We start from the raw sequence: 114,553 nt of genomic DNA, 5'->3' as shown, positions 1-114,553 counted from the left end.
TGCGATGAAAATCTGCGGCGAAAGCGCGGATTATGCCGAGGGCGTGTCCAGCTTTCTTGAAAAGCGCGCGCCCAATTTTCAGGGTAAATGACGATGACACCAAAGGAACGTGCCAGCAAATCAGCCGCTGCGATGTGGGCGAGTGACGAAGCCAGCAAATGGTTTGGCATGGAGCTTGTCGAGGTGGACGAAGGCTGCGCAGTTCTGGCGCTGACCGTCGTTGCGCATCACTGTAATGGGCACGGCATGTGCCATGGCGGCGTGACCCATGCCCTGGCCGACAGCGCCTTCGCCTTTGCCTGCAACAGCCGTAATCACGCGACCGTTGGCCAGCACACGATGATGAGCTATCTCGCCCCCGGCAAGCTGGGGGATCGCCTGACGGCCACCGCGACCGAGGTCTCGGTTACGGGCCGCAGCGGCATCTATGACGTGCGCGTCACCAATCAAGACAGCAACGTGGTCGCCGAATTCCGCGGCATGTCCCGCGCGATTGGTGGCACGAATTTTCAAGAATAGCTTCGCGATCGAAGGAGTAACGCGATGGAGGACCTGTCCCCTAACAAAGCTGACCTGGACCCGATCGAGATCGCCTCGGTTGACGAAATCCGCGCCACCCAGTTGGAGCGTCTGAAATGGTCCCTGCGTCACGCTTACGAAAACGTGCCGATATACACCCAGCGCTTCGACGATGCCGGCGTGCATCCAGATGACCTGCAACAGTTATCTGACCTTTCGAAATTTCCATTCACCTACAAGAACGACCTGCGTGACAACTACCCGTTCGGCATGTTCGCCGTGCCGCGCAGCCAACTGGTTCGGCTGCATGCCTCATCCGGGACAACCGGCAAGCCAACCGTTGTGGGCTATACCAAAGGCGATATCGACAACTGGGCCGATCTGGGTGCTCGGTCGCTGCGGGCCGCAGGTCTGCGCAAGGGCGATATCGTGCATAACGCTTATGGCTATGGCCTGTTCACCGGGGGTCTGGGCGCGCATTACGGCATCGAACGTCTAGAGGCGACCGTCGTTCCGATGGGTGGCGGGCAAACCGAAAAGCAGGTTGGACTGATCACAGATTTTCAACCCGATGGGATCATGGTGACCCCATCCTACATGCTCAACATCCTCGAACAATTCCATAAGGTGGGCCTTGATCCGCGCGAAAGCTCTCTGAAGGTTGGTATCTTCGGCGCCGAGCCCTGGACCGACGCGATGCGCTCGGAAATCGAGGCTGCATTCGACATGCATGCGGTCGACATCTATGGCCTGTCGGAGATCATGGGGCCCGGCGTTGCCAGCGAATGCGTCGAAACCAAGGATGGCCCAGTGATCTGGGAAGATCACTTTCTGCCAGAAATCATCGACCCCGCCACCGGCGAAGTACTGCCCGACGGTGAAACTGGTGAGCTGGTCTTTACCACCCTGACCAAAGAAGGGCTGCCGATGATCCGCTATCGCACGCGCGATCTTACCTGCCTGCTGCCCGGAACGGCCCGTTCCATGCGTCGCATGGCCAAGATCACCGGCCGCAGCGACGACATGATGATCCTGCGCGGCGTCAATGTCTTTCCCAGCCAAATCGAGGAACAGGTCATGGCGACCGGAGGCCTTGCGCCTTATTACCAGGTCGAGCTGTATAAATCCGGCCGGATGGATGCCATGCGGGTCTTTGTCGAAGCCTCTCCGGGATCTACCGATGAAATGTCCAAGACGGCGGCCGCCCGGATGCTGACCAAACGCATCAAGGACATCGTTGGAGTTTCAACAGAAATTGTTGTAGGTGAGCCGGGCGACGTCGAACGCTCTCAGGGCAAGGCGAAGCGCGTCATCGACAACCGCGATAAGGATTAAGCCTTGGCCCGGACAATCGCAAAAGACCACGACCAAAAGCGGGAACAAATCCTGAAAACGGCAGCCAAAGTGTTTGCCGACCAGGGGTTTGATCGCGCTTCGATGACCCTTTTGGCCAATGAGTGCGGAATCTCCAAGGCGAACATCTACCACTATTACGACAGCAAGGATGCCATCCTGTATGACATCCTCGAAACCTATCTGCGTGAGCTGCGCGATCGCATCTGCGAGGTTGATCTGACGGGCCTGACGCCCGAAGAAAGGCTGCGAAAGACCGTGCGTGAAATCCTGTTCGCCTATCAGGGCGCGGATGATGAACATCGGGTGCAGATCAGCGGCATGAACGCCCTGAGCGACGATCAGCAAAAGCTGTTGCGCGGGTATCAGTTGGATCTGGTGAATGTCGTGCGGGACATATTGAAAGACCTGTCCCCGGAGTCGTTCGGCGATGACAAGGACAAGCTGCGCGGCGCCACGATGTCAGTTTTTGGCATGCTGAACTGGTATTACATGTGGAACTCCGGCGCGGGCACCAAAGCACGTGAGGATTACGCTGATTTGGTCAGCACCCTAACGCTCCACGGAATACGCAAACTCTAGACCCAGGACGGGCCGCTTCGCAGGACAGTTGCCTGACAGAATAATTTAGGCTCACCCCCCAACTCCGATCCATACCATTGGGTCAGAAATTAGGGGGATAAGCCTGCTTTCAATCTGTTACAGCTGGATGCGGAAGGCCGCAAAACCATCTGCGCCCTCACCGACATCCTCGATCGAAACACCTTTGACGTCACTCATATAGTCACGCGCCTTCGGGCCTGTTTCGAACAGGACCGTGGTGCCGTCCAGCGGCGCAAACGACCAGTTGGCATCTGCTTTGGGGTCAATCGTGCCCTGTTCGACGATATAGCGGACAATCACGTCGCGGTTGGTGTCCGGCGCCTCGAACACAACCGTGTCGCCCATCGCGCCGGGGAAAGATCCGCCACCAGACGCTCGGTAATTGTTGGTGGCGATAATGAACTCCATGTCATCCGTGACCGGAGAACCATTGAAGGCAAGGTCCACGATCCGGGCCGCGCCAGGGTTGATCTCTTCACCCTTGGGTCCAAACCGCGATGGCTGGGACAGGTCGATCTGATAGGTGACGCCGTCCATCACGTCGAAATTATAAGACGGAAACTCTGGGTTCAGCAGGACCGCGTCGCTTGCGCCCGGTTCGACCTGATTAAACATTCCGGCAGACCGCTCCAGCCAACCTCGGACCTGCGCTCCGTTCACCCGTACGGCGCGCACGGTGTTGGGATAAAGGTAAAGGTCGGCCACGTTTTTGATGGCAACGTCACCCACCGGGACATCGGTGTAATACTCCGGGCCACCACGACCGCCGGCCTTGAAAGGCGCCGCGGCTGACAATATTGGCAGGCCTTCATGTTCCGTGCCCTTCATCATCTCTTGGACGTACCATTTCTGCGCTATCGACACGATCTGTACAGATGGATCATCCGCTACCAGCGCAAAATAGCTGTGCAGCGGGGCCGACGTCTTGCCGACCGCACGGCGCACATAGGCTAGTGTTTCGTCGTGATCTTTCGCGACCGAGGCCAGCACGGCCTGATCATCCTCGACCAGCGCCGTGATCGAGCGATCTTCGTTGCGAACCGAAATCGGGCGCGCCTCAGACGTTGTGGTCACCACACGCCACTCGTTCCCATCGCGCTCCAGCAGCAGGTCCAGAAGGCCAAGATGTGATCCCCAGAACCCACCCATGACGGCGGGTTTGCCCATCAACGTCCCTTTTACAACGTCAATACCGGGACGGTCGGCAAATGTCTCGGACGGGAAAACAAGGTGGTTGTGACCGGTCACCAGCGCGTCAATCCCGTCAACGCCAGCCAGCACAACCGAGGCGTTTTCCATACCATCGGAATGGTCGGCATCGCCAATCCCCGAATGCGAAAGCGCGATGATCAAGTCGCAACCCTGCTCTTTCATCTCAGGCACATAGGCTTGCGCTGTCTCGACAATGTCGCGGGCCTGCACGTTGCCTTCGAGATGCTTGCGGTCCCAGTTCATGACTTGCGGCGGCGTAAACCCAATGACGCCGACCTTGATCGGGTGTTTGCTGCCATCGCCCATTTCAATCTCGCGGTCGAGAATCGCATAGGGTTTGACCAGCGTTTTATCCTCACGCGGGTTTGCCCCCTGTTCCTTTGCGACGTTGGCCAGAACAACCGGGAAATCCGCGCCAGCAAGCGCCTTTTCCAAAAAGTCCAAACCGTAGTTGAATTCGTGATTGCCCAATGTGGCGGCGTCATAACCGACTGTGTTGAAGGCGGTGATAATCGGGTGGCTGTCGCCCTCTTTCATCCCCCGCTCATAGGCGATGTAATCGCCCATTGGGTTGCCCTGCAGAAAGTCTCCGTTATCGACCAGCAGAGAATTCGTCGCCTCGGACCGGATGCCGTTGATGATCGAAGCGGTGCGGGACAGGCCTACCGTGTCGCGAGGCTTGTCGGCGTAATAATCGTAAGGGAAGACATGCACATGAATGTCCGTCGTCTCCATTATCCGTAAATGCGCCTGATTATTGGCAGCCGCCGCAGAAAAAGGATGAAGTGTAATGGCCGCGGCGCTGGCGGTAGTGGTCGCAAGGAACTGACGGCGGGACATCAAGCTGGGGTTGGAAAATGGCATGTGACACCTTTCATTTTCGTTTGTCGACGCGACTTGTGCAGGCCCTGCGAAACAGTGGTGTGACACTGGCTGGCAGGTCCTGCCACGCGTCGAACTGGGCATGAACCAAGTCAGTTTGCCCACAAGTTTCAGGGCGCGTAAAGCAATCCCGGGGTCTCAATTCGATTTTTGTAAAATCTTGCCAATGCCCAAAGCCGCGTTCAGGCAATCAATCGGGCAACGCTTTCGGCTGTATCCAGCTAAGGATCGGCGATGAAAGGTCCAAGGCTGTCGCTGAACTGTTCTATGAATTCCAGCGTGACCAGCGATGGTTGCTTCAAAACCGGTCGCACCAGCGACAGCGTATGAGGCAGAAATGGCCTGAAAGGCCGATAGCTCAACCCCCTGTTCTGATATTGTACTGCGTCCAGTTCGCTAACAACAGACACCCCAACGCCCTTCACCACCAATTCGCAAGCGGCCGTGAATTGCCGAACCTCGATATGCGAGTTCAGTTCGACATTCGAGTTTTGAAATGCACGCGACAGGCGCGCGAAAAAGTCGCTGTCGCGCCGGGTGTGGATGATCTTCTGATCGGCAATATCTGCCGGTGTCACGGTCGAAAGGTCTTCCAGCGCATGGCCTGCGGGAAAGACGCAAACTGTGCGGATATCAATATGGGTGCTTTCGACAGCCGGGTGGCCATTAAACCCATCTGTGATTCCGAAATCATATTGCTCGCCGATCATCCACTCCAGGATGCGCTCGGGCCTATCCGGCTCTATCGTCATGGTGACGCCAGGCCGGTCGCTCAGAAATCCGGCAACAACATCTGGTAAGTGACTGGTGGCGAAGCCAGGAAGGCAGGCGACGCGAATATGCCCGGCTTTGCGTTGCGTGATGTCCTGACTGACATCCGAAATCTGCCGCATCAGTTCCAGCACGCGCTCTACGCTGGGTTGCAGATAGCGAACTTCCTGCGTTGGGACCAATCGACCTTCGCGGCGGTCGAACAGTTGAAACCCAAGCGATTTTTCCAAGTCTGAAAGCAACCTGCTGACCGCAGGCTGGCTGACCCCCAGATCGGATGCGGCAGCCGTGACCGAGCCATTAACGGTCACCGCCATAAGTGCCTCAAGCTGCCTAATTCTCAGGGTTTGGCTCATGGAGCGTCCTGTTTTTGCTGCAAACCTCGGTCAGTTCATAACATCGTATTATATTTTTTGCCAGAAAATCAGGCTTGAATTATATTTCTGTAACGTTAACGTCGTGAAATCGTCATGTGTGCCGATTACGCGTAGCGCTCGGTATTCAACGAAGCATCGCCTTTGATGCATGGGAGGAATCATGAAAACGAAATTGCTTGGCGCTCTTGCCGTATCAACAGCCTTGTCGCCGATCGCGGCAATGGCGCAAACCGAAGTTCAGTTCTGGCATGCCTTTACCGGCCGCCTGGGTGAGCTTGTGAAAGCTCAGGTTGAAGAATTCAACGCCAGCCAGGATGAATATGTCGTGGTTGAAAGCCACAAGGGCAACTATTCGGAAACCCTGAATGCAGGCATCGCCGCCTTCCGCGCCGGTGAACAACCGCAGATCCTGATGGTATTCGAAGTTGGCACCGCAACTATGATGTCGGCCCAGGGCGCGATCAAACCGGTCTATGAGGTAATGGCCGAAAGCGGTGCGTCATTTGATCCGGACGCTTATATCGGTTCTGTCAAAGGGTATTATACGACCACGGATGGCGACATGCTATCTCTGCCCTTCAACTCGTCCACGCCGGTTCTATGGGTCAACCGCAACGCCTTCGAAGCGGCGGGCGTTGATCCCGACACCGATCTGTCGACCTGGGAAAAGGTCGGGGACACGCTGGATCAGCTTAAGGCCGGTGGTGAAGATTGCCCGTTGGTCACTGCATGGCAAAGCTGGATTCATCTTGAGAACCTGTCAGCCTATCACGACGTCCCCTTCGCATCGCAGGATAACGGCTTTGCCGGTCTGGATACCGAGCTGATGCTGAACGGCCCGGCCCAGGTTGCGCACCTGACCGCGATGGGTGACTGGGCCAAGGACGGCAAATTCATCTACACGGGCCGCCGCAACGAAGGTGGCGCGAACTTCCGGTCCGGCGAATGCGCCCTGTTCACCGAAAGCTCGGCAGGATACGCTGGGATCAAAGCCGAAGCCGAGTTTGATTTCGACGTGCGTCCGCTGCCCTATTGGGAAGCTGTCACGGCCGAGCCGCAGAACACCATCATCGGTGGTGCCTCACTGTGGGTCATGGAAGGTCATGAGGCCGATGAATACAAAGGCGTCGGCGAATTCCTCAGCTTCCTGTCCTCGTCTGACGTTCAGGCAGCCTGGCACCAGAACACCGGCTATCTGCCCATCACCACCGAGGCGGGCGAAGCGACCCGAGCGTCTGGTTTCTATGACGAAAACCCAGGCACCGACATCGCCGTCATCCAGATGACCGCGAAAGAGCCGACGGCAAACTCGAAAGGTCTGCGTCTGGGATCATTCGACCAGATCCGTGGCATCATCGACGAAGAGCTTGAGGCCATCTGGGCCGGTGAAAAGACCGCCCAAGAGGCGATGGACAGTGCGAAGGAACGCGGCGACGCGCTGCTGCGCCGGTTCGAATCCGCCAATCAATAAGTCGTAATCTGATGCGGGCCTCGTTGGGCCCGCATTCTACTCTGGTGGGCCAATAGAATGGAAAAACGCGTCATTTTTCGCGGCTGGCTGCTGCCGCTTGCGCTGATCGCCCCGCAGGTCATCATTTCCGCCGTCTTCTTTTTCTATCCTGCTGGTCAGGCCGTTTGGCAATCGTTGTTCATTCCCGACCCGTTCGGGTTGTCTTCTCAGTTCGTGGGCTTGGGCAATTTCGAATTCCTGCTGAGCGATAAATACTACCGCGCCTCATTCGTGACGACGGCGGTGTTTTCTACGCTTGTGACCCTATGCTCGATGATCCCGGCCTTGTTCCTGGCAGTCATCGCAGATCGACTGATCAAGGGCTCGGGCGTGTATCGGACCTTGTTGATCTGGCCCTACGCCGTTGCCCCAGCGGTGGCGGGTGTGCTGTGGCTGTTCATGTTCAACACCCGCGTTGGTGTGGTCGCATGGTATCTTGGCCAGCTCGGCTATGACTGGAACCACGTCCTGAACGATGCCGAAGCCATGGGGCTGGTCGTTGTCGCCTCGGCCTGGGGACGCATCAGCTATAACTTTCTGTTCTTCTTTGCGGCGCTGCAATCCGTGCCCCGCTCGGTCATCGAAGCAGCGGCGATTGATGGGGCCCATTTTTGGCGCCGGTTCTTTACCATCGTACTGCCGCTTTTGTCGCCGACCGCGTTCTTCCTGCTGGTCGTGAACATTGTCTATGCCTTCTTTGAAACTTTCGGCGTGATCCACACGATCACCGGAGGGGGTCCGCAACAAGCCACAACCATCCTGGTCTACAAAGTCTTTTCCGATGGGTTTGTGGGCCAAGATCTGGGGTCGTCTTCGGCCCAGTCGGTCATCCTGCTGGTGGTTGTCGGCCTGCTGACAGTGATCCAGTTCAAATATGTTGAGAAGAGGGTGCATTACTGATGGCGGCCCAACAACATGGTATGGTCGAGAAACGTGGCGCGGGCCTGTGGCTGACCCATGCGTTTATGATCCTTGGCGTTCTGATCATCTTCTTCCCGATCTGGCTGGCCTTTGTAGCCTCGACCGTTACTCAGGCCGATATCATCTCGCCCCCGATGCCGGTTGTGCCAGGTGATCAGTTCTGGGTGAATTACAAGGCGGCCCTGTTTTCCGGCGTGAACGTCCCGGTCGCAACGATGCTGTTCAACAGCCTGGTGATGGCGATTGGCATTGCCGTGGGCAAGATCGTCATCTCGCTGCTGTCAGCCTTTGCCATCGTCTATTTCCGCTTTCCCGGGAGAAACACGTTTTTCTGGCTGATCTTCCTGACCCTGATGCTGCCGGTTGAGGTGCGGATTGTCCCGACCTTCGAGGTGGTGGCCGGGTTTGGTATGCTCAACAGTTATTCGGGGCTGATCTTTCCGCTGATCGCCTCGGCCACGGCCACGTTCCTGTTCCGCCAGTTCTTTCTGACCATCCCGGACGAACTGGCCGAGGCCGCGCGGGTGGATGGCGCCCGCCCCATGCGGTTCTTTATTGATATCGTGATCCCGATGAGCCGAACCAACATCGCGGCCCTGTTCGTGATCCTGTTCATCTATGGGTGGAACCAATATCTCTGGCCGCTGCTGATCACGACCGACCCCGAAATGAACACCATCGTGATGGGCATCAAACAGATGTTCCCCTCGGGCGATGATTTTGCCCATTGGCCGACGATCATGGCAACCTCGATCCTGGCAATGATCCCACCGGTCCTTGTGGTGGTGTCGATGCAAAAGCTTTTTGTTCGCGGCCTTGTCGATAGCGAGAAATAAGAAATGGCAACAGTATCTCTTGAGAACGTCAAAAAGAGCTTTGGCCCGACGGACGTCATTCATGGCATCGACGTCGATATCGCGGATGGCGAGTTTATCGTGATCGTGGGTCCCTCGGGCTGCGGCAAATCCACTTTGCTGCGGATGGTGGCCGGGCTTGAGACTGTGACATCCGGCGAAATCCGGATTGGCAAAGAGCGCGCCAATGACAAGGAGCCGATGGACCGGGACATTGCGATGGTGTTCCAGAACTATGCTCTGTACCCCCATATGTCGGTACGCCAGAACATGGGCTATGGTCTGAAAATCGCCGGATTGCCCAAGGCTCAGATTGACCAGAAGGTGACCGAGGCCGCTAAGCTGTTGCAGCTTGAGCCGCTGCTTGATCGCAAGCCCCGTCAGCTTTCAGGCGGTCAACGCCAAAGGGTTGCCATGGGCCGCGCTATTGTCCGTGAACCTGCCGTGTTCCTGTTTGATGAGCCGCTCTCAAACCTGGATGCAAAGCTGCGTGTCCAAATGCGTCTGGAAATCCGCGAACTGCAAGAAAAGCTGGGTATCACCTCGCTATACGTGACCCATGATCAGGTCGAGGCCATGACCATGGCCGACAGAATGATCGTGATGAACGGTGGTGTTGCCGAGCAAATCGGCACCCCGCTTGAGGTCTATGAGACGCCGCGGACGCTGTTCGCTGCGCAATTCATCGGCAGCCCGGCGATGAATACCTTTGATGCAGAGCGCCAGGGCGGAAAGATCAGGATCAACGATACCGAGATTGGCCCATCAGGCGGGCCCGATGGCCCGTTCAAATTGGGCATACGACCAGAGCATCTGTTCCTTGATGAAAACGGGCCCTTCGATGTCATAGTTCAGATAGCCGAACCGCTGGGGGCGAATACTTTGTTGCACGGTCAGGTGTCAGGCTCTGGCGCGGCAATCACGATCAGCCTTCCGGGTGTTCATCCGATCGAAGGCCGTCCTCCCAATATGCGTTTTTCTGTTGCGCCAGAGCATATGCATCTGTTTGACCCTACCTCTGGCATAAGGCTCGAGGGCTGATGCCTTTCCCTCAGGTCGAGGCGTTTCGCGGCGGTAAAAACCTGATCCGTGTAGTAGGGCACCGGGGGGCACGCGGCGTCCTGCCCGAAAACAGCATGATCGGTTTCGATTTTACGCTGTCCATCGGGGTTCCACTTCTTGAGTTTGACGTGGTGCTGACGGCGGATGATGTGCCTGTCATAACCCATAACCATCGGCTGCACGCGCCGACCTTTCGGGATGCCAGCGGTCAGTTTTTGACCGGAAAAGAACCCAAAGTCTCGTCCCTGTCCTTCGACCAGATTCAACAGTTCGAAATCGGGCGCTTGGACGGACACTCGGATTATGGTCGACGGTTCCCCGATCAGGCCCAACTGGTCGGCGTTCGCGTGCCAAAGCTGCAGGTCCTGCTGGATCTGATCAATCGGCCGGAATACGGCGAAGCCAATCTGATGCTCGAACTGAAATCTGATCCGGATCTGGCCCATGACACGGCCTATCTGGACCGCTTTGTCGAACGCGTGGTACAGCAGGTTCGGGCCGCTGGCCTATCCGATCGCGTGTTGCTGCACAGCTTCGACTGGACCCTGTTGGAAGTTTGTCAGCGGCAGGCACCTGACATGCCGTCATCTTACCTGACGCAGCTTCCCGAAAATGCCGATGACGTTGGCGAGGATTCCTCCAAGGCCGTTTGTCCGGACTTTCGAGGCCAAAGCGAAAAAATCCCGCAAATGGTCAAGCAAGCGGGCGGCGCGCTTTGGTGTCCGTATTTCGCAGATGTGATATCTGAGGACGTCGCGCTTGCCAAAGAACTTGGGCTTTGCGTAGCCGTATGGACGGTCAATGAACCGGCGGATATCAGCAGGATGATTGATCTGGGCGTTGATGCCATCGTCTCGGACTATCCTGGACGGGTTCAAAGGCATCTGTCGGATTTGGGCATGAGATGGGTGTGATCCAGCCGCGATTTCCGACACGATCGCCATCGCTAATGACGGGACCATTCAGGATCACATCGCCTCGCTGTCGGGTTAGTCTATAGCTGGGCCGCGCGGTTGTTGCTGCACTACGTGCGCGAGGATTCGAACGCCGCCCATGCTTGTTCAAAGGCTTCAAAATCGAACTCTGACGCGCGTGCTGGGCCAAGAATAAGCTTTTCGGTTTCAAGCAATTTGCGGATCGCCTGTTCCAGGCTGTCCACCACTTCGGGCGGGATCACCAAAGCGCCGTGCCGGTCCGCATGCACCAGGTCCCCGTCCTTGATCGAGAGGCTGAAGATGGTCACCGGGGTGCCCACCTCTTTGACATGCACGAACCCGTGGCTTGGACCGACCGAGCCCGACACAACCGGAAACCCATCCGGCAAATCGCCCAGATCCCGCATCACGCCGTTGGTCAACGCACCGCTGATGCCAAACCCTTTGTGGACCGTGGTATTGATCTCACCCCAATAAGCACCGATGCAGTCCGGGAAATCCAGATCTTCGACAACCGTGACAGCCGGGCCTGTGCCCGTTGCCATGTGCCGGTAGTAATCCATCCGGCGCTGACGGATCACTTCGGGAGGGTCTTCGGGAGGGTTCACCGCCGCTATCTTTGCCGTTCTGGCATAACCGACCATTGCCCCCGCATCGGGATCCGAGCACAGCATTGTGCCCCGCGTGAAATTGTCGAACCCACGCTTGCCTTGCGCCACTTCTATCGCATTGCAAACGGTGGGGGTATCGACGGATTTCAAAAGGTCCAGCAAGGGTTTTTTCATAGTGCCTCCAGCCAACGGCACAGAGCCGCTGTCGTCCGTTCGGGTTGTTCAAGTGTAGGCAAATGCCCCGCCTGTTCGATGACCTCGAACCAGCTGTTGGGCAGAAGTTCATGCATCAAGGCGTGTCGCGAAACCGGGCACAGAGCATCATCTTTCCCGCACAGGACCAGGGCCTGTCCGGGATAACCGCGCAAGGTATCGCTTTGGTCGGGGCGATCTCGCAATGCTTTGGACTGGTTGATAAAAACATCCGGTCCAAGACCCAAGGCCATATCCATGCACAGGTTCAGAATTGCCTCGCGGTTCGGGCCATCGGTCAGGTAGTTTGGTTTCATCTCCTCGGCCATGACCCGGCCCAAGCCCCCACTGGACACAGAAGCGATTTGTGGACCACGCCTGGCTTTGACGTCATCCCGTTCGGCCAAGTGGTTGGTATCCATCAGCGCCACGCTGACGACGCGCTGCGGTTGCTGCCGGATTATTTCCATCGCAACGATGCCACCCATGGACAGACCCGCAAGGACAAAGCGCGGGGGCGCATAAGACAACACTTCGGCGGCCAAAGCCTGCACCGTGTCATGCCCCCCAATCGGCGCGTAGAGGACAGGATTGCTGCTCGAAAGCGTCGCGATCTGCGGGGCAAAAAGTCGGGCATCGCACATCATGCCGGGCAACATAACAAGTGGTTTCATGCGACCAATGCAGCCCCGTCGGCCAGAGATCCAAGCTTGGCAAAGGCGATATCGGGATCAACCGCACCAAATCCGGCAAAAGTGCCAAATCCGCAATCCGAGCCCGCGATCACTCTTTCGCGGCCGACAATATTCGAAAACCGTTCAATACGTTGGGCGACCAGTTCCGGATGTTCGACAAAATTTGTCGTGGTGTCGACAACGCCAGGTACAAGCACTTTGTCCTCAGGTATTTCGGCTTTGCGGTCACGGAACACCGTCCATTCATGCGCATGACGGGGGTTCGAGGTTTCGAACAGGACATAGCGGGATTTGGTCGACATCAGCGTGCCGAACACTTTGTCCATTCCAATGTCGCAACAATGCGGTCCTTCGTAATTGCCCCAGCAAATATGGACGCGCACCTTGTCAGCGGGAACGTCCTGCAATGCGTGGTTCAGGGCCTCAACATGCAAATTGGCGACTTTGACAAATTCTTCGTCCGAAAGGTCAGAGAACAGCATATGGCGAGACAGGGCCAGGTCGGGGCAATCCAGCTGTAGATCCAGACCGGCCCCCACAATGGTTTCGTACTCTTGCTTCATCGCATCGGCGAGTGCAGCCAGATAGGCTTCACGTGTGGGGTAGAAATCATTTTGCAGAAACAGCGAGATGACACCCGGGCTGGCCGCGTTCATAAAACCACGCTCGACACCATGCGCGGCCATGGCGGCCTTGAGGTTGTCGATGTCTTTTTGCAGTTCACCTTGCCCTTTTGACCGCACCTCACCCACACACATAGGGCGCGCATATTGTGGCGTACCGCCATCATCAGCCAGGCGTTTCAGGAAGCCGGGAAACATCTTCAGATCCGCTGGCGCGTTGCGCGGGCTGTCCCCGTCAAAGCCGGTATAGCGGTCTTTGACATAGGTGGCGTATGAGATCTTCGACGTCTCGCCATCTGATACGATATCGACCCCGGCTTCGACCTGTTTGCGCACTGTCTCGGACACGGCCGAGGTCATACAGGCATCAAACGCAGCCGCGTCAAATGGCTCTGCACGCTCGCGCGCAAAGATGAAATCCACGACCTCCTGACTACGCGGAAGGCTCCCTACATGTGTGGTTGAAATGCGGGTCATTCCTTCTTCTCCCTCTGCAAATCTAATCTGCGCCGCCCGGAAGGCAGCGCAGTTTGTTTCATGCACCTGTCCAAGTTGTACCGGCCGGATCTTCGGTTGCGGTAACGCGATAGAGCCCCGCGTCACCGGTCATCGAAGGCGTGACGCCATAGCTTTCGCCGGGCAGAACCAATGCGGTATCCCCATTTGTCAGGGTTGTTTCGACATCCTCAATCGTAATCCGCCAGTGGCCACTGGCTGGCATCAAGACTACAGGCTTTTCGGCTTTGACCGGATCAGATACGCACGAGCCGCGACCAAGGAAATCAACCTCGAAACCCGGCTTGTCCTTGATTAGGCCGTTTTCACCGATCACAACGGCAGGCTTGTTTGATGACAGCGCCATCAAATCCCAATAGCGGGCCACGTAATTGCCAATCACATTTTCGACGGGGACCTCGGGATAGGCTTTCAACTGCTCTTCAGTCAGCAAGGGCATGGGCTGTACGTTATGCGGCAGCGTTTCCCCTTTTTTGCTGTCGTAAAGAACCCCATTGTTTCCCAGCATCAAGCCATGGGCCTGCGCATCCTGAATAACCTGTGGCGCCCAGGTGACCCCGCCCCCGGCATCGTCACCACCAAGGACCGCCATGATCATCCCATAGTCCTGCCCCACATTTTCAAACCCGCGGAAGATACCGGTCGGGATGTTGAAGATGTCTCCTTCTTCGGCAATGAACTCACCAGCCGATCCGTATCTGCCCCAGAAGAACCGCCAACGGCCTTTGGCGACAAAGAACACTTCGGCCGTGGTGTGGCTATGCAGAGAGTTCCGGCATCTCGGCGGTTGGCCTGCGGCACCGATGTTGAAACCGATCTTGTCGGTGATGTGGACATGCTGGTCGGGGCTTTCAGATACGCCCCCGCCGACGATGGTGAAGTTTTCCTTTTGATCTGAACCCGGTGTATGGGCGTCGATGAACGCGGTTTTACAGGGTTTCAATTCGCCATAACGGACGATGCGGCTTTGGATGGTACTCATTTCTGTCTTCCTTTTGGTTGGAGTTTGCTGCGGTCAAACTCCGAAACCAGGCGGGCGGTTGTTCAGTCGCCGGGCACGCAGGCTGGCCCGGTGGGCGTGAAAACGCCGCAGGGCCTGCCCAGCCTCCAGATTTGAGAGACGATGCGACATTTACAGATCACCGGTTTTCAAAAGGATCTGTTTCCAGACCGACGTTTCATCAAACAGAGTGTACTCACGGCGCAGGCCCCAGGGGCCGAATTCGGCGTGGCTAATACCCAGCACAAAGACCTCGGCCCCCGTCGGCGTGCCGAACACACCCCATCCATCATGCTTGCCATGCAGCGACCAGCGGATCGCGGCGCGGGGCGGCATCATTGGGTCGTCGCGACCAATCTGATGTTGAATTTTGAACTCGGCATTCGGGAAAGAGGCGCGAAGCCCCATCCAAAAGCGATCGACCGGAGCCCAGCTGTGACCAGTCGTGCCGCGCGGATATTCCGATTGCACGGCGCGGTCATACTCGGCACTGATCACGCTCAGGTCTGCAGACATGACCCGGTTCAGAATGTCGGCGTATTTCTGACCCCATTCATTGTCATTACCACGCCCTTTGTAAGGTCCAGGCTGATCATTCGCCGGCGTGTAAGGCTGGGCGCAAGCCTCTGGGCCGCCTTCGCGGGCGATCAGATCGCGGGCATATTCTTTTGGGTCCCAACCCATCTGTTGGACAATCGCACCCTGGTCGCGGATCAGCCATTCATCGTTGATCTGGTTGTTGATGGCGTGACAGTCAGCAAGGATACGGTAGACCAGCTTTTTCCCGGTAGCCTTCCCATAGACACCGTCGCCCTGATGGGTCGCAGTCGACAAAAGCCTGTGCGAGGACAGCATGCCATCTTCCGGTGTGCCGGACCAAATCACATCCTCACCCAGCAATGTGCGGTCGGGGAACTCGGCAAGCGTTGCCATGGTAGCGGCAATGACGCCCCGGTTGCCAACGACAACTGAACCCGGGGATCGAACCACTATATCGGGCGCATAGTAATGGTGCAGCGTGGCAATGCCCCGATCTTCCCAGATTTCTTTTGTGATCCCAATAATATAGTCAGGAAAATCTTTGAATTTCGGGTCAAATCCCTTCATGTCTTCCATCCTTCAGGTATACGTGCAGAACCGCGAACAATCAGCGGTCCATCTATTTCCAATCGGTGCGGACCAACATCGGGCCCTTCGATTTTGCTCAGCAAAATGTCCACGGTTTCGGCAACCATGCGGTTAGCAGGCTGTCGTACGGTGGTCAGGCTATAGGTTGGCCAGGCGGCCACAGCCACGTCGTCGTATCCGACAACCGAAACATCTTCGGGAATCCTTAGGCCCAACTCGAATCTGAGGGTGTCCATCACTGCAATAGCCATGTGGTCATTGGCCACAAAAACGGCGTCGGGCGGGTCCGAGGCAAACATCTCCAACGTTGCCGCCCGCGACTGTTCGCTGGTGAAGTTACCAACGCCGCGCGCATGCAGTTCCGCCCCCGCATCATGCAAGGCGGCCCTGAAACCTGCTTCGCGGTCGCGCTGGGTCGACGCGCCTTCCCACCCGGCGATGTACCCGATCTTTTTATGCCCCCCGGCCAAAAGGAATTCGGCAGCCTTGCGCCCACCCGCGATATTGTCCGAGGTGACCGCCGACATGGCCGGGTCGTCCTGAACCCGGTTAAACAGCACCATCGGCACACCGGCAGCCAGACAACGATCCGACAGATCCGACGACAAAGCCACCGAAGCCGCGATAATCCCGTCAACCTGAAAATCCAGTATTTCTTCGATCACGTTGTCTATGTTGCCGGCCTGATGCGACGCCATGAAGACCAGCACGTGGTAGCCGCGCTCTTGCAACTTGTTTGTCAGCTTTTCCAACGCTTCAGGATAGAACTGATTGTTCAGATAGGCGACCACAAGTCCAATGATCCGGCTTTTGCCCGAGACCACCGCACGGGCCAGAAAATTTGGCCGATATCCCAGTTCATCCGCTGCCTTGCGCACTTTCGCGACCGTTTTTTGCGAGGCCGATGCACCAGGCGTAAAGACCCGGCTAACGGCAGATTGGCTGACCCCGGCCAGCCGGGCAACGTCCAACGATGTAACTTTCTGAGTAACCATCAGTCTGCCGTCCAGCCTCCGTCCACCAACATTGCTGTTCCTGTAACCAAAGCCGACGCCTCTGATGCCAGGTACACTACCGCGCCCATAATATCCTCAATCTCTCCCGGGCGGCCCAGCTTGATCTTGTCCAAAATCCAGGCCCGTTTGGTCGGGTCCTCGAATGTAGGCCGGGACAAATCCGTCAGGATGAAAGTCGGGCAAATCGTGTTGACACGGATCTTTGCGGGCCCGAATTCCAGCGCCATCGCCTTGGTAAAGCCCTCGACCGCAAACTTGGAGGCGCAATAGACCGCGCGTTCCTGCCCGCCGACATGGCCCATCTGGCTTGAGATATTTATCAGCGATCCGGGACTCCCGGCCTCAAGCAACCCTTTGGCAACGGCTTGGGTTAGGAAATAGGCCCCCCGGACATTGACGTTCATGACCGAGTCAAAATCTTCGGGCACCGTTTCGACCGCCTTGCTATGACGTGCAAACCCTGCCGAGTTCAAAAGGATGTCAAACGGTCCGTTTTCGGCGACAGCCGCGGCAGTTCCTGCGACATCGGTGACATCCATCTCAAGCACCTTGGCAGACCATCCCTTGGTAGTCATCTGATCGGCTATCTCTTGTAACGCACTTGCGCGGCGCGCCGCCAATGTGACCTCGGCCCCATGCTCTGCCAGCGCTACGGCGCAGGCCAGACCTATGCCCGACGATGCCCCGGCGACTAGCGCACGTTTGCCGCCTAGACTGAAACTGGGGGTGCTGGGAAAATTGAGCATATCAGACCTCGCCGACTGGGTATGGAATTTCACCTGCGACACGCGCTTTGTTGAATTCGCGCAGGCGGGCAAAGACATCTACGCCCAGTTGCCGGTACACGTCCAGCAGGTCGACCAACACCCAGTTCTCCCGGATCAGGCCATCTTCCAATCGCCAGAAATCCAACGATCTCATAGTGATGCGCTGGCCAGAAGGGGCGATACCCATCCAGCCGTCATGAGTGATGGTCTGGATCATGTCCGGCCAGCCGGTAACAGCTGCATAATCACCGTCACCAAAGAAATGAAAGGTGATCTCGTCGGCGTATTTGCCTCGGTCCGGCATGCCACCCAGGAAAGGGATCTGGTGCCAGTTGCGAAACCCTGCAATGCCGCGCCCGGTGCCGATCCCGGCGGGCCCGTACCAGTTCATGCGCGGATGCCAGAACCTTTCCATCTCCATCACTTCGGGGCCACCCTGACTGGGATGCTTTTCCAGATGCTCAAGCATGGAAACGATATGCTCGCAGGAGGCCTTCGATTTTGCCTCATCCCAGGGGCCCCGCACGATACCGTCCAGCGTCGCCGGGCCGGGAATACAGATCTCCTGCCCCAAAGACGGGGCCATCGGCCAGGCCTTCGCCTGCATCATCACTTCGGGAATGTCCCAGAGTGCCTGGATTTCGACAACTTTGCGATTTTCGAAGCGGTAGAATTCGTGGAACCGCATATGGGTCAGATGCCCGGTCGGCGAGATGTCCAACCAAGGGGCGACGAAGGTGCCTACGTAGTGGCCGCCACAGCAGACCCAATCATCACCATGTTGCGTCGGCCCGCCCATCACAATCCAATCCCGGCGTTCCAGATCGGGCATGGATTTCAAAAGCGGTGTGTAGCAGGCATCATAGAGTTCCTGCGGCCCGGTCAGGTCGCCGAATGGATGGGGCATGTGGATGACGGCATCGGGCGCAATCACCGCCTGCAGTGCAGCTCGGACGCCGGTTTCGTCAAAGTTATACATGGCTTCGCGCAATGGCGCGATCAGGGCCTTATGGGTAGAATGTGTGTCCATTGCGAAATCTCGCATTGTTTTCTCTGCTTTTCTTTCAAAACCCATGGCGCCCGGGCAAACTCCAAGCGCAAGTTCTGCAGCAATGACCTCACTCTTATGAGGACGCGTCTGCAGCCTCGCGATAAGCCGCACCTTCGCCGTAAGGTACGTTGATACCCCCATAACGCCGGACGCGAATATTGCATTGCTCGGCATGGCCGACAAAGCCTTCCAGCATACACAGGCGTGAGCCGAATTCGCCGATCATTGCCGCAGCCTCGTCGGTAACAACCTTCTGGTAGCTGTGAGTTTTCATGAACTTGCCGACCCACAAACCGCCGGTATAACGTCCAGCCTTTTTGGTCGGCAGCGTGTGGTTCGTGCCGATCACCTTGTCACCGTTTGCAACATTGGTCCGCGCCCCAAGAAACAGCGCGCCATAGCTGGTCATGTTTTCCAGGAACCAGTCGTCACGGTCGGTCATCACCTGCACATGTTCAGAGGCGATATCATCGGCAACTTGCAGCATTTCGTCATAAGTGTCGCAGACAATGACTTCCCCATACTCCTCCCAGCTGACTTTTGCGGTTCCGGCGGTAGGCAGGATACCGAGGATACGGTCGATCTCGCTCAGCGTTTCTTCGGCCAGCTTGCGCGAGTTGGTGACCAGAACACACGGGCTGTTGTAGCCATGCTCGGCCTGCCCCAACAAGTCGGTCGCACAAAGTTCGGCATCGGCAGCGGTTTCGTCGGCAATGACCATGGTCTCGGTCGGGCCCGCAAAAAGGTCGATGCCAACGCGACCAAAGAGCTGCCGTTTGGCTTCTGCCACAAAGGCGTTCCCGGGGCCGACCAGCATGTGGACCGGATCAATGGTTTCCGTACCGATCGCCATGGCACCAATCGCTTGGATACCACCCATGACATAGATCTCATGCGCCCCACCCAGATACATGGCAGCGATCACGGCCGCATTGGGCTTGCCCTGAAACGGCGGCGTGCAGGCGATGATGCGAGGCACACCCGCGACTTTAGCGGTCGCAACCGACATATGCGCCGACGCAACCATCGGGAATTTACCGCCAGGAACATAACAGCCAACAGACTGCACCGGGATGTTCTTGTGGCCGAGGATGACGCCCGGCAAGGTTTCAACCTCGATATCCAGCATTGAGTCGCGCTGCGCCTGGGCGAAGTTTATCACCTGTTTCTGAGCGAACTTGATGTCGGCCAGCTCGCGTTCGGTCAATGAGGCGATCAGCTCGTCGATCTGTTCCTGGCTCAGGCGGAAGCTTTCCGGCGAGTAATTGTCAAACTTTTCCGACAGATCACGCACTGCCGCATCACCGCGGGTTTCGATGTCTTTCAGAGTCGTTTCAACGACAGCGCGGGTTTTGGCGTCATCTTCGGCCCGGTCGGCCTCGGGTTTGCCGCTTTTCAGATATTCGATAGCCATTGTCCTAATCCTCAATTTTCGGGCCGGGGCGGAATTTCTTCTCCCCGGTCAAATGTTTCCCACCCTTTGCCCTGGAACAGATCGATGCCAAGCTGCGAGGCGACATGGGCAAAATCGACATTCACCCAGTTGTCGACGATCTTGCCGTCGACAACTTTCCAGAAATCCATGTAACGGATCTCGACGCGCTTGCCGGTGGGCGCAATCCCCAGAAATTCGCCAGAATGGGTTGCTTCCTGGCGGCCAAAAGCTGCCGCCCACTCGCCCATATAAAGCCGGGCCTCGTCGATGCAGGTCTTGTCGGAAAACGCAGCCTGGAACGGGCGTTGCCAGTTTTCCTGGAATTCCTTCAGGCCCGTCTTGGTGCCGCAACCCTGGTTGCCAAGCCAGCGGAACCCTTCGGCGAAGAATTCGCCGATGTCTTCGATACGGTGGTCGTTCAAACCATCGACCATCCCCTCGATCACGGCGCGGGTCTCGTCGGTTTTGCTCATGTCCGTGTCACGTGTCAGCACGGCTTGTTCGGGGCGGGAGCCTTTCATGTTTCTCTTCCTTTTATGGTTACCAAGGGGTCTTCTGTGTGGAGGGCGAGGATTAATCCGCCGTCAGAAAATCCCTTGGCATCCGGTTGAGCGCCGGATGGTGCGCAACGGCGTTATGTCTGGCAGAGCAGCTCATGCAGCCTGCTCGGCGATTTCAGCAAAGAGGTCATAGCCCAGTTGCAACAGCACATGCGGGACATCGACGAAAACCCAGTTTTCGACCAGCAGATCGTCCTCGCGGCGCCACCAGTCGCAGACCCGCATGAAGACGCGTTTGCCACTTGCGGACTGGCCGAGGAAAGGTTTCACTTGGACGCCAGTTAACGAGGGCCAACCGCCCGAGCATACGTAGTTACCTTCGCCATAGCGGGTGAAATGCGCCGTCATACCATTGCCCGCAGTGCCGCCAGACCAGCCTTCAAAGGCGGCTTCAAAAGGCACCTGGAAGGTGGCAAAACTCTCAATCCCGACGAAAGAACCGAAGGCGCCGGGGCCGTACCAGACCATGTTGTCATGCCAGTAGGGGCGCCAAGCCTCGTTCTCGGTAGCAAGCCCGGCCAGCATTTCTGTGACCATATGATAGCTCTTGGCACCCTCCGCAGGATCCTGCGGAGTGGTCAAGATGCCATCATGGCTGGCAGGGCCTTGAATCATGCCGGTGAAGCCGCGGGTCTTGCCCGGGCTGTCAGGGACCGGCCATTGTCCAGCGGCCAGCATCAGCTCTGGAATATCGAGGAAGATATAGCTTTCCACCGCCTTGCCGTCCTGCATCCGGTGGAACTCGCCGAAGCGCAGATAGGCAAGCTCGCCTGTGGCCCGGATGCCGAGCCAGTCGCGCGAGAACCGACCAACGAAATAGCCGGTGGCGCTGATCCAGTCCTGCCCGTCAAATTCGCCGGCCATGACGATGTCATCGCGCCGAAAAAGCCCGTCGAAGGCAGCGGCGAGCGGGGCGATGACGTGATCGTGCAGCCCGAGGCCGCCCGCGACCTCATTGAAGGGATGCACCACGTTGACATGTGCACCGGGGGCGAAGAAAGCGTCAAATGCCGGCCGGAAGTTGCCAGGATGGCGTTGTGCTTCGGTGAATTTCAGAAAGGGTTTGCGGTCGAGGTTTTTCATCTTCTCTGTCTCAATGGGGTCTGTTCGGGGCGTGTTCGGAGAAGCGCCCCGCAAGGTCCCGCGCGCATCAAAGCAAATGGAATTCGTCCCGGCCGCCGGGTCCTGCGCGCAGCTACATTCAGTCTGGCAGTATGCGCATGGGCAGATACGGACTGAGGATGAGTGCGTCCCATCAGAGTTAGCCTTTCACAGCCCCGGCCGTCAGACCGCCCACAATCTGTCGCTGGAAGAACATGACCAGAATGAACAATGGAACTGTGGCTGAAACCACAGCCGCAACCGCGAACATCACGTTACCTTCAGTCTGCGTTGTACCAAGAAACGCGGCAATGGCAGGCACCATCGTGCGGTTGCTTTCGGACAGCAGCATCGCCCCGACGGCAAAATCGTTATAGGCCAGCAGGAACGAGAACAGCCCGGTGGTGATCACCCCTGGCCACATCACCGGAATGATCACGCGACGAAATGCCTGGAACTGGTTGCATCCGTCGACCTTGGCGCTTTCATCCAGCTCGCTTGGGATATTCTTAAAGAAAGAATGCAGCATCCACAGAGTGAACGGCTGGTTTATCGCCACAAGCACGATGATCGTGGTTGGAAGGATCCCCCAGATGTTCCATTCGAAGAAAGGCAGCAAATATCCCGAGACCAGCGTAATCGGTGGCATAGCCCGGAAGATAAGTGCCGTGATCAATAGCCAGAACGTATAGTTGTAGGTCGACCGGGACAGAGCATAGCCCCCCAGCGTTCCGATTGTGAGCGAGATGGTGACAACAAAGAAACAGACGATCCCTGTGTTGAGAACATTCCGCCAGAATTCTTCCTGTATCCAGGCGCCCTCGTACCCTGTGGTTGTGAAAGGCGAGCCATAGACGGCTTCGGTCCGTGCTCCGGTGATGGCATTGGTCCAGTCGGCGATCGAAAAGAAATCCAACTCTACTTTGAACGAACCCCAGACCGTCCAGAGGAACGGGAAAGCGGCCAGAACGAACCATAGGATCACAAATAAGGATGAGGCGATCCGGAGACTTCTAGGCATTCTTTGTGCGCGGCTGGCCATTTTATCTTGCTCCTTTGAAGTCGCGCCAGGTGCGGACAAGCACGGGTGACAGCAGAATGGCGACTCCGATTATCGTGATCACAGAGGTCGCGGCCGCGGAAGAAAGCTGCCGGGTTTCACCGCCTAAGTCGTTGAAGATGAATGTACTAAGGGATTGTGCGTGCGCACCTGCGCTGAACCCGATTATCGGTTCAAACACCTTGAAGTTGTCCATCAACTGAATCAACGCAACAAATGTGACCAGTGGCATGAGATGAGGAACGACCACGAACTTAACCTGTTGCCAGCGGGTTGCCCCGTCTATCTGGGCGGCCTCGATTTGATCCTGGGGCAATGTTTGCAGCCCCGCATAGAACACGACAAATGCAAATGGAGCGGCGTGCCAAACTCCATAAACCATCAGCGCCACCCACATCAGCCCGGTTGAGGCCTTCAGGCTAAAATCCGGATCCCCGGCCAGATATACCAGGGCGTTGCCGATGACCCCGCGGCTGTCAATCATCCAGAACAGGATAAGCGAGCCAATCAACGGAGTGACGATCATCGGCAAAAGCGAAAAGAAGATCAGCAGCCCTTTGAGATTTCGGTGCAGGGAGTTGATTGCCAGCGCAATCACCAGCCCCAAAATGATTGTGAGAGGCGTAACAACAAACGTGAAGGTCAGCGTAAAAGCCATTGCCCTGTAAAAGGGCAAATTACCGATCTTTGAGAAGAAACCGCCCCAGGTTTCATTCACAGCCCAGATCTGGCCAATTTCCTGGATCGCCAGGTGGCCACGGTCCAGGTAAATGTCCAATCCGACAAATCGGCCCAGTGGTTTCTCGGCGCGAAGGGCGGCTGTTGCCTCTTGATCAATCGTGGTCTCTGTCGTGCAGCCAATCAGGGGGGTGCAGCTTTCGACCTCTAACAAAACGGCCGGATGAGGCGCGAAAATGGATTGGGTCACCACCGAGACTATCGGCATCGCGATGAACAGCAGCATCGCAAGCCCGGTGGGCAGGAAGAACCACAGGAAGGTCTTATGGCGCATGTCGCAATCCCCACGTGAATTGGTTTGTGCGGGCGGCCCTTGCAGACGCCCGCACGAGTCAGACCCTACTGGAGGAAACCTTGTTCGATGGCAGCGGCGCGATATGCGGCTTCGACATCGGCCAGCGCCTGCTCAGCGCTTTCCTTGCCTTGCATGAAGTCTGAAAGTTCATTGCCTAGCGCGCTGTGCATCAGGCCCATGTAAGGCAACATCGGATAAGGCGGCGTGCCCATTTTGGCCGCCTCAAACACGCCTTCGGCGTCCGCACCAGGCTCGTAGCCTTCGATCAACCATACCGCCAGCGGCGTGGTTTCATCGTTCAGCATGTCAGGACGGATACCGTGTTTCATCGCGATGAACGTAGCCTCGGCTTCTTCATCCGAAATGTTCTTGCCGACGGTCCAGCCGTCCCACCACAGGGTCGATGCCGGCGTCGACCCGCCGCCGACTGTCAGTGGTGCGCCGATCGCATGACCGTCGATCACTTCCTGAAGCACGCCTTCGGTCGTGGTTTGCTGCGATGCGCGTGAACCCCACATATTCATGATTGCAACGTTACCAGCACGGTATTCGGCATTAGTGGCATTGGAATCGTGGGTCAGGAAGTCGGGGTTCATGTATTCCGACAAAGCCTTCATCATGTTCAGCGCATTGACACCAGCCTCAGAATTCACGTTGGGCTCGGCTGTTCCGGCTTTGAAGTGGCTGCCGCCATAGCCAAGAAAAATGTTGTTGAATTCCTGTGCCAGATTCCAACCCGACGCATAGGCGCCTCCAACCGGGTTTTGCATGATGCCCTGCTCGCGAATGGCTTTGGCAGCTTCGAGCAATTCTTCATAGGTTGTCGGCACTTCGACACCGGCCTGTTCCAACACGTCCTTGCGATACATCAGGTGCTGAGCATTCGCCATGAACGCCACGGCCATAATGTCATCACCAATCTTGATCAACTGACCTGGCTGCAGGTCCTGACCATGCTGTTCCACCAGATCGTTGAGCGGCCGAATAACATCTTCGTTCATCAACGCCACGATCGAGCTGTTGGCGATGATGGCACTGGTGTATTCAGACGGGTTTCCGGACAGACCAGCCACGTTGATGGTCTGGTGCTCGGAGGTCAGGTTTGAATCGACCGATGCGCCTGTGCATTCTTTCGCGCCGGTTGCGACGGCCTGAATGGCCGCAAATTCGTTACCAACGATATTCACGCGCCCGCTAATTTCACAGGCATAACCTGCGCTGGCGGCAAAGGCGGCCAAGGACCCAGCCAATGCTATTTTCTTCAGAAACATTTGTATTCCTCCCTAGGTAGATGGGTGCATCTTCGAAGTCTGCACCTGCATTAAACCCGGCAATGCGGGTTTGGATTTTCTGTTCAGCGCTCCAAACGCGTTCCGGTTTGCGCATCAAACAAGTGGCAGTGATCGGTGTGGATATGGATTGAAACCTGATCATCGATTTCAGCGCGATAGGTTTTGTCGGCTTTGACCGAAACCAGCGCGCCACCGATCCGAACCGAGACCATCGTGCTGTCGCCCAAAAGCTCCTGCGTGTAGATGGGCCCGTTAATCTCGCCGCCGCTTTCCACGACATTGGCGTCCTCGGCGCGAAAGCCCAGCGTAATCGGGCCGTCCGACGCATTCAGCCCATGCACCTCAGTGTTCTGAGCCCTAAACACCCCATTCTGAACCTGACCATCGATAAGGTTCATTGCAGGGTTGCCAATAAAGCTGGCCACAAAAGTGTTTGCGGGTGCATCGTAAATATCGGTCGGAGAGCCAACCTGCTGCACGATACCCTGCTTCATGATCACCACACGATCGGCAAGGGTCATCGCTTCGATCTGGTCATGAGTCACGTAGATTGTGGTCACGGCAAGCTCGTGGCTGAGGTTCTTGATCTGCGCGCGCGTCGAAACACGCAGCTTGGCGTCAAGGTTTGACAGCGGTTCGTCCATCAGAAAGACATTTGGCTCGCGAACAATGGCGCGGGCCAAAGCGACGCGCTGTCGCTGGCCGCCCGACAACTCTGCCGGTTTGCGATGCAGAAAGTCATCCAGTTCGACCATGGCCGAAGCGCGGCGCACTTTTTCGTCATGCGTGGAAGGGTCGATGCCGCGCACCTTCAGCGGGAACCGGATATTCTCATAAACATTCATGTTCGGATAGAGCGCGTAGGACTGAAACACCATGGCGACATCGCGGTCCTTGGGCTCCATGTCATTGACACGCTCGCCATCTATCAGAATGTCGCCCTCGCTGGCGTCCTCCAAACCCGCAATCATGCGCATGGTCGTCGTCTTGCCACAGCCTGATGGGCCAAGAAGAACCAGAAACTCTTTATCGGCAATAGTCAGGTCGAAATTATCGACCCCCACAAACGATCCCCAACGTTTCCCAACACTGCGAAGTTGAATTTCGGCCATTCTGTCCTCCCATGTGCACTTGTCGTGCATACGTTTGCAAGAGCATAGACATCTGATGGAACATCAGGCAAGCTTTTTTTGCATGCGTTTGCAAATCTACGTTTCACTATACTGAAAACCTGTGCTCAATTCCTGGTAAAGCACTGAAAGAAAAGAATATGCCTTACGAAGCCGAGAAAAATATTGTTCTGGATCTTTATGAAGCTCTGAGCCGAGCTGAAGAATCAGCGGTCCCTGACGTGATCTCGAAATATTGCGCCGATGACTATCTGTGGCGCGGATTCCATCCCTTTGACGAACTGCATGGCCCCAGTGACGTAGGTACCCAGTTCTGGCTTCCGCTGAAACAAAGCCTGACCCGAATGCAGCGCCGCATGGACATATTCATGGCCGGAGAAAACGAGATGGACGGTTTCACCTCGGTCTGGGTTGTATCAATGGGCCATCTCATGGGGCTGTTCGACAAAGATTGGCTAGGTATCTCGCCAAACGGCAAAATGACATTTCTGCGCTATTGCGAATTCAACAAGGTCGAAAACGGGAAAATCACTGAAACGGCGATGTATTTCGACATACCTCATTTCATGATGCAGGCCGGATTGCAGCCGTTCCCACCTCAGACAGCCGCGCAGCTCGTGCAGCCGGGGCCCATGACCCATGACGGCCTGATGGTCGGTCCGCAACCTGCGGCGGAAGGAGAGCGGACCCTGGCAGCCATCAACTCTATGATCTCCGATCTGGGCCAATGGAACAGCGGCCTCAGCCTTGAGGACGAGCTACGGCGCACATGGTCCGAAGACATGATCTGGTGGGGGCCATCCGGGATCGGTGCGACCTACACGATCGAACGCTACGCCCAACAGCATGCAGGCCCTTTCCGTGCTGGTTTCACTGACCGGTCGAAAACCAAACACATATGCCGCCTGGCAGAGGGTCATTATGGCGGTTTTTTTGGCTGGCCGAACTTCACAGCCCGTCCAACTGGCGGGTTCATGGGAATGCCTGCGACTGACAAAGCCGGTGAATTTCGGGTGATAGATATCTATCGGCGAGACGGGGATAAGCTGGCCGAGAACTGGATATTCATCGACCTTTTGCATTTCTGGAAACAGCAGGGCGTGGACATCCTTGCCAGAATGTCCGAGCTACCGCGAACATAACCGGCAGGATTGACGCACATCAGACCTTGGCTCTGTGCACTACCCCTGGCTCATGGCGCGTAGGGTCAAAAGGTTCTTTGGCGACCCAGCGCCGATTCACCTGGAATACATGCTGAACGAGTTCCGGTCCGACGCCGCCCCAATCGGGGCGGCATTTTTTATTTGCAAACGGAGCAAGCGCTGGCTCATATCCCAAGCCTCACATGGGCCCCGCGCCTGAGCGGGATTGCGTATCCGAGCGAACGAGAATGGGCCAAGCGGCGGCGTTCAGGGCGTCCCATTGGTCGGGGTCAACCTCAATCCCCTGTTCCAAAGCTTGATTATAGTTGGCTGCTAGCTGCGCCGCCGAAATCTCAAACCGCTGAAGTTCGGGTTGCTCCACCTGACGTGTCACCGCGTCCGCCAACAATGCAGGCTGATTTGTGCAGATGATAGTGACGGTCGAGATTTCTTCATGATCACGATAGGAAACACCGTAGCGGAGGGAAAGAACACTGAGAACAGGAATACATCCTTCGGATATTGCGCGCCTTTAAAGGAAATCATGAACCGGCTTTCGACTTGATATGACCAGCAGTCATTCACGCGCTAATTGCGAATGCGTCGATGGTCAAAAGATTGCAGCATTTTCCGATCAACAACCTGACCAAGCCCCAAATACAATGACCAGTCAGCTGAACAATCTGCTGGTATCGGGAATCCAAAAAGTGTTCTGAATACTCGAGCCTTGACGCATTTTCGAATTAGGGCACTGATGTTGACATCCCGGATGCGCTGTATCCATATCCTGAATTCCATGATCGGCAGCAAAAATAGTGGAAAAGAAAAACTGCACTGAAAGTGAAATAGGTCAGACACTGCAACGGTTACGCCAAGAGCGTGAACTTAAGTTGGGTGACCTGGCTACTCGGGCACAGGTGTCCACTGCGATGATCAGTCGTATAGAGAATGGTAATGTCTCACCTTCGCTTGCGATGCTGCAATCACTGGCGGATGCCCTTGATGTGCCATTGGTGGCATTGTTTGCACGCTCAGATGCGGCAGCAGATGTGCATCACGCGCGTGCCGGGGATGGTCTCCAGGCGCGGCGTATCACTCAGGGGCACACGCATAACTACCTTCTGTTGGGCAAGCACAGTGCACCCCAAGGGACGTTCCAGTCGGCGCGGATCAGTATTTCAAAAGAACAATCAGACAATTTGCCCGGCTATCAGCATGAAGGCTATGTCTTCATCTACATAATCGAGGGCCAGGCAATCTATCGTTGCGGCAGCGAAGATTTTGATATGTCAGCGGGAGATACGTTGAGTTTTGATGCCAAGCTTCCGCATGGTTTCCGTAAAATCCACTCGCAAAAGATCGAATTCATTGCCGTCTCTACTCGTCAGCAATAGTAGGGCAATCCAGATACACAACCCAATTTGGCGCCAACTAAGTGATATCGCATGCTGGCCAGATTTTTGAATTTCGAATAACCATATCTTATGGGTCGAATCTGACACCCTAAATGACAAGGCAAAAACCACTGAGGCCAAATGAACATCACATTCCGACAAGTTGACGCGTTTCGAACGGTGGTCTCGACCGGGACTGTGACCGAGGCCGCAGCGATGTTGGGTATTTCTCAACCTGCAGTCAGCCGGCTGATCTCTGATTTCGAAGAAGAAGTTGGGTTTCCACTTTTTCAGCGTGTCGGCCGTGTGCTGATACCCACAGACGAGGCCAGATTACTGGTTGAAGAAGTGCGTCAAGCCGTTAGCGGTATGGAACATATTAAGGATTCTGCCACAGCTATTGGGAAGTTTGGCCACGCGCGCCTCAACCTTGTGATTACGCCTGGCGTTTCTTCGCAACTCGCGCCGGACCTGATAGGGAAATTTGCTGCCACTTGCCCACATGCGATGGCCCGAATGGAAATTGCCCCCAGCGATGATGCAGTCGAATGGATGGTGTCCCAGAATTATGACTTTGGCATCACGACAACCCAACCGGCAAATCCGTCATTTGAAAGCCTTGTGATCAAAGACAGTGATGTGTGCTGCGTGGTTTCGGTGGATCACGCCTTGGCCGACAATGCTCTTGCCCAGGCGAGGGATCTGGCAGATGAAAGTTTTATTTCCTATATGCCTTCCTCTCGCTTTCGCTATGAAATCGACCAATTTTTCGAAGCAAAAGGGATTGCACGGCGCATGCAGTATGAGACGCGCACAACCGACTCTATCTGCAGGCTGGTTTCACGTGGTTTGGGAGTTTCTGTCGTCGGCGCCAGTCTGGACTACCTCAAGACCATTCCAGGTTGCGTGGCTATACCATTTGCCGCGCCGTTAAACTTCCGGGCTGTTCTATTTTGGTCAAAGAACAAGACCCTATCTGCCGTTGGAAAGTCTTTTCTGAACATCGTCCAATCAGATCTCAACGCCGATTGAGAGCCGCCCGAAAAGTGGATCGCGCCTGCGCGCTGTGGATATAGGCATAGTCGTGGGGATAGGACGCGCCTGCCTTTACCTCCATCGAAATGAACTGCGGGCCGGACAAAGATAATACCTGTGGTGCCGCTTCGGCAAACCGGTCGATATCCGTGAAACGTTGCACACCCGCGTACCCTGCAGCCCAGGCCATAGCAGCGAAATCTACCATGTCCGCCCCAGGCAGAGGATGCGCTCCGTTCACTTCGTACACCCTGTTGAAAGATAGAAAGTGATACAGGTTTCTTGCCCCGGCACTGGCAATTGTGACCAATGTCCCGAGGTTCATCAACAGACTGCCATCACCATCCAGAACAATCACGCGCCGATCTGGATTGGCCAACGCCAGCCCCAATCCGTGAGATGAGGCCTGCCCCATCGCCCCGACTGCGACATAGTTCAGTTCACGTGGGTTCAGCGCCAGCCAGTCGAAACAGCTTTGATAGACTGCGACCACAATATCGTCGTCGCGAACATGTGGGATCAGCGCCTCGAGCGCCGCATCTCGGTGCATTGTCATGGTGTCTCCGGGGGGCGCCCGATCAGGAAAATATGGGGCTTTGACGATGTATAGGCGGCCTCAACGGCCTGGCAGATATGCGCCTCATCTCCGGGTTCTTCGATCAGCGAATGCGACAGTTCCATTGCATCCAGCACCGGACGGACGATCCTGACTCCGTAAGAGGCCGAGTAATCTGGGTGTATATGCGGCTCTTTTCCTTGCAGACCCACCATCATCACAACCGGTAGTTCGTAATCCACCCCGATAGCCCGGATTGCATTGAGAGAATCCATCAATCCTGTTTGCTGCATCATCAAAAGCGCACGGGTTCCGTTATAGGACATGGCCCCACAGATACTGACACCCTCATCTTCCTTGCAGATGCGGGTCAGCCGAAATTCCGGATCCCGAGAAATTGGCCATAGCAACCCATCACTGGTAACAATATCAGGCAGGGCCACAATTTCACGCACATGCGCCGCCTTAATTTGTGCCAGAATTGCTGCACCAGAAGGATGCGCCACCTTTGGCACATCCGCCGCCGCCCTAGACGAAGCGACCATCACGCGCCTCCGCCTAGAAATCTTGCAATACCGTCCCGCGCAATCCTCAGATCGCGCATATGTCCGACAGTTATGCGCAAATAGTCCCCGTAGACGGACGAGGCGAACCGCCGCACCGCGACCCCTTCCTGCAAAAGCGCGCTTGTGGCCGCTTCTGCGGATTTTTGCATATCGGGAAAATGAACCAGAACAAAATTTGCCTGACTGGGTATTACGCCCAACCCAAGTGCCTGCAGCTCAGCGCTGATCCAGTCCCGGCCCCTACGGTTCGCATCGTGGACATAGCGTGTGTGCGCCTCATCTTCCAATGCCGCAATCGCAGCTGCAGCAGAGGACGACGCCACTGGAAAAGTCAAACCGACCCGACGAACAGCATCGATGATGTCATCGGGCCCGTACATCCAGCCCACGCGCGCGCCGGCCAATCCGTAAATCTTGGAGAACGTCCTGCAGATGACGACATTTTTCGCCTGTTCGACCAAAATATGGGCGGGTTCATAATCCGGCGCGTCGACGTATTCTTCATAAGCTGCATCGATGATCAACAAGACGTTGTCCGGCAGTGCAGCATGCAGGCGGCGAACTTCGGTTCCGCTCAGGTAAGTACCTGCCGGGTTTTCGGGGTTGGCCAGATAAACCACCCGCGTCCGATCAGTCAACGCATTGATCATACGGTCAGCGGATGGTTTGAAATGATCATCTGCAACCGACACAACCTCGGCATCGTTGGCATAGGCGTAGTTCGGGACCTTCAGATAGCCGTTTGCACTGCGGATCAATTCGGTACCGGGCCCAAGATATGCCCGCGCCAGCCGCGCCAGCAAGTCGTCGGACCCCTGCCCTGTTGTGATGCGCGCCGCATCCAGTCCGAAATGGCTCGCGATTGCCGGGGCAAGAATGTGATCCGGATTTTCCAGATAACGTTCAATCGAGCTGGCGGCAGCCCGTGCCGCGTCTCGGGCAATCGGACTGGGACCAAACGCACTTTCGTTTGAATTGAGCAGGACTGCGGAGGGCGGCGCGATATTGGCCGCCTCGCTCACCATATGGGGTTTGATCCTGTCAATTCCCGCTTTCGCGAGGGCAACGGTCATTCATGTCCTCCTGCACCAATAGGCGGGGTGGGTTGTGATTTTCCTTCATATCACATAACTAGTCATTTTTAGCAATTCACTTTCTTAAATGTTATGATATTGATGTGCAGAATACCACCCTAAGGACTCACATGACTGATCCCCACGCGACCTCGAACAGCAGGCTTCATCTCACAACGGATCTTGACTTACCGGGACGGAATACCGGTGATCTGATGTTGAAATGGTCCGACAATGCTGTGCCCCTTGGGTATTACCCCGTTCCGGTCATCAGCATCCGCGGACAGCCGGGGCCTGTCGTGTTGATGCTTGGGGGAACTCATGGTGATGAATTCGAAGGTCCAGCAGCTATCCTTCGGCTTGCAGCGCAACTTGATCCGTTAAAATTGACCGGACAGGTCATCCTGATCCCAGCTCTGAACGCCCCGGCGGTTCACGCCTCTTCGCGTGTTTCGCCGCTAGATGGTCAAAACCTGAACCGCGCATTCCCCGGAAATGCAGACGGCGGCCCAACCGCCATGCTTGCCCATTTTATTGAAACTGAAATGATCCCGCGGGCAGATGCCGTGATTGATCTGCATTCCGGAGGCAAGGCATCAGTGTTCGAACCCTGCGCGTTGGCTGCACGCACAGACGATGCGCAGCTCACTGCAGCCAATATGGAATTGGCTCGGGCCTTTGGGTTGCCGTTGATCTGGGTACTCGGTGCGAACAACGACAACCGATCAGTTAACTCCGCCGCGGCTCGGGCCAAGATCCCTATGATCGCGGCGGAACTGAGCGGTGGCGGCGGTGTCGACCCTGATGTGACCGATCTTGCTGAGGCTGGCCTGATGCGTTGCCTGCGTCATCTGGGTGTTCTACCCAGCAGATCCTCGGAATCTGTCCCGACGCACTGCGTAGAAATCGCGGACCCAACGCACAGTCTCTACGCCCCTGCCGATGGCCTGTTTGATCGACGCTGCTCCGCCGGACAATATGTCGAGGCTGGAGCATCTGCTGGCACGCTCTTTTTTCCAGCCGAACCGGATCGCGCACCGTTGGATCTGAGGCTTCCAGCTTCGGGTCTTGTTCTTGCCCATGGCAATCGCGGTGTGGTGCGCCGGGGCGATTTGCTGACCTTGGTGGCGCAACCTCTGCCCGAGGGGCCATAGATGCGGACCTATACGCCATTCATTAACGGGTCATTTCTACCCTGGGCCGCAGAGACATTGCCGAGTGTTAACCCGGCCACCGGCACTGAATGGAGCAAGATCGCACGATGTGGCGCTGAAACAGCCGATCAAGCCATACGAAATGCCGATCGCGCCTTTCGGGAAGGCCCATGGGCCAACACCAGCCCAAATGACAGGGCCCATGTTCTGGATCAGCTTGCCGATACTTTGGAGACCCGCTGGCAGGAACTGGTCGAGCCCGAGATCCGCGACAATGGCAAGCGGATCTCCGAAGTACGGGGGCAATTTGCCGGATTGCATAGCTGGTTTCGGCATTTCGCAGCACAAGCTCGCAAAATGCAGCCCGAACAACAGGCAAATACAGTCCTCGGTGTGAGCAGCGTAGGCCACTACATCCCATATGGCGTGGTTGTGGCGATAACACCTTGGAATTCTCCTTTGATGATCCTTGCGTGGAAGCTGGCTCCGGCACTGGCGGCGGGCAACACGGTTGTTGTCAAACCATCGGAAATGGCGTCGGCCTCAACGCTGGAATTTGCCCGGCTTGTACATGAGGCTGGGTTACCGCCTGGCGTCCTTAATGTAGTGACTGGGCTCGGCTATGAAGTTGGCGAGTCGCTCGTTCGCCATCCATTGACCCGCAAGGTGACCTTTACCGGGTCAGATCTCGGAGGATGTAAAGTCGCCGAAGCAGCGGCGGCGGGTGTGGTCCCGACAGTGCTGGAGTTAGGAGGAAAATCACCGCAGGTTGTGTTTGCAGACTGTGATCTGGACAACACCGTCAACGGCATTCTCTCTGGTATTTTTCTGTCTAATGGACAGACCTGTGTCGCCGGGTCACGTCTAATCGTCGAAGCCAGCATGAAAGAAAACTTGTTGGCAAAACTGCTGTCACGGGCGCGCGACTTACGTCTTGGTGATCCGATGGAGCTTGAGACTCAGATTGCTCCGCTGGCCAATGAACCGCACCTGCGCAAAGTGACCGAAATGATTGCACGGGCAAAGGCGGATGGGGCTGTTTGCCTGTTGGACGGGCTTGAAGCTGCCGCTGGGCGAGACGGGTTTTTTGTTGGCCCAACCATTTTCGACAATGTGACGCCCGACATGCAGCTCTGGCGCGAAGAGGTGTTCGGGCCGGTGCTGGCGGTTACCTCATTTGATACAGAAGCCGAGGCCATCGCGCTGTCCAACGATAGCGACTATGGGTTGGCCGCCGGTGTCTGGACCACCGATCCCGCCAAAGGCGAGCGAGTGGCCGAAGCTATCGTAGCAGGCACCGTTTACATCAATCACTATCGCAGCGTCGATCCCGCCAGCCCTATTGGCGGGGTCAAGCTGTCCGGATATGGGCGAGAACTTGGCCCGGACGCCATCAAGGATTTCTGTCAGATCAAATCCGTCTGGACCGGCGCAGCACCGGTCCCGGATCCGTTTCCCTGATCTGTCAGCACCAATACGTACGGAGGACGCCATGAATGACCATTTCGACGCCCCCAAAGGCGATTTTAGAGGCCATGACAAGCAGTCAGTTTGGGCTCAGAAACCTGACCCGGAGCTGACTGAGGTTGGCCCAGGCACCCCATGCGGTGAATATCTGCGCCGGTTCTGGATGCCGGTGGCAATGACAGATCAGGTTGGTGATCTGCCCTATCGTTTACGCATTCTGGGCGAAGACCTTGTACTGTTTCGCGAGAAGAAAGAAGGCAAGCTGGGGCTGACTCACTTGCATTGCTGCCACCGCAACATGAGCCTAGAGTTCGGGATCGTGGAGGAAGGCGGCATTCGCTGCTCTTATCACGGTTGGAAATACGGGCTGGACGGCACCATTCTGGAGACCCCCTGCGAACCGCCCGCATCACAAGTCAAGAAAAAGGCCTGTTTGGGGGCGTATCCTGTGATCGAATACAAAGGGCTCGCCTTTGCCTATATGGGTCCACCCGAAGCCCAACCTCCTTTCCCTGTAATGGACACTTTCGATGATGAGGGTGACGAGCTGGTGCCCTACCTGATCAAATCCCCTTGCAACTGGCTTCAGGTCATGGAGAACGCCTGGGATCCGTTTCATGTGGTCTATCTTCATACGCTGGCCGTGCGCAGCCAATTCATCGACGCCTTTGCCGAAATGCCGATGATTGAGTTTCATGCCAGTGCCACTGGTGATTTTTACACCAATGTGCGGCGTGTAGATGACATCGTCTGGATCCGTATTCATGATCATATGCTGCCGTCATTTACCCAGAACGGTGGGCATTTCCCGGTGCCCAACGGGTCGCGTTACTTTGGGCGTTGCGGGTTGTCGCGCTGGATCACACCCATTGACGACACGAACACCATGGTCATTGCCTGGCGTCATTTCCGCAACGATGATGCCAACGATGACCCGAAGGGCCTGACTGACAAAAGCAAAGTGGGCTTTGGCAAGACCGACTTCTATGGGCAGGATCCCGATCGCCCATATGAAATGCGGCAACGCGACCCTGGCGACTATGATGCCTGGGTTAGTCAGGGGCCCAAAAATATCCATTCACGCGAAAATCTCAGCTTTTCCGACCGGGGGGTGGCCAAGGCGCGCCGGCTGCTGCGAAATGCCATCCGCGCGCTGCAAAACGGAGAACGTCCGGCACAACCGTCTGACAATTTCTCCGGACAGATCATCCCAACCTACGCCGGTGATACGATGCTGAGAATTCCCGTGCAGGAGGGGCGCGACGATGGTGCAGTTCTCAAGGAGATCTCGCATCGGGTGGCCGAGATTTACATGTCCGGCGATCACTTGCAGGGCGATGATCGCAAAGCCTTCATCATTGAGGCACTAAAAACATACGAGGCAAGTTGGTCATGACCACGCGTATCCCTCACAACCCTGGCCGGGTTGACTGGTCAGGTGAAAACCCGGGCATTTACCTCAAGCAGAACGCTGATAAGGAACAGTATGATACTCTGGCACTGTTTTTCCGCGTTGTGCTCTCGCCTTATGGTCGCGGTCACGCGGCAATCATCTTAGGTGCACCGGATCGGGCGCAAGGTTGGCCACATGTTCCAAATCTGATCATGACCGACAACCAGCGTTTGATGCGTTGGATCGTGGATGGCTGGGTGGCCAAAATGCCGACCTTCGTCGGCAAAGCGGGTCTAGAGGCGATGACATGGCTCGACTGCGACAGTGTCGAAAAGCGTCCTGGCAATTTGAAGGCACGTTACTCAGAAACATTACGTGGATCAGGCGTCACGGTCGAAATGATCTGGCACGACATGGGTGCACCTTTGCCGGTCGAGGTGACCAAGGAAAACTCGGCCACCAAAGAGCATGAAATGTATTCGGTGTTTCTGGAAGCAAAATCCGCACAGGTCGTGATCAACGGTACGCCCCTGCCTGGCGTCGTTGCCGATCGACAGTTCTTTGGCCGAACCATGAGCACGGCTTTTCTAGCCTTTTCGGAAACCTGGGTAACGCCACAGGAGGATCTGTGATGCCATTGAACGAGCCGGTCACACCGGGCACCGTAGATTGGACAGGTGAAAACCCGGGCATTCTGCTAAAAGACGACAATGGCGATTTCACAGCGATGGCTTTGTTCTTTCGCGTTGCCTGGTCGCCGGTCGGACAGGGTCAGGTATTGCTGCTTTATGGGACACCTGATCAGGTTGAAGGACCGCCAGAGGCTCCAAATGTGATCCTCAGCGACAATCCAGATCTAACCACATTCCTGAAAAAGAACTTCATCAGCAAACTGGCTGCATTTGCCGATGCACCAGCATTTGCCACCATGCCTGAAATCGGCGCACAAGCTGTGCGAACCTCCGGCGATCCGATGAGCCACCGTTATACCGAGACAATAGTAGGTGAGAGCCTGACCGTCGAACTCGTCTGGGAGGGGCTCCAACCGCCACGGGCGCTGGAACTGTCGCCGCATGAGGTTGCCTCGGGCGAACAGAATATGTTTTCGCTACTCGTGCCGGCGCATTCGGCACAGATTATTGTCAATGGCAAATGGCTGCCAGGTAAGCTGGGAACAAGGGTACAGGCCGGCTACGAAACGACCACCGCGTTCCTATATTTCTCGGAGACATGGATCACCCCGCCGGAGGATCCTTGATGCTGCATCCTGCGGATCAACTCGCATTTGACAGGGCAATGGTAACACAGCCGGTCTGGAACCGGTTCAACACGGCCGCCGACGCGTTGGGGCTTGCGGAAAACACACTGCTTCATGCAGGGCCCGCCTTTGCCGATCCCAATCTAATCACGGCCCCGATCCTTAATTCAGCTTGCGTCGCCGCAGTCTGGCAGGGGCTTGCTCGGGATTTCGACCAGGCCGAGGCGATGATCCTAAATGGTGAAATCGAGTTGAAACCCGCTCAGGATCACGATCTTGTCACTCCTCTGGCCGCTGTTGTCTCGGCAGACATGCCGCTACACACAATTTATGATGCCTGGCGCGGGCAGCAACGTGTGTTCACACCGATCAATGCGGGCAGCCGCCCAGCGATGCGGCTGGGTCAACGATCCAAGGCAGTGTTGGAGCACATCCGCTGGCTCAACACCCGATTTGTGGATGTGTTGGACAATGGGCTCGCCGAAGGTATCGCACTTGTGCCGCTGGCCGTGACTGGCCTGGTGGGGGGGGACGACTGCCATGGACGAACACCCGTTGCAACAGACGCGCTTGTCGCCGAACTGAAAGATCGTACCATTGGCGGGATCAAAGACGAAGAAGCGCTGGCCTTCATGGCCAGCTCGCCGTCGCTGTTCCTCAATCTTTGGATGGCAGCCACAAAATGCATGATGAAGTTGGCCGAAGGTGTCGAAGGTTCAAGTTTTGTCACTGCTGCCGGTGGCAACGGGCGCGAGGTTGGTATCCAGATTTCGGGCTTACCCGGCCAATGGTTTACAATTCAAGCCGATCCACCAAAAGGGAAATTCGAAGTCGATGTGCCCCAGGACAGGGCATTGGGAGCAATCGGTGACAGCGCCGTAATTGAGGCTTTCGGACTCGGCGCCATGGCCATCGAATTGAGCCCAGATCAGAAAAAGGGTCTGGGTGCCTTTCTCCCCGACAACGCTCAAGCACGCAGTTCCGGCCTATCCGTAGGGACACATCCTTATTTTCGAACACTAGATATTCAACTAGGCAGCACGGCACGTGGCGCGGTGGCCGAAGGGTCGGGGCCGGTAATTGGTCTGGGTATCCTCGACAAGCTTGGCGAAGCTGGCCGGCTGGGAGGGGGTATTTATGACATGCCGGTCACCCCCTTCGCTGTGGCCATGGAAATGTTGGAGAAATGACGGAGTTAAACAGGTTCAGCGCGCATGAATTGGCCCGGTTGATCCGCAAGGGTGAAGTCAAACCGTCTCAGGTGATGGCGGCACATCTGGACCGAATTTCGCAACGGGAGCCTGCGATCGGGGCGTTTCAGTACCTCGATGCGGATCACGCCATGGAGCTTGCTCACGCTGCCGATACACTTCCAATCGGTGGGCCGCTCCATGGCGTACCTTTTGTTATCAAAGACATTATCGACACAGAAGCCTTGCCAACAGGTTGGGGCAGCGATCTTTATTCCGATCGACAACCAGACAAAAACGCGACATGCGTCCAGGCTTTTCTGATCGCAGGGGCGATCCCAATTGGCAAGACGGTCACAACCGAGTTTGCCTATTTTCGACCGGGCAATACTGCAAATCCGGCAAGTCCTGGACATACCCCCGGCGGCTCTTCCTCCGGGTCTGCCGCTGCGGTCGCCGACTTCATGGCACCGCTCGCATTTGGCTCGCAGACAGCTGCCTCTTTGATCCGGCCGGCCGCTTATTGCGGTATCTGCGGCCTCAAACCGACCACCGGTAACTATGATCTGAGCGGGGTTATGGGCTTGTCAGGCAGCCTTGACACGCTGGGAGTTCTGGCAAGAGATCCGCGTGATCTGGCGTTGGCAGATGCCGTTTTGCGTGGAGCAAAACTGACACCGCCACCTGAATACGACGTTGCGTTGCCCCGGGTCAGCCTGATGCGTGGTCCCCATTGGGCGGACGGATCGATAGAGATGCGCGACACCTGCACACGTGCGCTGGCAGCCATTGCCGCGACCGGTGCGGAAACAGGTGAAATCACGCACCCGCCGATATTTTCCCGGCTTACACAGGCGCAAATAACCGTCATGGGGTACGAGGCAGCCCGCCTTCGCAAAACAGAGTACCAAATTGGCGTCCCCGGTATCAGCCAGCAATTCCACGATTTGATAGCCGATGGGCTGCTGGTTACAGAAGACGAATATCTTACTGCGGTTGAGACCCGTAACCGTGCATCAACCATGCTGGATCAAATGTTCCGCGACGTGGATGCGTTGTTGGTTCCCTCAGCTCCTGGTCCGGCACCGGCAGGGCTTGGCGCGACAGGTGACCCGGTGTTCTCGCGGATGTGGACTCTGCTTCAGGTGCCCTCAATCGCCCTGCCCTTTGGTGCGGATCACTCTGGGCTACCGCTTGGTATACAACTGATCGGCCCGTACGGAGCAGATAAGCGATTGCTGGACATCGCCCAATGGGTGCACGGGATTCTGCAGGTATCCTGCCGAGCAGCATAAATCCCGCTCTCCGGATGCTGTATCAACCGACCAGCGGCAGCAGTATTGCCAAAGACAGAGGGATGCTCACTGCGGCGATCAGGGTTTGCAATGTGACAATCGCTGCCATCAAAGGGGCATCGCCACCCAGTTGCTTTGACAGCGTGTACGAGGATGCACCAGTTGGCACCACAGAATAAACGACAGCAATTTGCAGCACGTCCCGGGGCAATCCAACCGCCAACCCGACCACCAGTACCGCTATGGGGAAGACCACCATCTTGCCTAAGAACGCAAGGATCAGCGGTAACACACTGGCGGCCATAGCGCGCACTCTCAAATTTGCGCCTACGGCCAACAAGGTAATCGGTAAAGCCCCGGCCCCTAAAACGTCTGCTACATCATGTAAAACCGGGATCCGGTCACCGATCAGCTGGTTGGCGCCGAACGCAAGCAATATCGAAATAACATAAGGATTGCGGGCAAGCTCGCGCAGGATTGCTACAGGCAAACTGGTGGCATTGTCGCGTTGCAGTGCACCGACCAGCATGACCACCATTACGATATTGGTGGTCGGCACCAGTATCGCAGTCGCAAGAATAGCGATATCTAATCCTGTGGGATCAAAAAGATTTGCCGCCAGCGCCAGCCCGATGAATGAGTTATGCCGGGCGCTTCCCTGTAGTATCGACGTACCTTGCGGCGCCGCGAACCCAAAAAGGCGCGCGCTTATGAAGGCAAAGATCAGCGCCGCAACAAACCCGCCCAGAATGGTAACCGAGTAAAGGCCAAGCGCGGATTTATCGAGTGGCGACAGCGAGATTTTGGTAAACAGCAGACAAGGCATCAGTACCCAATAGACAAGCTTGTCGTTCAGGTTCCAGAAATCGGTGCTGGGGATGCCGCCCTTTCGAAGAGCCAAGCCCAAAGCGATGATCAGAAAGATCGGCAGGATGGAAGTCAGTGTCGTCAGCATGGCGATCCGTGGGCAAAAATGAACACACCCAACCCGACACTTTCAAAGAGTGAAGATCAATGTCATTCGACGCCGAAATTGTACCTCGGTCATCAGGATGCTTCGGACTCGTCGTCGATGACGCCCATTGCATCGATTTCGACCAATAACGATGGATCAGCCAATCCCTGCACGACAACACCGGTCGAACAGTGGTGCACGCCGTCAAACCAGCGATTGATCGCCTCATAAACGGCGGGGCGATAGGAGATGTCGGTGACATAGACGGTAAGTTTGCAGACATCCGCCAAACTGCCCCCGGCTTCTTCCATCCAGCGCTGGATGTTGCGGCAGGCCTGATCTGCCTGTACGCCCGGATCGCCTTCACCAATCAATGTTCCGTCCAGCAGAGTACCAACCTGTCCCTGCATGAACACAAAATCACCTCGGGCCCGGATCGCTTTGGAATAGGTCGCCTGCGCGTGATAGCGGGTCTGGTACTTGTGGATATGTGTGCGGGTCATGACATCCCTTTCTTCAGGTGACGGCGCGAGCCAGATAGTCCCCTACCATGTCACTAAAGCTCTGTTCGACAGCGAATTCGAAACCATCCTTACATCGCATCACCAATGCCTTGAGGCCAAACAGTTCAGTATAGGTGACAGCGTCTTTGCCGAATGCAGTGTCATGCAGATCCAACGGGCAGGCAATGGCCATCACTTCGCCCGCTTGCGGACCCACTACTTTGAAAAAGGCCAGAGTATCCGAAATCTGCACAATACTGATATCGGCGGGACAATCGGTAGGCTTGAGCTGTGCTCTCAACGTTTGTTCCAAATCCAGCGAAGCACGGGCGATCCAGTGGTCTCGCCCGATGTGATACAGCTCAATCGCATCTTTCTCTGTTCGTCTATTAGGCTTATCGGACAAACGGGGCAAAGCGTCCCCCACCCAGTTTTCAATCGCTGCCGACGCCCCTTTGAGATCGAACAGTGCGTTCAGACTCTGGCGTGTGATCTGTACGTCATAGCTCATCTCAGGACCTCAGCAATTTGCCGTCGGGGTCGTGGAACACCGGCTTGGTAATGGTGACTGGGATAACCCCATCTTTCAGGCGCACATGGGCGGATTCCCCATGCCGCGCGTGCCCGTTTTCCAGCAACGCCAAACCGACCCAACGGTCGTTCACCACACTCCAGACACAGGCGGTGACGAGCCCCTCGGTGGCTTCTTTTCGGCCTCCGGGGGTGAGCGGTGCACCTTCAGGCACTTGTCGATTGGGGTCTTCAGGAAGAATGCCAACCAGTTCTCGCCGGGTGCCGCCACCTTCACGACGCAGCTCAATCGAACGCTTACCCAAATAGTCAGGCTTCTTCTTCGACATGACCCATCCCATACCCAGATCGTGGGCATCTACAGTGCCGTCCACCTCATGCCCCAGAGACAGAAAGCCCTTTTCGACCCGCAGAACGTGGCTGGATTCCGAACCCACTGGCAGAATGCCAAAGGGCGCGCCCACCTCGATCACTTTATTCCACAGTTCAGCCATGTGGCGCGGCGCGACGTTGACCTCAAATGACAGCTCGCCAGTGAAACTGACACGCACGACGCGGACCGGGATCCCAGCCACGGTGCCGTCGCGGAAAGACATGAAAGGAAAGGCCTCAGACGACAGGTCAATATCTGTTCCCAACGCCTGCATGACATGGCGTGCGTGGGGGCCGCATATGGTAGCGTTGTTCCATTGGCTGGTCACAGTAGTGATCATGACCTGCCAGTCGGGAAACTCGGTCTGAAGAAGCTTTTCCATGTGCTGGTTGACCGCGTCTGCATGACCCGTCGACGTTGAGACCATCCAACGGTGCTCGTCCAGTCGAAAGACCACCCCGTCGTCCAGGATCAGCCCGTCATCAGACAGCATGAGACCATAACGCCCGTCACCGGGTTTCAGGCTGGACATGACATTTGAGTAAAGAAAATCGAGAAAGTGCGGGACATCACTCCCTTTCAGCTCGAATGTGCCGAGGGGGGAGCCGTCATAGACGCCTACACCGTCGCGCACCGCACGACATTCGCGGTTCACAGCCTCCTGCAACCCTTCTCCAGGTTTGGGGAAGTATCCAGGACGCTGCCAACGGGCGCCAGCTTCGTACATCACCGCACCATTGTCCTTGTTCCACTGCGTGACCGGCGTGTGGCGGTAGGGGAACAGCACTGTCTCCTCGCGCAAGCCTCCGATCGCGCCAAAGGAAACTGGTGTGTAGGGAGAGCGAAAGGTTGTCGTTCCGACATCCTGCAAGGGCACACCCTTTTGCATCGCAACAGTACCGATAATGTTGATATTACCGGTTTTTCCCTGGTCGATGCCCATGCCGCCGGTGGTATATCGCTTGACGTGCTCGACATTGTCATAGCCTTCGCGCAGGGCCAAGTGTACATCGCTAACCGCCACATCGTTCTGCAGATCCAGAAATGCCTTTCCACGTTGCCCCGCGACGTCTACGCGCCATAGCGGCTCGATGGCATAGGGCAGGTCCGAACCTCCTTCGATAATCCCGTCAAGCGTCAACTCTCCTGCGGCAGCTCCGACAGCGCGGCAAGCTTGGGCGGCCTGATCGGGTACGAAAGCGGACAACTCCTCATCAAACCGCAGAGTACTTCTGGATTGAGACCACAGATGCACGGTTGGGTTCCAACCGCCGGAATGGCCCAGCAGGTCACAATCGATCCAGGTCTCCGCCCCACTACTGACGGATACCGCACGTACCGCGCGCACCCGCTTGTGACCTCGCACACCTGCGGCGACGGTGCCTGTATGAACGGTGACGCCCTGTGCCATATCCAGTGCGGCTTGCGGCACTGTATCGCGACTGTCTAGGATTGCGACGACCAACACACCTGCTGCCATTAGGTCAGCTGCAACTGCGTAAACGCTGTTGTTGTTGGTAAAAAGAACAACTCGTTGTCCCGGAGTGACACCCCAACGATTGACATAAGCCTGTACTGACGAAGCCAGCATGACGCCCGGCCGATCATTGTCTGCAAAAACCATGGCGCGTTCGGTGGACCCGGTGGCGACAACCACCTCGTCTGCACGCACCCGCCAGCTCCGCTCCAAAATATTGCCTTCTAAGGGTTCCCGTTCATTCACAATCAAAAGATTATGTTCGCGATAGGCCCAGACCGTTGCATTTTGCAGATGGATAACGTTGCCCATCCCACGCAATTCTTCAACAGCTTCAGCCACCCAGTCCAATGCGGATCGCCCGTTGATTTTTAGATCCCGGTTCAACAGGCTGCCACCTGCCTCTGTTCCCTCATCAGCAATGAACACACGTTTGCCAGACCTGCCCGCCTCCAGCGCGGTCTGCAATCCGGCAGGTCCCGCACCAGCGATCAACACATCGGCATGGGCATGACGCGCTTCGAAGTGGCCCGAAGTAGGAGGTTGCGCGGGTGCTGCCGCCAGCCCCGCAGCTTTGCGGATAGATGGTTCGAACAGATGCCAGTTGGGCCACTTGAATGTCTTGTAGTAGAAGCCAGCTGGAATGAAGCGTCCTAATAGCTGATTAACGCCACCAAGATCAAACTCGGGCGAAGGCCAGCAGTTGACTGAGCGGGCGCTCAGCCCATCGCGCAGCGGCACAGTTGTTGCCGGACGGTTACCCGATGAATCTTCACCGTCCAGCTCGACTAAAGTCGCCGGTTCCTCAGGTCCATGACCAACGATGCCGCGCGGGCGATGATATTTGAAACTGCGGGCTGTGATACGGACCCCATTGGCCAGCAAGGCCGAGGCCAGAGTATCTCCTTTGTAACCTTCATAGGTTTTTCCGTTAAACCGGAACGTCATTGGGCTGGTACGATCTATACGCCCGCCCGAAGCACGACGATTACTCTGAGCCATCGGGTGCCTCCACAATGTCATGGGTTCGGGTATCGCGCCAGATTGTCAGCCATTCACCGCAACCTCGCCCGTGCCACCATTTTTCCTGCACCGGTCCTAACGGGTTCGGTGCTACAGTCAGGTACTCAACCCATTCCGCGTCGCTCACGGCATTTGGATCAGGCCGATCGGCACCGACAGGGCCGCCAAAGATAAATTCACTTTCGTTACGCTTGCCGCAGAATGGGCAGGGGATAAGCAACATGGTCCTGTCCTCTCTATCGGGCGGTTGTGGTGCCGGCTTCCATCACAAAATCCAGATGACGGAATCGGTCGAGGGTAAATGAAGACATCAGCGGATGAGGCTGACCCTTAGCAACCAGATGGGCCAGGGTCAGACCGCCTGCCGGGATCGCCTTGTAACCACCCCACCAACCCGCCGTGATGAACAGCCCCGGCACTTCGGTCTGATCCATGATAGGCGAGGCGTCATGCGCGATATCCAGATGCCCGCCCCATTGTCGCATCAGCTTGAGCTTTTTGAATGACGGGAACAACGACAACATCGTCGTCACAGTATCTTCGAACACGTTTTGCTTGATGTCCCGGCGAAAGCTCTGGCCCATGTCAGGCGCGCCGCCAATTACCATTTCACCCTTGTCAGATTGACTGAAATAGAACCCGCTGTCGGGGCAATTCACGATCACATCGACCAACGGCTGGACTGGCTCGGAAACAAAAGCTGTCAGGTTCATAGTTCGCAACGGCAGCTTCAGCCCGGCGGTTTCCGTCAACGTTGTGGTATGTCCAGACACCGCTACGACAACTTTCTTGGCTCGAATGGTTCCGCGATTGGTTTCGACACCGTCGATCGCGCCGTCTGCACCTCGGATCAGCGATTGCACTGCGGTCTGCTGGTGGATCTCGACCCCCATCGCGTCCGCCGCGCGGGCATATCCCCAGGCCACTGCATCATGCCGGTTCACACCCGCATCGGTATGTACCATGCCGCAAATGATTGGCAGCCGAGCATCAGGTCCTCCGCCAGTCAGCGCGGGAATGCGACGGCGTAATTCGTCTGTATTGATCTGCTCGTAAGTTGAGCCGTAGATGTCCATGACCAATTGCCGTCGCCGAAGCTCTCGCAGCTTGGGCCAAGTCTGTACGACATCTACCATGGTGCGCTTTGAGTGCATCATATTGAAGTTCAGCTCTTGCGTAAGCCCTTCGTACATCGCGACTGATTTGACATAGAACGGGATCGACTCGTCCCGCATGTAGTTTGAACGGATTGTCACCGTATTGCGCGCGATGTTACCGCCGCCCAGCCAGCCTCGCTCCAGCACGGCGACGTCGGTAATGCCAAATTCCTTGGCCAGATAATAGGCAGTGGCCAGACCGTGACCCCCTGCCCCAATCACGACAACTTCATACTGGTCTTTCAGGGGTGGGCTTCGCCAGGCCAAGGGCCAGTTGCGATGGCCAGAGAGCGCGTTTCGAGCGAGTGAGAACACAGAGTATTTTTGCATGTTGGTAATTATATTTACTAATAAGCAAAGTTCGTCAATAAATAAATTTACCTGAATGCAATCCCCGTTTTGGCGCGCCGCTGCATTTGAACGAGTCATCGCGCACATCGCGTGCATGACTTGTTGTGGTATTTGCTGGTTTGGTCAGGTTATTTCGGGTAGGGTGCGTCATGCATGTTCGCATCAAACAGTTTCACCGAAACCTAGCCGGAAAATGGTCAACCCGGTCGAAATGGCCCTGTTTCATCATAAACTGTCGCAGCTCTCCAACATCCTAACTCCATGAGAACTTAGGCGCATAGCGCCTGTTTTTTTACCGCCCTCAATCTCGGGTGGAATCTATGGATGGAAAAGCAATGACAACATCAACTGAAACTATGACGGTTCAGGATACCTATGCACGCGACGGTGTCGTGCTGCTAAGGGATATCCTATCTGACGAATGGCTGACCAAACTGCGACACGCTGTAGATACCGAAATCAAAAAGGGCGACCGCTATTTCGCCTACAAGAATATGCGTGAAACGCCGGGTGTGTTTCAGGACTATTGCCTGAAGTCGGATATCGGCCAGCGCGTGTCTCAGGTAGCTGGCAGCCCATGGACATCGCTGATCTATGACCAAATATTCGTGAAGGAGCCGGGAACGCAGACTCAAACCGGATGGCATACAGATCAGCCTTATTGGCCGGTATCCGGCCCGATCATGACAATGTGGATCGCGCTTGACCCGGTCGACCCGGACAATGGAGCGCTGGAATTTGTACGTGGTTCACATGCGTGGGGGGCCAAGTACCGTCCGTTCAAAACCGATCAACTCGGTGGTTTTCTACACTATCTGGAACAGGACAATCCCGACTATATCGATATGCCAGATTTTGAGGCAAACCGCGACGACTACGACATCTTCCATTTTGAGAATATGAAGCCCGGTGATGCATTGGCCTTTGACGGGATGACCGTGCATTCTGCTATGGGTAACAGAACCACCACCCGTCGCAGGCGAGGGTATGCAATCCGATTTGCCGTTGACGGAGCAACTTATGAGCCACGCGATTCCGTCACCGAATGGCTGCATGATGACAGTCTTAAACCCGGCGCGCCGTTTGCCGGTGGACGGTTCCCCGTCATCTACGAAACTGCGTAAATCTGCGGCAGAGGGCTGGATTTCCCAGCCCTCTGCCAAGATCTCAGGCCTTCCGCGCGACGGCCTCCTGTGACGTATTCTCGGCCTCGATAGCACGGTCAAGAACGCGTCGGAATTGTTTGGCGCCCGCATCGAGGCCCAAATCAATATTCGACGTGGTGGCGTTCTTCATACCTTTGTGGACTGCCTCCAGCACATCCTTATCCTCAAGAAATGCCATACGCGCACCGTCATTCATGTAGGTTGACACTTCGGCATCGTCGGCAAGGGAATTACGATGCTGGAACCAGAAATACCTCGTCCGATCCTCATCAATCGGGGTCATGAAATTATATGAGATATTGATGAAGGTTTCAGCAACCGGACTCTTGTCATACCCACCGGTTCCAACCGGTGTGTAAATGGACTTGTTCAACCCGATGGCAGGCATGCACATCTCATAATGTTGCAGGCGGTCGCATTCGCCCCCGAACGTCACAAGCTTGGAATAGTAAGGTGAAGGCGGTTTGTTCTCAATCCAGCGCGACACTATTACACCGCGATCTGTTTTTTCCACGTTCAATGGTTCTTCGTCCGTCCCTGCTCCCGCAAACGAACTCACGTGCACCCAAGCCACATGGCTGGGATCAAGCAGGTTGTCACAGACCCAAAGGTAGTGGCAATCGATATCCATCACCCCACCATCCGTCATGCCCCAGGTTGTGTTATCGAAATTCTCTACGGGGAAAATCTGATCAGGATTTGCCAGTGCCGGATCCCCCATCCAGATCCAGAGCAATCGATAGCGGTCAACCACCGGATAAGATCTGACAACCGCACGGCGTGGGGTCATCCCACGCTGGGTGGGGCTGTCTATGCACTTGCCCGAGCAGCCGAAAGTCAAACCGTGATAGCCGCACTCGACCAGATCGCCTATCAGATTGCCCTTTGACAAGGGCAGCTTGCGATGCGGGCACGCATCCTCCAGGGCAACCGGCGCGCCATCCTGCTGGCGATAAAGCACGACGTTTTCGCCCAGAAAGGTCTCGGCCTTCAATTCGCGACCAATATCTTTGCTCCATGCGGCAACATACCAGCAGTTTTTCAGATACATGATCCCGCTCTCCGTTCAATATCTAGCTTGCGCCAATATGGGGTAATTTCCCCGCACTTCGCCATGCTGGATTGGTAATGGGACATATAAGGTCTACTAATTTGACTCGTTTGCGAGCAGCGGGATGTCGGGTTGCGCTTTGGCTTCGGCATGAATCCAGTTCAGGAATTCGCTGACCTTTTGGCTATCCTTCGTCTCATGCCGCCGCACCAGCCAGTAGGACAAAGGCGATTGCGTCAAATGTGGGAACGGTCGCACCAATCGGCCATCACAGAGCGCGTCGATCACGAGCGGCTCACGACCGAGCGCCACGCCGAGCCCTTCGATTGCAGCTTGTACAACCATATTCGACTGCCCCAACCGACGTGTACGCAGCACTGTCGGCAAGTTAAGATCACATTGCCGGGCCCAGAATTCCCACGTCGGGTTAGCCGCACCATGACGTAGGTTTTCATCCACAAGCAGTGTGTGACGAGGCAAATCTTTGATGCCATGAAGATCGGGTAACAGAGCTGGAGCACAGACAGGAAAAAGCCGTTCTTCCATCAACAGATCGGCCTGCAACCCTGGGTACTCACCCAGCCCATACCGAATGCCGATATCCGCATCGGCACCAGAAAAGGGGTGCTGCCCGGTATCTGTAGCGATCGAAATCGACAGGTCGGGATGCGCCAAATCAAAGTGAATAAGCCGCGGAAACAACCAGTTAAACGCAAAGCCCGGCAGACATGAAATGACTATTGTTCGGTCGCTGCGAGTTTTATCCCGCAGCTGAGCGCAGACGTCAGAAATACGCCCCAATCCATCGGATATAGCCAGAGCCAGCTGTTCGCCCTCACGTGTAGGACGTGACTGACGCGCACCGCGTACCAGCAATTCTCTGCCAAGCCATTCCTCCAGCGACCTTACATGCTGGCTTACCGCACTTTGACTTACACCCAGCTCTTCGGCTGCTGACGAAAAGCCGGAATGGCGGACGACCGCCTCAAAAGCGCGAAGCGCCGAATATGGCAAATTCAGGATCATATTAGCTATCCTAATGTCAGGCATTACTTCTTTCAAATGGATTAGAGTCGATACAGGGCTCTAGATTTCTAAGATCAAATCTTTGGGGGTACTGATGTCCGACACAACGCCCGGGCGAGGAGCGCTAAACCTTCTGGTGAACTGTGCCCATGCAACAGCGGGCGACCGGTTGCTGATCGCCTACGAGCCTCCGCAGTTCGGGTATTTCGACTCAAATTGTGTAGACATCGTCAGCCAGGCGGCACAGCAGCTAGGGCTAATTGTTGATGCGGTTGATGTGGGTTTCAACCCTGACAACCCCCATCTCTCGCCCGACCTTCTTGTCCGATTTCGGGCTGCAGACATCATCCTGTTCTTGGCGCGCTTGGGCGATCAGTTGCGGTTTTCGGACATGCCGCGGGGCAAAAGGATCATTGTCAGTTTTGCGGTGAACAAAGAACTGCTGGGCTCGGGGTTTTCGAACGGCCACCACGATGCGTTTTTGGAACTCAAGTCAGACGTCAATGCGGTGCTTGATGCGGCAGACGAAGTCCGGATCACCTGCCCGCTGGGAACTGATGTACGTGGACACCCGATTATGGATCTGAAGCCCACTGGGGATACCTCGATCCTGCGCTTTCCAATGTCCGTCTTTACACCGGTTCCAGCACATAGTTTTTCTGGCAGGGTGGCCGTCAGTTTTCTTACCGGGACCGGGTCGAGGTATTATGACAATTATACTATCGAATTCGACGAACCGGTTTTTGCAATCATGGAAAATGGCCAGCTAACGCGGTTTGACGGCGACCCTGCTAATGTTGCAAGAGCTGAGGCCCACTATGATCGGGTTGCCGGGCAGTTCGACATAGATCGTAATTTTGTACATTCATGGCATGCTGGGATTCACCCAGGCTGCGGATATCCCTGGGATATGCGAGAAAATTACGAAAGATGGGGCGGGTCTGCTTTTGGCAATCCGCGTATTCTGCATTTCCACACTTGTGGTGCTTATGCCCCCGGTGAAATCAGCTGGAACGTAATCGATCCGACCATTGTGATCGACGGCGAGACTTACTGGGACAATGGTGTTTTTTACGCTGAACGGCTGCCTGCTGGACCGTCAATTCTCGATCGCCATTCCTGCGCGGCGGCATTGTTTGCTGATCCTGATCCGAATATCGGATTGCGTGCGGTTATCTGATCATTCCTAACTTGATCGAATCGCGCCCAGATAGGATGATCTATTGTTAATAGGACCCGATCAAGTTGGTCTTATGGTGCGGAGCACTCCCGTCTCCGGTGCCGGTATGTACGAAGAGGGCAAAGTCCCCCCGCACCGGCAAAATTATGGAACCCATATGTCAAAAGCTATCGTTACGCCGCTGACTCAGGCCTTGGCCGAAGGAAAACTCACGCGCGAAGAACTCAAAGGATTCATGCAACGTTCAAACGGACCGGGATTGCGCCATCTGGCGCTTTGGATCCTGTTGCTTGCGTTCACCACGACGCTGATAACACTTGCCTGGAACAGCTGGCTGATCTGGCCGGCAATGTTCCTTCAAGGCGTTGTCCTGGTGCATCATTTTTCGTTGCAGCACGAATGTGTGCATTACACTGTGTTTCGGACACGTTGGCTGAATGATTTGGTTGGTCAGATCTGTGGGCTGATCATCATTCTGCCACACCGGTTTTTCCGGTACGAGCATTGCGACCATCATACCTATACCCAACTCACCGGCGAAGACCCTGAACTTATCCCTATGCCCAAGACGATTGGACAATATCTTCTTTACCTTTCAGCCCTGCCCTATTGGCGCGGTAAGTTCACCGAAGTGTTCCGACATGCCCGCGGACGGCTGAACGAGACAGAGTTGCGCTTCATCCCCAAGGTCGAGCACAAAGCGGTTTTTCGGGACGCGCGCAGGATGCTTGCCATTTACACCGCCATTTTTCTAGCCATGGCTCTGACCGGCTGGTGGGGCCTGATCTGGTATTGGATCATTCCACTGTTTCTGGGGGAACCAGTTATGCGATTTGTGCGAATGACCGAGCATGTGGGGCGACCAACGGTTGCCCAGATGTCGGAAAACACCCGCACCAATCTGGTATCAACACCGATGGCCTTTCTGTGCTGGAACATGAACTATCACGCGGAACATCATTACGTTGCATCGGTTCCATTCCATTCGCTGCCGCGTTTGCATGAAAAGCTGAAGGATCACATTTTTGTCGAAAGAGGCGGCTACTTGGCAGCGCATCGTGACATTCTGCGGCAAATTTTGCAGCGTGAACCCGAGCAATCGGCAGAGGTTTGAGCGATGGGAAATGAGAAACCATGGCGCGACCTGATCGATGTTGCGAAGCTGGAAAAGAACTGGGTCACGCGCGTTGAGATCGGACCACGGCTAATTGCCGTTTATGATACGCCAAGCGGTGTTTATGCCTCGCTGGCGCTGTGTAACCATGGCGGCGCTGATTTATGTGACGGCTACTTCGATGGACACGTGATTGAATGTCCGTTGCATCAGGGCGCGTTCGATGTACGAGACGGCAAACCCGTGTCAGCACCCGCAACGCGAGCAATGCGCATTTTTGACACTCGGGTCGAAAATGGAATGGTTCAGGTCAGGCTATGAATGTGTCCACATACCTGTCAGCCATGTGCGCTAGGCAAGCGCCGGTATTCCGGGCATAGCCACATATCCGTGTAATGCTTCAACCCGTCGGATCCAATTTTGAACCGACGGGTACGGGGACAATGGAATGTTGCCCTGATAAGCTAACGCTGTGTACGGGTAACAGGCCAGATCCGCCAGGGTCAGCCTGCCACACGTCAGCCAAGGGCTGTCTGACAACTGCCGCTCCATGATCTCCAGCGACGCCTCGCCCAGTGATTGCGGTCCGATCAGATCAACATCCCGTTCAAATAAAACAATCGCTCTGGCTGTTGCCATGCCGTGAAATATCTCATTGACCGAGAATGAGAGCCACTGCTGAATCTCGCCGTGTTCTTCCGGTGTCCTGGGTCCCCAATTCTCAGCGTCGTATTTCTGTGCCAGGTACAACATGATTGCCGTACTGTCGCGCAGAACAAATCCGTCATCATCGATAACAGGAACCTTGTGCAGCGGGTTTATCCGCAGAAACTCTTCCTGTGTCTGGTCGCAGTTCAGCAGATCAATATCGATGAGCTGATATTCAAGTTTCAGCATCGACAACAACAATCGGACTTTGTGGCAGCTACCAGATAACTTGAAATCATAAAGACGTATCATTCGGGTCGTCCGACCTATCGTTTATCCGATCGTTTTTCGAGGCGGGCAAAGATACGGCTGAGGCCAAAACAGACGATAAAATAGAAAGCTGCTGTCGTGATCCAGGCCTCAAAGATCATACGTGAGGACGCAACAAGTTCGACGGTCTTGTATGTCAGTTCCTGTACTGAGATCAGTGACAAGATCGAGCTGTCCTTAATCAACGAAATAAATTGGTTTGCCAGCGGCGGGACCACTTTCTTCAACGCTTGAGGCAGGACTACATAGCGAAGTTCCTGTAGTTGACTCATCCCGATCGAACGCGCGGCTTCGCGCTGGCCTTTCGGAATTGACTGAATACCCGCCCGGATAATTTCTCCGACAAAGGCGCTTTCAAACAACGCCAGAACGATGACTCCGGAAACCAGCGAAGGGAAACGCCGCATCTCGCCAAAAAAGAAAGTCCAGACCTGGTTGTTCTCTTGCCGCGCGATCCCACGCGCCCAGCGTTCGAGATTCAGGGCGTCAATCAGTTGTTGGGACAGGAAAAAGAAGAAGATAAAGACGACAACAACCGGTGGCACGTTGCGCAAAAACTCGAGGTAGGTTCGGGCCAGCATCCGGATTGTCAAATTAGCTGAACACCGGGCAACGCCCAAAATAGTGCCCAACAGAAGGGCCAGAATGCCGGAATAGATACTGATGCGGACGGTGGCAGCTAGCCCCTGCAAAAGCAGGTTGGCAAAGTACTCTTCACGACTTGAATGCCAGCCGACTATATATCCAGGAATAAGCTCCCAGCGCCATTTGTAATTGAGCGTGCCTTCGATCGACAGCCAGATATACCCGAAAAAGGCAATCAAAATCGCCATGATCAGGTAGTCGGGCCATCTGAGCTTCTTGATGAAATTCTGCACCGGGCGCGCTCCGCGTCAATCTCGGGGGCGGTGCACCCGCCCCCGGTTAGTTTAGTTACTGCGCAACCTGATCAGCCCACTCTTCGGTGGCGAACCAATAGTTGTGACGCTCTTCCAGCCAACCGGACCGCCATTGCTGTGCAATCCAGTTGTTGAAAAAATTCATGGCATCCGGATCACCTTTGCGCACCCCAAAGGCCTCACCGCGCGGGTCATAGAGATTTTCGAACGGAACGGACAACGTTTCAGGATTGCGCCCCGCTTCGCGGTTTGGAGTCGGTTGAGCAGCCATTGATGCATGCGCGTTGCCGTTTAGAACTTCCTGGGTCGAGGCCCCGTCCTCATCGAACAAAAGCAAGGTCGCATCAGGGAAGTTCTGTGCGATCACCGCAGCCGGGGTCGCACCGCGGCGGGCGGCAAAAGTGATCTCTGGTTTATTGAAATCTTCCAGTGTCATGCCTTCGGTCATCGATTTGTTGGCCAGGATGGCCAGACCTGAATAGGCGTAAGGATCGGTAAAGTTGATGGTCAGGTTTCGCTGCGCGGTCATCGACATACCTGAGATAATCACGTCGAAATTGGACGACACCAACGCAGGGATGATGCCATCCCAGGCGGTTGGAACGAATTCGACCTCGACCCCCATGTCTTCGGCCAATTTGCGCCCAACATCCAGTTCGAAGCCGATCAGCTCACCATTATTGTCACGCATCGACCACGGCACGAACAGTGAAAGACCAATCCGGATCACCCCGTCCTGCTTGATGGTTTCAATCACACTTTCACTGGACAGTTCCTGGGTCGCGCTTTGTGCCCAGCTTGAGGTCGCCAGTCCAGTCGCCACGACCGCACCCAGGGCTACCCCGAGCATTCTGCGAGAAAGCTTCATATTGGTTCTCCTTGTTGTCCGACAATTTGTTCAGGTTTATTGGTCGACGGCATATTTCTTCTCCAGATAGCTCACGCCGATCGACAGGATCAGGGTCACCACCAGATAGACCAATGCGATGGTGAACCAGATTTCGAAACTCATGTAGGTGTCAGAAATGATGTTACGTCCGAAAGTGGTCAGTTCGGCCACCGCAATCACGCTGACAATTGCTGATGATTTGATCAGATGAACGACCTCGCCGGTCATCGGCGGGAGCATGAACCGCACCGATTGTGGCAGGATGATGTAACGATATATCTGAAAGGGGCTCATCCCGATGGATTTGGCCGCTTCCCACTGGCCCGTGGGGATGGCGTTGATCCCCGCCCGCAAAATCTCAGATATCAACGCAGAATGAAACACCGCCAGGGTCAAGATACTCGCGGTATAACGATTAAACCCGAAGATCGGACCCAGCACATAGTAAAAGAGATAAAGCAGAACCAAGAGCGGGATGTTTCGGATAAGCTCAAGGTAGCCAACCGCAACCGCTGAACCCACGACCAGTCCGGACAGCCGCAATAGCGCCAACAACAACCCCAGAACGGTTGCCAGTAAAAAGGCCGTGACGGATAGTTGAATAGTGGCGACCAGACCAATCGGAATTTCGCCCCACTCGAACCCAACCTCGGTATTGCGGTACAGGAACTGTGGTACGCGGTACCACTGCCAATTATACCCCATGCCCTGAGCACCAGCATAAGAGCCATAGGCAATCAAACCTACGATGATTGTATAGATAGCGATCGATACGGGTACTGAGCCAAAAAACCTCTTAATGACCGGCGGTTTCGGCAGCGCCTGACCTGTAGGTCCCGATATGCCCAAATCGCTCATATCAGTGTTCCAGAATTTGGTTTAGGAACAAGCGACAGCGTTCGCTTGAGGGGTTGGTAAAGAACTGTTCCGGCGGCGAAACTTCGACAATTTGCCCCGCTTCCATAAAAACCATCGTATCAGCGACCTTACGGGCAAATCCCATCTCATGGGTGACGACGACCATGGTCATACCGGTCTCAGCAAGTTCAACCATCACATCCAGCACTTCGTTGATCATTTCGGGATCAAGGGCAGAGGTCGGCTCATCAAAAAGCATGATCCGGGTTTCCATGCACAGGGATCGGGCAATGGCCACCCGCTGTTGTTGTCCACCAGATAGTTGAGCCGGGTATTTATCTGCTTGTTCAGGAATGTGGACCCGGTCCAGATAATTGCGCGCAGTCTCTTCGGCCTGAGATTTTGATACCTTGCGCACCTTCATCGGTCCGATCATCAGGTTTTCAAGAACAGTCAGATGCGGAAACAGATTGAACTGTTGGAAGACCATCCCAACTTCTTGCCGTAATTCGCGGATTTCCTTTATGCCTTCATATACTTCGATCCCATCGATCACGAGACGCCCGGAATTGTGCCACTCCAAACCATTGAAACAGCGGATCAACGTAGATTTCCCCGAACCGGACGGGCCGCAGATCACCACCTTTTCACCCTGATGAACACTCAGATCAATGTTCTTAAGCGCATGAAATGAGCCATAGAATTTATCCAGGTTGGTTACCTCAATCATGGGAGAAGGTTGGTTCATGACGGGCCTGTCGTTTCGGGAGACCACACTTTCGGGTGTCCTCGTGAGTGGATGGAAGCAGAGGTGAGAAAGCTACCGCCCCGAAAAACCGTCGGGAAATTCTGTTGCCGTGGCTCGATCCGGGGATTGCCCAGATAGCAGCCGTTGGCTTGGCGATGCGATTGAGTGGAGCAATCGGGCAAGGCCATAGAATCCTCAAATCTGTTGCACGCTAATTAATATGGTTGCTTAATATGCAATATTCGTCAATAAAAAACTCAACGGGCAGGTTTTGACTGCCTAAAAATTGAGCTGACGACCAAGGGAGGAAACATAAATGTCTGCCTGGATTCGGATGATTTCTGACGAAGAAGCCGACGATCAGCTAAAGGCCACATTGGATATGGCACGCACGCCGCACGGGACGGTGGATAATGTCATGCGCGTGCATTCCCTGCGGCCCAACACAATGAAAGGGCATGTTATTTTGTACCGAGCGTGCCTGCACGATCACGCAAACTCCATACCGATGTGGTTTCAGGAAGTCATCAGCTCTTACGTGTCGACCCTGAACAACTGCCCCTACTCCTATGCCAACCACTGGGCAAACGCTCGGCACCTGATTGATAACAATGCGCGCGCCGATGAAATTGAAGCTGCGCTAAAAGCCCACCAACCGCAGGATGCTTTTGAAGGGGCACACCTTGCTGCATTGATCTATGCCGAGAAACTTACCCTAGCACCCGGAACGATGGTTGAGACGGATGCAACCACACTGAAAGATGAAGGTTGGGAGGACGGCGAGATCCTCGAAATCAACCAGATTGTGAGCTATTTCAACTATGCCAACCGTTTACTAAACGGTCTCGGCGTCACCACGGATGGGGACGTCGTGGGTTACTACGCCGACGAGTGACAGGATGTATCATGCAAGGTGACACTCCGGGAAGACAAATTGATCGCGCCATCGGCGCGTCGCTAAAAGAGCTGCGCCAAAGCCGGAAGCAATCAGCCCGCCGACTTGCCGAACAGTCTGGCATATCTGCGGCGATGGTCAGCCGCATAGAGAATGGATTGGTTTCGCCCTCGATCGACACATTGGCCGCATTGGCCGAGGCGCTTGAAGTGCCCATCGTCTCGTTGTTTCGCGAAGCAAGAACGGATCACACCGACTATACCCTCGTTCGTCACGGGCAGGGATTGAAATCCACCCGGCTGGCCAGCGGTCATTCCCATGAGTATGTCAATCTCGCGCTACATTCCCGGAAAGATCTGAGGTTTCAGGCACGCCGTGTAACCCTGCTGCGTGACGAGGGCCATCCACCAACCTACGTGGGTCACGGCGTTGTCTTTGTTCAGGCGATAGAGGGGCAAGCGGTTTATCGTTATGGTGAGGCCCGGTTCACTTTGTCGGCGGGGGACAGTATCAGCGTGGATGCCGAACTGAACCATGGGTTTGAAGAAGTTTTGACACCCGAATTTGTCTTTTTGACCGTGCAGGCCGAGCGCCCGTAATGACCTGCTGATATGGCCATTCCAGCCGAACTTGATCTGACACGCGGACCGATCTCGGCGCATTTTCGAACACTGGCAATTCCTGCCGCAGTCGGAATGCTGTTCAACACCCTCTACAACGTCGTGGACATGTTCTTTGCTGGGCTTTTGTCCACCAGCGCACAGGCCGGGTTGGCACTGGGGTTTCAGGCGTTTTTTATTGCCATATCGGTCGGCGTTGGGCTTGGGGCCGCGATGAGCGCTCTTGTTGGAAACGCTCTGGGAGCCGGCGATCATCGCAAAGCCCGTCGGCTGGCAGCGCAAGGAATGAGCTATGGACTCATAGCGTCCGGCCTATTGGCATTGGCTGGGCACTGGTATGGTCCAGCTCTGATCCGGCTGGTGTCTGAGCCGGGCGCATATCGTGATGCGGGGCTGCGTTACTTCTATTGGTTGCTTTTGGCTCTGCCTGGGTTCTTGCTGGCGTTTGGGTGCAACGGTATCCTACAGGCGCACGGCGATGCGGTTTCGATGCAGCGCGCACTCGTGGTCGCATTTTTTGTCAATATCGGTCTAAACCCGCTGTTGATCTATGGCATTCCAGGTCTGGTTCCCGGCATAGGCTTCGATGGTTTGGCTGTCTCGACCGTCATCAGTCAGACCGGCGTCATGGTCTTCATGGTCCGGCAAGTACTCGGACGGCGAAGGATGAGGCGCATACGATTCCGAAACTTTGCCCCACGTTTGGAAAAGTTTGCCGAAATATCTGTCCAGGTTCTACCAACAGCCACATCCTTCATGGTGATGTTGCTGTCAGGTTTTGTCATGCAGTTCGCCCTGAAAATCTTTGGGGAACACGCAATCGCGGGCCATGGAGTGGCAATTCGACTTGAACAGATTCTACTTTTGCCGGTGCTTGGTGTAACCGGGGCGCTGCTACCAATTGCGTCCCAAAATTTTGGAGCCCATGAATACGCGAGAGTAAGGGAAGCAGTATTTTATTGCTGGAAAGTTGGCTTCATCATGACAGCTATCGCAGCGCCTACTCTATGGATATTTGGAAGACCCTTGCTGCGGCAGTTTACTGATGACCCCGAAGTCATCCGCGTTGGAGTGAGTTACTTGCGCGTCGACAGCCTGATACTGCCTTTCTATATGATGCTTTTTTCGATCAACTCTCTTTTGCAGGCTTTGAAAAGACCGATCTGGACGGTGTGGATCAGCCTGTATCGGCAGGGGTTTGGGGTAGCCTTTTTTGTCTGGGTTTTTGTTTGGCTGCTGGGCTTTAACGAAACCGGTGTTTGGTTTGGCACCGCGGCTGCCGTTGTGACAGGATGGGCGATCGCTCTCATCGTGACCACACATGTAGCACAGCGCGAGATAGGGGGGTTTTGGGTGTTGTCACGTTAACATCCAGTCCACAAAGAAGTGCCCGTGCTCAGATTTCAAGCTGCTTGGGAGGCGACATTCCAGGCATCAAATGGATAGTGCCAACTTGTTTGCGCGTTCTGAACTGGTTACCGCTCACGCATAAAGATGCCGTTCAAAATGCCGCGCCTGAAGGGCTATCGTTTTTCCGCGAGAGATCATCGCCTAAGCCGCCCGGATTTACCATCGTTTTGCGCTCAGTACTGCTCAGGTTAAAATTCTGCGCGCAGTGTTACGGTCAGCGGTCTGAACTTGATGACCCAGCGGCGGAGGGTCGCGTAAGAAATATCGACCCCGCGCTGCAGAAGCCTCGCGTCAACTTCACGCAAGCTCGAACATAAGGCCACCCAGCCTGGGTAATGATCCGAGGAGGAAATCGGCGACGCTTGTAGGTGATGGACGATGGATTCATCGATGCCACCTACGACCAATTCCAAGCATGAGTAACCAAACAACGGTTAATGTGACAACACCTCAGAATGGGTTCCCACAGATCGATTGGATCTAATTCCGGATCGTGAATGCGAGCAAACCTTCCAATCCCCCATCTCGACTTCGGCGCCGCTTTCGATTCTGGCAACATTCAGCTCTTTGAACATCGCATCAAAGTCCGCGACGTAGAATGTTCAGCATGAAGCCCCGGTCTCCGGGATAGTAGTCGCTGTCTTTCGGGAACGTCGAAAAGATTGTCACGCCGCGCTCGCTGATCCAGGATTGCAAGGTGGGCGAAGCCGGAGTTGAGGGGATTGATAGATGGGTCCCATACCATTCTGCTAGTCTAGCCGGATCATCAGATCTGAAGAAATATCCTCCAATTCCATAAATTTGTGCAGTGTTAGATCTCCTTTGGTTAGTTTCGGTAAGGATCGTTCTTCTGGCCGATGACACAAATCGCCGGAGTGGCCCCGCCAAAGATCTCGATTTCGGTCACGTTCTCGAAACCAACAGCGTGGAGCGCTTCCTCGATGCTGGCGATCATGCGTCGCGCAGCACCCGGGCCATCCGCGTCCAGCCGTGGTTGATAGGTAGTCAGGCAAAGCCCGCCTGTAGCCAATGCTTCATATACTGCACCAAAAAACCCGTGTTTATCGCTTTGAAACTGTATGACGTTCAGCGAGAAGATGCGGTCAAATGCGCCCGGCCAGTTAGCAAGGCGGTCGATCCCACCCTCGATCAACGTGACTCTGTCTGCGGCACACTGTTCTCTTAACCGATTGCGAGCCTGCCGGATCATCACCTCGGAATGGTCAAGACCGACCACCCGCCCTGACGTTACAACAGAGGCACATTTTGCGAGGGCCAGACCGGGGCCGCAGCCGATCTCAAGCACGCGGCTGTCGGGCGAAAGAGCCATCAAATCGACCGTTCTGTCATTTCGGATACGGTTCGATTGCCGCGCTGCCATGATCCGTCCCGCCAACGCACCCAACAGGCCCGATGGATGTCGAAACTGTGCGACGATCTTCGGTTTCATCGACATTACGCGTTACCCGCGCGAGACATACACAGGGGCATCGCCAGCAACCCGCCAGTCGAAAGAACGAGAACGCCGAGGGCAAGCGCATGGCGATACGCCATCTCGGGAAACCCCAGAAGGTCCACCGCAAAAGCATTCCACGACCACAGGGCGGCGACACCCCATATAAATAGTGCGACAATGACGATGCCGAGGGTCTTGCTGTGGCGTTTCGAGTGCTGAATCATGTTAGCTCCCCTTCTCCATCATGATTTCAAGCGCGTCGTTGAGACTGGCCAACAGCTGCGCCGAAGCTGCGACATCATGCGCTGCCGTGGCCTCGGCCAACGCGGCCATCGGTGCGTCTTCCCGGTCCTGCATCTCGGCAAAAAGATCAATGCCGGTTGGGGTGGGCAAATAAAGTACTGATCTCTTGTGATCGGGATTGTCCTGCGCGTGGGCAAGACCCTTCTCCAACAGGGTATTCATGTTTTTCTGCACATGCTGACGCGAGACACCTTTGGCTTTGGCGATATCGGGCACCGTTTGTGGCGCCTTGAAGATCAATGCCTGAAGGACCGCCCGCATCGACGGATTGATATCCAGATCGGCGTGCAGAGCTTCGGCAACGGATTTGAGCCGGTTGAACGCTGTCCTTATTTCTCTGATCAGCGCGGTGAGTTCTTTGTTTTGCTGCGTCACGCGGGGGCTCCGGGATTCTATTTGACAACTTAGGTGTCATTATGAATTATGACAACTTAATTGTCAATATGGTGATGCTGCTCATGTTCACGCAAACCCATCTACTGATCGGAGCCGCAATCTTCGCGAGGCCGGGACGCACTACGGTTGCTCCGGCTGGTCTGATGGGCGCGTTAGTGCCTGATACCGATGCCTGGGCGATGTTCATGGTCGAGCGGCAGCAAGGGGCCAGCGGGTGCGAAGTGTTTCATTATCGGTACTGGGAGCAGCCGTGGACAACGCTTCAGATGCTGCTGAACTCGATCCCCTTGTATCTCGCCCTTATCGCCCTGGGCCTCACCGGTCTGATCCTGCCTGCCGTTTGGCCACGCAGGATCGCGCTGATCGTGATCGTGTTCGCCAGCTCTGCACTGCTGCATGTGGGGATTGATTTTCTGCTGCACCATGACGATGCGCGCGCGCAATGGATGCCTTTCACGGACTGGATCTTCCGCTCACCAGTTTCCTATTGGGAACCTCGATACTACGGTCGGGTTTTCATGGTACTCGAGATCGGCTTGGGGCTCACTCTCGCCATATTGATCGGCCTGCAGTTTCGGTCAAAGTGCGTGTGGGCGGCGGTTGCAATTGTGTCGCTTGGTTACGCAGGGTCGGTTGCCGCTGGTCTGGTGTCTGGTGACGACCACGTGCGGGGGCCAGGGTCCTGCGAAATCCTCGAACTGGATGCTGGGTCAATGCTCACGGCCGGTGCAGGCAAGTCGATGATAGGCGCGCGCGAAGATGGCCATGAATAAAGATCATTTCATGCGATGGCGTTGGAAAATGTGGGGCGCATGGTGCATCCTTGCGGCTACCGGCGTGGCGTATGGGGTTTTCGCTATCGCAGCAGGTATTGGCCTTGCTGAAACTGACAAGATGCGCGCGCTGCCGCTGCCATTTCAAATCCATGCTCTGGCTGGCGGAATCGCATTGATCGCCGGGATAATGCAGTTCAACCCTGCGATACGAACCCGTTTCATTCGCGCGCATCGCTGGGGTGGCCGCATCTACGTCTACAGCGCATGTCTGGCGAGCATCGCGGCGGTACTCAATGCTGCATTCTTCGATGTGAGCTGGGCCGCGAGATTGTCGTTTTTCCTGCTGGGATTCTTTTGGCTTCTGTCCACGATTTTCGCATACAAGATGATCCGGAAACGCAATATTTCTCTCCACCGTGAATGGATGTTGCGAAGTTATTTCCTGGCGTTTTTCTTCGTGACATTCAGCTTCTGGGTGCCGGTCCTGGCAGGCGACAGTCAGGGAACAGGCACGGCATATTTCATCGCTGTAGCGATGAGTTGGGTCCCCAACCTCCTACTTGCAGAAGTATGGATTCGAAGAACGCGCAAGAGAGGCAGAGCGTCAACAAATTGACCGAACGCGAGGTTTTGTATTTTGCCAAGGAGCCGATATGCGTCGGAAGCGCAGCGTTTGTCAGAATGGGCTCTTTGCGATCATGCGGCAGTGCAGATCACCGCTTCGGAGGAAGACGCCCGTGCCGACGTTGACGGCCCAAAGCGGAAGCGCAACTTGTGGCGCAGATCTGCGATAGCTGGCCCTCACCGCTCCGGTCGTTAATTGGAAAACATCGGAATAGCTGCCGTCAGCGGTTGCTCAGTCAACGGGAGTATCAGGGGAACGTATCAGCGGTCTCAAAGTTGCTGGATTCGTTGCGGCGTTCTGCCTAACCTGTTTTCAAATCTTGGAGGTATGAATTTGGAGCGCCGCCTCGCCGCGATACTTGCCGCCGACGTCGTTGGTTACAGCCGCCTCATCCGCAATGATGAAGCCGGTACTCTGGAGATAGTCAAAGCGCATCGCGAACGTCTCTTCGAGCCATGTGTATCGGCACGGAACGGACGCATTGTAAAATTGATGGGTGATGGGCTGCTGATTGAATTTGCCAGCGCTGTTGAGGCCGTTCGTTGTGCCGTCGAAATGCAGTACTTCGTCGGGATCGAGAACAAGGATTTACCGGAAGATGCTCAGGTTCAATATCGCATAGGGCTCAATGTCGGCGACATCGTGGTTGATCAGGACGACATTCAGGGTGATGGCGTCAACATCACCGCCCGGCTGGAAAGCTTGGCCGAACCTGCGGGCATCTGCATGTCGGTCAACGTCTTCGATCAGATTAAGGACAAACTCGACCTCAACATTGAAGATGCGGGAATGCATCAGGTCAAGAACATGGCGGAGCCGTTGCACGCATTCAGTTTGGCGCTTGATGAAAAGGCCACGGCTTTAGTATCGCCCATTGTGCGGAGTGCAGCAAAGCCTGCACAACGTCGGGTGGCAGTTGCCATCGGTGTCGTGCTCGCCTTGGCTTTGGGCGTAGCGGCATGGTGGCAGCCCTGGAGCCCCGCCGCAATATCTTCCGCCAATGGCGACCAATATCTGCCTGCGCCTGGCAAGCCGTCCATCGCGGTCATGGCTTTCGACAATCTGAACAACGATCCGAGCCAAGATTACCTAAGCGATGGCCTGAGTGAGAACATTCTGACGGCGCTGTCCAGGTTCTCAGACTTTTTTGTCATCGCGCGCAATTCGACCTTTTTGTACAAGGATAAGCCTGTTGAAGTGCAGCAGATCGCGCAGGAACTCGGCGTGAGATATATCGTCGATGGCAGTGTTCAGATCGCAGGTGAACGCTTGCGCGCAAATGCGCAATTGATCGATGCCGCTACCGGCAAGCATCTCTGGGCCGAACAATACGACCGTGATCTGCTGGACATATTTGATGTTCAGGATGAGATTACCCGTACCGTCGCTTCGACGTTAAGCACGAGTATCAATCTCGCTGAGTATGACCGGTTAAAGCATCAGCCTACAGAAAGCCTCGGAGCCTATGAACTCTCCACACGTGCTCAGGAACACTCGCTTAGATTTAACGAGGCGGACAATATTCAAGCCCAGCGACTGAGTGAGCAGGCGATTGCGCTCGATCCGAACTTCGCGGGCGCATATGCCGAACTCGCGTGGGCGCATTCCTTCGGCTATCGCTTTGGCTGGAGCGAGGGTCTTTCACGCGAGGAATCGCTCGATCTTGCCTTTGAAATGGCCAGAAAGGCCATTGATCTGGAACCCCTCGATTTTGCCGGTTACGCCGTTCTGGCTTATGTGACGATGTATAGTGGCGATCTCGAACGGGCGGTAACGCTGTATGACAAGGCAATCTCGCTAAACCCGAATTCTGCAGGTACCCTCGTGAACTCAACTGACCCTCTGGTCTATAGCGGACGAGCCGATGAAGCCGTTGAACGGATGCGGTCAGCGATCCGCCTCAACCCGCATCATCCGGACTGGTATCTGTGGAATCTGGGATGGGCACAGTATTTTGCAGAAGATTACGCAGGCGCTCTTGCTTCGATTGAAAAGATGAACGAGGTCCCGGATCGCCTAAGACGCACGCTTGCGCCGATACTCCTGCGGTTGGGGCGAGAAGAAGAAGCAAAAACGTTGACCGACGAATTTTTGGCAGACAACCCCAACTACAGCATCGAAGAGGCAAGGAAAGCTCCGTTCGAAAGCGACGATTACCTCAACCGATGGCTGGATGACTTGCGCAGACTGGGGGTGCCGGAAACCACTGGTTAAATGCTTGAGCCAGTATGTCAGTCGCGAGCAAGACAGCAAAGCGAGGGCTTTGGCAGCAATGCAGAATACTGCAATTCTGAGCATCCGGCCTGCCGCTCGCCGCTATCGGCGCAAATGCCCGCAGCGGGAATCCGTTCAAGCTTTACAAAGGTTACTTTCTGCGCAGTCCTGCCGCTCGTGCCCGGCACAGCATTCGGTACTCTGGGCTCAGAGCGGACCTCGGAGGCAGCGCAGCGTGTCGTGATAAAATGCTCCGGTCAACGTCGGGTTGTCGTTTTGGGAGGGCATGGCGGATCGGAGGATCAGTCATGGAAACACCAAACCTACCAGCCATTCGCGCACTTCGCCCTGCCTGGAACAAAGCGCGTATCGTCGGCCAGAAGCGACCACTGAAACCAAAACACGTCTGGGCGATACGGGTTCGACTTGAATTGGCCGAGAACCGCCGCGATCTCGCCCTGTTCAACATGGCGATCGACAGCAAGCTCCGCGGCTGTGATCTGGTGAAGATGACAGTGGTCGATGTCATGGCTTCAGGCCAAATCAAAGAACGAGCCTCGGTCCTTCAAAGCAAGACGCAAAAACCTGTGCGCTTCGAGATATCCGAAGGAACGCGCGCGTCTGTCGAAAAGTGGATGGAGGACGAGCTGATGGTCGGTTCCGAGTACCTTTGGCCTGGGCGCTTTCATGAGCGCCTGCACATTTCGACCCGCCAATATGTACGGATCGTCCGAGATTGGGTCACATCGATCGGTCTTGAGGCGAGCGCGTATGGCACCCATTCAATGCGGAGAACTAAAGTCACGCAGATCTACAAGAAGACAGGCAACCTCTGAGCTGTTCAGCTCCTACTCGGTCATACGAAGATGGACAGCACGGTCCGATACCTTGGTGTCGAACTTGAGGATGCATTGGCCATTGCCGAAGCCATTGAAATCTAGACTAAAGGGCCGTTCGAAGGGACGGCCCGTTGCGGACCTTCACCCCATAGTCTCCATGCTGCGGCGCGGCCCGTCGAACCTGCCGTTCGCTGCGAGCGCAAAATCAAAGGTTGACTGAACTTACGCTGGGCGGGACAAACCGGACTTGTGCAGTCGCAGCTATTGCTGACGCAGAAATACCTCGCATCTGCGGCATGGCTATCGCTGTTTTGCAACTCATATCGCCGAAGTCGCCGTTTATCGCGTTATGAGATGGCGAACGGCAGAACCGCTCGCCAAGGTAGGTCATATGTCGATGCGCTCGGCTATGCTCAGAGCATCTTCCAATTCGACACCAAGTTAACGCATTGTGCTGTCGACTTTGGTGTGGCCAAGGAGCAGTTGCGCCGCGCGAAGGTTGCCCGTCTTACGATAGATCTCGGCCGCCTTTGTGCGGCGGAGCGAGTGTAAATCGTATCCACTCGGCTCCAGCCCGATCGCCTTCACCCAGTCGCGAATAAGCCGTGCGTACTGACGCGTCGAGATGTGTGGTCGGTCGTGAAACCGGCTTGGAAACATGAACAGGCAAGCAAGCATCTCTGGAGTTCTGACCTAGGCCAGAACGGTTTTTCGCGTGTTTTCCGACAGTTCAAATTGAACGGGTCGCTTGGTTTTGCTCTGGATCACCGAAACACGTTCCCGGACGCGATGGTTTTTGATAAGATCAGGCACGGTTAGCTTGACCAGATCACAGCCTCGAAGCTTGCTGTCGATGGCGACGTTGAACAAAGTCAGGTCGCGCAGATTGCCTGCAAGCTCGAATCGAGCACGGATCGCCCAAACCTGTTTTGGCAGCAGTGGACGTTTCTGTCCGATGATGCGCCCTTTGTTCCAGGCTTTGCACATGGGGGTAACTGCGGGAAGTTGGACTCTTGGCATGATTTGCCCTCCGATCCTCCCTCCACGCCCGTCATCAGCACCGTGCTGACTGGGCGATTGTGCAAGCAGGGCTGAACGCCCGTTTAGGGCAGCCACTCAAATGGGCATCTTCTGCGAGCGCTTTCGGCGGCTTGGAGGTCCAAGGGCGAACTGCGCCGATGGCCTCGAAACGCATAAGCCGACATTGTGGATGTTGAAGACGGGCCTTGGCCGCCATGGCGATGATAGGCAATGCAGCAGCGTGTGTCGCGGATACGGTCGCGGCAGAATGTCATGTCTGCAGGACACCCAATGGTTTGAGGATGTGCAGCGCCAAGACGAAACGAAACCTCTGCCGCTTAGAAGGACTGAAATGAGCGGACGTCGAGACGGGGTGAAGGCTTCAAAACATACTGCCTATCCGTCAATTGACCTGGGTCATTCGGTAGAGATAGGATCGTGGAAAGTCTTCCGGCCCACGCAGAAAATATCCTCGGATTCTCCGTTGATTACGGGGCAAATGGAACAAAAAATTCGGGGCATCTGGAACATGGCCAGGAAGAATTCAGTAACTTCGGTCGACGTCGCCAAACGGGCGGGCGTGTCGCAATCCGCCGTGAGCCGCGCCTTCTCTCGTGTACCCACTCAGTCCGGCGTATCGGCGGAAGCGAAGAAGAGAATCTTCGATGCGGCCAAGGAGTTGGGCTATAGGCCAAACGCTCTTGCCCGGTCGATGATCACTGGGCGCTCGAAGATCATCGCCTTGCTGTTCAGCTATCTGGACAATCAATTCTATGCGCTGGCACTGGAAAAGCTCTGTATCGAATTGCAGAAGAACGGCTATCACGCGATGGTTTTCATGATGCCGGAAACCGCAGTCGGGGTCGAAGAGACGGTATCCGAATTGCTGGAATACAAGGTTGACGGGATTATCACCGCATCGGTCGAACTGTCTTCGTCGCTTTGCAAGCATTGCCAGGATCAAGGTATCTCAGTCGTTATGTTCAACCGGATAAAGGCTGAGGAAGGTGTGTCTTGCGTGTCGTCAGACAATGTCCTGGGCGGACGCTTGGCAGCGCGCTATCTCATTGAAACTGGACACCAGAAGATTGCGTTGCTGTCCGGTTGGGCGGAATCTTCGACCGGGCGCGACCGCCAATTGGGATTTGAGCAAGAGCTGTCGGATCAGGGACACAGCCTGTTTGATCATGCTGCCGGGCATTTTGATCTGGCTGAGACGCGCTCTGCTGCGCTCAAACTTTTGGACAGACCAGCGCCAAAGCGGCCAGATGCGATCTTCATCGCCAACGACTACATGGCGATCGAAGCACTCGGCGTAATTCGCAGCGAGTTGAAACTCACGGTGCCGCAAGACGTGTCGATTGTCGGCTTTGACGACATTCCAATGGCGGCAATGCCTGAGTATGATCTGACGACATTGCGCCAGCCGATCAACCGGATGATCGACCAATCCGTCTCGCTGATGCTAGCTGCGATAGCCGGAAACGACACAGCAGGTAACGTGAGCATCGTGCCAGAACTGGTCGAGCGCGGCACCGTGGCAAACAGAACCTGATCAGCTTTCGCGCCCAAGCTCTGCCAGAATGTCCACTCCTTGCATGGCCATGAAATGTGGGATGTCGATGAAGATCCAGTTCTCGGCCAGTTTTTCGCCATCGCGGCGGTAGAGATCAACGATCCGCATGTCGGCTTCGACTTCGCCAGGCGGTAGACCAAGAAACCCACCCTTCGACCGTAAGGATAGGCTGGGATAGCCGAAGAACCCGCCGTAGTTGCCCTCGCCCAAACGCGCGACATGTTCGGTGTGGCGAACGTATTCCAGACCCTCCTCGAACGGTCCTGAGTGGCCGCGCCGATAACCATCGAAGAATGCGCTGGCGCCGATGCCGCCGGGGCCGAACCAGCACATATTGGGCGTCCAGAAACGGGTCATGTGCTCTTCGGGCGAGCCAACTTTATTCGCGCGCAAATCGGTGACCATATCAGAGATCAGACCGACACTCGCCCGGCCTTCGGTTTCCGAATGCGCATCGTACAAAAGGCCATCATGCGTCGCAGGTCCAGGCGTCAACAGGACCGATCCGGTTGTGCCCGCGCTTGGATGACGTCCCGATTGCGCCAAAAGGTTCAGGATATCGACGTAGCAGGCGGTTTCGACGATCTTTTCCTTCTCAATGCGGTGAAATTCGCAATAGCGCAGAAACGAAAGCTTGCGGGAGGGTGCGAGCCCGATCCAGGACTGATCCCATGTGCCAATCAGATGCCCCATTTCGACAACCCAGACCGAGGAAAACCCGTCAAGTTCGTTCCGTCCGGCAAAGAAAATGTCCGGCCGCCGTTGCAATGGCCCCATGGCCTGTTTCAACGGCCGCCAGAAGACGTCAGCAACGCGTTCCGGACCGGTCTGCTCATGAAACGGGTACATGCCGCGCCACGCAAGATTGGCGGCGAAATGAGGTGTCATCGCCTCGGAAACACTTTCCGTGCCTGCCGCATCAATAGCCGCATTGGCGGAGCGGACAAGCGCCTTGGCGTCCTGATAATCAGCCATCGCGGCGGGCCATGGCGATCTGGATCATCAGGTCCAACTCGTTGAAAAGCTGCCATTCCTGCTGAACCACGCCATTCTTGACGCGCTGTTGCGTGATGCCCCAGATCTGGCATTTCTGCCCCGTGGGGTCTCGGTAGAGAGTGCCACCGGTATGGGTGGCAGCGGCGCTCCAACGGGTCGAGATCAGATAACCGTCGTCATCGTTGCCCATCCAGTAGACCTCGTCGACATGGTGTTTCATGTCAGGGAAGGCTTCACGCAGTTCGGCGATGTAGGCGCGATAAGCGTCCCGCCCGAAAAACTTGCGATCGGTTGTCCCTTCGAATGACACATCGGCGGCATAGCATTCATCCAGTGCCGCCCCATCGGCATTCCAAAGGCTGTCATGGATGGCTCTGGCAAAAGCATCGGGGTCGAACCCCTCAACAGGTTCGCCAACGCTCAACGGGCGCTCAGGACGCACACCGGACCGCAGATCGGCCCAAGTTTCGGCGCTACGCGGCCAGCCGGGGAAAGGATCGACGGCCAGCCTGTCCGCCTCTTCCCAAAGATCAAGGCCCAACTGCTTGAGCATGGCGGATGTGTTGTAAAGCACGTGCTCAAGAAAAATGTCGTTGCCAAGTGCCACACAGTTGGCAATGACCATGACGTCGACCTCAGCTCCGGTCGGGTCGCCGTATTTGCTCGGCCCGGTGTTCTTGCCCTTGATGCGCGTCAGGTGTGAAGTGTGAAATCCGATAGTGTCATCGCCAGCCCAGATCACCTCTTCCGCGTTAAGGATAATGTCGGGGATTGCGCCGGTCGTGTGGTGCGTGTCGCCGACAATCTTGGCGTTGCCGTGCTGCAGACCATAGTCGTCATAGACAAGGCTATCGTCGGAGTAACACGCTTCGATATATTCGACTTCACGGGCCTCGGTTTCCCAGATGCGATAGGTGATGCGGACGATATAGTCGACGATGTTGCGGTACTCGGGATCGAACCCGCCAAGCGATTGCGACGGCCCGAGATAGGGTGGGATGCGGTGCGCCCCGCCCTTGGTGTAGTTCTTGAGAGATATGTCGAAAGACGTGGGCATGTGACCCCGCGACAAGGCGGCGGCCGGATGATGCGATTTCGAGCGATCGGGCATGAATTGGGTCATTCGGTCTCTCCAGTATTGGCCAAAAGATCAACGCCCTGTTCGGCAAGGAAATGCAGGATGTCGATGAATATCCAGTTCTCGGCGAGCTTGTCGCCGTCGCGGCGATAAAGGTCCACGACGCGCATTTCGGCAGCCACGTCATTGGCAGGCGCGCCGAGGTAATCGCCGGTGTTGCGAAGGGTCAGGCAAGGCCACCACATGAAGGCGGCAATGTTGCCTTCGGCCAGTGCAAGTTCCCAATCGTGGATTTTCACCACGTCTTGCTTTGCTTCGAAAGGCAGGGTGTGTCCGCGTTGGTAGCCGGGAATAGAGAGGCTGGCTCCGATGCCGGCCGGGCCGAACCAGTTCATGTCCGCGTTCCAGAACCGGACCAGATGATCGCCGGGCGACGTATAGCTCAGCGCCAGATCGGTCAGCATGGCGTGGGTCAGATCATAGGTGTTCTGGGTCAGGTCCCCGGGCTGGGGGTCATGCAGAAGCCCGTCGTGGGTCATTGGTCCCGGCGACATCATCATGCCCCCGGTCTGGTGTTTCGCCAGTGGGTTCCGGCCTGCCTGGCTCAAGACGGCGAGAATATCCAGAAACTCTACCGTTTCGACAATGGCTCCGTCCTGGACCCGAGACATCGTCGCGTAGGGCAGATAGGTGGTTTTTCCGGTGGCGGACATGCCCAGCCAGTCGTCCGTGAAATCGCACAGGAAATTGCCCATTTCAACAACCCAGGTGCCGGCTCCCGGTTCAAGATCGGCATGACTGGCGAAAAAGATATCGGGGCGCCGCTGGATGGCGGACATGGCATTCTTCAGCGGTGTCCAGACGGTGTCGGCCAATGCTTCGGGCCCTTCGACATCGTAAAACGGGCGCATACCGCGGTAGGTGTGCTCAGCGGACAGGTACTCTGCGCAAGCAGCAACGGTTTCGGCCCCGGGGGCGCCTTTGTCACGGGCGGTGAAGTACGCTTGAACAAGCGACTTGGCGGATTGCAGGTCTACTGACATGGATCTTCCTTGATCTAGAGGTGACGGTTGGGTTGCGGCGTTGCATTAACGGCGCGACACACCCTAGGTTTGAAGACGATCTCCCAGATACCATGTGAAAATCAGCGGAGCGGAGGCGAGTGTCAGACGGTCCATCGCCTCACCCTTTCACCGCGCCGGCGGTCAACCCGCTAACGATCTGGCGTTGGAAGAACAAAACCAGGAAGAACAGAGGCACCATGGCGCTCACCACCGCCGAAACGGCAAACATCACGTTGCCCTGTTCGCGTATCTGGGTAAGGAAGCTTGCGATTTTGGGCACCATCGTCTGGTTTTCCGAACTCAGAAGCATCGAGGTAATTGCAAAATCATTGTAGGCCAGAAGGAAAGAAAATAGCCCGGTGGTAATGACGCCCGGCCACATGACCGGAATTATCACATGCCAGAACGCCTGGAACCGAGTGCAGCCATCGACCATAGCGCTTTCGTCCATATCCTTCGGGATGTTCAGGAAGAACGAGTGCAACATCCAAAGCGTAAACGGCTGATTAATTGCGACCAGTACGACGATTGTGGTCGAGAGTCGTCCCCACAGGTTCCATTCGAAGAATGGCAGTAGGTAGCCTGAGACCAGCGTGATATGCGGCATGGCCCGAAACACGAGCGCTGCGATCAAAAGCCAGAATGCGTAACGATATCCGGAACGCGCCAAGGCGTATCCGCCCAAGGTTCCAAGCGTCAAAGAAATAATGACTGTGCAAACAACGACAATCGTGGTGTTCAGCACATTCCGCCAGAACTCTTCCTGAATCCAGGCGCCATAATATCCGTTGCCTGTGAAGCTGCCGCCGGTTTCGGACAGGGTATAGACCCCATAGATCGCGTTCCGCCAATCGGCCTTGGAAAAGAAATCGCCCTGAACCTTGAAAGATCCCCAGACCGTCCAGACAAACGGCCCGATCGCGATCATCAGCCAGAAGATGATCATCGAGGTCGCGAACCACGTCAGCAGACGCGGTGATTTGTTTGCCGCTGACGCCATCACACCGCCCTCCGGTTAAAGTCCCGCCAGGTCTTGATCAGCACTGGTGTCAGCAGGATGGCAACGCCGAGGATTGTTAGCATCGAAGTCGCTGCGGCCGAGCCGAAGAGTTTATCCTGCCCCGAAAGGTCGTTGTAGATGATCCAACTGAGCGATCTGGCCTTGGCTTCGGCCGAGAAGGACACGATGGGTTCAAGGACGCGGAAATTGTCCATCAGTTGCATCAAGGTGATGAAGACCAGAAGCGGCATCATGTAGGGGACGATGACATAGCGGACCTGTTGAAACCGGCTTGCCCCGTCGATCTTCGCAGCTTCGAGAGTGTCCGTGGGAACCGTCTGTAACCCCGCGTAGAACACAACGAAGGCAAAGGGCGTCGAATGCCAGACGCCGTAGACCATCAGCATGATCCAGGTGAGCGGTGCCGAAGCTTTCAGGCTCAGATCAGGATCGTCAAAGATGATCTGCAGCGTAGCCCCGATGATGCCGTCTGCGTCTACCATCCAAAAAAGGATCAAGCCCCCGATCAGAGGCGTCACGATCATCGGCAAGAGCGAGGCAAAGATTGTCGGCCCCTTGGTGACTTTTGGGAGACGGTTCACACCCAGAGCTATCAATAGACCAAAGACGATCACCAACGGTGTGACGACGAAGGTATAGGCAAGCGTGAAGAAAAGCGCCTTGTAGAACGGCAGGTTGTAAACCCCCGAGATGAATCCCCCGAAAGATTCAGATGCTGACCAGATCCCGCTCACTTCGTCAAAGGCCAGATGCCCACGGTTTGTGTAGGTTCCCAAGCCGTTATAACGCCCGAGAGGTGCGTCGACCTTCAACGCGTCGGTTGCTTCCAGATCGACTTGTAGAATCGTGGTACATGTGAAGGGCCCGCAATTCTCGACCTCACGCATGACCTGTTCATGTTCAACAAAGAACGACTGCATCGCTACCGACACGATCGGCAGGGCAATGAACAGGATCATTGCCAGGAATGATGGCCAGATAAATCGTGCAAAAGTTCCGTGCGGCATAGCGAAAACCCGACAAAGTTGTGCGCGGCGCAGAAAGAGCGCCGCGCACTATTTGAGTGTTTACTTGAGGAACCCTTGTTCCTTTGCAGCAGCGGTATAAGCCGCCTCGATGTCAGCTAGGGTTTGTTCAGCGCTTTCGTTGCCCTGCAGAAAGTCTGGCACCTCTTGGAAAAATGCCGAATGCAGAAGCCCCATGTAGGGCAGCATCGGATAAGGCTCGGCACCGGCACCTGCGACGGCCGCGACGCCCTCAGCAGCGACGCCTGGTTTGTAGCTTTCCATCAACCAAACGGCCTTGTCGTTATTAGCCATGACCATGTCATCAGAGATGCCATTGACCATCGCAATGAAAGTAGCTTCGGCATCTTCATCGCTGATATTCGCGGCGATGGTGAAACCGTCCCACCAGAGCGATGACGCTGGCGTCGAACCGCCCGCAACAGTCATCGCACCGGCAGGCATCGTCGCCGCAACGATTTCAGGTGTAGAACCCTCGTCGTCGAGCAGACCACCCACCGACGATCCCCAGATGACAGCCATTGCTAACTCACCCGATTCCCAAAGCGGCACGACTGCGCCAGTATTGTAGGTCAGGAAGTCAGGGTTGGAATATTCCATCAGCGATTTCAGCATGTTCAGCGTCGCGACGCCTGCTTCGTTGTTGATGGACACCTCAGCCGTGCCGGGCTTGAAAAATTCGCCGCCGTGACCGAGATACATGTTCACGACCTCTTCGCCGAGGTTCCAATCCGATTTGGTCAGCATTGCGAAAGGGTATTCCATGATGCCAGCCGCGCGGATGGCTTCGGCAACATCAAGCACCTCTTCGTAGGATGTCGGCACCCCTTTGCCGACCTGGTCAAGAATGTCCTGGCGCAGGATCAGATGCTGTGCATTGGCCATGAAGGCAATCGCCATGATCTTACCATCGACACGAATTAGCTGGTTTGGTTGCAAATTCTGACCGTGCTTGGCGACGAGATCATCCAGCGGGCGTATCAGCCCATCATTCAACAAAGGAACGATGGACGAGTTCGCTACGATTTTAGTCGTATACTCAGCCGGATTGGCCGTGAGCGCTGCAACCTGTATTTCATTGTGCTTGGTTGAGTGGTTTTTCGAGAATTCCGCACCCTCTCCGACGCACGCTTCGGCGTTATCGACAACCGCATGCAGCGCTGGAAAGTCGTTGGCAAGGATTCTGACGCTTCCGCTGGTAACCGGACAATCAGCGAACGCAGCCCCGACCGTCATTCCAAGCGCAGTTGAAGTAACTGCCAGACGAGTGATGATAGACATGTTTTTCTCCCTGGGTTCGACCTCGTTGGGTCAGCTTAGAAGCAGATACGAGCAGTTTGGTCGCTCGACATCGCATACGTATGCGATGTCGACTATACTCGATTCTCTTAAAATATCAAAACCTCAATCCAATCCGGTCAGCAGGCGTTGTCGCGCAATAAGATCGACACCTAATTGTTCAAGAAAGTGCAGATGATCAATGAAGTTCCAATTTTCAGCGATTTTGTCACCCTCCCGCCGATAGAGGTCGACAACGCGCATCGTCGCCTTCTTCTCGGACTTCGGGGCAAGCCCGATATATCCCCCAAGCGAGGTCACATCAAATGTGGGCCAACCGAAGAATCCACCATAGTGGCCTTCTGCGAACTCCGTTCGGTGACCGAAAAAGTCGCCCCACTTCAAGCCTTCTTCGAAGGGAACGCAATGCTGCTCAAGATAGCGTTCCTGGGTGTAGGGTGCACCGATGCCGCCTGGCCCCCACCAGATCATGTCTTCCTTCCAATCCAACGACAGATCCGTGTTTGTTGTGTGAACATCTTCCGCCAGCAAACGGTCGATCATCCTGAGAAACAGCTTCAAAGTCTTTTCGCCTTCGCTCGAAGGTTGGCTGTTGAAAAGCAGGCCGTCATGCGTGCGCGGCCCGGGCGTCACCATCGTCGCGGCGGTCGACGGCGGAAGTGCTTCGGCCCGCACCTGCGCCATCAGATTCAGCACATCCAGGAACATCGTTGTTTCGGTTATCTTGCCGTCCACGACCAGGCTGAATTCTGCGTATCTGAGCATTGTTGACTGTCGGGTCGGACGCATTCCGAGAAACGGCTGATCGAACAGACCAAGAAGGTGCCCCATAGAAGCAACCCAAACGCCAGGTTCATCGCTCAGGTGATTGTAGCCTGCAAAAAATATGTCCGGTCTGCGTTGAAGGGGAGAAAACGAACTTCGCAATGGGCCCCAAAAATTCTTGTCGGCATCTTCGGCGCCGACGCATTCCCGGAACGGTGCAGTGAACTGAAAACTGCAATTCGCGCTGGTTTCGACCGAAAGCCCTTCAGCAAGCGCAAACTTCGGTGCAGTGTCTATGTGCCGCTGATGCGACAAGACTGTCTTCTTGGCTGCGTCTAATGCGCTCTCACGTCGATCCATTGGTGCCCTTTTCTCTACAAATTACCGCTTTCACTCTATCCCAAAAGAACACCCTGAAAATGGTATCAACACCAACCTTACCTGAAAGGGACTCCCGTCAGCTTTGGTGGACGATAGGGAAGAGCAAGCGCCACGACTTCACGCATGATACTAGCTTCTAATTTCCACATTGAACTAGGTTGAGAGAATAACCGCATCAAATTTTTGGATCCCGTTGTGGCGCTTTCCCTGCTTTCGCGATGCTCACTAAGGTGGACCTCGGGTCGCGAATGCCGATCTTCTGCATTGTCCGCGACCTATGAATTGATGATTCCAGATTTGCTGCGATATGTTTAAACGGCCGGTTTTCTCGCCGCGTTGCGACCGTCTAAATTCAGCAACAGCAGAAAAATCCGCGCTGCGTGCGCTCGCAGAAAGAACAGTGAACTCACAGGAAGGGCTCAGAGCGGACCTCGGAGGCAGCGCGGCATCATCCTCAGTTGAGCCGCAGATATAGGATAAGTCTGTCCGGGGAAGGGGGAACTGCGCTCAAACTCCGATTTGCGCAACAAAGCCCATCTACCTGATCAAAAAGGTGGCGAGCAGCGAAAGTCCAATCCGAATATTCAGTCTGCGGTGACGATACCCTGGCGAAAGTCGTCGAAGATGGCGTTCACCACGATATGGATTTTTGGGCGAGCTATCTTGTCTGGATGGAGACCGCCGTTGGTTACGAAGCAACCAACGGCAGATATCTAAAGCAGGCGGGTCGCCATACCACCGTCAACGGCGACCGGAGAACCCGTCACGAAGCTTGCCCGATCTGACAGCAGGAACAATGCAGATTGGGCAATCTCCTTTGGCTCCGCCATGCGTTTCAGGGGATGCAAGTTGGCAATAATGTCGTGCGTCGCAGGATCATCGCCAGCCATGTCAGTTTTAGTACCACCCGGCAAAATGGTGTTGATACGAACGCCATTAGCCGCGTGATCAGATGCCAAAGACTGTACGAGCCCAATCAGACCTGCCTTTGATGCGGCATAGGCCCCCATGCCGGGCATTCCCCCATTGCTGACACCAACAAAAGTTCCGGTGAATACAATAGACCCGCCACCGCGTTCCTCCATTGCCGGAATCTGCGCTTTGGCCGCAAAAAATGCACTGTTGAGGTTTGTAGCAAGAACCGACTGCCAGTTGCCGGACTCCATTTCGGGAATTGGACCCATCTCGCCCATAATGCCCGCATTGTTAAATGCGCCATCAAGGCCGCCAAACTGCCGTTTCGCCAGATCAACAAGATCCCTGGAATATGTTTCGTCCGTCACGTCGCCCGCAAGGTAAACGGCGCGCCCGTTGCTTTGGGTAATCTGCCCGACGAGTGTGTTTAGCTGAGCTTCCCGACGGGCACCTAACACAACATTCGCCCCTTCCGAGGCAAACAGAAGCGCTGCTGCAGCACCGATTCCGCTGCTCGCGCCGATAATGATGATGGTTTTGTCTTTAAGTTCCATGGTCATGCCTTTTTGAAATTACATGCCAATCACCTAAGGAATGATGCGAGTGAATCGCGACCCGGTTCTTGCGGGTGTTGAGCTACTTGAGGTGAAAGCGCAAGAAACGGATCAATTGGTTGACCTCAAACGGGAGCCGCCGTTCGTTCGCGGTAGCGAAATCACTTTATTGGGATCAGTACCAACGCTGTTGCAAGTGCAATATCTAACGATTGAGCCTACGAGAACGGCCCAAACCAGTCACTCGACAGGGCACTACATTTCTGCGTTCGCAACCCGCATAGCTGCCGTTCGTCGCGCGTGCAAAATCCTGTAGAACGGTAACTCACAGTCTGCGGGACTTTGCTGACCTTGATGATTTTGACTCGAATGACTGCTTTTTTCTAACCAAGTGAAAAGATGCACCCAGAAATTTGGTGTTAGAAGCTAGGTTTGCTGGCTCTCCGTCGCTTGTGGCTGGATGAACAAAGTTCGATTGATTGCACTCAATTTCATGTGCGGCTCAGAGGAATTTGCCTCAATAACAGCACGCCTTAGTAGATCCGACACCTTTTAGAACCAATATCCATCCAAAGATCATCGAAACGGAATCCTTGCTTCTCCGATTGTCTCGATAAGCGGTGCTAAGTGAGATTCGTAGTTTCGCCATTTCTCCTTTGACGAGCTGTATAATGGCTGGCGCACTTGCTGAACACTTGCAGTGCGGACACGTCGTGCCCCTTTGTAAAACTCGAGGCAACGATTATCCCACTCGAGGCCACAATATGCTATCAAGCGTCGCGCTTCGAACTCGATATCATCGATAAGGCTCTCATAGTGAATGGTGTGAAAGCTGCCGGCGGGGAGAACTTCCTTCCAATGCTGCATAACGCGCACATAGGCATTAAAGTATCGACCCAATTCGATCTGGTCGTAGCTGTGGAGCTGACTGCGCTGAAACACTCGGGTGAAGCAGGACAGACACGTATCTAGCGGATTGCGCGCGACATGCACGATCCGCGCATTGGGCATGATCGCATGAATCAGGCCAACCATCAGAAAGTTCGCAGGCATCTTATCAACGATATAAGGTTTACCAGGAGCGTGCGCATCGAGCCGCTGGACATATCGTTGGGCGCGTTTTGAAAGCTCCTGATCCGAGAGAGCCGCAATCAGACTTCCAGTTTTCTTGTTTCCACCGCGCAGTTGATCGGTGAAAAGTTTGTGCAAATAGTTAAGCTCTCCGGCTCCGAATACGTCTGGATGGCTGGCGAGGATCGACTCCGTCAACGTCGTTCCAGACCGCGGCATGCCAACAACAAAAATTGGTTGGCTGCTGTCCACCGAGCTCTGGTGAAGTTTTTCGAGCAGTTCCGGTGTAAAGGCCGTGATCAGGTCGTCTGCCGTTTCCTCGATTTGGTCGGCATCAAAATCGATAATGCTGCGCTTTATTGCAGCCCCTTTTGCAAAATGCTCAAAAGCGCTGTCGTAGCGCTTGAGGTCCTCATAACATTTTCCCAATGCGTAGTGATACGATACCGATTGTTCAGGAAGCATCTTGTCGGCTTCAGGCAACGCAGCCACAAGACCCTGAAAATCAAGGTTGTCTTCGGTAACTTTATCCAACTTAACCAACGCGATCTGCGCATTCAAACGCGCTTTGTCCCTTTCTGCGGCCTTGTTGAACCAGCTGCGGGCAGCGTCAAAATTGCCCTGCTCCATCTCCAGATGGCCCAAGGCGATCATTGTGGCCGAGAAATCCGGTTTTAGCTCAAGGGTCTTCTCATAGTTGGCAAAACCGGCCTCGAGGTCGCCAAGGTGCGATTTGCAAACGGCTATATAGTGATATGCAGGCGCGTGGCCGGGGTCTATGTGCTGCGCTTTTTCTGCCTCGACAAGGGCAAGTTCATGCAGGTTTTTCTCGATCAGGACCTGCGCAAGCCCGACATAAGCTTCGGGCTTTTTTTCATCTAGCGAAATCGCATTTCGAAAACAGCATTCGGCTTCGTCCCATTCGCTCTGCAAAACGTGTAACCGTCCCCGATTGCGGTGCAACTCTGCGGAAATATGCCCCTTGCCAAGACAGTCATCTGCAAAATCTTTGGCTTCTTCTAGCTCCTCAGCTTCTATCATTACAGAAATGAGATTGTTGACACTCTCGAGATAGTCCGGGCGCAAATCTAGCACCCTACGATAGAACGAGATTGCCCCTTCCCTGTCCTCGTTGTCGCGCGCGATTGATCCAAGATTATTCAGCGCAGCAATCAGATCTGGATTAAGGGCCAGCGCTCTCTTCTGAGATGCCTCGGCTTCGGATAAATCACCTATATCGTAATAGGCAAGCCCAAGGTTTGAATGCGCATTTGCAACCCCCGGAGCAAGCTGGACTGCACGTTTGCCAACCCTGATCGCTTCTTCAGGTTTTCCGTTCGTGCGTAACACCTCGGTGAAATTCGACAGGAACCCAGCATTGTCCGGCTGTAATCGGATCGCTTCGCGCATAGCATTTTCAGCTGGCCCGCTTTGACCGGTTTGAAACGCAATTACGCCAAGAAGTTGATGCGCTGGCGCGTATTCGGGCGCAGCCTTGAGCACTTGGTTCAGAACATTGACAGCTTTATTCAAATGCCCTGTATCGTAGGCCTGAACTCCTTGGTTGTAGGCCTCACCGATGGATAATGTCTGGTTTTTAGGCATTCAAGTAGCTCCGGGCTGGCGCATGACGACAGCCTGATCTCAAGCGCCGTCAAGTCGCCACATTGTGTTGCAGTTTTCCTACGAATTTCCAACAGCAATAGGTCATCCTATGCAATGGAAAATTGGTGGATTGCATACATGTTAACGATTTATTAACGGGTCGTAAGCGGAGCCGATTGCAAAAACGCGACGAGTTTCGAAAAAAAACAAGATAATCTAACGGGATAGTAAATGACTAATAATGAGTCGAGGGCGAACGCCCCCAAGCTCCGCGGGGGGCGTATTTTCAAGTGGAAAGGCCAAATTGTCAGCGCGGCTCCAGCTGCGTTGCTGGCGCAAGTATCAATGGTTGCCCTGATGGCCGGGGACGTACATGCGGATACGATCTCGAATGTGGTGACGACACCTCAGGTTTTCTCGACCGATGCGGATCACAAAGTAACGGCAAGCGGCGCGATCGAGATAACTTCTTCCACCGCTGCAGCTTTGACGATCACGACAGATTATTCGAGCACGTTCACGAATAACGGGACAATCTCGGTCACGGCAACGGATACCGATACTGCGACGGCACTTTTGCTGGACGGAAATTTGCAGCAATCCGGTGCTTTGGTGAACAATGGCACCATTTCTGTAGATGTCACCGGGTCTGATCCTCAGGATATCTATGGCTTGCTGGTGAACGGTGACGCCGACGGGGTAATCCAAAACACCGGAACGATTGATGTCGACGTGTTGTCCACGGATGGCGATATCGAGGCCTGGGGTATCTACGTTGACGGTGACGTTTCTGAAACAGGTAAGATCGTCAACACCGGGACGATCAAGGTTGATGGGCTGATCACCGACGGAAGCACCGCATCAATCTACGGTATTGCGGTCGACCGCGACGTCGCGGGTGTGATCAGAAACAGCGGCACGATTGATGTCCGCGCCAGATCATTCGCCGATGATTATGCTTATGCCTGGGGAATTTACGTGCAAAGTGACCTGGAAGAAACCGGTCAGATCGTGAACTCGGGAACAATCAAATCGGTTGCCATATCGACCAGTGACAGTACCGCGTCTGCCTATGGGATCGAAGTCAATGGCAATGCGCACGGTGTGATCCGCAATACCGGCACATTGGAAGTATTGGCCTCTGCCCCGTCGACCTATGAGGCGATTGCCTATGGAATTTTGGTCGATCGTGACCTGTCCGGTCAGATCGATAACAGCGGTACCATCGAGGTAACCGCAATCGGTGTTGAATCCGACGCTTCTGCTTTCGGCATTTACGTCGATGATGACGTATTGTCCGGCGCGTCCGTACATAACAGCGGTACAATTGAGGCCTTTGCCAGCGCGGATACCGATGACGTTGCATATGCGGGCGGGCTTTACCTTGAGGACCTTGTTGACGGGATCGTGGTAAACTCGGGCACGATTACGGCCACTGCTTTGTCTCTCAACACCGCGGACGAGGCGACCGCGACGGGCATTTATGCCGGGGATGACGTTTCCGGTACAATTCGCAACTCGGGCACTATGACGCTTTTCGCAGAAGCTGCCGAAGATTCTGCAGAAGCCTCGGGGTTTTATCTTACCGATGACCTAAGCGGCTCTCTGGCAAACTCGGGTGAGATTACAGCGACTGCGATTTCGCATGACACCTCTGCCGAGGCCTATGGGATTTATGTTGATGAAATCGTAACCGGTGACATCAAGAACACCGGAAGCATCACCGTCACCGCCAATGGTGCGCAACAGAATGGTGGGCCACCGCCAAACGCATCCGAGGCATTCGGCGTGTACGCCGGCGACATGCAGGGAACGTTCTCGAACACGGGCCCGATTACCGTGCACGCGACCGGCAGTTCCGGCACCCGTGCAGCCGGTATTCAATTCGACAATTTCGACGGAACGATTCATGATCTGGGGACCATCAGGGTTTCGGGGAATGATGAGGTCTACGCCGTCTACCTTGGAACCGGCACGGGGACGCTGAATGTCGATACAATGGACGACGTTGAGGGTCTGATCCGCGTTCAGGACCATGACGTGAACCTAGAAGCCAAAGGCGGCAGTGGCGTGTTTGCGTTCGAAGATGCCGCGCCGGGTACGGGTACCTTCAAGACCACCGTGTCTGACGGGCAATCCGCCTGGTTCGTGCAGGACAAGGGCGGCGCGGCCCCGATCTATTCTGTGGTCGACGGCAATGACATTGCACCATCGGGCGATGTCGCGGCCTTCTTCGGCAGCATTGTCGGCGGCAGTGGCAATGCGCTTAGCTATGGTCAGGGACCGCAGGTCGCGCAGGGCGCAACTTTCGCTGGTTTCCGGCCCTTCGCAATGATCGACGCCCAGTATCGAGAGTTCGAGAGCGGCTCGAACGATGACACGGACGTGACGATGTTCAGCGGAAGCGCCGGGTATACGGGGCAGATGGACAACGGAGTGTCTCTGGCTGTTGCCATGGGCGTGTTCACTTCGGATGGTGACAACAGCACCACTGATTTTGACACGAATGGCTTCTATCTTGATGCCGCAGTGGGCCGTCAGTTTGGTGCCTACACGCTGGATGCCGGATTCGGCATTGGTTGGCTCACGACTGATCGTAGCCGGTCGATCTCGGGCAGCTCTGACGCCAAGGCCGACTATAACAGCAGGCTGTTGACCGCGAACATCGGGGTCGAGCGTGCATTCGACGTCAGTGACGATTTCGGTTTGCTTGGTTTTGCCAGCGCCCGTTACACCAACCAAAAGGATGACGGCTATACCGAGACGGGGTCAACTGCGAATGCCACCGTCGGCGATATCACCACCGAAGTTGTCGAGGCCCGTTTGGGGGTCGAGGCATCAAAGGACCTTGAAAACGGCGGTGTTCTCAGCGGTCAGCTTGGCGGCGTGTTGCGGCGCGACCTAGGCAGTTCCGAGGGCGACGTAACCGTCTTCTCTCAGACCGAGTCTCTGGCCTTTGCGTCAACCGACTTTACCGGCGCCAGTGTCGTGGTCGGATACGAGCAAGATCTCATTCAGGACATGCGGCTTGAACTGACGGCGGAACAGGAAATCGGCAGCGACGCTCAGGGGCCATTCCTGCGCGCCGGACTTCGCTGGTCGTTCTAGATCTAAAGAGCACTGCGGCACCCGGAGCGGTGCCGCAGAAATCGGCTCCAAGCTGAACTATGTCGGGCTCTGTTGCAAACTTTTGAGCATGGTGAGCTGATTGAGCGATCGCATCGGTGTTAACCGGCTAGTTCGGCGCATTGTTTGAATGGACAGACTCCTTGCGTGAGTTGACCTTTCCTGATCATGTGCGCAGTTTCGATTCCAGCTGGAGTTGCTGATGCTGAAAGCGCTTCAGAATCCACTTATGCGTTCTATGAGCCAGTACATCGATACCGACCCGATGCCATAGGCTGTAATCACAGTCGCCCTTTGGCTAACTGGACGTGCCATCAACCGCCAGATCGCGACAAGAAGAGCCAAGGCCCCGACAAAACTCAACTGGCCGGCCTCGACGCCCAAGTTGAAGGCAAGCAAGGCCGCAGGAATATCGTTTGAGGGTAGTCCGATATCGGCCAAAGCGCCTGCAAAACCAAGGCCATGCAAAAGCCCAAACCCGAAACAAACGATCCAGGGCTTCTGCTTTGAAAGTCGGAAACGCCCGTCGCCACCCTTAACAATTTCCATCGCCAGAAAAACAATAGAAAGCGCTATGATGGCCTCGACCGGCGGACCAGAGACATTCAGAAAACCTAGCGTTGCCAGTGCCAGTGTTATTGAATGCGCCAGTGTGAATGCTGTGACTGCTCCTACCAGTCTCCACGGATCACGGACCAGAATAAACAGCGCGAAGACAAACAGCAGATGATCCCAGCCTTCCAGGATGTGTTCAAAACCCAACTGGAAATACGCGGTGAAAACAGACCATGTGGTCTGTTCAGAAGGTATGTTCTGAACGGCCGTCTCTGGTGTGAACCGAAGCGTCGTGGGCACAGCCTGCAGGGGCTGCACACGGACCAATACGTCGTTCTTTTGAACCTCCAGACCTTCTATCTGGATGGGTTGGCCCGCAATATCCCCGCGGCACTCGATAACCCAGGAAGAAACCCATGCTCTGCCATCGGAAATTGGGGTAGGGCCGCGCGCCGGGGTGCACCCATCCGGCGCCATGACATCGATCGCCATGGGTTGACCATTCACATCGGGTTTTCGCCAATGAACGCTCCAGGTGTCCGATGTGATTTGGCGAATTTCCAAGTACCCCGGATCAAGCGCATGCGCCGAGGCATTTCCTGCGACCCACGCAATCAGCAACGCAATCAGTAGGCCAAATACAGCTTTCATTTGGTTTGACCTGAGAGAGCGGGCACTATGATCTCATAGTTGGCAGCAAGAATCTCATATTGCGCTTGCGCCAGATCTTCGCTCATCACGCGACGCCAATCCCGCAGCACGGCATCGTGAATTTCTGACAATGGGGGTATTTGACTAGGTTCGATGTCTTGCACCTGAACTAGATGGACTCCGTAACCCGACTGGATCGGGCCAGCCCACTGACCTTTATCCAATGTTGTAAGACCCTTGGAAAAGCCAGATCCAAAGACCGAGTCTATCACTCTGGTCGCAGTCAAGGGCATAGATGCGGGCAGCAGTGTCGAGCCGCCCAGGTCGGAAACCTCATCTCCCGCGCGCAGGGCGGCCAATACCCCCTCGACTTCAGCTTTGTTTGGCTCCTCACCAATAAAGACCTGAATGAAGGCCAGCTTGCTGGGCGTCGCATAGCGCTCCGAGTTGTTTTGCAAAAAGGCCTCTAAATCTTCGTCTTCCGGAACAACAGACGTGGCGATCGCTTCGGTCAGGAAATCCATTTTTTGACTGAGACGAGACCGGATCACAGAGTCTCCGCGATCAAGGCCAAGCTTTCTTGCTTCTCTGACCAGTACCTCTTCGCGAATTGTTGCATCGGTCAAAGCTTGCAGCTCGGCACCGCTTGGGCGCCGTTTCCACCGTGCTTCAAACTGATCAGACAAAAGCGCGATATCGTTTTCGTCGATTGTTATTGTCCCAAAATCTTCGACAGTCTCGTTTTCCGGCGCAACCATTTGGAACCAAATGAAAATAGCTGCTCCAATCAGGAAGAAATGGAACAGGGGTTCTTTCAATATTCGCATGAAAGCTCCTGCATGAAACGGGCTCCGGTTTTACATATCGATGCTGACATCAGTCGATTGAGCATTGCAAGAAAATCAACGCGACGCACAAATCAATCGTCTGGTGAATGGGCCGAGGTAAAGGCTTCTACCTCGGTTGCCAACGCCGTGATCGGCAGTGTTACTCTGCCGGTGTGTACCAAATCGGGGAAGAGTAAGCGCGTTCCTGATGTGTGAGCACCGCGTCTTCGGGCAATTCGGCGCCAAATCTCAGCTTATCGTAAAGAATCCAACGCGGTGTTGGAATTTCGATCGCACGTACGTAATAAAATGCGCGTGCATTTGGATCGAATTCAGGATCAGACCAAACGGTTACAAGTTCGGCAGTTCCAATCGTGTTGGTCCAACTGGCGGTTTCAACATCAACTGTGTTTCCAACCGCAGGGATCTTGCCGTTTTGGTCAGCAACACGGTTGTCCGACCACGCCACATCGTAAACCTTTTCCTGCAAGGCCCCTTCAGAATCCAGCCAACCCTTTACCACCTGCACGCGATCCAGATTGGCACCAACCGGGTCGCGTAGTGCAGCGATCAGGAATGCGGGCGCACCTTCACCCTCGCGAGGTCGCAGATCCGAGCCCATCGGAACACCTTTGGTGTAGCCCACATCTGCAAGGAAGCGTGTTTCAACATCCGCGTCACTGAAACCCCAACCGCCAAAGAACCGCAGGCCGATCCGAGGTCCGGTGGTTGCATAGGTTTCGCGTCGCTTGAACGCATCGAAGATTGCAGCGCGAGTATTATCGGTCGCCCAAACTGCCGTGTATCCCGATGCGACAAGAAGGTCGCCAGGAATTTCGCCAAGGTCATTGGCGATGAAAGGATGCTTTATTCTCGTGGCCGATGGTTCAACGCTGACGGATTTTCCAAAGAAGTTGTCTTCTTCGGCAGTTGCCAGAGACGTATGGCTGTCCGTTGCTCCGCCCATGCCGAACTTATATGGGTTAACGCCGAACTTTTCTTCTAACAACAAACCGCGCTTCAAAGCTTCTCGGGCGTATTCTCCAGCCAGCATGTCATCGGTTTTCAGCTCGGTTATGTCGAGGTTGCCGACGTCCCAGTTTTCGTAATCCGCGAATTCATCATCCGGACTCAGGAAGGGGTGCGCTTCACCGTCGCCCTTGATCTGAGTGACTTCGTAGTGGGGTTCCCATTTGGCGCGGGCGGCCACATATTCCTCGTCGACCTTGCCACCGTGATAGGTGTCTTCTGTCGGGAACATCCACCCGTTCGAAAGGTTGCCGTTATGGGCGAAAGCTACCGCCCGACCGCCCGTTTTTTCTTGATAGTCTTCCAGCCATGCATATAGCGCCTTTGGGTCGGTATCACCAAAGGGTGGTTGCGTGACCGGCGGCACCATCTGAAGCGCCCTGATCGGCCCATCACGCAGCATGACGTTTCGATGCAGATTGAAACCCTTGGGTACAGAGGTCCATTCGAATCCGATGAACGCCGTGAAATTGCCGGGGTCGTTATGTTCTTCCGCAGCCAGAACGATTTGCTCCCAAGTAAAAGCAAAAGCGTCAGCACCCGGGCTGTAAGATTCCAGAAGAACTTCTGGCAGGGTCATTTGCGAAAAGTTGGTGATGATGTCGAACGCCGCTTTGCCGGCCTCTTCGCCACCTGCCTTGTAACCTTCGTACCATTCCAATCCTTTTGGATCCGCAAGGACGCCCGGCTTACCAGCCTGAAGGTCCGGGGCAAATCCCATCAGGTCAGTGTGATCCGTGAGAACCATCCAGTCGAGAGGCCGGGCCAGTCTTACTGGTTGACCCGTGGATGAAATGACCTGCTCACCTTTTGCAAAGCGCCAAGCTTCATCAGGTAACAGTGTGTTCCCGAAAGCACCTGCATCCAGCGAAAGTCCGGTGTGAAGATGCGAGTCTCCCCACAGCGGGCGCTCAGGGAAAGTCCGGTTCGCATATGGAGAATAAGGCTGCTTTGAGAACAAGCCTTCCGCCGCTTCTTCGCTAGGAACAGCGTCGGCAAAGACCGTCGATGATGCCAGCCCCAGTGAGATAGAATAAACAAAAGCTCGAAGCATATTGACCTCCCAACTCAAGATCGCCCGGTGGTGCCCGTGACTTACATCTCAAGAATTAATATTCCTATTTCTCTATATAACATCAATTTTCCATTTGTGGGAATACTCAGCTCTCGGCTTTGTCACGATGATGCAAGTAGGAGTGTGGCTGCCGAAGTTGGTCTGAAAATGACTCGATAAGTCATAGCCTCGATTGTTGGGCTCAACATTGAGAACGGAAGCTTTGGAGAAATTGCGGTTTGAATTGGCGAATGTCCATCGTGAGCCATGTATGCACTTTAGCAAAGTCGGCATAGCTGCGCTTAGATGACATTCTCGGCTATCGCGGCATGGATCATTTTGGGCTCAAACTCGACGTCGGATGCGATGCAGCATCCAGTTATATGCTACACCGGTCAACGTCGGGTTGTCGAAGTGGGATGGAATGGCGGTTCGGAGGATCAGTCATGGAAACACCAAACTTACCCGCCATTCGCGCGCTTCGCCCAGCCTGAAACAAGGGCCGGATGGAACAGCCTGACTTCGTGACCCAAACGGCCGATCTCGCGCCCCCAATAATGCGCACTGGCGCAGGCCCCCATTGCAACCACGCAACACGGCAATTTGGCAAAGTACTCGAGGACCCGGCCCCTGCGCAGTTTCTTCTGAAGAACCGGGTGACCTGTTCTAGCCGCTCCGTGCACCTGGAACACATTCTTCGCCAAATTCAGGCCAATCTCTTCCAGTGACGCCTCCATTCAGGATGTTTGCAAACCCACAATGGCACACCGAGGCCAGCCGGGGCGTCTACACCTTCAGAACCGTTCAAGGGTCGTGTTGTGGCCAAGTCGTTGGTCCTGGGTTTGAGGTCAATGAAGTTGCGCGACGACATGATCTACGGCCCAATCACCTGTCGACGTGGCAACGGTTGGCAATGGACGGCTATACGTCATCAGATGTTTTGAGACAGATGGCGGTTTGGCTTTGTTGTGTCATCGCTCATCTGGTTTCAAGCAGTACGGATGGTGGCATTCCAGACGTCAAATAGCTCAAAACGTTTAAGAACGATGCGCTCAAATAATGATCTGGATCAAAATGTACCAGCCTCAGAACGATTATGCAGTAAACTCAGAAAAGGAATCAGAGATAGCCAGGTCAAAGCGATATGAGTCAACTGACCAGCCGACGCGCATTTTTGGGCGTCACCGCATTCCGGGAGGACAGTAATCTTGTTCGACCTCCGGGTTCGGTTGTGCCTGGTTTTGCAGATCAATGCAGTAAATGTGGCGACTGTGTCGAAGCTTGCCCCGAAAGTGTGATTGCCATTGGTCAGGATGGGTATCCGGTGTTTCAACCCACCGAGGGTCCCTGCACTTTTTGTGGGAGTTGCGCTCAATCCTGTCCCACGGATGCCCTGGACATAGAACGCCTGCAAGATTGGCCGTGGCGCGCGTCGGTCGAAGCTGCGTCCTGCCTGTCTGTCAACGGTGTCAGCTGCCGAGTGTGTCAGGATAATTGCGATCAGAACGCCATCAGCTTCAGGCTGCAAATGGGTGGCCGCGCGGATCCATCTTTAGACCTCGACGCCTGCACTGGCTGTGGGTCGTGTATGGTGTCATGCCCGGTCGATGCCGTCACATTGAAACGCAAAACCATATCTCAAACGGAAGTCAGCCAATGAATATCTGCGGATGCCTTTTACATATCGCACCAGCGCAGGCACTGGCGGCGTCCGAGGCAATGAAAGTCACGGTCGGTGTCGAAATTCACGCCGAGGCCGAAGACGGCCGTTTCGTAATTGTTGTCGAAGACACGCCGACACGCCTTGCGTCCGAGATCATCATGGACCTGCACCAGATCCCCGGGGTGATTTCTCTGACGTTAACGTACCACCATTTCGAGGACACTGCGGACAGCCATCCGCATCCCGATGCCCCAAGCCAAACCACCAGCCGGAGGCCCACGCTATGACCATATCAGAAACTCGTCGGACATTCCTCAAGGCCTCAGCGGCCGCAGCGACGGCCTCTGCCGCAGGTATTCCTTTGGCCACTGGTCAGGCCGCCGCGCAGGTGGGCACCCCTGACATTCGCTGGGACAAGGCCGCCTGCCGGTTCTGTGGCACCGGCTGTTCTGTGCTGGTAGGTACCAAGGACGGGCGTGTTGTCGCCACTCAGGGTGACCCTGACGCGCCGGTCAATCGCGGGCTGAACTGCATCAAGGGCTATTTCCTGTCCAAGATCATGTATGGCAAGGATCGCCTGACCACCCCATTGCTGCGCAAGACCAACGGCGAATATGACAAGAACGGTGAGTTTGAGCCGGTCAGTTGGGACGAAGCCTTTGACGTCATGGCTGCCAAATGGAAAGAGGCGCTGGCCAAGAAGGGCCCGACCAGTGTCGGCATGTTCGGGTCAGGCCAGTGGACGGTTTGGGAAGGCTATGCTGCTTCGAAATTGATGAAAGCCGGGTTCCGGTCCAACAATATCGACCCCAACGCGCGGCACTGTATGGCGTCCGCGGTCGTGGGCTTTATGCGTACCTTCGGAATTGACGAGCCGATGGGTTGCTATGACGACCTGGAACACGCGGATACTTTCGTGCTGTGGGGATCGAACATGGCCGAAATGCACCCGATCCTGTGGTCGCGCCTGACCGACACGCGCCTGACCAAGCCGGGATGCGAAGTGCATGTTCTATCGACATTCGAACATCGCTCGTTCGAGCTTGCCGATAATGGCCTAGTGTTTAACCCGCAGACCGATCTGGCGATCCTGAATTACATCGCCAATTACATCATTCAGAACGGCGCGGTGAACGAAGAGTTTGTCAACAAACACGTCAACATCACCAAGACCGCCACCGATATCGGTTATGGTCTGCGCGATACAAACACGCTGCAGCAAGAGGCAGAGAACCCAAACTCGGGCAAGCTCGAGACGATCAGCTTTGAAGAATACGCCGAGGCGGTCGCGCCTTATACGTTGGAATACACAGCCGAACTGTCTGGCGTGCCCGCCGATAAACTTGAGAAGCTGGCGCAACAATATGCAGACCCGAACCGCAAAGTGATGAGCTTGTGGACCATGGGCTTCAACCAGCACACCCGCGGATCGTGGGTGAATTCGCTGATGTATAATGTACACCTGCTGGTTGGTAAGATCTCAGAACCCGGCAACTCGCCTTTCTCGCTGACCGGTCAGCCCTCGGCCTGTGGAACCGCGCGTGAGGTGGGCACGTTCGCCCACCGCCTGCCTGCTGACATGGTGGTGGCAAATGACGAACACCGTCAGATTTGCGAAACCGCCTGGAATATCCCGGCAGGTACTATTCCACCTAAGCCCGGGTTCCATGCTGTCTTGCAGCACCGGAAGCTGAAGGATGGTGAACTGAATGCCTATTGGGTGCAGTGCAACAACAACATGCAAGCGGCACCCAATATCAACGAGGAAGGTTACCCGGGCTATCGCAACCCGGAAAACTTCATCGCAGTCTCTGACCCTTATCCAACGGTCACGGCTGTCTCTGCCGATTTGATCCTGCCCACCGCCATGTGGGTCGAAAAGGAAGGCGCCTATGGCAATGCGGAACGCCGTACGCAGTTCTGGCGTCAGCAGGTGAAAGCGCCAGGTGAAGCAAAATCGGACCTGTGGCAATTGATGGAGTTTTCGAAGCGCTTCACCGTTGAAGAGGTTTGGGATGAAGAGCTGCTGGCCAAGATGCCCGAACACCGCGGCAAGACGATGTATGATGTGCTTTACGCCAACGGATCGGTGGATAAGTACCCCCTAGCCGAAACTGCGGAAGGCTTTGACAACGACGAATCCGAGCATTTTGGGTTCTACGTTCAGAAAGGCCTGTTTGAGGAATATGCCGAATTTGGCCGTGGCCACGCACATGACCTTGCACCGTTCGAAACCTACCATCAGGCGCGCGGGTTGCGCTGGCCGGTCGTGGACGGGCAAGAAACCCTTTACCGCTTCCGCGAAGGGTACGATCCGTATGTGCCCGAAGGCGCGGATGTTAAATTCTACGGTCACAAGGACGGCAAGGCAAAAATCATCTTTGCCCCGTACGAACCCGCCGCAGAAGAGCCGGACGAAGAATATGACCTGTGGCTGTCTACTGGTCGCGTGCTGGAACATTGGCATTCAGGCTCGATGACACGCAGGGTGCCGGAACTGCACCGGGCGTTCCCGTCGGCAGTTGTCTATATGCATCCACAAGACGCCAAGGATCGCGGCCTGCGCCGCGGGCAGGAAATCGTGTTGTCGACCCGCCGTGGCGAGGTCACCAGTCGGGTTGAGACACGCGGGCGCAACAAGGTGCCGCGCGGCTTGGTCTTTATGCCGTGGTTTGATGAACACCAGTTGACCAACAAGCTGACGCTGGATGCAACCTGTCCGCTGTCGAAGGAAACCGACTACAAGAAATGCGCCTGTAAGGTCGAGCGCGCGTAATCGGCACGGATCGCAAAGGTAATCCCCATGCCACTCGCCGAGACACCTCTTTCGCCGAAACGTCGCCGCTTCCTTCAGGATACGGCGCGTGCGGCAGGCGGCTGTATGGTCGCCGGATCACTGCTGGCCTGGCTGGCCCGCGACGCCCGTGCATTGTCGGCCGAGGCTTTGCGCCCCCCCGGTGCGCTGCCAGAGCGGGAGTTCTTGTCGGCCTGCATTCGCTGCGGGCTGTGTGTGCGAGACTGCCCCTATGATACCTTGAAACTGGCCGAGCTTGGGTCGGATGCCGGGGCGACGGGCACGCCATATTTTACTGCTCGCGATGTGCCTTGTGAAATGTGCGACGATATCCCTTGTGTTGCCGCCTGCCCGACCGGTGCGCTAGATCCCAAGTTGGATAACATTGACGATGCCAAAATGGGCGTCGCGGTTTTGGTCGATCAGGAAAACTGCCTGAACTTCCTGGGATTGCGGTGTGACGTTTGTTACCGTGTCTGCCCCGTGATAGACGAAGCGATCACGCTGGAAACAGCGCATAACGCCCGCTCGGGCCACCATGCGATGTTTATCCCAACCGTACATGCCGACCGCTGCACCGGCTGTGGCATGTGCGAAAAAAGCTGTGTTCTGCCAGAAGCCGCAATCAAGGTATTGCCAGCACGTCTTGCGCGGGGCAGCAGCGCGGATCATTACCGCAAAGGTTGGGAAGAAAAAGATGCCAAGGGCGCGCCGATTGTTGACGGCATAATCGACCTACCCGACCGTCTGCCCGGCCCGGGGGTCGACAACCTGATCGCACCGGGTGGTTTTGAACCCGGCTATGATCTTCCAGGGGTGGGACATTGACCACCCGCACACATATGCCCATAGGCCAAGAAGCCGTGGCCGTCAAAGGCTGGGTCGGCGCGCATAAATACCTGATACTGCGCCGTATCAGTCAGCTGTTCTTTCTGGTCCTGTTCCTGTTGGGACCCTGGTTCGGCATCTGGGTCGTAAAAGGTACCTTGGCAGGATCGCAGACCCTGGGTGTACTGCCGTTGACGGACCCATTCATCCTGTTGCAAAGCATCATCGCCGGGCATTGGCCGGCGATGACCGCTTTTTTTGGCGGCTTGATCGTCGTGGTGGTCTATGCGCTGGTCGGGGGCCGCGTCTATTGTTCGTGGGTCTGTCCGATCAACCCGGTGACCGACGCCGCCAACTGGTTGCACAGGCGGTTGGATTTGCCGAAAGGTTGGCAACCTAAACGGCGCACGCGGTTGTGGATATTGGCCACCGCGCTGATCGTCTCGGGTCTCACCGGCGTGATCGCATGGGAGATTATCAACCCAATCACCATGCTGCATCGCGGACTGATCTTTGGGGCCGGTTTTGTCTGGACCATGGTCGTTGCGATCTTTGTCTTTGATGTGCTTGTCGCCCGTCACGGCTGGTGCGGCCACATATGCCCGGTCGGTGCGTTTTATGGCCTGATCGGCACCAAAAGCCTGTTACGGGTCAGCGCGGTTAACCGCTCGGCCTGTGACGATTGCATGGATTGCTATGCCGTCTGCCCCGAAAACCACATCATTTCGCCCGCGCTGAAGGGCAAGCCGGGTGCCACGCCGCTGATCCTGTCAACCGACTGCTCAAAATGCGGTCGCTGTATCGATGTCTGTGCAGTTGATGTCTTCAAATTTACTCACCGGTTCGACGACCAAGTCGCCGCACCTTCCGATCCAGTTCCCGCGCCTGAACCGCGCGTAGCCAGACCTATTTAAGGGAGTGCCGAGATGAACAAGCCAATCCTGACAGGTGTCGTCGCCCTGATCCCCGTTATATTCCTGAGCGGGTTCGTCTTTGCGCAATCTGCGCCGGTGCAAACCCTGCGTGGCGCCGAGGTGGATGAACCCATTCCGTTGGACCGGATTCACAAGAACGTGGAAGGACGGATGCAGCGCAACTATCGCCAGCAACCACCGCTTGTCCCCCACTCGATCGAGCAATACCAGATTGACGTGCGCACCAATCAATGCCTGTCCTGCCATGACTGGACCAAAGCCGGGGAACGCAATGCGCCGACCCTGTCGATGACCCATTATCTGGATCGTGACGGCAATGAGTTGGATCACATCGCCGGGACCCGTTATTTCTGCAACCAGTGCCACGTGCCTCAGGCAGATGCGCCTGCGTTGGTCGACAACGTGTTTGAACCCTCGTCCGGCAATTAATCCAACGCATGTCTGAAAGGAGCACCAAGATGGCAGACTCCCCCGAAAACCGCGGTTGGATCCGCCGCCTCTGGAACGCGATCTGGACCCCGGCTGTTATGTTCAGCTCGGGCTTTCTGATCCTCGCCGGGTTTCTGGCCGGTATTCTGTTCTGGGGTGGGTTCCACTGGACATTGGAACTGACCAATACCGAGGAATTCTGTACCTCGTGCCACACGATGGAAACCAATCTGGGCGAATACCGCGAGACGATCCACTATAACAACCACTCCGGTGTCCGCGCGATCTGTTCTGACTGCCACGTGCCACATGAATGGAACCACAAGATCAAGGCCAAAATCATGGCTGTTAAAGATGTCTATCACGAGCTTGCCGGAACCATCAGCACGCCTGAGAAATACGAAGCGCATCGGCTAAGTATGGCTTCGGCGGTCTGGAAAAAGATGAAGGCCTCTGATAGCCGCGAGTGCCGCAACTGCCATAACTTTGACTATATGGATTTCACCATTCAAGAAGCACGCGCTGCATCGGAACATCAGCGGGCAATTGACAACAACATGACCTGCATCGACTGCCACCAAGGCATCGCACACAGCCTGCCGCAGGGTTATCAGGAAGAATACCAGAAAATCACCGATGCGTTGGCTAATAAATCTGCAGGTAACTTGCAACAACAGGTTGCTGACGGCAGCACAGAAATCCGGTCATACCTGACCACACAGTCGGACTGAAAAGGGGTAAGTTATGCTGGAACTTCTGGGAACAATCGGAGGCAACATCATCGGCCTTCCAGGCATTCTGGGCATTGCGCTTGGCATGATGACGCGCCGCCTCTGGTTGGGGGCCATGATGGGCGGTTTGATCGGCATTGTTGGGACGCTGCTGTTTGCCCATTGGGACTTTGCCAATGTTGCAACGACCGAACTTCTGATCGCCATTGTTGTGGGTCTGTGTGCTGGAACACTGGGTTCTGCGATCCGTATCAAAGGGGCAACGGTCTAACAGAAAGACCGGAGCGTGCTGGGCAATGGCGGCTTAGTGATTGGTCCTTTACCCGACGCTCTGGGGTAGATAGCGGCTAGGTGCAGAAGGGATCTGATGGAATGGACATCCCCTGATTTCTCATCTGATAAGATTTGGAGATGGAAGCCGTCAGAACCATCGAGCAATCCGTGCCGAGGGACCATTGCTCGCGTTGGTGTAGATTTTCAGCTGCAGCCCACGCGCCACTGGAGCATTCGACCACGCCTTGCAATGGACCGGTATTACGACATCTAGCTGCAATAAAATAGATATCATATCAAACCCTTAAAGATAGTGTTTCAGCCAAATTGATTCAGGCAAGTAGGCCTCAATGAGTCCACTGCAGATTGATTCCATATCTTATTGCGCACAATGGCGCCCCTAAGCGCGTAATCCTAGGAACCATGATTGGCCTGGCAAGATCCGGGCTCTGCTTGTCCTACTCCCACCATTTTGTACTGCGCAAAAAAACAACCTGTTCTGGCGCAAAAAGTAACAGCGCAGCCCGCACCGCCGCACTTGTTTTAGGGCCAGCAGGATTTGGACAAGCCAAACGCCTCTGGCCATCTGGGGTGAGACGCTGCCTTTCCCCTCGGGCAACCCTATTAGACAACACCGTGTCCTCGGCTGCGCCTGCGGGCCGCACCACTATTGTCGAATAGCATTGCCTCGCCTCCATCCGCCTTCGCCACTTGGCAGATCAGCAGGAACAGCCGCCTTCGTTGTCTGATCTGCAAATCAGCCCTGATTTTCCCAAATGGGAAATCAGGATCAATGAAATCGGTCTTAGTGCTGGATGAAGGAAGTGAGCCGAAAATTGCATGGTTCTGCCACCAGCGACAGCTAAGCTATTGATTTTGAATCAACTGGATTTTCTGAAACGCACAAGTTTTACCATTTACGACTCAAAGTATTGCCATCAAATCAGAGTAGTCAGAGTGCCTCCACCAGTCTTCAGTGCGACTTCTATAGGTGAGGCACCTATCTTTGATCGACTCCCACCAAATCGGAATAGGAACGCTCGCCGCGAGTGATTTGTCGTTTGAGGATGTTCTTTGCAGCTTTTACTTTACCCTCGCTCAGAAGCGCCGTGATCGCTTGATGCTCCTGGAACGACTTCTTCGTTCGATCAGAACGCTTGGACAGATGAGTCCGCATGGTTTGGACGATGTCGCCGACTTTTTGGTAACCATCACTCAAATAGCTGTTTTTGCAGTACCTGAAAAAGGCGTGGTGAAATTCTGCATCTAGTTCCAAGTACTGCTCGAATTCATCTGCTTCCCGCGCTTCAGACATCTTCGATACAGTATCTGCAAGTTCATCAAGCAGAGCGTTACCATTTTCTTTGACTGCCTGCTCCATAGCAGCAGCTTCGAGGATGAGTCTGTATTGGCAAAGCTGCACCACATCCTCTTGAGAAAGAGAGAATACAAAAGCTCCTCGATGAGGAAAGATCTGAACGAGCCCCTGAAGATTCAAAGCCGATAGCGCTTCGCGAATCGGAGTTTTGCTGATGCCCATGGCATTTGACAGCTTCACTTCCGGCAACGATTCACCCAATTGAAACGTGCCATTGATAATGCCTTTTCGGATGTGCTCTTCAGCAGTTTTACTCAACGAATCCGGTCGCTTAATCTGCAAAATCTCGGTCATTTTCACTTCGTCCTATATCGTCTCTCTAACACAATAGCACATGTACGCTTGATTTCTATATTATATCTGATATCTCAGATAATAGATATAAAATAACCAAATCCGTGGGAGGATACCTTGTTCAAGAAATCAACATTGGCGCTTGGCGTCGTCATGTCAGCCGGGCTTGCTTTTGCAGCATCCGCTGAAACAGTCATTAAGGTTGGGCACGGCGCAGCAGAAGCGTTTCATATGCATCGCGCGCTACTGAAATTTGAAGAACTGGTCGAAGCTGGCTCGAATGGTGAGATCGACGTACAGATTTTCCCCTCGTCGCAGATGGGCCCGGACCGCGAGATGATCGAAGGTGTTCAAACCGGTGTTCTTGAAATGGCCATTCCCCCGTCTTCGTTCTTCGCAGGTTGGGATCCGGCCTTTGCAGTGATCGAACTTCCCTACATGTATGCTTCCAAAGACATCGCCTTTGATGTTCTTGATGGTGAGGCCGGTGAAGGCATGCTTGCACGTGTCGAAAACCAGGGATTGGTCGGTCTTGGCTGGCTTGAATTGGGAGTACGCAATGTGACCAACAATGTCCGCCCAGTTGCAACCCCCGCAGATCTCGAGGGTGTCAAGCTGCGCACGATGAAAGTTCCAGCACATGTGGCAACCTTCGAAACTCTCGGCGCCAACCCAACGCCGATGAACTTTGGCGAGGTTTATTCTGCCCTCCAGCAAGGCGTGATCGACGGGCAGGAAAACCCCCTGGCGATCATTACTTCGCAGCGTTTTTACGAAGTGCAGAAATACCTTTCGACCACGGGCCATGTCTTTGCGGTCTACATGCCGGTCGTCTCCAAGCCATTTTTTGACTCGCTGCCTGCGGAGCATCAGCAACTAATCCGGGACTCGATGGCTGCCGCACGTGACTATCAGGCTGAACTGGTCGCCAGCGAAGATGCGGAGCAGTTGGAACAGATCCGTGCCGCTGGTGTCGAGATTCTGGAGCTGACTGCAGAGCAGAGACAAGCCTTTGCCGACAAAACAGAAAGCGTTCGTCTTCAATATCGCGACGAAGTTGGCGCCGAAGCCTACGACGCTTGGGTCGCGGCGGTGTCCGCAGCAAGCGGAAGCTGACCCACGGTTTACTCAGCCAATCCGGGCACCCGTGCCAAGCAGGTTCGGGCGCCCCTTTCGTTCAAGGGGAGGTGAACAATGTCGGTGATCAAATGGATCGATATGAACGCGGAAAAGGTCCTAGCCAGTGCGCTACTAGCCGCGATTGTCGTGTTGATTTTTGGCAACGTGTTCATGCGCTACATCATGAATGCCTCTCTTTCATGGGGAGAAGAGCTAACGCTTTGGCTGTTTGTCTGGTTCGTCTGGCTTGGCGTCAGCTATGCCTTCCACACCGGCGATCATGTGCGCATTACAGTCCTGCGCGATGTCCTGAGCGAGCGGGCAAGGCTATACGCGGATGTTGTGATCGCGCTTCTTGTCCTTGGATTCCTGATCGTTCTGACAATTGAATCTATCAAGCTGATCCGGCAACCCTTTGTGGCCAGCCAAACCTCAGTTGTTTTGGGGCTGCCAATCCCGATCCTGTATGCCTCAGCGCCGGTCGGTGCAGGCTTATCTGCGATCCGCGTCACTCAACATTTGATCCGAACCCTGCGTCTGATCGCAGGAACCAAAGCGTGAGGAACCCGGCATGCTTGCAACAACGCTTTTCCTGACGCTTTTCGCTCTTCTGCTCTTCAGCGTACCAATTGGCATTTGCCTAGGTCTTGCGACCATGACCGTAATGGTCTTCGTGGATGGCACGCCACCCATGGTTTTGCTGGCACGATCAGTGGTGACAGGCGCGGACTCGTTTCCCCTGATAGCTGTTCCTCTATTTATTCTGGCAGGCGACCTGATGCAGCACGGTGGAATGTCGCGCCGTCTGGTTGGGTTCGCCAATGCACTGATAGGTCATATCCGGGGCGGGCTGGCTTATGTGAACGTGCTCGCCTGTGTGTTCTTTGCCGCCATATCCGGGTCGTCTCCTGCAACCGTCGCCGCCATCGGATCAAACATGATCCCTGAGATGGAAAAGGTCGGCTATACGCGCAAATTCAGCGGCGCATTGACGGCGTCCTCGGGGATGATCGGCGTGATGATCCCTCCAAGCATCCCCTTCATCATCTATGGCGTTACTGCTGAGGTTTCGATCGGCAAGCTGTTCCTTGCGGGTGTTGTTCCCGGCATCCTCTTTGCCCTCATGTTCATGTTGGTCGCCCGTGTCCTGCTGCGAAAGGATGAGGTTGTTCAGCAATCGACAACCACGTTCTCAGGCCCGGGTGTTTGGCAGAGCTTCCGGTCTTCGATCTGGGCACTTCTGGTGCCTGTAATCATCCTCGGCGGCATCTACAGCGGTATCTTCACGCCGACCGAAGCCGGTGCGGTGGCCGTGGTTTATGCCGCCTTCATCGGCATCGTCGTCTATGGCGACATCACCCTGAAGGACCTGCCAGAGGTTTTGGCGGGCAGTGCAAAGACGAGCGGCACAATTCTGATATTGGTGATCATGGCGACCGCCTTTGGCAGACTGATCACGCTTGCAAGAATCCCGACAGAACTCGCCACAACGATCACCAGCCTGTCCGACAATCCGATCATTATTCTGTTGTTGATCAATCTGCTTTTGCTGGTGATCGGCATGTTCATGGAGACGATATCGTCGATCATCATCATGACGCCGATCCTGTTGCCGGTTGCAACCGCGCTGGGTGTCGATCCGATCGTCTTTGGCGTCATTCTGACGGTCAATCTGGCCATCGGATTCTGCACGCCACCTTTGGGCGTAAACCTGTTCGTGGCCAGCAGCATTTCAAAGGTTTCCATCGAAAGCCTCAGCCGGGCAATCCTGCCATTCTTTGCCGGCATGCTGATACTGTTGATGTTCATCACCTATGTGCCGGCAATTTCCCTAGCCTTGCCATCCCTTTGGTGACCGGCTGCGGCGCTTCAAACGTTAAACAACAAAACCAGAGGACCCGGATGGATCTGGACCTATCCCACCCGTCGATAGAAGACCTTCGGAAAACCGCGCGAAAGCGCATCCCGAAGTTTGCCTTCGAATATCTCGACAGCGCGACCGGCCGGGAACTAGGGTTAAAGGTGAACCGTGACGCACTTGATTCCATCAGGTTCATGCCGCGTGTTCTATGCGGCCGAACAAAGGCCGATCTGCAGACTACACTGATGGATAAAACATATGATCTGCCTTTCGGAATAGCGCCTGTGGGCATGTCCGGCCTGATGTGGGCGGGCGCAGAGCGGATGCTTGCAAAGGCGGCGGTCGCTCACAACATTCCGTTTTCGTTGTCCAGCGTGGCAGTAGCATCGCCGGAAGATGTGGCGCCCCACATTGGCCACAATGGATGGTTTCAGCATTACCCGGTGAACTCCGGTGAATTGCGCCGCGCAATGCTGCCGCGGATCAAGGCGGCTGGATTTCACACGCTGATCATCACAGTGGACGTACCAGAGGAAAGCCGGCGTGAACGACAACGTCGCGCCAACCTGACCGTGCCTCCAAAAGCTGACTTACGCACTCTGTTAGAAATGGCTTCACGTCCCGCATGGTGCCTCGCACATCTGCGCGAAGGTGTCATGCCACGCATGCGGTTCTTTGACGATTATGTCCCGACACGCGGGCGCGAAAGCTTTACCCACGCGGGTGCCTTGATCCGTGGGATTCCGGATTGGGAGTACCTGCGCGAGCTGCGGCAGGAGTGGGAGGGCAACTTGATCGTCAAGGGAGTCCTGCGGTCCGAGGACGCGCAGAAAATGGTGGCCGAGGGCGTGGACTGCATCTGGGTTTCAAACCACTCCGGGCGTCAATTCGAAGCCGGGCCCGCTGTGATTGATCAATTGCCGACTATTCGCGAAGCGGTCGGTACAGACATGCCACTTATCTACGATTCCGGCGTCGCCTGGGGATTGGACATCATGCGCGCCCTGGCGAAAGGTGCAGATTTCGTCATGGTCGGACGCGCCTTTCAATATGCTGTCGCAGCGTTTGGAGCGCGAGGGGTCGACCATCTCGTTCACATCCTGAAAGCAGACATTGAGGCCAATATGAGCCAGTTGGGCGCTGAAAATCTCGACAACTTGGCCGAGCACCTTCTCAAGAGTGGCTGATCACCCTTCGCTAAGCACCGCGTATCACACACACCCGCTCGTCGCCTCGTCAAGCAATCCATTAACGATCAGATCCGCAGTTGAACGCGAACAAGCCATCGGCAGGTTATAGACCGTCGCCAGGCGGGTCAGAGCCTTAACATCAACGTCGTGAGGCATGGGCGACAGAGGATCGACAAAGAAAATCAGCGCATCCAGTTTATCTTCACAGATCATGGCGCCGATCTGTTGGTCACCTCCGAGTGGTCCACTTTTCAGGCAAGTCACATCCAGTTCTGGATAGGCTTGCCTAATGCGGCTGCCGGTTGTTCCTGTCGAAAAGACTTGCACGCCGGACAGGCGAGACTGTTGTAGACCCACCCATTCAACGATTTCGTCCTTTCGCGCATCATGAGCCACTAGCGCGAAACGCGGCGCATCACCGGATGAATTGTTCAACGTAGTCTTCTCCAAGTCCTACTTCCGCAAAGTGTTTTCGGCACAGATCAATCTTGGTAAAGACATCTTCGTAGCCAGTAACCTTGCCCCACGGATCAACATAGCACATCACGCCATTGACCTGAAAATATGTGACCATCTCTTCGACATCGTCCGGGACGACCAAAGTATGCGTCTCACCCGGCGGCTCAAAGACATAACCCCCTTCTTCCGCCACCCAATCGTGTTCCAGGTAATGCCAACGCCCTTTCAAGACAAAGCCGTGGACAGGTTGCGGATGGCGGTGCCGTGAAAGAACACCAGCTTTGCGCACTTTGAGAAGGTTCATCCAATAGCCTTGCGAGCGGTTCAGACAGAGCGGCCGGAACCAGACGTTTTCGGCCTGCGGAACCCATAGCCTGTCGTCCTCACTCATAGCGTTCGGGATCACGATCTCTTCTTGCGCATCCTTGGGGAACGGCAATTGATAAGGCATTCGGGCGGTGTCGTCGTCATTCATTGATATTCCTCACATAGCGAGATAGCCGCCATCGACCGGATAGATCGATCCGGTCACAAAGCTGGCATTTTCACTTAAAAGCCATTGCACAAGCGCGCCGACCTCTTCGGGTTTTCCCCAGCGTTTCATCGGCGTGCGCGCCATGATTCCGGCTGTTCGCGCGGAATCTTCCCGCAGACCTTGGGTCATCTCTGTTTCGATCCACCCCGGCGCGATGGCGTTGACCCGGATGCCGTCTTCGGCCCAGCGACCTGCAAGCGCCTTGGTTAATTGTGCAACGCCGCCCTTGGAAGCGGAATAGGCTGGAACCAAAGGCCCACCAAAGATGCTGAGCATGGAGGCGGTATTGACGATGGCCCCATCTGTTTCCGCCAGCAAAGGATGTACGGCGAGGCAGCAGCGCATCGTACCGGTCAAGTTCACATCAAGCACCTTGGCAAATACGTCGATGTTGTATTCTTCTTCACGCATAAGAATACCTGCGCAGTTCACCAAAGCATCAAGACGCGTAAGATCGCTAAACACTGTATCGACGGAGACCTGATCAGTCACATCCAGGGTCTGTACCTTGATCCCGTCCTGGGGCACGAACGCATCCAACTCGGATTGGGACGCAGATGCAGCGATGACGGACCAGCCTGCCTCAGCCAGCGATCGCGCGACACCCGCACCGATCCCTCGTGTACCGCCCGTAACAAGGGCCTGTTTCATCCAAGTTCCTCCAATACACTGGTGAAGGCGCGCGCGCGCCTAGCGATATCATCCAATGTATAGCTCGGTTTGAACAGTGCGGAGCCCAGCCCGTACCCATTGACGCCAGCGGCATGATACGGAGCCATCGTATCCGTCGATATGCCCCCTACCGCAGCGATGACTGCATCTGCAGGCAAGACTGCGCGCATAGCCGCTATGGCAGCGGGGGGCACCATTTCCGCCGGAAAGAATTTGAGCACCGAGGCTCCGATTTCCAATGCCGCAAAGGCCTCGGACGGGGTCATGACGCCCGGACACCAAATCAGACCCCGTGCGACAGCCGCGCGCCCGACGTCCGGATTCATATTGGGTGATACGATGATGCGCCCGCCCGCATCCGCAACCGCCGCGACCTGATCCGTGGTCAACACTGTGCCAGCGCCGACTATGGCTTGAGCGCCATGTTTCGCAACGATCTGCGATATTGAGTCCAGCGGGTCCGGTGAGTTGAGCGGCACTTCAATAATCCGAAACCCGGCATTGAAGAGCACATCAGACACCGGGCGCGCATTTTCTGGTGCCAGCCCCCGCAAAACCGCAATCAGCGGATTTGCCGCAAGCGCTGCAGTAAGGTCAATCATCCGAGTAACCCCGCAGCGCGTGCGATCAGGAAATGCCCCTTTGCCACTATATCAACTGGCGCGCGACGACTTTCGAAACCGGCTATTCGAAGAGCAATTTCGTAGCGGTCTGACAAATCGCTACGTCCTACAACAGTGATTGTCCCAACTTCGTTCAATTCACCCGTTGCAGCAGCTACTTCGGTACCGATCAACAAACCTGACATGTAGTCAGCCGTTGCAACCTTTGGAATTTTGCCCATGAGAGGAAGCGTCCGGACATGGAAAAGGCTGTGCAGCAAGTTCGACGTTCCATCGAGGCCGGCTTTTACACCCATTGTGAACGCCTCCTCACTGAAGGTATCGTCCTTCATCAATGTCCCGAGGATTGTGTGCCCTTTCAGCGCAGAGAAGATCTCTCCCGTCATGTAAGTCGAAAAATCCACGATTTTCCCGCCTGCAACCTGAACCCATTTGCTGTGAGTTCCCGGCATCACAAACGTACCTTCGCTTAAGCCCAGCGAAGAGGCCCCAATGATCTGGGTTTCTTCGCCGCGCATGACGTCCGGACCTCCGGCATGTTCGGTCGAAGCACCCGTTACAAAGTGAATGCGTGCTCCACTGGTTGCGTCATGAGGGACCAGAGCCCGTGCAAGACCACCCGCGCCGAGCGGCATTTCGGCATAGCGTGTTTCAACCCAGCCATTGCGGCTGGTAATCATGCCAGATGCCAGGATAGGCAGGTTTGCCTTGGCCACCCAAGGGCCGATAAGACGATCAAGAACCGACTCAAAGGTTTGACCCGCAACCTGCATTATACCTTCAGGCGACGAGACCCCGTCGATCACCTCGCCCTCTGCTCCAATGAGAAAAGCACGGAACGATGAAGTGCCCCAATCGACGCCGATCAGCGCTGGCTCAGATGCGACCGAATTCATTCAGCAGATCCTCGACGGTTTTGCCTTGGGCCACCCATTTACGGGTTTCCTCCTCACGGTCAGCTTGCTCTTGAGCAAGGCGCACGGTTTCTTCGGCGATTTCCTGTGGAATCACGACGACACCCATCAGATCAGCTACGATGAAATCGCCAGGATTCACGACGACGCCTCCGCAGGCAATTGGCACATTGATCGAAAGCTCTTCTTTACGTTCTGAGAACATCGTGTGCGTCCCACGCGGCGTGATCGCACGCGTCCAGATTGGCCAGTTGATGTCTTCCAGTTCGTCTGTGTCGCGCCCGGTGCCATCAACGATCATGCCGCGGATGCCACGGTTCTTGGCGAGACCGCCCATTAAACCGCCGCAAACTGACGTTTGACGATCACCACCCGCGTCCACGACGATCACATCCCCGGGTTGTCCCATTTCAAGCGCTTTCAAAGGGTCCACCAGATCGCCTTTTGAAAGCTGAACCGTCACGGCCTGGCCTGTCACCTTGGCGCGGAAAGCTGGCTTGATGGCGCTATCCATCACACCAGTTCGGTATTGCACATCCGCGAAAATGGCTGCGGCAGAGTACGCCTCTAACACCTTGTCGAATTTCTTGAGCAGTTCCGGGCTTCTTTCAAAATCATTGAAAACCCTAAGGTCCGTGCTGACTTCTGGCATTCTCTTCTCCTATTATGCGGTAGATACAGCCAATGCGTCAGCATTGACGGTGTAGTCGGGTTTTTGCCCTGTCAGGACCTTGGCCACTTGCGTGGCCGCGGTGACCCGCGCTGCGTGTATGGATTCCTCGGAATAGTAGGCTGAATGCGGCGTCACGAGGACGTTGGGCAATGTGAACAGCGGGTTGTCATCGGGCGTCCAATTTGCACGCTTGGCGGGTTCTTCTTCGGGGTCGTCGAGCCCCGCTGCGGCCAGACGACCCTCTGTCAGCGCCCGGAACAGCGCCTTGTTGTCAACTGTGGGCCCGCGCCCGGTGTTCACAAGTATCGCGCCCGGTTTCATGGCGGAGAATTCGGCGTCAGACAGAAAGTGATGCGTATCCGGCGTCATCGGTGCCTGCATCAGGACATAGTCAGATCGTGCCAGCAACTCGGGTTTGCTCACCAACTCGACCCCAAACTTCGCGGCTACTTCTCGGGGTAAAAACGGATCAAATGCAATGACGGTAACCCCGAAGGATTGCGCCCGCGCGACGATGGCTTGCCCGATTTTACCCAGCGAAACAACACCCATCGTGCGTCCGCGCAGACGGTAAACAGGCTGCCCACTTTGCCATTTCCAAACCCCCGCATGCGTGGCCCGATCATAGTCCGGCAGCTTGCGAGCCAAGGTGAGCCAAAGGGCAATCGCGTGATCGGCGACTTCCTCGGTACAGTAGTTTTGCACGTTGGTGACCAGAATGCCTTTGTCCGTCGCCGTGCCGACATCAACGATATCCACGCCAACACCATATCGCGCGATGACCTCGCACTTTTGCATCCGCGTGATTGTTTCTTTCCCGATCCGAGCGTATTGATTCATCATCGCAGCGCAATGCGGCGCGACATCGAACAGGTCTTCCTGACGCTTGGCCTGAAGCGCGATCACTTCGGCACCGGCGGCTTCCAGGATTTCCTTCTCAACGGAGACGTCACCAAAATCGTAATCGGTGATCACGACCTTGGGTTTGTCCGTTTTAGGAGCAATGCTAGCGAGATCAGTCATAGGCACCCGCCGAATAGGTCAATTCGTACGAGTGACTGTAGAGCTCAAAGATATTCCCAAACGGATCTTCCATATAGACCATGCGATAGGGCTTTTCGCCGGGGTAATACTTACGCACCTGTTCCATGCGCTGGCGGCCCCCCAGATCTTCAATGATCTTGATGCGACCTTCCAAATCCTCGTCCTGCACGCAGAAATGGAACAAGCCTCGCCGCCAGTATTCAAACGGGCGCTCCTCTTCGACAGTTTTCGGGAATTCGAACAACTCGATGCCGACACCATCCCCCATCGACAAATGGGCGATGCGAAAACTTCCCCAGCCTTCTCCGAACACATCATCGCACATCTGACCGATGGCGCTTTCGTCGTGTAGTACTTCGGTTGGCTCCATCAACACGTAGAGACCAAATGCTTTGGAATAGAACTCCACGGCTTTTTCCAGGTCTGGAACCGTGATGCCGATATGAGAGAATGTAAGAGCGGCCATGGCAGGCTCCTTCTGTTAGCAGTTAAAGAATGTTACGTACGATGCCGCCTTCGATCCGGTGCGCAGAACCATTGGAGGCAGTGCTGGCCGAGATTGTGACGATCATGCGGGCGACCTCGTCTGGCTGGACGAAGCGTTGAATAAGGGAGGTTGGCTCATCCGATTTGAAGTAATTGTCGACGATCGTGTCGAGCGGATCACCTTTTTGATCGGCGAGGCCGTCAAAGTAGGCCTCGACACCTTCGGTCCAGGTTGGACCGGGCAGGATTGAGTTAACCCGGACTTTCGTCCCTTTTGTCAACTCTGCCATGCCACGCGTGAGACCTAACATGGCAGTTTTAGTAACGGAGTAATGCACCATCTGGGGTAGAGGTTTGACCGCTGCTTCGCTGGCCATGTTTATGATGGACCCTTCCCCTCGGCGCAGCATCTCGGGCAGGAAAATCCGGCTCATCCGAACGGCGGACAGGACGTTGATGTTGAAGTAATGCATCCAGTCGTCATCGGTCAGATCCTCAAACGGTTTGACCGAAAAGATGCCGACATTGTTCACCAGCACATCAACTGTACCGCGCGCTTGCGCGAAATCCGCCAGAGTATCCGCATCAGCGGTTTTTGTTAGGTCGGCCGCAATGCCTTCAACCTCGCCCAGAGATGACAGGTCATCGACGCAGGCGGACACTTCCGCCTCGGTCAGGCCATGCACGATGACCCGCGCGCCTTCTTCCAGATAGACCCGGGCAGTGGCTTTGCCGATGCCGGAACCTGAACCGGTCACCAGAACCTGCTTATCTTTAAGTCCCAGATCCATCTCAGGCTTCCTTTTTAATGCTTGATGATTGCTGTGACGACGAGCGGCCGAATATACGCCCCATGAGGGCCGAGATTTCCGCGCGCCACATGTCTATTCCAACGGCCAACAGGATGATCAGGCCCAGCACGATGTTCTGAACGGACGACGGCGCCGCGTTCAGGTTAAGGCCATTCTGGACAATAACGATCGTCATCGCTCCCATCAGTGTGGCGAGGATGTTGCCACGCCCGCCTGCAAGACTGGCGCCCCCAACTACAGCAGCAGCAATGGCCTGCAGTTCCAGCGTCTGGCCATAGTTGGGCGAACCAGAATTGAGGCGCGCCGACATCAGGATGGCCCCGACAGCCGTCATGAAACCCGCGATGACAAATGTCGTGGTCTGAACCTTACGGACGTTGATGCCCGTCAGAACGGCAGCGGCTGGGTTGCCACCAACGGCATAGATCTCGCGGCCGAGTTTTGTGAAGTTCATCGTGAACGCGGCAAGGGCATAGAAGAACACGAGGTAGAAGAACGGCAATGGAACGCCGAACAGCTTACCGTAAAAGATCGGCTCTAGCGCTGGATCCAGCGAAAAGATCGGCGAGCCGTTGTTGAAGGTCAGCGCAAGGCCTCGAAAGGCAATCAATGCCGCCAGTGTGGTGATGAACGACGGGATGCGCCCGTAGGCGGTTATCAATCCGATAAAAAGACCGAGCAACCCGCCAAAAAAGAGAATGAGTGGCAGCGCCAAAACCAGCGGAATACCGATGAATTTCAACAACTGCGCAAGGATCATGGTTAGCAAGGCCACCATCGACCCTGAACTCAGATCAATGCCCGCCGCGAAAATCACGATGGTAGATCCAATTGCGATCAACGCCACAATGCTCACCTGCAAGGACAGGTTCGACAGGTTGCCTGGGTTAAGAAAGCGCTCTGTCGTAAGGGCGACAATCAGGGCGACGATCACCATGGCTGCAAATGGCCCAATCAATTGAGTGTCAAAGATCCGCTTCATGCGAAAGCCTCCTCAGGCTTGGAATGGGGAATGTCGGCGGAAGCGCGCACTAGATCGTCATGAGTAAGCTCAGATGCATCGACCGTGCGCGCGATTGTGCCATGTTGTACAACGGCAATCCGGTCACTCATCGCCAGCAACTCGTCATGGTCCGAACTGATCAGGATGATCGATTTACCCGCACGGGTGAGCCTGTTGATCAGCTTGTAGACGGCAATCTTGGCGCCAATATCGATCCCCTGTGTCGGCTCATCGAGGATCAGGATGTCCGAGGCAGAGAACAGCCAGCGCGCGATCACGATCTTCTGCTGATTGCCACCAGACAGGAAATTGACCGTTTTTCCTTCGGCCTGGGTCGAGATTTCGAGATCGCGGATCAGATCATGGGTGGCTTGATCTTCCACCTTAAGGTTCAAGATTCCGAACCGGCTTAGCTCGCCTAAAGACGCTGCAGTGACGTTCCCGCTTGCGCGAAAGTTGAAGAACAACCCGTCAAACTTGCGGTTTTCCGGAACGAGTGCCAACCCAGCACGGATCGCATCGATTTCCCGGCGGAAGTGAACCGGTTTGCCGTTCAGCGTTACTTGCCCGGCAATCAATTCGTCGGTCCCGAACAGCGCGCGCGCAATTTCTGTGCGGCCACTGCCCAAGACGCCACCCAAGCCTAAAACCTCGCCTCGGCACAGTGAAAACGAAACATCTTTCACACCTGATTTTGTGGCCAGACCGGACGCCTCCAGCACAATATCATCGGTGGCGTTCTGCTCTTTGGGATAATGCTCACCAATGTCTTCACCAACCATGGCGCTGACAATCTCAGAGACAGTGATCTTGGTCTCACCACTTGCGCGCACAACGCATCCGTTGCGTAAGATCGTCACTTCATCGACGATCCGCTCAACCTCATCGAGCCTGTGAGAAACATAGAGGATGGCGGTGCCGCGTTCGCGCATATTTCGCAAAAGCTGGTGCAGGCGCTCAATCTCATCTTCGCCCAATGCCGCAGTTGGCTCATCAAGGATGATCATGCGGGCATCCATCGCGATGGCTTTCGCGATCTCGACCAACTGTTGCTCGCCTACCGACAGCGTACCGGTGATAGTTTCGGGTGAAACATCGACATCCATTTCCGCCAACACGCGGGCGGCTTCATCGTAGACCCTGGCCCAATCGATCACACCAAAGCGAGACCGAGGCATATTGCCAAGGAAGATGTTTTCGCCAACCGATAAGGTCGGCACGATCGAGAATTCTTGAAATACTGTCGCGATGCCCGAATCGCGCGCCGCCTGCGGGTCGCTGATTGTGACAGACTTTCCATTGTACAGGATTTGGCCGCTGTCTGGTTGCTGTACGCCGGACAAGGTTTTGATCATCGTGGACTTGCCACAGCCGTTCTCGCCCAGCAGCCCATGAATGGAACCGGGCATAAGCCGGATGCAGACTTTGTCGTTCGCCAAAACACCGGGATAGGCCTTGGTAATATCGACAAACTCCCAAAGGGGCGTTGCGGGTGTCATTGCGAATGCCTCGACAAAATGAAATTCGGTTGGTTTGCAACCCGGCAGCACGCACGCGCGCCACCGGGAAGCGGGGAGATGGCTCAGTACTCTTTGGACGGTTGTGGGAAGAGCTTTTCAGGCTCTTGCAGCACACTGATCGCGCCATCCTTGTCCTCAATCGATGTGGGCGTTTCGATCCAGCCACCGGGATAAGACCCGTTAAGCGCATCAATAGTGGCGTGCATTGCCGCTTTACCCATCAGGAATGGTGAAGTGTTGACGGTTGCCGTGATATTGCCCGCCGCGATCTCTTCGAGGCCGGACGTGTCGCCATCATTGCCCAATAGAACGATGTCATTACGGCCGAGTGCTTTCGCAGCAAAGGATGCTCCAATGATCATGTAGTCATTCGCAGCAAAGATCATGTCGAGATCGGGGTTCGACTGCAGGATATCCATGCCAGCTGTGTTGCCACCTTCGACGTTCCATTTGCCATCGATGGATACAACGACTTCAAAGTTGTCGTTGCCCTCAATGCCGTCAAGAAAGCCACCGACCCGCTCGGTTGAGTGATACCCTGGCTGCCCTTCGATGATGCCGACCTTCAATGGTTGATCGCCATAGGTCTCGATGGCCCAATCAGCGATGGCCTGAGTACCATTGCGCTGAGAATACCCGACCACACCGTGGATCGGAGTCGGAAAGTTCGGGATGTCCGAGTTAATCATCAAAACAGCCATGCCCTTGTCAACGGCCTGCTTAAGTAGCGGCGCCGCAGCAAATTCATCATGCGTTCCAAAGATAATCGCATCCACATCCTGCGTCAGTACATCCTGGATCATACCCATCTGACCGTTGATATCCGCGCCAGACTGAGGCGCGAGCATGAAGACTTCGACCCCGGCCTCCGCAGCGACCGCTTTGATGCCCTCACCAATGGCGATGTAGTAGTTGAACTCGGTCGCCGGTGGCATATACGCGATCCGGAACGTGTCATTCTTGGGTTCAATCGCATCAATCGCAGCCTGCGCCCCGTCCTGCAACGGCACCGGTGTCGGATAGTTCTCGGCCATTACGACTGTTGCCAGCGTGACGAATCCCGCGGCAAGCGTAGTGCTCATAAGCGTTTTCAACATTGTTTTCTCCTCCAGAAATTCGTTGGTTATCCGTTGAACGGCGTGTCGATCACGCCGCGAATGCCGGGTTTCACGGCGAAGAGACCGCCGGAATCCGGTTCTTTTGTTAAAGCGGCTTCGTCACTCATTAACCGCGATGTCGTAATGAAAAGCGTGTCGAGGTCTGGACCGCCGAATGCGCAACAGGTGGGCTTCCAGACCGGCACCTCGATTACGCGATTGATCGTGCCGTTGGGTGCAACGCGCACAACGCGATGGCCTTCCCATTCGGCATTCCAGACGCCTCCTTCTGCATCCACGCAGGACCCATCGGGCAGGCCAGGTTCGCCCTCGAAAGAAACATGCATCCGACGGTTCGAAACAGATCCACTGTCGGTGTCGTAGTCGAACGCCACGATTTCCCGATCCGGGGTATCGGCAAAGAACATTGTAGTTCCATCCGCCGTGAAGCAGGTCGAATTGGCGCAAGACACCCCTTCGATGATTGTGCGCACGTTCAGATCCGTGTCTACGCAAATAACCGACGAATCGGCATTACCCGAGACTTCGTTCATCCCCCCGACAATCAACCGCCCCTGACGATCAGTCCGCCCGTCATTCAATCGCGTCTCCGGGTTATTCGACTCGAATCGGGTGACGAGGGATTCTTCTTTCATGGCCTGATCGAGCAAAACGACACGATCTGCATAAGCAACGATCAGCCCTCCAGAGATCCGCGCAGCAAAGCAACATACGCGCTCTGGCATCTGATGAGACGTGCATTTCGAAGTTACCGGATCAAATGAGAAAAGCGCGCTGCCTTCGATGTCGGTCCACCAGACAAGCCCATCGGTTGGGTTCCAGAAAATCCCTTCCCCGTGCTGGTTCTTGCAGTCGACCACCAACTCTGCGCGCAATTTTTTGACCTCCACTATCGCTTTCTGATATCTGATATACCAGCTTGCCTAATCTGGTGTATCAGATATCCTGCATCTGGCAACACCTTTTTTGGAGATATCCCCAGATGGCCCTTGAGAGACCCAAATCATTGCGTGAACTCGCACTGGAGCATTTGCGGAACAGCATTATCGATGGCTCCCTGAAGATGGGTCAGGTTTTATCAGAGCGAAAAATCTCCGAAGAACTGGGCGTGTCCAAGTCACCGGTCCGCGAGGCGCTCGCTCAATTGCGTGACGAAGGTTTGGTCAGCATCGAACCACAAAAAGGCGCACGCGTGTTTTCCTTGTCCGAACCGGAAGTCACCCAGATCTGCGACTTCAGACAAGCGATTGAAACAGCCGCCTTCGAACTGGCATTGTCGCGTGACCCGGAAGGACTGGCCAGTGAAATGCAACGTGTCGTGACGGAAATGGAGCGAGAACGCAGGCGAGGCAACGAGAAAGGCTACCTTTCACTAGATACCACGTTTCATCAGTTGATCTTCGAACATGCCGGGAACGATTATTTGACGGCTAGCTATACCCGATACATCGGTAAGATTGCAGCATTGCGAACCCACCTGGCGAAGCTGCCGCAGCACACCGAACTCTCTTTTGATGAACATGCGAAGATTGCGATTGCAGTGCGCGAAGGGGACATGGCCAAGATTAAATCTCTTCTTACGGCACATATTGATCGCACGCGGCAGGCCTACAAGAGCGCTGCAATCGTTCTCGAAGGAGCCGTTGCGCCCTGACGCATAGAACAGCTGAGTTTTTGAAGGGGGGCGGGCCATGTCGGCACCGCCCCTTTCTTGTTCCGCTTCACCGCTATCTCTTTTTGATTGACATCTGAGATATCAGATGCCAATCAAAAAAGCGGGAGGAGCTTTGTATGACACCTGCAATGGAACATGACGCACTGAGGTCACAGCCACTGATTCAACTGGAAGCGGTTGGCAAAAGCTTCGGAACGAACATTGTTTTGGACGGTGTCGACTTCGAGTTGAGACCCGGTGAAGTTCACGCGCTTTGTGGTGAAAACGGTGCTGGGAAATCCACCTGCCTCGGTCTTCTTTATGGACTTCACCAGCCCACAGCCGGGCGAATCCTGTGCGATGGCAACGAGCAGCTGATTGAAAGCCCATCACATGCGCAATCACTCGGTATTGGCTGTGTCTTTCAGGAACTCAGCCTCGCCGGTGCCCTCTCCGTAGCGGAAAACATCTTCGCAGGCCGCGTGCCCACCCGGTTGGGTGTCGTCGATTGGCCTGAATTGCGTCGTCGGGCGGAAGCGTTGTTGGCGGAGTTCGGTCTGGATATTGATGTTTCCATGCCGGTTGACGGCCTTCCGATTAGCTCCCGCCAGATCGTAGAAATTGCCAAGGCGTTGTCACTGAACTCCCGCGTTCTGCTTTTGGATGAGCCAACTTCAGCATTGGCACCCGATGAAGTGGACGCACTATTCGACGTCTTAAAGTCCCTTACAAAGAAGGGGATTGGCATCGTGTATGTCAGTCACCACATGGCCGAGATCTTCCAGATTTCAGACCGCATCACTGTTCTGCGCGACGGACACCGCATCAGCACATTGCCCGTGTCAGAAACCTCACAGGAAAAGGTCGTTGCCGAGATGATCGGCGGCGCACATCCCGGTGATGTCACCCGTTCGGATCAAGGCGGCGGCAACGAGGTTTTGAATGTAAAGAACCTGACGCACCCCGGCGAGTTTGAAGACATTTCGTTTTCCATAAAAGCCGGAGAGATCGTTGGTATGGCCGGTCTAATGGGCGCCCGCCGCAGCGAGATTGTCCGGTCCATCGCTGGACTGATGCATGGCGCGACAGGCGAAATCAGATTGCATGGCAAGCCAGTCAGCTTTGCGTCCTTGCGGCAAGCGATGCGCGCTGGTGTCGGGTTTGTCCCCGAGGAACGCAAGACCGAAGGTCTCTTTCTGGAACAATCGCTTAGTGACAACTTGATCGCCGCCAGTCTTTCCGAACACACATCTGTTGGCTTCGTGCGTGCCAGCACAATCAAAGCAGCCAGCCAGGCAGCCATTGATGCCTTCAGTGTCAAAACCAGCGGGATTACCGAACTTGTTGGCGATCTGTCAGGGGGCAACCAGCAAAAGATCATGCTGGCCAAATGGCTCAAACGTTCTCCAGCTCTTCTGATCATCGAGGAGCCCACAAAAGGTGTTGATGTCGGGGCTAAATTTCAGATTCACACAGAGCTTTTACGTCGAGCCGCCGAAGGTATGGCCATCCTCGTGGTGTCATCCGATTTCCCTGAACTTGTCTCTCTCTCTACGCGCATTCTTGTGGTCCACGACGGTCGCCTCATGGGCGATGTTGCGGCGGTTGACGCAACCGAGACCACGCTCCTTCAATTGGCCGCCGGAAACTCTGTTCCATCGGTGGATGCAACCCAAACCAATCAATCAGGAGTCGCGACTTGACTATGACAGCTCAAGCCAATTTGCCCATGAAACCACCCCTGTTGCGCCGTGTCCTGCAAGCCTTTGTTGATATTCGTGAGCTGACGCTGATCGTCCTGATCGCCGCCATCATCATCGTGATGTCCAACATCAACCCCTACTTCCTGAGTTTCTCGAATTTTCGCGCGGTGGCCGTGGGCATGGCACCGACCGCGATCATTGTGATCGGCATGGCAATCCTGCTTGCATCCGGTGGTTTCGATCTGTCGGTTGGTTCGGTAATGGCCCTGTCTTCCACCGTCGTCGCCATGCTGCTTTTGACCGGTATGGCAATCCCGCTCGCCGTAGCATGCGGGCTCATTCTAGGTGGCATGGTGGGCGTGGTGAACGGAGTGCTGGTGACCGGCCTCGGGATCAATCCGTTGATAGCAACGCTCGGAACGATGTCGATCGCACGCGGTATTGCCCTCGTATTGACCGAGGGGTTTTCAGTATCCAGCCTGCCGGCGTCCTTCGCCTGGATCGGCAAAGCTGACATCAGCGGCTTTCCGGTGATTGTCTTGTTCACCATTCTGCTGGTGATCCTGTTTGACCTGGCCGTCCGCCATACGCGTTTCTTCCGTCAGGTCTATTTCATTGGTGCCAATGAAAAAGCCGCGATGTTATCGGGCATCCACGTCACACGCGTGCGCATCATTCTGTACGC

General features: G+C 55.4%; 110 protein-coding genes and 5 pseudogenes (2 of these 115 only partly in view). 48 read left to right on the top strand and 67 right to left on the bottom strand.

Annotation, left to right across the window (positions count from 1 at the left end; translation table 11 throughout):
• The 4 genes in view from paaG to AC2FHX_RS13950 are tightly spaced (at most 24 nt apart) and all read left to right on the top strand, a layout consistent with a single transcriptional unit that may run on beyond the window.
• On the top strand, positions 1-91 hold the 3' portion of the coding sequence (gene paaG / locus AC2FHX_RS13965) for a 2-(1,2-epoxy-1,2-dihydrophenyl)acetyl-CoA isomerase PaaG (RefSeq protein WP_496702188.1). 695 nt of this gene lie to the left of the window's left edge; 91 of the gene's 786 nt are visible here — the last part of the coding sequence; the start codon falls outside the window, past its left edge; the stop codon is at positions 89-91.
• A 2-nt stretch (positions 92-93) separates the two neighbouring features.
• On the top strand, positions 94-519 hold the full coding sequence (gene paaI, locus AC2FHX_RS13960) for a hydroxyphenylacetyl-CoA thioesterase PaaI (RefSeq protein WP_142639944.1): 426 nt from the start codon (positions 94-96) through the stop codon (positions 517-519).
• 24 nt (positions 520-543) lie between these two features.
• Positions 544-1,854 (top strand): phenylacetate--CoA ligase PaaK, encoded by a 1,311-nt coding sequence (gene paaK, locus AC2FHX_RS13955; protein ID WP_142639891.1) that lies wholly within the window; start codon positions 544-546, stop codon positions 1,852-1,854.
• A 3-nt stretch (positions 1,855-1,857) separates the two neighbouring features.
• Complete coding sequence (locus AC2FHX_RS13950; RefSeq protein ID WP_496691524.1) at positions 1,858-2,454, top strand: TetR/AcrR family transcriptional regulator; 597 nt, start codon at positions 1,858-1,860, stop codon at positions 2,452-2,454.
• A 117-nt stretch (positions 2,455-2,571) separates the two neighbouring features.
• On the opposite strand, the gene AC2FHX_RS13945 is transcribed toward AC2FHX_RS13950, so the two are convergent.
• Both AC2FHX_RS13945 and AC2FHX_RS13940 read right to left on the bottom strand, forming a co-directional pair.
• Positions 2,572-4,551: a bifunctional 2',3'-cyclic-nucleotide 2'-phosphodiesterase/3'-nucleotidase gene (locus AC2FHX_RS13945; RefSeq protein ID WP_496702191.1), complete on the bottom strand. Its 1,980-nt coding sequence runs from the start codon at positions 4,549-4,551 to the stop codon at positions 2,572-2,574.
• A 239-nt stretch (positions 4,552-4,790) separates the two neighbouring features.
• On the bottom strand, positions 4,791-5,696 hold the full coding sequence (locus AC2FHX_RS13940; RefSeq protein WP_496691522.1) for a LysR substrate-binding domain-containing protein: 906 nt from the start codon (positions 5,694-5,696) through the stop codon (positions 4,791-4,793).
• 181 nt (positions 5,697-5,877) lie between these two features.
• Here AC2FHX_RS13940 and ugpB point away from each other — a divergent pair, with 181 nt between their 5' ends.
• Genes ugpB through AC2FHX_RS13915 form a run of 5 tightly spaced genes read left to right on the top strand, consistent with a single transcriptional unit; the run spans position 5,878 to position 10,978 of the window.
• Positions 5,878-7,188: a sn-glycerol-3-phosphate ABC transporter substrate-binding protein UgpB gene (ugpB, locus tag AC2FHX_RS13935; RefSeq protein ID WP_281972851.1), complete on the top strand. Its 1,311-nt coding sequence runs from the start codon at positions 5,878-5,880 to the stop codon at positions 7,186-7,188.
• 57 nt (positions 7,189-7,245) lie between these two features.
• Positions 7,246-8,127, top strand: a complete 882-nt coding sequence (ugpA, locus tag AC2FHX_RS13930) for a sn-glycerol-3-phosphate ABC transporter permease UgpA (protein ID WP_142639899.1) — start codon at positions 7,246-7,248, stop codon at positions 8,125-8,127.
• 20 nt (positions 8,128-8,147) lie between these two features.
• A complete protein-coding gene (gene ugpE / locus AC2FHX_RS13925) occupies positions 8,148-8,984 on the top strand; it encodes a sn-glycerol-3-phosphate ABC transporter permease UgpE (RefSeq protein WP_496702423.1) in 837 nt (278 codons plus the stop codon).
• Between the two features lie 3 nt (positions 8,985-8,987).
• Entirely contained in the window at positions 8,988-10,043 is a 1,056-nt protein-coding gene (gene ugpC, locus AC2FHX_RS13920) for a sn-glycerol-3-phosphate ABC transporter ATP-binding protein UgpC (protein ID WP_496702194.1), read from the top strand.
• Positions 10,043-10,978, top strand: a complete 936-nt coding sequence (locus AC2FHX_RS13915; protein WP_496702198.1) for a glycerophosphodiester phosphodiesterase family protein — start codon at positions 10,043-10,045, stop codon at positions 10,976-10,978. Before ugpC ends, AC2FHX_RS13915 begins: the two co-directional genes overlap by 1 nt.
• A gap of 110 nt (positions 10,979-11,088) precedes the next feature.
• Here the strand turns inward: AC2FHX_RS13915 and AC2FHX_RS13910 are convergent, their stop codons facing one another.
• The 15 genes from AC2FHX_RS13910 to AC2FHX_RS13840 all read right to left on the bottom strand — a co-directional run bounded on the left by AC2FHX_RS13910 (position 11,089) and on the right by AC2FHX_RS13840 (position 26,191).
• Positions 11,089-11,784, bottom strand: coding sequence for an RraA family protein (locus tag AC2FHX_RS13910; protein ID WP_496702200.1), 696 nt, complete (start codon positions 11,782-11,784; stop codon positions 11,089-11,091).
• The gene (locus AC2FHX_RS13905; RefSeq protein ID WP_496702201.1) at positions 11,781-12,476 is read right to left on the bottom strand and encodes an alpha/beta fold hydrolase; all 696 of its coding nucleotides are present in this window, start codon (positions 12,474-12,476) and stop codon (positions 11,781-11,783) included. The genes AC2FHX_RS13910 and AC2FHX_RS13905 overlap by 4 nt, the downstream gene beginning before the upstream one ends.
• Positions 12,473-13,597, bottom strand: a complete 1,125-nt coding sequence (locus tag AC2FHX_RS13900; protein WP_496702203.1) for a cobalamin-independent methionine synthase II family protein — start codon at positions 13,595-13,597, stop codon at positions 12,473-12,475. The genes AC2FHX_RS13905 and AC2FHX_RS13900 overlap by 4 nt, the downstream gene beginning before the upstream one ends.
• 58 nt (positions 13,598-13,655) lie before the next feature.
• Entirely contained in the window at positions 13,656-14,618 is a 963-nt protein-coding gene (locus AC2FHX_RS13895; RefSeq protein ID WP_496698278.1) for a cupin domain-containing protein, read from the bottom strand.
• A 150-nt stretch (positions 14,619-14,768) separates the two neighbouring features.
• Positions 14,769-15,743, bottom strand: a complete 975-nt coding sequence (locus AC2FHX_RS13890) for a nuclear transport factor 2 family protein (protein ID WP_496702205.1) — start codon at positions 15,741-15,743, stop codon at positions 14,769-14,771.
• On the bottom strand, positions 15,740-16,759 hold the full coding sequence (locus AC2FHX_RS13885) for a LacI family DNA-binding transcriptional regulator (protein WP_142639914.1): 1,020 nt from the start codon (positions 16,757-16,759) through the stop codon (positions 15,740-15,742). Before AC2FHX_RS13885 ends, AC2FHX_RS13890 begins: the two co-directional genes overlap by 4 nt.
• Positions 16,759-17,526 carry an SDR family NAD(P)-dependent oxidoreductase gene (locus AC2FHX_RS13880; protein ID WP_496702207.1) on the bottom strand — a complete coding sequence of 256 codons (768 nt, stop codon included), beginning with the start codon at positions 17,524-17,526 and terminating at the stop codon, positions 16,759-16,761. Before AC2FHX_RS13880 ends, AC2FHX_RS13885 begins: the two co-directional genes overlap by 1 nt.
• Position 17,527: 1 nt before the next feature.
• Positions 17,528-18,592 (bottom strand): ester cyclase, encoded by a 1,065-nt coding sequence (locus tag AC2FHX_RS13875; protein ID WP_496702209.1) that lies wholly within the window; start codon positions 18,590-18,592, stop codon positions 17,528-17,530.
• Between the two features lie 79 nt (positions 18,593-18,671).
• Complete coding sequence (hisD, locus tag AC2FHX_RS13870) at positions 18,672-20,012, bottom strand: histidinol dehydrogenase (RefSeq protein WP_496702211.1); 1,341 nt, start codon at positions 20,010-20,012, stop codon at positions 18,672-18,674.
• Positions 20,013-20,023: 11 nt separating this feature from the next.
• Positions 20,024-20,554, bottom strand: a complete 531-nt coding sequence (locus AC2FHX_RS13865) for an ester cyclase (RefSeq protein ID WP_496702212.1) — start codon at positions 20,552-20,554, stop codon at positions 20,024-20,026.
• Positions 20,555-20,686: 132 nt separating this feature from the next.
• On the bottom strand, positions 20,687-21,676 hold the full coding sequence (locus AC2FHX_RS13860) for a nuclear transport factor 2 family protein (RefSeq protein WP_496702213.1): 990 nt from the start codon (positions 21,674-21,676) through the stop codon (positions 20,687-20,689).
• A 178-nt stretch (positions 21,677-21,854) separates the two neighbouring features.
• Complete coding sequence (locus AC2FHX_RS13855; protein WP_281972841.1) at positions 21,855-22,736, bottom strand: carbohydrate ABC transporter permease; 882 nt, start codon at positions 22,734-22,736, stop codon at positions 21,855-21,857.
• A 1-nt stretch (position 22,737) separates the two neighbouring features.
• Complete coding sequence (locus tag AC2FHX_RS13850) at positions 22,738-23,766, bottom strand: carbohydrate ABC transporter permease (protein ID WP_281972840.1); 1,029 nt, start codon at positions 23,764-23,766, stop codon at positions 22,738-22,740.
• 65 nt (positions 23,767-23,831) lie between these two features.
• Positions 23,832-25,058: an ABC transporter substrate-binding protein gene (locus AC2FHX_RS13845; RefSeq protein ID WP_271949112.1), complete on the bottom strand. Its 1,227-nt coding sequence runs from the start codon at positions 25,056-25,058 to the stop codon at positions 23,832-23,834.
• Between the two features lie 83 nt (positions 25,059-25,141).
• Positions 25,142-26,191 (bottom strand): ABC transporter ATP-binding protein, encoded by a 1,050-nt coding sequence (locus AC2FHX_RS13840; protein WP_496691509.1) that lies wholly within the window; start codon positions 26,189-26,191, stop codon positions 25,142-25,144.
• Positions 26,192-26,349: 158 nt separating this feature from the next.
• On the opposite strand from AC2FHX_RS13840, the gene AC2FHX_RS13835 reads away from it, so the two are divergent.
• Entirely contained in the window at positions 26,350-27,351 is a 1,002-nt protein-coding gene (locus AC2FHX_RS13835) for a nuclear transport factor 2 family protein (RefSeq protein WP_271949114.1), read from the top strand.
• A gap of 199 nt (positions 27,352-27,550) precedes the next feature.
• On the opposite strand, the gene AC2FHX_RS13830 is transcribed toward AC2FHX_RS13835, so the two are convergent.
• Complete coding sequence (locus tag AC2FHX_RS13830; protein WP_496702425.1) at positions 27,551-27,745, bottom strand: hypothetical protein; 195 nt, start codon at positions 27,743-27,745, stop codon at positions 27,551-27,553.
• Positions 27,746-27,796: 51 nt separating this feature from the next.
• Positions 27,797-27,897 (bottom strand): annotated as a pseudogene (locus AC2FHX_RS13825) (IS6 family transposase); the annotation flags it as partial.
• Positions 27,898-28,166: 269 nt separating this feature from the next.
• Here AC2FHX_RS13825 and AC2FHX_RS13820 point away from each other — a divergent pair.
• Together AC2FHX_RS13820 and AC2FHX_RS13815 are read left to right on the top strand one after the other, a co-directional pair.
• Positions 28,167-28,745 (top strand): helix-turn-helix domain-containing protein, encoded by a 579-nt coding sequence (locus AC2FHX_RS13820; protein ID WP_496691506.1) that lies wholly within the window; start codon positions 28,167-28,169, stop codon positions 28,743-28,745.
• Positions 28,746-28,886: 141 nt separating this feature from the next.
• On the top strand, positions 28,887-29,777 hold the full coding sequence (locus tag AC2FHX_RS13815; protein ID WP_496691505.1) for a LysR substrate-binding domain-containing protein: 891 nt from the start codon (positions 28,887-28,889) through the stop codon (positions 29,775-29,777).
• On the opposite strand, the gene AC2FHX_RS13810 is transcribed toward AC2FHX_RS13815, so the two are convergent.
• Genes AC2FHX_RS13810 through AC2FHX_RS13800 form a run of 3 tightly spaced genes read right to left on the bottom strand, consistent with a single transcriptional unit; the run spans position 29,764 to position 31,975 of the window.
• Positions 29,764-30,336, bottom strand: a complete 573-nt coding sequence (locus tag AC2FHX_RS13810) for a thiamine pyrophosphate-dependent enzyme (protein ID WP_496702214.1) — start codon at positions 30,334-30,336, stop codon at positions 29,764-29,766. The two genes, AC2FHX_RS13815 and AC2FHX_RS13810, sit on opposite strands and share 14 nt — an antisense overlap.
• Positions 30,333-30,881 carry a decarboxylase gene (locus AC2FHX_RS13805; protein WP_496702215.1) on the bottom strand — a complete coding sequence of 183 codons (549 nt, stop codon included), beginning with the start codon at positions 30,879-30,881 and terminating at the stop codon, positions 30,333-30,335. Before AC2FHX_RS13805 ends, AC2FHX_RS13810 begins: the two co-directional genes overlap by 4 nt.
• Positions 30,881-31,975: a pyridoxal phosphate-dependent aminotransferase gene (locus AC2FHX_RS13800; RefSeq protein ID WP_496702217.1), complete on the bottom strand. Its 1,095-nt coding sequence runs from the start codon at positions 31,973-31,975 to the stop codon at positions 30,881-30,883. The genes AC2FHX_RS13805 and AC2FHX_RS13800 overlap by 1 nt, the downstream gene beginning before the upstream one ends.
• Before the next feature lie 131 nt (positions 31,976-32,106).
• Here AC2FHX_RS13800 and AC2FHX_RS13795 point away from each other — a divergent pair, with 131 nt between their 5' ends.
• The 7 genes from AC2FHX_RS13795 to AC2FHX_RS13765 are packed head-to-tail and all read left to right on the top strand — an operon-like array spanning position 32,107 to position 39,732.
• A complete protein-coding gene (locus AC2FHX_RS13795) occupies positions 32,107-33,129 on the top strand; it encodes a succinylglutamate desuccinylase/aspartoacylase family protein (protein ID WP_496702219.1) in 1,023 nt (340 codons plus the stop codon).
• A complete protein-coding gene (locus AC2FHX_RS13790) occupies positions 33,130-34,590 on the top strand; it encodes an aldehyde dehydrogenase (RefSeq protein WP_496702221.1) in 1,461 nt (486 codons plus the stop codon).
• Positions 34,591-34,621: 31 nt separating this feature from the next.
• On the top strand, positions 34,622-35,992 hold the full coding sequence (locus tag AC2FHX_RS13785; protein WP_496702223.1) for a Rieske 2Fe-2S domain-containing protein: 1,371 nt from the start codon (positions 34,622-34,624) through the stop codon (positions 35,990-35,992).
• The gene (locus AC2FHX_RS13780) at positions 35,989-36,621 is read left to right on the top strand and encodes a hypothetical protein (RefSeq protein WP_496702224.1); all 633 of its coding nucleotides are present in this window, start codon (positions 35,989-35,991) and stop codon (positions 36,619-36,621) included. The genes AC2FHX_RS13785 and AC2FHX_RS13780 overlap by 4 nt, the downstream gene beginning before the upstream one ends.
• The gene (locus tag AC2FHX_RS13775) at positions 36,621-37,247 is read left to right on the top strand and encodes a hypothetical protein (protein ID WP_496698248.1); all 627 of its coding nucleotides are present in this window, start codon (positions 36,621-36,623) and stop codon (positions 37,245-37,247) included. Before AC2FHX_RS13780 ends, AC2FHX_RS13775 begins: the two co-directional genes overlap by 1 nt.
• Positions 37,247-38,437, top strand: coding sequence for a YlbE family protein (locus AC2FHX_RS13770; protein ID WP_496702226.1), 1,191 nt, complete (start codon positions 37,247-37,249; stop codon positions 38,435-38,437). The genes AC2FHX_RS13775 and AC2FHX_RS13770 overlap by 1 nt, the downstream gene beginning before the upstream one ends.
• Positions 38,434-39,732, top strand: a complete 1,299-nt coding sequence (locus AC2FHX_RS13765) for an amidase (protein ID WP_496702228.1) — start codon at positions 38,434-38,436, stop codon at positions 39,730-39,732. Before AC2FHX_RS13770 ends, AC2FHX_RS13765 begins: the two co-directional genes overlap by 4 nt.
• A gap of 22 nt (positions 39,733-39,754) precedes the next feature.
• On the opposite strand, the gene AC2FHX_RS13760 is transcribed toward AC2FHX_RS13765, so the two are convergent.
• The 6 genes from AC2FHX_RS13760 to AC2FHX_RS13735 all read right to left on the bottom strand — a co-directional run bounded on the left by AC2FHX_RS13760 (position 39,755) and on the right by AC2FHX_RS13735 (position 46,081).
• Entirely contained in the window at positions 39,755-40,687 is a 933-nt protein-coding gene (locus AC2FHX_RS13760; RefSeq protein WP_496702230.1) for an AEC family transporter, read from the bottom strand.
• Between the two features lie 92 nt (positions 40,688-40,779).
• Positions 40,780-41,190, bottom strand: a complete 411-nt coding sequence (locus tag AC2FHX_RS13755) for a RidA family protein (RefSeq protein ID WP_496702232.1) — start codon at positions 41,188-41,190, stop codon at positions 40,780-40,782.
• A gap of 13 nt (positions 41,191-41,203) precedes the next feature.
• Complete coding sequence (locus AC2FHX_RS13750; RefSeq protein WP_496702234.1) at positions 41,204-41,701, bottom strand: sarcosine oxidase subunit gamma; 498 nt, start codon at positions 41,699-41,701, stop codon at positions 41,204-41,206.
• 1 nt (position 41,702) lies between these two features.
• A complete protein-coding gene (locus tag AC2FHX_RS13745) occupies positions 41,703-44,573 on the bottom strand; it encodes a 2Fe-2S iron-sulfur cluster-binding protein (RefSeq protein ID WP_496702235.1) in 2,871 nt (956 codons plus the stop codon).
• The gene (locus tag AC2FHX_RS13740; protein WP_496691490.1) at positions 44,560-44,817 is read right to left on the bottom strand and encodes a sarcosine oxidase subunit delta; all 258 of its coding nucleotides are present in this window, start codon (positions 44,815-44,817) and stop codon (positions 44,560-44,562) included. Before AC2FHX_RS13740 ends, AC2FHX_RS13745 begins: the two co-directional genes overlap by 14 nt.
• Before the next feature lie 13 nt (positions 44,818-44,830).
• Positions 44,831-46,081, bottom strand: a complete 1,251-nt coding sequence (locus AC2FHX_RS13735; protein ID WP_496698235.1) for an FAD-dependent oxidoreductase — start codon at positions 46,079-46,081, stop codon at positions 44,831-44,833.
• A 356-nt stretch (positions 46,082-46,437) separates the two neighbouring features.
• Between AC2FHX_RS13735 and AC2FHX_RS13730 the strand changes: the two genes are divergently transcribed.
• Positions 46,438-47,226, top strand: coding sequence for a phytanoyl-CoA dioxygenase family protein (locus tag AC2FHX_RS13730; protein ID WP_496702237.1), 789 nt, complete (start codon positions 46,438-46,440; stop codon positions 47,224-47,226).
• Positions 47,227-47,269: 43 nt separating this feature from the next.
• Here AC2FHX_RS13730 and AC2FHX_RS13725 read toward each other — a convergent pair whose 3' ends face one another.
• Entirely contained in the window at positions 47,270-48,319 is a 1,050-nt protein-coding gene (locus AC2FHX_RS13725) for an aromatic ring-hydroxylating dioxygenase subunit alpha (protein WP_496702239.1), read from the bottom strand.
• A gap of 96 nt (positions 48,320-48,415) precedes the next feature.
• Positions 48,416-49,345 (bottom strand): LysR substrate-binding domain-containing protein, encoded by a 930-nt coding sequence (locus AC2FHX_RS13720; RefSeq protein WP_496702241.1) that lies wholly within the window; start codon positions 49,343-49,345, stop codon positions 48,416-48,418.
• A gap of 94 nt (positions 49,346-49,439) precedes the next feature.
• On the opposite strand from AC2FHX_RS13720, the gene AC2FHX_RS13715 reads away from it, so the two are divergent.
• The 3 genes from AC2FHX_RS13715 (at position 49,440) to AC2FHX_RS13705 (ending at position 51,960) form a co-directional block, all read left to right on the top strand.
• Positions 49,440-50,525, top strand: coding sequence for a hypothetical protein (locus AC2FHX_RS13715; RefSeq protein ID WP_496702243.1), 1,086 nt, complete (start codon positions 49,440-49,442; stop codon positions 50,523-50,525).
• A gap of 157 nt (positions 50,526-50,682) precedes the next feature.
• Positions 50,683-51,639, top strand: a complete 957-nt coding sequence (locus AC2FHX_RS13710; RefSeq protein WP_496702245.1) for a fatty acid desaturase family protein — start codon at positions 50,683-50,685, stop codon at positions 51,637-51,639.
• 3 nt (positions 51,640-51,642) lie between these two features.
• Positions 51,643-51,960, top strand: coding sequence for a non-heme iron oxygenase ferredoxin subunit (locus AC2FHX_RS13705; protein WP_496702247.1), 318 nt, complete (start codon positions 51,643-51,645; stop codon positions 51,958-51,960).
• Between the two features lie 30 nt (positions 51,961-51,990).
• Here AC2FHX_RS13705 and AC2FHX_RS13700 read toward each other — a convergent pair whose 3' ends face one another.
• The 5 genes from AC2FHX_RS13700 to AC2FHX_RS13680 are packed head-to-tail and all read right to left on the bottom strand — an operon-like array spanning position 51,991 to position 55,993.
• On the bottom strand, positions 51,991-52,599 hold the full coding sequence (locus AC2FHX_RS13700; protein WP_496702249.1) for a glutathione S-transferase family protein: 609 nt from the start codon (positions 52,597-52,599) through the stop codon (positions 51,991-51,993).
• Positions 52,600-52,613: 14 nt separating this feature from the next.
• Positions 52,614-53,495, bottom strand: a complete 882-nt coding sequence (locus AC2FHX_RS13695; protein WP_496691481.1) for an amino acid ABC transporter permease — start codon at positions 53,493-53,495, stop codon at positions 52,614-52,616.
• A 55-nt stretch (positions 53,496-53,550) separates the two neighbouring features.
• On the bottom strand, positions 53,551-54,384 hold the full coding sequence (locus AC2FHX_RS13690) for a transporter substrate-binding domain-containing protein (RefSeq protein WP_496691480.1): 834 nt from the start codon (positions 54,382-54,384) through the stop codon (positions 53,551-53,553).
• Between the two features lie 36 nt (positions 54,385-54,420).
• Positions 54,421-55,263: an amino acid ABC transporter permease gene (locus AC2FHX_RS13685; RefSeq protein ID WP_496691479.1), complete on the bottom strand. Its 843-nt coding sequence runs from the start codon at positions 55,261-55,263 to the stop codon at positions 54,421-54,423.
• Position 55,264: 1 nt separating this feature from the next.
• A complete protein-coding gene (locus AC2FHX_RS13680; RefSeq protein ID WP_496691478.1) occupies positions 55,265-55,993 on the bottom strand; it encodes an amino acid ABC transporter ATP-binding protein in 729 nt (242 codons plus the stop codon).
• Positions 55,994-56,327: 334 nt separating this feature from the next.
• Here AC2FHX_RS13680 and AC2FHX_RS13675 point away from each other — a divergent pair, with 334 nt between their 5' ends.
• From AC2FHX_RS13675 to AC2FHX_RS13665, 3 genes are read left to right on the top strand one after another with little or no spacing between them, the layout of a single operon-like run.
• Positions 56,328-56,906: a carboxymuconolactone decarboxylase family protein gene (locus AC2FHX_RS13675; RefSeq protein WP_496691477.1), complete on the top strand. Its 579-nt coding sequence runs from the start codon at positions 56,328-56,330 to the stop codon at positions 56,904-56,906.
• An 11-nt stretch (positions 56,907-56,917) separates the two neighbouring features.
• A complete protein-coding gene (locus tag AC2FHX_RS13670; protein WP_496691476.1) occupies positions 56,918-57,505 on the top strand; it encodes a helix-turn-helix domain-containing protein in 588 nt (195 codons plus the stop codon).
• Positions 57,506-57,517: 12 nt separating this feature from the next.
• Complete coding sequence (locus AC2FHX_RS13665; RefSeq protein WP_496698212.1) at positions 57,518-58,894, top strand: MATE family efflux transporter; 1,377 nt, start codon at positions 57,518-57,520, stop codon at positions 58,892-58,894.
• Between the two features lie 868 nt (positions 58,895-59,762).
• On the opposite strand, the gene AC2FHX_RS13660 is transcribed toward AC2FHX_RS13665, so the two are convergent.
• Genes AC2FHX_RS13660 through AC2FHX_RS13650 form a run of 3 tightly spaced genes read right to left on the bottom strand, consistent with a single transcriptional unit; the run spans position 59,763 to position 61,070 of the window.
• A complete protein-coding gene (locus AC2FHX_RS13660; RefSeq protein ID WP_496702252.1) occupies positions 59,763-60,392 on the bottom strand; it encodes an SAM-dependent methyltransferase in 630 nt (209 codons plus the stop codon).
• Positions 60,392-60,616 (bottom strand): hypothetical protein, encoded by a 225-nt coding sequence (locus tag AC2FHX_RS13655; protein ID WP_496702254.1) that lies wholly within the window; start codon positions 60,614-60,616, stop codon positions 60,392-60,394. The genes AC2FHX_RS13660 and AC2FHX_RS13655 overlap by 1 nt, the downstream gene beginning before the upstream one ends.
• A 1-nt stretch (position 60,617) precedes the next feature.
• The gene (locus AC2FHX_RS13650) at positions 60,618-61,070 is read right to left on the bottom strand and encodes a MarR family winged helix-turn-helix transcriptional regulator (RefSeq protein ID WP_496691472.1); all 453 of its coding nucleotides are present in this window, start codon (positions 61,068-61,070) and stop codon (positions 60,618-60,620) included.
• Positions 61,071-61,153: 83 nt separating this feature from the next.
• Here AC2FHX_RS13650 and AC2FHX_RS13645 point away from each other — a divergent pair, with 83 nt between their 5' ends.
• The 4 genes and pseudogenes from AC2FHX_RS13645 (at position 61,154) to AC2FHX_RS13630 (ending at position 65,647) form a co-directional block, all read left to right on the top strand.
• Positions 61,154-61,864, top strand: a complete 711-nt coding sequence (locus AC2FHX_RS13645) for a hypothetical protein (protein ID WP_496702256.1) — start codon at positions 61,154-61,156, stop codon at positions 61,862-61,864.
• Positions 61,857-62,483 carry a DUF2306 domain-containing protein gene (locus AC2FHX_RS13640; protein ID WP_496702258.1) on the top strand — a complete coding sequence of 209 codons (627 nt, stop codon included), beginning with the start codon at positions 61,857-61,859 and terminating at the stop codon, positions 62,481-62,483. The genes AC2FHX_RS13645 and AC2FHX_RS13640 overlap by 8 nt, the downstream gene beginning before the upstream one ends.
• A gap of 336 nt (positions 62,484-62,819) precedes the next feature.
• Complete coding sequence (locus AC2FHX_RS13635; RefSeq protein WP_496702260.1) at positions 62,820-64,706, top strand: adenylate/guanylate cyclase domain-containing protein; 1,887 nt, start codon at positions 62,820-62,822, stop codon at positions 64,704-64,706.
• Positions 64,707-65,014: 308 nt separating this feature from the next.
• Positions 65,015-65,647, top strand: a pseudogene (locus AC2FHX_RS13630) (tyrosine-type recombinase/integrase).
• A gap of 339 nt (positions 65,648-65,986) precedes the next feature.
• Here AC2FHX_RS13630 and AC2FHX_RS13625 read toward each other — a convergent pair.
• Positions 65,987-66,565: pseudogene (locus AC2FHX_RS13625) on the bottom strand (tyrosine-type recombinase/integrase).
• 499 nt (positions 66,566-67,064) lie between these two features.
• Between AC2FHX_RS13625 and AC2FHX_RS13620 the strand changes: the two are divergent.
• Positions 67,065-68,120, top strand: coding sequence for a LacI family DNA-binding transcriptional regulator (locus tag AC2FHX_RS13620; protein WP_496702262.1), 1,056 nt, complete (start codon positions 67,065-67,067; stop codon positions 68,118-68,120).
• On the opposite strand, the gene AC2FHX_RS13615 is transcribed toward AC2FHX_RS13620, so the two are convergent.
• From AC2FHX_RS13615 to AC2FHX_RS13575, 9 genes are all read right to left on the bottom strand, one after another.
• Positions 68,121-69,116, bottom strand: a complete 996-nt coding sequence (locus AC2FHX_RS13615) for a nuclear transport factor 2 family protein (RefSeq protein WP_496702263.1) — start codon at positions 69,114-69,116, stop codon at positions 68,121-68,123.
• Positions 69,109-70,260, bottom strand: a complete 1,152-nt coding sequence (locus tag AC2FHX_RS13610) for a nuclear transport factor 2 family protein (protein ID WP_496702265.1) — start codon at positions 70,258-70,260, stop codon at positions 69,109-69,111. Before AC2FHX_RS13610 ends, AC2FHX_RS13615 begins: the two co-directional genes overlap by 8 nt.
• On the bottom strand, positions 70,257-71,258 hold the full coding sequence (locus tag AC2FHX_RS13605; RefSeq protein ID WP_496702267.1) for a nuclear transport factor 2 family protein: 1,002 nt from the start codon (positions 71,256-71,258) through the stop codon (positions 70,257-70,259). Before AC2FHX_RS13605 ends, AC2FHX_RS13610 begins: the two co-directional genes overlap by 4 nt.
• 139 nt (positions 71,259-71,397) lie before the next feature.
• Positions 71,398-72,279, bottom strand: a complete 882-nt coding sequence (locus AC2FHX_RS13600; RefSeq protein WP_271951248.1) for a carbohydrate ABC transporter permease — start codon at positions 72,277-72,279, stop codon at positions 71,398-71,400.
• Complete coding sequence (locus AC2FHX_RS13595; RefSeq protein WP_281973841.1) at positions 72,279-73,307, bottom strand: carbohydrate ABC transporter permease; 1,029 nt, start codon at positions 73,305-73,307, stop codon at positions 72,279-72,281. Before AC2FHX_RS13595 ends, AC2FHX_RS13600 begins: the two co-directional genes overlap by 1 nt.
• A gap of 60 nt (positions 73,308-73,367) precedes the next feature.
• Entirely contained in the window at positions 73,368-74,606 is a 1,239-nt protein-coding gene (locus tag AC2FHX_RS13590) for an ABC transporter substrate-binding protein (protein ID WP_496702269.1), read from the bottom strand.
• A gap of 123 nt (positions 74,607-74,729) precedes the next feature.
• Complete coding sequence (locus AC2FHX_RS13585) at positions 74,730-75,389, bottom strand: ester cyclase (protein WP_496702271.1); 660 nt, start codon at positions 75,387-75,389, stop codon at positions 74,730-74,732.
• Between the two features lie 1,094 nt (positions 75,390-76,483).
• Positions 76,484-77,239 (bottom strand): SDR family oxidoreductase, encoded by a 756-nt coding sequence (locus AC2FHX_RS13580; RefSeq protein WP_496702273.1) that lies wholly within the window; start codon positions 77,237-77,239, stop codon positions 76,484-76,486.
• 576 nt (positions 77,240-77,815) lie between these two features.
• Positions 77,816-79,915 carry a tetratricopeptide repeat-containing sulfotransferase family protein gene (locus tag AC2FHX_RS13575; RefSeq protein WP_496702275.1) on the bottom strand — a complete coding sequence of 700 codons (2,100 nt, stop codon included), beginning with the start codon at positions 79,913-79,915 and terminating at the stop codon, positions 77,816-77,818.
• Positions 79,916-80,146: 231 nt separating this feature from the next.
• Between AC2FHX_RS13575 and AC2FHX_RS13570 the strand changes: the two genes are divergently transcribed.
• Positions 80,147-83,023: an autotransporter family protein gene (locus tag AC2FHX_RS13570; protein WP_496704939.1), complete on the top strand. Its 2,877-nt coding sequence runs from the start codon at positions 80,147-80,149 to the stop codon at positions 83,021-83,023.
• Positions 83,024-83,142: 119 nt separating this feature from the next.
• On the opposite strand, the pseudogene AC2FHX_RS13565 reads toward AC2FHX_RS13570, so the two are convergent.
• The 5 genes and pseudogenes from AC2FHX_RS13565 to AC2FHX_RS13545 form a co-directional block, all read right to left on the bottom strand.
• A pseudogene (locus tag AC2FHX_RS13565) lies at positions 83,143-83,250 on the bottom strand (IS6 family transposase); the annotation flags it as partial.
• Positions 83,251-83,257: 7 nt separating this feature from the next.
• Entirely contained in the window at positions 83,258-84,247 is a 990-nt protein-coding gene (locus AC2FHX_RS13560) for a HupE/UreJ family protein (RefSeq protein ID WP_496702279.1), read from the bottom strand.
• A complete protein-coding gene (locus AC2FHX_RS13555; RefSeq protein ID WP_496702281.1) occupies positions 84,244-85,074 on the bottom strand; it encodes a peptidyl-prolyl cis-trans isomerase in 831 nt (276 codons plus the stop codon). Before AC2FHX_RS13555 ends, AC2FHX_RS13560 begins: the two co-directional genes overlap by 4 nt.
• Positions 85,075-85,234: 160 nt before the next feature.
• The gene (locus AC2FHX_RS13550; protein ID WP_142640387.1) at positions 85,235-87,157 is read right to left on the bottom strand and encodes a DUF3604 domain-containing protein; all 1,923 of its coding nucleotides are present in this window, start codon (positions 87,155-87,157) and stop codon (positions 85,235-85,237) included.
• Positions 87,158-87,633: 476 nt separating this feature from the next.
• Positions 87,634-87,894: pseudogene (locus tag AC2FHX_RS13545) on the bottom strand (IS110 family transposase); the annotation flags it as partial.
• 5 nt (positions 87,895-87,899) lie between these two features.
• On the opposite strand from AC2FHX_RS13545, the gene AC2FHX_RS13540 reads away from it, so the two are divergent.
• From AC2FHX_RS13540 to AC2FHX_RS13500, 9 genes are all read left to right on the top strand, one after another.
• A complete protein-coding gene (locus AC2FHX_RS13540; RefSeq protein ID WP_425595932.1) occupies positions 87,900-88,184 on the top strand; it encodes a transposase in 285 nt (94 codons plus the stop codon).
• A gap of 117 nt (positions 88,185-88,301) precedes the next feature.
• On the top strand, positions 88,302-88,817 hold the full coding sequence (napF, locus tag AC2FHX_RS13535) for a ferredoxin-type protein NapF (RefSeq protein ID WP_496702283.1): 516 nt from the start codon (positions 88,302-88,304) through the stop codon (positions 88,815-88,817).
• Entirely contained in the window at positions 88,814-89,107 is a 294-nt protein-coding gene (locus AC2FHX_RS13530; RefSeq protein ID WP_496702285.1) for a chaperone NapD, read from the top strand. Before napF ends, AC2FHX_RS13530 begins: the two co-directional genes overlap by 4 nt.
• On the top strand, positions 89,104-91,596 hold the full coding sequence (napA, locus tag AC2FHX_RS13525) for a nitrate reductase catalytic subunit NapA (protein WP_496702287.1): 2,493 nt from the start codon (positions 89,104-89,106) through the stop codon (positions 91,594-91,596). The genes AC2FHX_RS13530 and napA overlap by 4 nt, the downstream gene beginning before the upstream one ends.
• Before the next feature lie 27 nt (positions 91,597-91,623).
• Positions 91,624-92,442, top strand: coding sequence for a ferredoxin-type protein NapG (gene napG / locus AC2FHX_RS13520; protein ID WP_496702289.1), 819 nt, complete (start codon positions 91,624-91,626; stop codon positions 92,440-92,442).
• Positions 92,439-93,356 carry a quinol dehydrogenase ferredoxin subunit NapH gene (napH, locus tag AC2FHX_RS13515; protein WP_496702290.1) on the top strand — a complete coding sequence of 306 codons (918 nt, stop codon included), beginning with the start codon at positions 92,439-92,441 and terminating at the stop codon, positions 93,354-93,356. Before napG ends, napH begins: the two co-directional genes overlap by 4 nt.
• 12 nt (positions 93,357-93,368) lie before the next feature.
• Positions 93,369-93,806: a nitrate reductase cytochrome c-type subunit gene (locus AC2FHX_RS13510; protein ID WP_496702292.1), complete on the top strand. Its 438-nt coding sequence runs from the start codon at positions 93,369-93,371 to the stop codon at positions 93,804-93,806.
• 29 nt (positions 93,807-93,835) lie between these two features.
• On the top strand, positions 93,836-94,537 hold the full coding sequence (locus AC2FHX_RS13505; protein WP_496702294.1) for a NapC/NirT family cytochrome c: 702 nt from the start codon (positions 93,836-93,838) through the stop codon (positions 94,535-94,537).
• 13 nt (positions 94,538-94,550) lie between these two features.
• Positions 94,551-94,808: a hypothetical protein gene (locus AC2FHX_RS13500; RefSeq protein WP_496691457.1), complete on the top strand. Its 258-nt coding sequence runs from the start codon at positions 94,551-94,553 to the stop codon at positions 94,806-94,808.
• A gap of 1,002 nt (positions 94,809-95,810) precedes the next feature.
• Here AC2FHX_RS13500 and AC2FHX_RS13495 read toward each other — a convergent pair.
• A complete protein-coding gene (locus tag AC2FHX_RS13495) occupies positions 95,811-96,482 on the bottom strand; it encodes a GntR family transcriptional regulator (protein WP_496691456.1) in 672 nt (223 codons plus the stop codon).
• A 117-nt stretch (positions 96,483-96,599) separates the two neighbouring features.
• Between AC2FHX_RS13495 and AC2FHX_RS13490 the strand changes: the two genes are divergently transcribed.
• The 4 genes from AC2FHX_RS13490 to AC2FHX_RS13475 all read left to right on the top strand — a co-directional run bounded on the left by AC2FHX_RS13490 (position 96,600) and on the right by AC2FHX_RS13475 (position 100,649).
• Complete coding sequence (locus AC2FHX_RS13490) at positions 96,600-97,598, top strand: TRAP transporter substrate-binding protein (RefSeq protein WP_496691455.1); 999 nt, start codon at positions 96,600-96,602, stop codon at positions 97,596-97,598.
• A 78-nt stretch (positions 97,599-97,676) separates the two neighbouring features.
• Complete coding sequence (locus AC2FHX_RS13485; protein WP_496691454.1) at positions 97,677-98,162, top strand: TRAP transporter small permease; 486 nt, start codon at positions 97,677-97,679, stop codon at positions 98,160-98,162.
• Between the two features lie 10 nt (positions 98,163-98,172).
• A complete protein-coding gene (locus AC2FHX_RS13480; protein WP_496702296.1) occupies positions 98,173-99,456 on the top strand; it encodes a TRAP transporter large permease in 1,284 nt (427 codons plus the stop codon).
• A 47-nt stretch (positions 99,457-99,503) separates the two neighbouring features.
• A complete protein-coding gene (locus AC2FHX_RS13475; protein WP_496702298.1) occupies positions 99,504-100,649 on the top strand; it encodes an alpha-hydroxy acid oxidase in 1,146 nt (381 codons plus the stop codon).
• A 24-nt stretch (positions 100,650-100,673) separates the two neighbouring features.
• Here the strand turns inward: AC2FHX_RS13475 and AC2FHX_RS13470 are convergent, their stop codons facing one another.
• From AC2FHX_RS13470 to AC2FHX_RS13410, 13 genes are all read right to left on the bottom strand, one after another.
• Entirely contained in the window at positions 100,674-101,087 is a 414-nt protein-coding gene (locus AC2FHX_RS13470) for a methylglyoxal synthase (RefSeq protein WP_496702300.1), read from the bottom strand.
• Positions 101,068-101,586, bottom strand: a complete 519-nt coding sequence (locus AC2FHX_RS13465) for a 2,4'-dihydroxyacetophenone dioxygenase family protein (RefSeq protein ID WP_050606110.1) — start codon at positions 101,584-101,586, stop codon at positions 101,068-101,070. Before AC2FHX_RS13465 ends, AC2FHX_RS13470 begins: the two co-directional genes overlap by 20 nt.
• Positions 101,587-101,595: 9 nt before the next feature.
• A complete protein-coding gene (locus tag AC2FHX_RS13460) occupies positions 101,596-102,297 on the bottom strand; it encodes an SDR family NAD(P)-dependent oxidoreductase (protein ID WP_496702302.1) in 702 nt (233 codons plus the stop codon).
• The gene (locus AC2FHX_RS13455) at positions 102,294-102,920 is read right to left on the bottom strand and encodes a 2-dehydro-3-deoxy-6-phosphogalactonate aldolase (RefSeq protein ID WP_496702304.1); all 627 of its coding nucleotides are present in this window, start codon (positions 102,918-102,920) and stop codon (positions 102,294-102,296) included. Before AC2FHX_RS13455 ends, AC2FHX_RS13460 begins: the two co-directional genes overlap by 4 nt.
• Entirely contained in the window at positions 102,917-103,837 is a 921-nt protein-coding gene (locus AC2FHX_RS13450) for a 2-dehydro-3-deoxygalactonokinase (protein WP_496702306.1), read from the bottom strand. The genes AC2FHX_RS13455 and AC2FHX_RS13450 overlap by 4 nt, the downstream gene beginning before the upstream one ends.
• Positions 103,818-104,507: an RraA family protein gene (locus tag AC2FHX_RS13445; RefSeq protein WP_496691446.1), complete on the bottom strand. Its 690-nt coding sequence runs from the start codon at positions 104,505-104,507 to the stop codon at positions 103,818-103,820. Before AC2FHX_RS13445 ends, AC2FHX_RS13450 begins: the two co-directional genes overlap by 20 nt.
• Positions 104,508-104,519: 12 nt before the next feature.
• The gene (locus tag AC2FHX_RS13440; protein WP_496702309.1) at positions 104,520-105,551 is read right to left on the bottom strand and encodes a C-terminal binding protein; all 1,032 of its coding nucleotides are present in this window, start codon (positions 105,549-105,551) and stop codon (positions 104,520-104,522) included.
• Entirely contained in the window at positions 105,544-106,038 is a 495-nt protein-coding gene (locus AC2FHX_RS13435; RefSeq protein WP_496702311.1) for a lactoylglutathione lyase family protein, read from the bottom strand. Before AC2FHX_RS13435 ends, AC2FHX_RS13440 begins: the two co-directional genes overlap by 8 nt.
• Positions 106,039-106,060: 22 nt before the next feature.
• Positions 106,061-106,849, bottom strand: coding sequence for an SDR family NAD(P)-dependent oxidoreductase (locus tag AC2FHX_RS13430; RefSeq protein ID WP_496702319.1), 789 nt, complete (start codon positions 106,847-106,849; stop codon positions 106,061-106,063).
• Position 106,850: 1 nt separating this feature from the next.
• Complete coding sequence (locus AC2FHX_RS13425; RefSeq protein ID WP_058276294.1) at positions 106,851-107,852, bottom strand: ABC transporter permease; 1,002 nt, start codon at positions 107,850-107,852, stop codon at positions 106,851-106,853.
• A complete protein-coding gene (locus AC2FHX_RS13420) occupies positions 107,849-109,372 on the bottom strand; it encodes a sugar ABC transporter ATP-binding protein (protein WP_496702331.1) in 1,524 nt (507 codons plus the stop codon). The genes AC2FHX_RS13425 and AC2FHX_RS13420 overlap by 4 nt, the downstream gene beginning before the upstream one ends.
• 83 nt (positions 109,373-109,455) lie before the next feature.
• Positions 109,456-110,490 carry a sugar ABC transporter substrate-binding protein gene (locus AC2FHX_RS13415; RefSeq protein ID WP_496702333.1) on the bottom strand — a complete coding sequence of 345 codons (1,035 nt, stop codon included), beginning with the start codon at positions 110,488-110,490 and terminating at the stop codon, positions 109,456-109,458.
• 26 nt (positions 110,491-110,516) lie between these two features.
• Entirely contained in the window at positions 110,517-111,386 is an 870-nt protein-coding gene (locus AC2FHX_RS13410; protein ID WP_496730853.1) for an SMP-30/gluconolactonase/LRE family protein, read from the bottom strand.
• Between the two features lie 107 nt (positions 111,387-111,493).
• On the opposite strand from AC2FHX_RS13410, the gene AC2FHX_RS13405 reads away from it, so the two are divergent.
• From AC2FHX_RS13405 to AC2FHX_RS13395, 3 genes are all read left to right on the top strand, one after another.
• Complete coding sequence (locus tag AC2FHX_RS13405) at positions 111,494-112,165, top strand: GntR family transcriptional regulator (RefSeq protein WP_496702337.1); 672 nt, start codon at positions 111,494-111,496, stop codon at positions 112,163-112,165.
• Positions 112,166-112,302: 137 nt separating this feature from the next.
• The gene (locus AC2FHX_RS13400) at positions 112,303-113,868 is read left to right on the top strand and encodes a sugar ABC transporter ATP-binding protein (protein ID WP_496702339.1); all 1,566 of its coding nucleotides are present in this window, start codon (positions 112,303-112,305) and stop codon (positions 113,866-113,868) included.
• A gap of 26 nt (positions 113,869-113,894) precedes the next feature.
• Positions 113,895-114,553, top strand: the 5' portion of a protein-coding gene (locus AC2FHX_RS13395; protein ID WP_496702341.1) for an ABC transporter permease. 304 nt of this gene lie beyond the right edge of the window; 659 of the gene's 963 nt are visible here — the first part of the coding sequence; its start codon is at positions 113,895-113,897; its stop codon lies off the right edge, out of view.

Source organism: Ruegeria sp. CDSC042 (assembly GCF_059610745.1).
Note: the sequence above shows the minus strand (reverse complement) of the source record. Positions and strands in the feature narration are given on the sequence as shown.

Coding starts and splice junctions, on each gene's coding strand:
- AC2FHX_RS13450 (WP_496702306.1), bottom strand. CDS start 103,837: ATGAATTCGGTCGCATCTGAGCCAGCGCTGATCGGCGTCGATTGGGGC.
- AC2FHX_RS13805 (WP_496702215.1), bottom strand. CDS start 30,881: ATGGTCGCTTCGTCTAGGGCGGCGGCGGATGTGCCAAAGGTGGCGCAT.
- AC2FHX_RS13855 (WP_281972841.1), bottom strand. CDS start 22,736: ATGGCCAGCCGCGCACAAAGAATGCCTAGAAGTCTCCGGATCGCCTCA.
- paaI (WP_142639944.1), top strand. CDS start 94: ATGACACCAAAGGAACGTGCCAGCAAATCAGCCGCTGCGATGTGGGCG.
- AC2FHX_RS13685 (WP_496691479.1), bottom strand. CDS start 55,263: ATGAGCGATTTGGGCATATCGGGACCTACAGGTCAGGCGCTGCCGAAA.
- AC2FHX_RS13915 (WP_496702198.1), top strand. CDS start 10,043: ATGCCTTTCCCTCAGGTCGAGGCGTTTCGCGGCGGTAAAAACCTGATC.
- AC2FHX_RS13645 (WP_496702256.1), top strand. CDS start 61,154: ATGTTCACGCAAACCCATCTACTGATCGGAGCCGCAATCTTCGCGAGG.
- AC2FHX_RS13615 (WP_496702263.1), bottom strand. CDS start 69,116: ATGGCTGATTATCAGGACGCCAAGGCGCTTGTCCGCTCCGCCAATGCG.
- AC2FHX_RS13860 (WP_496702213.1), bottom strand. CDS start 21,676: ATGAAAAACCTCGACCGCAAACCCTTTCTGAAATTCACCGAAGCACAA.
- AC2FHX_RS13425 (WP_058276294.1), bottom strand. CDS start 107,852: ATGAAGCGGATCTTTGACACTCAATTGATTGGGCCATTTGCAGCCATG.
- napF (WP_496702283.1), top strand. CDS start 88,302: ATGAGTCAACTGACCAGCCGACGCGCATTTTTGGGCGTCACCGCATTC.
- ugpE (WP_496702423.1), top strand. CDS start 8,148: ATGGTCGAGAAACGTGGCGCGGGCCTGTGGCTGACCCATGCGTTTATG.
- AC2FHX_RS13740 (WP_496691490.1), bottom strand. CDS start 44,817: ATGTTGCTTATCCCCTGCCCATTCTGCGGCAAGCGTAACGAAAGTGAA.
- AC2FHX_RS13790 (WP_496702221.1), top strand. CDS start 33,130: ATGCGGACCTATACGCCATTCATTAACGGGTCATTTCTACCCTGGGCC.
- AC2FHX_RS13900 (WP_496702203.1), bottom strand. CDS start 13,597: ATGACCCGCATTTCAACCACACATGTAGGGAGCCTTCCGCGTAGTCAG.
- AC2FHX_RS13865 (WP_496702212.1), bottom strand. CDS start 20,554: ATGAAAGGCTCCCGCCCCGAACAAGCCGTGCTGACACGTGACACGGAC.
- AC2FHX_RS13460 (WP_496702302.1), bottom strand. CDS start 102,297: ATGAAACAGGCCCTTGTTACGGGCGGTACACGAGGGATCGGTGCGGGT.
- AC2FHX_RS13910 (WP_496702200.1), bottom strand. CDS start 11,784: ATGAAAAAACCCTTGCTGGACCTTTTGAAATCCGTCGATACCCCCACC.
- AC2FHX_RS13440 (WP_496702309.1), bottom strand. CDS start 105,551: ATGACTGATCTCGCTAGCATTGCTCCTAAAACGGACAAACCCAAGGTC.
- AC2FHX_RS13445 (WP_496691446.1), bottom strand. CDS start 104,507: ATGCCAGAAGTCAGCACGGACCTTAGGGTTTTCAATGATTTTGAAAGA.
- AC2FHX_RS13405 (WP_496702337.1), top strand. CDS start 111,494: ATGGCCCTTGAGAGACCCAAATCATTGCGTGAACTCGCACTGGAGCAT.
- AC2FHX_RS13765 (WP_496702228.1), top strand. CDS start 38,434: ATGACGGAGTTAAACAGGTTCAGCGCGCATGAATTGGCCCGGTTGATC.
- AC2FHX_RS13560 (WP_496702279.1), bottom strand. CDS start 84,247: ATGAAAGCTGTATTTGGCCTACTGATTGCGTTGCTGATTGCGTGGGTC.
- AC2FHX_RS13735 (WP_496698235.1), bottom strand. CDS start 46,081: ATGCAAAAATACTCTGTGTTCTCACTCGCTCGAAACGCGCTCTCTGGC.
- AC2FHX_RS13555 (WP_496702281.1), bottom strand. CDS start 85,074: ATGCGAATATTGAAAGAACCCCTGTTCCATTTCTTCCTGATTGGAGCA.
- AC2FHX_RS13420 (WP_496702331.1), bottom strand. CDS start 109,372: ATGACACCCGCAACGCCCCTTTGGGAGTTTGTCGATATTACCAAGGCC.
- AC2FHX_RS13905 (WP_496702201.1), bottom strand. CDS start 12,476: ATGAAACCACTTGTTATGTTGCCCGGCATGATGTGCGATGCCCGACTT.
- AC2FHX_RS13890 (WP_496702205.1), bottom strand. CDS start 15,743: ATGAAGGGATTTGACCCGAAATTCAAAGATTTTCCTGACTATATTATT.
- AC2FHX_RS13835 (WP_271949114.1), top strand. CDS start 26,350: ATGCCTTACGAAGCCGAGAAAAATATTGTTCTGGATCTTTATGAAGCT.
- AC2FHX_RS13680 (WP_496691478.1), bottom strand. CDS start 55,993: ATGATTGAGGTAACCAACCTGGATAAATTCTATGGCTCATTTCATGCG.
- AC2FHX_RS13600 (WP_271951248.1), bottom strand. CDS start 72,279: ATGGCGTCAGCGGCAAACAAATCACCGCGTCTGCTGACGTGGTTCGCG.
- AC2FHX_RS13730 (WP_496702237.1), top strand. CDS start 46,438: ATGACAACATCAACTGAAACTATGACGGTTCAGGATACCTATGCACGC.
- AC2FHX_RS13665 (WP_496698212.1), top strand. CDS start 57,518: ATGGCCATTCCAGCCGAACTTGATCTGACACGCGGACCGATCTCGGCG.
- AC2FHX_RS13620 (WP_496702262.1), top strand. CDS start 67,065: ATGGAACAAAAAATTCGGGGCATCTGGAACATGGCCAGGAAGAATTCA.
- AC2FHX_RS13655 (WP_496702254.1), bottom strand. CDS start 60,616: ATGATTCAGCACTCGAAACGCCACAGCAAGACCCTCGGCATCGTCATT.
- AC2FHX_RS13465 (WP_050606110.1), bottom strand. CDS start 101,586: ATGAATGACGACGACACCGCCCGAATGCCTTATCAATTGCCGTTCCCC.
- AC2FHX_RS13880 (WP_496702207.1), bottom strand. CDS start 17,526: ATGCTCAATTTTCCCAGCACCCCCAGTTTCAGTCTAGGCGGCAAACGT.
- AC2FHX_RS13455 (WP_496702304.1), bottom strand. CDS start 102,920: ATGATTGACCTTACTGCAGCGCTTGCGGCAAATCCGCTGATTGCGGTT.
- AC2FHX_RS13500 (WP_496691457.1), top strand. CDS start 94,551: ATGCTGGAACTTCTGGGAACAATCGGAGGCAACATCATCGGCCTTCCA.
- napA (WP_496702287.1), top strand. CDS start 89,104: ATGACCATATCAGAAACTCGTCGGACATTCCTCAAGGCCTCAGCGGCC.
- hisD (WP_496702211.1), bottom strand. CDS start 20,012: ATGGCTATCGAATATCTGAAAAGCGGCAAACCCGAGGCCGACCGGGCC.
- AC2FHX_RS13675 (WP_496691477.1), top strand. CDS start 56,328: ATGTCTGCCTGGATTCGGATGATTTCTGACGAAGAAGCCGACGATCAG.
- AC2FHX_RS13480 (WP_496702296.1), top strand. CDS start 98,173: ATGCTTGCAACAACGCTTTTCCTGACGCTTTTCGCTCTTCTGCTCTTC.
- AC2FHX_RS13705 (WP_496702247.1), top strand. CDS start 51,643: ATGGGAAATGAGAAACCATGGCGCGACCTGATCGATGTTGCGAAGCTG.
- AC2FHX_RS13400 (WP_496702339.1), top strand. CDS start 112,303: ATGACACCTGCAATGGAACATGACGCACTGAGGTCACAGCCACTGATT.
- AC2FHX_RS13660 (WP_496702252.1), bottom strand. CDS start 60,392: ATGTCGATGAAACCGAAGATCGTCGCACAGTTTCGACATCCATCGGGC.
- AC2FHX_RS13940 (WP_496691522.1), bottom strand. CDS start 5,696: ATGAGCCAAACCCTGAGAATTAGGCAGCTTGAGGCACTTATGGCGGTG.
- AC2FHX_RS13810 (WP_496702214.1), bottom strand. CDS start 30,336: ATGACAATGCACCGAGATGCGGCGCTCGAGGCGCTGATCCCACATGTT.
- AC2FHX_RS13745 (WP_496702235.1), bottom strand. CDS start 44,573: ATGGCTCAGAGTAATCGTCGTGCTTCGGGCGGGCGTATAGATCGTACC.
- ugpC (WP_496702194.1), top strand. CDS start 8,988: ATGGCAACAGTATCTCTTGAGAACGTCAAAAAGAGCTTTGGCCCGACG.
- AC2FHX_RS13670 (WP_496691476.1), top strand. CDS start 56,918: ATGCAAGGTGACACTCCGGGAAGACAAATTGATCGCGCCATCGGCGCG.
- AC2FHX_RS13415 (WP_496702333.1), bottom strand. CDS start 110,490: ATGTTGAAAACGCTTATGAGCACTACGCTTGCCGCGGGATTCGTCACG.
- AC2FHX_RS13530 (WP_496702285.1), top strand. CDS start 88,814: ATGAATATCTGCGGATGCCTTTTACATATCGCACCAGCGCAGGCACTG.
- AC2FHX_RS13715 (WP_496702243.1), top strand. CDS start 49,440: ATGTCCGACACAACGCCCGGGCGAGGAGCGCTAAACCTTCTGGTGAAC.
- AC2FHX_RS13700 (WP_496702249.1), bottom strand. CDS start 52,599: ATGATACGTCTTTATGATTTCAAGTTATCTGGTAGCTGCCACAAAGTC.
- AC2FHX_RS13710 (WP_496702245.1), top strand. CDS start 50,683: ATGTCAAAAGCTATCGTTACGCCGCTGACTCAGGCCTTGGCCGAAGGA.
- AC2FHX_RS13505 (WP_496702294.1), top strand. CDS start 93,836: ATGGCAGACTCCCCCGAAAACCGCGGTTGGATCCGCCGCCTCTGGAAC.
- AC2FHX_RS13840 (WP_496691509.1), bottom strand. CDS start 26,191: ATGGCCGAAATTCAACTTCGCAGTGTTGGGAAACGTTGGGGATCGTTT.
- AC2FHX_RS13775 (WP_496698248.1), top strand. CDS start 36,621: ATGCCATTGAACGAGCCGGTCACACCGGGCACCGTAGATTGGACAGGT.
- AC2FHX_RS13575 (WP_496702275.1), bottom strand. CDS start 79,915: ATGCCTAAAAACCAGACATTATCCATCGGTGAGGCCTACAACCAAGGA.
- AC2FHX_RS13850 (WP_281972840.1), bottom strand. CDS start 23,766: ATGCGCCATAAGACCTTCCTGTGGTTCTTCCTGCCCACCGGGCTTGCG.
- AC2FHX_RS13690 (WP_496691480.1), bottom strand. CDS start 54,384: ATGAAGCTTTCTCGCAGAATGCTCGGGGTAGCCCTGGGTGCGGTCGTG.
- AC2FHX_RS13635 (WP_496702260.1), top strand. CDS start 62,820: ATGAATTTGGAGCGCCGCCTCGCCGCGATACTTGCCGCCGACGTCGTT.
- AC2FHX_RS13435 (WP_496702311.1), bottom strand. CDS start 106,038: ATGGCCGCTCTTACATTCTCTCATATCGGCATCACGGTTCCAGACCTG.
- AC2FHX_RS13945 (WP_496702191.1), bottom strand. CDS start 4,551: ATGCCATTTTCCAACCCCAGCTTGATGTCCCGCCGTCAGTTCCTTGCG.
- AC2FHX_RS13585 (WP_496702271.1), bottom strand. CDS start 75,389: ATGCTCAGATACGCAGAATTCAGCCTGGTCGTGGACGGCAAGATAACC.
- AC2FHX_RS13475 (WP_496702298.1), top strand. CDS start 99,504: ATGGATCTGGACCTATCCCACCCGTCGATAGAAGACCTTCGGAAAACC.
- AC2FHX_RS13895 (WP_496698278.1), bottom strand. CDS start 14,618: ATGAGTACCATCCAAAGCCGCATCGTCCGTTATGGCGAATTGAAACCC.
- AC2FHX_RS13755 (WP_496702232.1), bottom strand. CDS start 41,190: ATGACCCGCACACATATCCACAAGTACCAGACCCGCTATCACGCGCAG.
- AC2FHX_RS13570 (WP_496704939.1), top strand. CDS start 80,147: ATGACTAATAATGAGTCGAGGGCGAACGCCCCCAAGCTCCGCGGGGGG.
- AC2FHX_RS13605 (WP_496702267.1), bottom strand. CDS start 71,258: ATGTCAGTAGACCTGCAATCCGCCAAGTCGCTTGTTCAAGCGTACTTC.
- AC2FHX_RS13595 (WP_281973841.1), bottom strand. CDS start 73,307: ATGCCGCACGGAACTTTTGCACGATTTATCTGGCCATCATTCCTGGCA.
- AC2FHX_RS13875 (WP_496702209.1), bottom strand. CDS start 18,592: ATGCGAGATTTCGCAATGGACACACATTCTACCCATAAGGCCCTGATC.
- napG (WP_496702289.1), top strand. CDS start 91,624: ATGCCACTCGCCGAGACACCTCTTTCGCCGAAACGTCGCCGCTTCCTT.
- AC2FHX_RS13540 (WP_425595932.1), top strand. CDS start 87,900: ATGTTTGCAAACCCACAATGGCACACCGAGGCCAGCCGGGGCGTCTAC.
- AC2FHX_RS13640 (WP_496702258.1), top strand. CDS start 61,857: ATGAATAAAGATCATTTCATGCGATGGCGTTGGAAAATGTGGGGCGCA.
- AC2FHX_RS13750 (WP_496702234.1), bottom strand. CDS start 41,701: ATGAGCTATGACGTACAGATCACACGCCAGAGTCTGAACGCACTGTTC.
- ugpB (WP_281972851.1), top strand. CDS start 5,878: ATGAAAACGAAATTGCTTGGCGCTCTTGCCGTATCAACAGCCTTGTCG.
- AC2FHX_RS13590 (WP_496702269.1), bottom strand. CDS start 74,606: ATGTCTATCATCACTCGTCTGGCAGTTACTTCAACTGCGCTTGGAATG.
- ugpA (WP_142639899.1), top strand. CDS start 7,246: ATGGAAAAACGCGTCATTTTTCGCGGCTGGCTGCTGCCGCTTGCGCTG.
- paaK (WP_142639891.1), top strand. CDS start 544: ATGGAGGACCTGTCCCCTAACAAAGCTGACCTGGACCCGATCGAGATC.
- AC2FHX_RS13800 (WP_496702217.1), bottom strand. CDS start 31,975: ATGACCGTTGCCCTCGCGAAAGCGGGAATTGACAGGATCAAACCCCAT.
- AC2FHX_RS13430 (WP_496702319.1), bottom strand. CDS start 106,849: ATGGATCTGGGACTTAAAGATAAGCAGGTTCTGGTGACCGGTTCAGGT.
- AC2FHX_RS13785 (WP_496702223.1), top strand. CDS start 34,622: ATGAATGACCATTTCGACGCCCCCAAAGGCGATTTTAGAGGCCATGAC.
- AC2FHX_RS13485 (WP_496691454.1), top strand. CDS start 97,677: ATGTCGGTGATCAAATGGATCGATATGAACGCGGAAAAGGTCCTAGCC.
- AC2FHX_RS13720 (WP_496702241.1), bottom strand. CDS start 49,345: ATGATCCTGAATTTGCCATATTCGGCGCTTCGCGCTTTTGAGGCGGTC.
- AC2FHX_RS13815 (WP_496691505.1), top strand. CDS start 28,887: ATGAACATCACATTCCGACAAGTTGACGCGTTTCGAACGGTGGTCTCG.
- AC2FHX_RS13885 (WP_142639914.1), bottom strand. CDS start 16,759: ATGGTTACTCAGAAAGTTACATCGTTGGACGTTGCCCGGCTGGCCGGG.
- AC2FHX_RS13550 (WP_142640387.1), bottom strand. CDS start 87,157: ATGCTTCGAGCTTTTGTTTATTCTATCTCACTGGGGCTGGCATCATCG.
- AC2FHX_RS13770 (WP_496702226.1), top strand. CDS start 37,247: ATGCTGCATCCTGCGGATCAACTCGCATTTGACAGGGCAATGGTAACA.
- AC2FHX_RS13580 (WP_496702273.1), bottom strand. CDS start 77,239: ATGGAACTTAAAGACAAAACCATCATCATTATCGGCGCGAGCAGCGGA.
- AC2FHX_RS13760 (WP_496702230.1), bottom strand. CDS start 40,687: ATGCTGACGACACTGACTTCCATCCTGCCGATCTTTCTGATCATCGCT.
- AC2FHX_RS13610 (WP_496702265.1), bottom strand. CDS start 70,260: ATGACCCAATTCATGCCCGATCGCTCGAAATCGCATCATCCGGCCGCC.
- AC2FHX_RS13780 (WP_496702224.1), top strand. CDS start 35,989: ATGACCACGCGTATCCCTCACAACCCTGGCCGGGTTGACTGGTCAGGT.
- AC2FHX_RS13510 (WP_496702292.1), top strand. CDS start 93,369: ATGAACAAGCCAATCCTGACAGGTGTCGTCGCCCTGATCCCCGTTATA.
- AC2FHX_RS13495 (WP_496691456.1), bottom strand. CDS start 96,482: ATGACCGAGATTTTGCAGATTAAGCGACCGGATTCGTTGAGTAAAACT.
- AC2FHX_RS13845 (WP_271949112.1), bottom strand. CDS start 25,058: ATGTTTCTGAAGAAAATAGCATTGGCTGGGTCCTTGGCCGCCTTTGCC.
- AC2FHX_RS13725 (WP_496702239.1), bottom strand. CDS start 48,319: ATGTATCTGAAAAACTGCTGGTATGTTGCCGCATGGAGCAAAGATATT.
- AC2FHX_RS13795 (WP_496702219.1), top strand. CDS start 32,107: ATGACTGATCCCCACGCGACCTCGAACAGCAGGCTTCATCTCACAACG.